Annotated in this window: 100 protein-coding genes, 1 tRNA gene, 1 other RNA gene and 3 pseudogenes (1 of these 105 only partly in view); 66 read left to right on the top strand and 39 right to left on the bottom strand. The window is 62.2% G+C overall.

Annotated features, from left to right (window positions below; genetic code table 11):
* The 4 genes from V1278_RS31400 to V1278_RS31385 form a co-directional block, all read right to left on the bottom strand.
* Positions 1-384, bottom strand: the 5' end (the start) of a protein-coding gene (locus V1278_RS31400) for a L,D-transpeptidase (protein ID WP_334383418.1). It extends 402 nt beyond the left edge of the window; the window shows 384 of its 786 coding nt (coding positions 1-384); it begins with the start codon at positions 382-384; the stop codon falls past the left edge of the window.
* A gap of 310 nt (positions 385-694) precedes the next feature.
* A complete protein-coding gene (locus tag V1278_RS31395) occupies positions 695-1,456 on the bottom strand; it encodes an ABC transporter permease (RefSeq protein WP_334367446.1) in 762 nt (253 codons plus the stop codon).
* Positions 1,453-2,385, bottom strand: a complete 933-nt coding sequence (locus V1278_RS31390) for an ABC transporter ATP-binding protein (RefSeq protein WP_334383417.1) — start codon at positions 2,383-2,385, stop codon at positions 1,453-1,455. The genes V1278_RS31395 and V1278_RS31390 overlap by 4 nt, the downstream gene beginning before the upstream one ends.
* Before the next feature lie 131 nt (positions 2,386-2,516).
* The gene (locus V1278_RS31385) at positions 2,517-5,138 is read right to left on the bottom strand and encodes an ATP-dependent helicase (protein WP_334383416.1); all 2,622 of its coding nucleotides are present in this window, start codon (positions 5,136-5,138) and stop codon (positions 2,517-2,519) included.
* A 291-nt stretch (positions 5,139-5,429) separates the two neighbouring features.
* On the opposite strand from V1278_RS31385, the gene V1278_RS31380 reads away from it, so the two are divergent.
* Entirely contained in the window at positions 5,430-5,603 is a 174-nt protein-coding gene (locus V1278_RS31380; protein WP_028350352.1) for a DUF1328 domain-containing protein, read from the top strand.
* A gap of 76 nt (positions 5,604-5,679) precedes the next feature.
* Here the strand turns inward: V1278_RS31380 and V1278_RS31375 are convergent, their stop codons facing one another.
* Complete coding sequence (locus tag V1278_RS31375; RefSeq protein ID WP_334383415.1) at positions 5,680-6,522, bottom strand: class I SAM-dependent methyltransferase; 843 nt, start codon at positions 6,520-6,522, stop codon at positions 5,680-5,682.
* Between the two features lie 161 nt (positions 6,523-6,683).
* Between V1278_RS31375 and V1278_RS31370 the strand changes: the two genes are divergently transcribed.
* A complete protein-coding gene (locus tag V1278_RS31370; RefSeq protein WP_334383414.1) occupies positions 6,684-8,219 on the top strand; it encodes a helix-turn-helix domain-containing protein in 1,536 nt (511 codons plus the stop codon).
* An 8-nt stretch (positions 8,220-8,227) separates the two neighbouring features.
* On the opposite strand, the gene V1278_RS31365 is transcribed toward V1278_RS31370, so the two are convergent.
* Entirely contained in the window at positions 8,228-8,752 is a 525-nt protein-coding gene (locus tag V1278_RS31365) for a thioesterase family protein (protein WP_334383413.1), read from the bottom strand.
* 105 nt (positions 8,753-8,857) lie between these two features.
* Here V1278_RS31365 and V1278_RS31360 point away from each other — a divergent pair, with 105 nt between their 5' ends.
* Positions 8,858-10,252: an FAD-binding oxidoreductase gene (locus tag V1278_RS31360; RefSeq protein WP_442893807.1), complete on the top strand. Its 1,395-nt coding sequence runs from the start codon at positions 8,858-8,860 to the stop codon at positions 10,250-10,252.
* A 49-nt stretch (positions 10,253-10,301) separates the two neighbouring features.
* Here the strand turns inward: V1278_RS31360 and V1278_RS31355 are convergent, their stop codons facing one another.
* A complete protein-coding gene (locus tag V1278_RS31355) occupies positions 10,302-11,495 on the bottom strand; it encodes a lanthionine synthetase C family protein (protein ID WP_334383411.1) in 1,194 nt (397 codons plus the stop codon).
* Positions 11,496-11,940: 445 nt separating this feature from the next.
* Here V1278_RS31355 and V1278_RS31350 point away from each other — a divergent pair, with 445 nt between their 5' ends.
* Positions 11,941-12,639: an outer membrane protein gene (locus V1278_RS31350; RefSeq protein ID WP_334383410.1), complete on the top strand. Its 699-nt coding sequence runs from the start codon at positions 11,941-11,943 to the stop codon at positions 12,637-12,639.
* Between the two features lie 66 nt (positions 12,640-12,705).
* On the opposite strand, the gene V1278_RS31345 is transcribed toward V1278_RS31350, so the two are convergent.
* From V1278_RS31345 to V1278_RS31305, 9 genes are all read right to left on the bottom strand, one after another.
* Positions 12,706-13,692, bottom strand: a complete 987-nt coding sequence (locus V1278_RS31345) for a hypothetical protein (protein ID WP_334383409.1) — start codon at positions 13,690-13,692, stop codon at positions 12,706-12,708.
* Complete coding sequence (locus tag V1278_RS31340) at positions 13,689-14,477, bottom strand: creatininase family protein (protein ID WP_334367457.1); 789 nt, start codon at positions 14,475-14,477, stop codon at positions 13,689-13,691. The genes V1278_RS31345 and V1278_RS31340 overlap by 4 nt, the downstream gene beginning before the upstream one ends.
* A gap of 17 nt (positions 14,478-14,494) precedes the next feature.
* A complete protein-coding gene (locus V1278_RS31335) occupies positions 14,495-15,280 on the bottom strand; it encodes a DNA-binding domain-containing protein (RefSeq protein ID WP_334383408.1) in 786 nt (261 codons plus the stop codon).
* Positions 15,277-16,182, bottom strand: a complete 906-nt coding sequence (gene bufB, locus V1278_RS31330) for an MNIO family bufferin maturase (RefSeq protein ID WP_334383407.1) — start codon at positions 16,180-16,182, stop codon at positions 15,277-15,279. The genes V1278_RS31335 and bufB overlap by 4 nt, the downstream gene beginning before the upstream one ends.
* Before the next feature lie 109 nt (positions 16,183-16,291).
* Positions 16,292-16,549, bottom strand: coding sequence for a BufA2 family periplasmic bufferin-type metallophore (bufA2, locus tag V1278_RS31325; protein ID WP_057846977.1), 258 nt, complete (start codon positions 16,547-16,549; stop codon positions 16,292-16,294).
* A gap of 195 nt (positions 16,550-16,744) precedes the next feature.
* Positions 16,745-17,008, bottom strand: coding sequence for a BufA2 family periplasmic bufferin-type metallophore (gene bufA2 / locus V1278_RS31320; protein ID WP_176722064.1), 264 nt, complete (start codon positions 17,006-17,008; stop codon positions 16,745-16,747).
* 387 nt (positions 17,009-17,395) lie between these two features.
* Entirely contained in the window at positions 17,396-19,180 is a 1,785-nt protein-coding gene (locus V1278_RS31315; RefSeq protein WP_334383406.1) for a thioredoxin domain-containing protein, read from the bottom strand.
* Positions 19,181-19,270: 90 nt separating this feature from the next.
* Positions 19,271-19,735 (bottom strand): DoxX family protein, encoded by a 465-nt coding sequence (locus V1278_RS31310; RefSeq protein ID WP_334367463.1) that lies wholly within the window; start codon positions 19,733-19,735, stop codon positions 19,271-19,273.
* A 123-nt stretch (positions 19,736-19,858) separates the two neighbouring features.
* Complete coding sequence (locus V1278_RS31305) at positions 19,859-20,590, bottom strand: cytochrome c biogenesis CcdA family protein (RefSeq protein ID WP_334367464.1); 732 nt, start codon at positions 20,588-20,590, stop codon at positions 19,859-19,861.
* Positions 20,591-20,788: 198 nt separating this feature from the next.
* On the opposite strand from V1278_RS31305, the gene V1278_RS31300 reads away from it, so the two are divergent.
* Together V1278_RS31300 and V1278_RS31295 are read left to right on the top strand one after the other, a co-directional pair.
* Positions 20,789-22,831 carry an adenylate/guanylate cyclase domain-containing protein gene (locus tag V1278_RS31300; RefSeq protein WP_334383405.1) on the top strand — a complete coding sequence of 681 codons (2,043 nt, stop codon included), beginning with the start codon at positions 20,789-20,791 and terminating at the stop codon, positions 22,829-22,831.
* A gap of 104 nt (positions 22,832-22,935) precedes the next feature.
* Positions 22,936-23,913, top strand: coding sequence for an NAD(P)-dependent oxidoreductase (locus V1278_RS31295; RefSeq protein ID WP_334383404.1), 978 nt, complete (start codon positions 22,936-22,938; stop codon positions 23,911-23,913).
* A gap of 71 nt (positions 23,914-23,984) precedes the next feature.
* On the opposite strand, the gene V1278_RS31290 is transcribed toward V1278_RS31295, so the two are convergent.
* Genes V1278_RS31290 through V1278_RS31280 form a run of 3 tightly spaced genes read right to left on the bottom strand, consistent with a single transcriptional unit; the run spans position 23,985 to position 25,811 of the window.
* Positions 23,985-24,521 (bottom strand): hypothetical protein, encoded by a 537-nt coding sequence (locus tag V1278_RS31290; protein ID WP_334367467.1) that lies wholly within the window; start codon positions 24,519-24,521, stop codon positions 23,985-23,987.
* 11 nt (positions 24,522-24,532) lie between these two features.
* A complete protein-coding gene (locus tag V1278_RS31285) occupies positions 24,533-24,718 on the bottom strand; it encodes a PqqD family protein (RefSeq protein WP_334367468.1) in 186 nt (61 codons plus the stop codon).
* A gap of 49 nt (positions 24,719-24,767) precedes the next feature.
* Entirely contained in the window at positions 24,768-25,811 is a 1,044-nt protein-coding gene (locus tag V1278_RS31280; RefSeq protein ID WP_334383403.1) for a radical SAM protein, read from the bottom strand.
* A 66-nt stretch (positions 25,812-25,877) separates the two neighbouring features.
* Between V1278_RS31280 and V1278_RS31275 the strand changes: the two genes are divergently transcribed.
* Positions 25,878-29,279, top strand: a complete 3,402-nt coding sequence (locus V1278_RS31275; RefSeq protein WP_334383402.1) for an adenylate/guanylate cyclase domain-containing protein — start codon at positions 25,878-25,880, stop codon at positions 29,277-29,279.
* A gap of 146 nt (positions 29,280-29,425) precedes the next feature.
* Complete coding sequence (locus V1278_RS31270; protein WP_334383401.1) at positions 29,426-30,727, top strand: MFS transporter; 1,302 nt, start codon at positions 29,426-29,428, stop codon at positions 30,725-30,727.
* Between the two features lie 19 nt (positions 30,728-30,746).
* Here the strand turns inward: V1278_RS31270 and V1278_RS31265 are convergent, their stop codons facing one another.
* Positions 30,747-31,772 (bottom strand): M23 family metallopeptidase, encoded by a 1,026-nt coding sequence (locus V1278_RS31265; protein WP_334383400.1) that lies wholly within the window; start codon positions 31,770-31,772, stop codon positions 30,747-30,749.
* A 101-nt stretch (positions 31,773-31,873) separates the two neighbouring features.
* Positions 31,874-32,485 carry a TetR/AcrR family transcriptional regulator gene (locus V1278_RS31260; protein ID WP_334367472.1) on the bottom strand — a complete coding sequence of 204 codons (612 nt, stop codon included), beginning with the start codon at positions 32,483-32,485 and terminating at the stop codon, positions 31,874-31,876.
* Positions 32,486-32,593: 108 nt separating this feature from the next.
* Between V1278_RS31260 and V1278_RS31255 the strand changes: the two genes are divergently transcribed.
* The gene (locus V1278_RS31255) at positions 32,594-33,826 is read left to right on the top strand and encodes a cytochrome P450 (protein WP_334383399.1); all 1,233 of its coding nucleotides are present in this window, start codon (positions 32,594-32,596) and stop codon (positions 33,824-33,826) included.
* A 170-nt stretch (positions 33,827-33,996) separates the two neighbouring features.
* Entirely contained in the window at positions 33,997-37,638 is a 3,642-nt protein-coding gene (locus V1278_RS31250) for an AsmA family protein (RefSeq protein ID WP_334383398.1), read from the top strand.
* On the opposite strand, the gene V1278_RS31245 is transcribed toward V1278_RS31250, so the two are convergent.
* Positions 37,635-39,212: an ABC-F family ATP-binding cassette domain-containing protein gene (locus V1278_RS31245; protein WP_334383396.1), complete on the bottom strand. Its 1,578-nt coding sequence runs from the start codon at positions 39,210-39,212 to the stop codon at positions 37,635-37,637. The two genes, V1278_RS31250 and V1278_RS31245, sit on opposite strands and share 4 nt — an antisense overlap.
* A gap of 391 nt (positions 39,213-39,603) precedes the next feature.
* Between V1278_RS31245 and V1278_RS31240 the strand changes: the two genes are divergently transcribed.
* Positions 39,604-40,182, top strand: coding sequence for a tetratricopeptide repeat protein (locus V1278_RS31240; RefSeq protein ID WP_334367476.1), 579 nt, complete (start codon positions 39,604-39,606; stop codon positions 40,180-40,182).
* A gap of 52 nt (positions 40,183-40,234) precedes the next feature.
* Here V1278_RS31240 and V1278_RS31235 read toward each other — a convergent pair whose 3' ends face one another.
* The 5 genes from V1278_RS31235 to ssrA all read right to left on the bottom strand — a co-directional run bounded on the left by V1278_RS31235 (position 40,235) and on the right by ssrA (position 43,451).
* Positions 40,235-40,492, bottom strand: coding sequence for a ribbon-helix-helix domain-containing protein (locus V1278_RS31235; protein ID WP_028350320.1), 258 nt, complete (start codon positions 40,490-40,492; stop codon positions 40,235-40,237).
* Complete coding sequence (locus V1278_RS31230; protein ID WP_334367477.1) at positions 40,489-40,677, bottom strand: DUF4169 family protein; 189 nt, start codon at positions 40,675-40,677, stop codon at positions 40,489-40,491. Before V1278_RS31230 ends, V1278_RS31235 begins: the two co-directional genes overlap by 4 nt.
* A gap of 269 nt (positions 40,678-40,946) precedes the next feature.
* Positions 40,947-42,362, bottom strand: a complete 1,416-nt coding sequence (gene fumC, locus V1278_RS31225; RefSeq protein ID WP_334383395.1) for a class II fumarate hydratase — start codon at positions 42,360-42,362, stop codon at positions 40,947-40,949.
* 71 nt (positions 42,363-42,433) lie between these two features.
* Positions 42,434-42,949, bottom strand: coding sequence for an SspB family protein (locus V1278_RS31220; protein ID WP_334367479.1), 516 nt, complete (start codon positions 42,947-42,949; stop codon positions 42,434-42,436).
* Between the two features lie 144 nt (positions 42,950-43,093).
* Positions 43,094-43,451, bottom strand: a transfer-messenger RNA (tmRNA) gene (gene ssrA / locus V1278_RS31215).
* 397 nt (positions 43,452-43,848) lie between these two features.
* On the opposite strand from ssrA, the gene V1278_RS31210 reads away from it, so the two are divergent.
* From V1278_RS31210 to V1278_RS31165, 10 genes are all read left to right on the top strand, one after another.
* Positions 43,849-44,349 (top strand): tripartite tricarboxylate transporter TctB family protein, encoded by a 501-nt coding sequence (locus tag V1278_RS31210; protein WP_334367480.1) that lies wholly within the window; start codon positions 43,849-43,851, stop codon positions 44,347-44,349.
* Between the two features lie 7 nt (positions 44,350-44,356).
* A complete protein-coding gene (locus tag V1278_RS31205) occupies positions 44,357-45,922 on the top strand; it encodes a tripartite tricarboxylate transporter permease (protein ID WP_334367481.1) in 1,566 nt (521 codons plus the stop codon).
* A gap of 112 nt (positions 45,923-46,034) precedes the next feature.
* Positions 46,035-47,015: a tripartite tricarboxylate transporter substrate binding protein BugD gene (locus V1278_RS31200; protein WP_334383394.1), complete on the top strand. Its 981-nt coding sequence runs from the start codon at positions 46,035-46,037 to the stop codon at positions 47,013-47,015.
* A 175-nt stretch (positions 47,016-47,190) separates the two neighbouring features.
* Complete coding sequence (locus tag V1278_RS31195) at positions 47,191-47,985, top strand: thymidylate synthase (RefSeq protein ID WP_334383393.1); 795 nt, start codon at positions 47,191-47,193, stop codon at positions 47,983-47,985.
* Positions 47,986-48,004: 19 nt separating this feature from the next.
* A complete protein-coding gene (locus tag V1278_RS31190) occupies positions 48,005-48,490 on the top strand; it encodes a GNAT family N-acetyltransferase (protein ID WP_334367484.1) in 486 nt (161 codons plus the stop codon).
* Entirely contained in the window at positions 48,490-49,002 is a 513-nt protein-coding gene (locus tag V1278_RS31185) for a dihydrofolate reductase (RefSeq protein ID WP_334383392.1), read from the top strand. The genes V1278_RS31190 and V1278_RS31185 overlap by 1 nt, the downstream gene beginning before the upstream one ends.
* A gap of 171 nt (positions 49,003-49,173) precedes the next feature.
* On the top strand, positions 49,174-50,313 hold the full coding sequence (gene hflK / locus V1278_RS31180; protein WP_334367486.1) for an FtsH protease activity modulator HflK: 1,140 nt from the start codon (positions 49,174-49,176) through the stop codon (positions 50,311-50,313).
* Entirely contained in the window at positions 50,310-51,218 is a 909-nt protein-coding gene (gene hflC / locus V1278_RS31175; RefSeq protein WP_334383391.1) for a protease modulator HflC, read from the top strand. The genes hflK and hflC overlap by 4 nt, the downstream gene beginning before the upstream one ends.
* A gap of 97 nt (positions 51,219-51,315) precedes the next feature.
* Complete coding sequence (locus V1278_RS31170; protein ID WP_213287716.1) at positions 51,316-51,516, top strand: DUF2065 domain-containing protein; 201 nt, start codon at positions 51,316-51,318, stop codon at positions 51,514-51,516.
* Between the two features lie 278 nt (positions 51,517-51,794).
* On the top strand, positions 51,795-53,300 hold the full coding sequence (locus V1278_RS31165) for a Do family serine endopeptidase (RefSeq protein ID WP_334367488.1): 1,506 nt from the start codon (positions 51,795-51,797) through the stop codon (positions 53,298-53,300).
* A 160-nt stretch (positions 53,301-53,460) separates the two neighbouring features.
* Here V1278_RS31165 and serB read toward each other — a convergent pair whose 3' ends face one another.
* The gene (serB, locus tag V1278_RS31160) at positions 53,461-54,366 is read right to left on the bottom strand and encodes a phosphoserine phosphatase SerB (RefSeq protein ID WP_334367489.1); all 906 of its coding nucleotides are present in this window, start codon (positions 54,364-54,366) and stop codon (positions 53,461-53,463) included.
* Here serB and miaA point away from each other — a divergent pair.
* The 8 genes from miaA (at position 54,365) to ilvC (ending at position 62,530) form a co-directional block, all read left to right on the top strand.
* Positions 54,365-55,294 carry a tRNA (adenosine(37)-N6)-dimethylallyltransferase MiaA gene (gene miaA, locus V1278_RS31155; RefSeq protein WP_334367490.1) on the top strand — a complete coding sequence of 310 codons (930 nt, stop codon included), beginning with the start codon at positions 54,365-54,367 and terminating at the stop codon, positions 55,292-55,294. The two genes, serB and miaA, sit on opposite strands and share 2 nt — an antisense overlap.
* Positions 55,295-55,631: 337 nt before the next feature.
* Positions 55,632-57,407, top strand: a complete 1,776-nt coding sequence (locus V1278_RS31150; RefSeq protein ID WP_334367491.1) for an acetolactate synthase 3 large subunit — start codon at positions 55,632-55,634, stop codon at positions 57,405-57,407.
* Between the two features lie 197 nt (positions 57,408-57,604).
* Positions 57,605-58,591, top strand: a complete 987-nt coding sequence (locus tag V1278_RS31145) for a threonine dehydratase (RefSeq protein ID WP_334367492.1) — start codon at positions 57,605-57,607, stop codon at positions 58,589-58,591.
* Positions 58,592-58,617: 26 nt separating this feature from the next.
* Positions 58,618-59,160: an acetolactate synthase small subunit gene (gene ilvN / locus V1278_RS31140; RefSeq protein ID WP_334367494.1), complete on the top strand. Its 543-nt coding sequence runs from the start codon at positions 58,618-58,620 to the stop codon at positions 59,158-59,160.
* Positions 59,161-59,162: 2 nt separating this feature from the next.
* A complete protein-coding gene (locus V1278_RS31135) occupies positions 59,163-59,858 on the top strand; it encodes a class I SAM-dependent methyltransferase (RefSeq protein WP_334367495.1) in 696 nt (231 codons plus the stop codon).
* A gap of 5 nt (positions 59,859-59,863) precedes the next feature.
* Positions 59,864-60,754, top strand: a complete 891-nt coding sequence (locus tag V1278_RS31130) for an EamA family transporter (RefSeq protein WP_334383390.1) — start codon at positions 59,864-59,866, stop codon at positions 60,752-60,754.
* Between the two features lie 7 nt (positions 60,755-60,761).
* Complete coding sequence (locus V1278_RS31125) at positions 60,762-61,364, top strand: LysE family translocator (protein ID WP_065749545.1); 603 nt, start codon at positions 60,762-60,764, stop codon at positions 61,362-61,364.
* A 146-nt stretch (positions 61,365-61,510) separates the two neighbouring features.
* The gene (ilvC, locus tag V1278_RS31120; protein WP_213287708.1) at positions 61,511-62,530 is read left to right on the top strand and encodes a ketol-acid reductoisomerase; all 1,020 of its coding nucleotides are present in this window, start codon (positions 61,511-61,513) and stop codon (positions 62,528-62,530) included.
* Positions 62,531-63,017: 487 nt separating this feature from the next.
* Here the strand turns inward: ilvC and V1278_RS31115 are convergent, their stop codons facing one another.
* Positions 63,018-64,121, bottom strand: coding sequence for a DUF2336 domain-containing protein (locus V1278_RS31115; protein ID WP_334383389.1), 1,104 nt, complete (start codon positions 64,119-64,121; stop codon positions 63,018-63,020).
* A gap of 456 nt (positions 64,122-64,577) precedes the next feature.
* On the opposite strand from V1278_RS31115, the gene V1278_RS31110 reads away from it, so the two are divergent.
* Together V1278_RS31110 and V1278_RS31105 are read left to right on the top strand one after the other, a co-directional pair.
* Positions 64,578-65,429 carry an SDR family oxidoreductase gene (locus V1278_RS31110; RefSeq protein ID WP_334383388.1) on the top strand — a complete coding sequence of 284 codons (852 nt, stop codon included), beginning with the start codon at positions 64,578-64,580 and terminating at the stop codon, positions 65,427-65,429.
* A gap of 19 nt (positions 65,430-65,448) precedes the next feature.
* Positions 65,449-65,688 (top strand): hypothetical protein, encoded by a 240-nt coding sequence (locus V1278_RS31105; protein WP_334367501.1) that lies wholly within the window; start codon positions 65,449-65,451, stop codon positions 65,686-65,688.
* On the opposite strand, the gene V1278_RS31100 is transcribed toward V1278_RS31105, so the two are convergent.
* The gene (locus tag V1278_RS31100) at positions 65,685-66,302 is read right to left on the bottom strand and encodes a hypothetical protein (RefSeq protein WP_334383387.1); all 618 of its coding nucleotides are present in this window, start codon (positions 66,300-66,302) and stop codon (positions 65,685-65,687) included. The two genes, V1278_RS31105 and V1278_RS31100, sit on opposite strands and share 4 nt — an antisense overlap.
* A 152-nt stretch (positions 66,303-66,454) precedes the next feature.
* On the opposite strand from V1278_RS31100, the gene V1278_RS31095 reads away from it, so the two are divergent.
* From V1278_RS31095 to V1278_RS31085, 3 genes are all read left to right on the top strand, one after another.
* Positions 66,455-67,153: a TetR/AcrR family transcriptional regulator gene (locus V1278_RS31095; protein WP_334383386.1), complete on the top strand. Its 699-nt coding sequence runs from the start codon at positions 66,455-66,457 to the stop codon at positions 67,151-67,153.
* A gap of 180 nt (positions 67,154-67,333) precedes the next feature.
* Complete coding sequence (locus V1278_RS31090; protein WP_334369202.1) at positions 67,334-69,043, top strand: sulfatase-like hydrolase/transferase; 1,710 nt, start codon at positions 67,334-67,336, stop codon at positions 69,041-69,043.
* Positions 69,044-69,078: 35 nt separating this feature from the next.
* Positions 69,079-70,806, top strand: coding sequence for a sulfatase-like hydrolase/transferase (locus V1278_RS31085; protein ID WP_334383385.1), 1,728 nt, complete (start codon positions 69,079-69,081; stop codon positions 70,804-70,806).
* A 35-nt stretch (positions 70,807-70,841) separates the two neighbouring features.
* On the opposite strand, the gene V1278_RS31080 is transcribed toward V1278_RS31085, so the two are convergent.
* The 3 genes from V1278_RS31080 to V1278_RS31070 all read right to left on the bottom strand — a co-directional run bounded on the left by V1278_RS31080 (position 70,842) and on the right by V1278_RS31070 (position 73,640).
* The gene (locus V1278_RS31080) at positions 70,842-72,401 is read right to left on the bottom strand and encodes an ABC transporter permease/substrate-binding protein (RefSeq protein WP_334383384.1); all 1,560 of its coding nucleotides are present in this window, start codon (positions 72,399-72,401) and stop codon (positions 70,842-70,844) included.
* Positions 72,398-73,186 (bottom strand): ABC transporter ATP-binding protein, encoded by a 789-nt coding sequence (locus tag V1278_RS31075; protein WP_334383383.1) that lies wholly within the window; start codon positions 73,184-73,186, stop codon positions 72,398-72,400. The genes V1278_RS31080 and V1278_RS31075 overlap by 4 nt, the downstream gene beginning before the upstream one ends.
* Positions 73,187-73,370: 184 nt before the next feature.
* The gene (locus tag V1278_RS31070; protein WP_334383382.1) at positions 73,371-73,640 is read right to left on the bottom strand and encodes a hypothetical protein; all 270 of its coding nucleotides are present in this window, start codon (positions 73,638-73,640) and stop codon (positions 73,371-73,373) included.
* A 191-nt stretch (positions 73,641-73,831) separates the two neighbouring features.
* Between V1278_RS31070 and V1278_RS31065 the strand changes: the two genes are divergently transcribed.
* The 10 genes and pseudogenes from V1278_RS31065 to V1278_RS31020 all read left to right on the top strand — a co-directional run bounded on the left by V1278_RS31065 (position 73,832) and on the right by V1278_RS31020 (position 83,142).
* Positions 73,832-74,659: an ABC transporter ATP-binding protein gene (locus V1278_RS31065; protein ID WP_334367509.1), complete on the top strand. Its 828-nt coding sequence runs from the start codon at positions 73,832-73,834 to the stop codon at positions 74,657-74,659.
* Positions 74,659-75,447, top strand: a complete 789-nt coding sequence (locus V1278_RS31060) for an ABC transporter permease (protein WP_334367510.1) — start codon at positions 74,659-74,661, stop codon at positions 75,445-75,447. Before V1278_RS31065 ends, V1278_RS31060 begins: the two co-directional genes overlap by 1 nt.
* Before the next feature lie 209 nt (positions 75,448-75,656).
* Positions 75,657-76,686, top strand: a pseudogene (locus V1278_RS31055) (ABC transporter substrate-binding protein).
* Positions 76,687-76,724: 38 nt separating this feature from the next.
* Positions 76,725-77,441, top strand: a complete 717-nt coding sequence (locus V1278_RS31050) for an NUDIX hydrolase (protein WP_334383381.1) — start codon at positions 76,725-76,727, stop codon at positions 77,439-77,441.
* Positions 77,442-77,541: 100 nt separating this feature from the next.
* Complete coding sequence (locus V1278_RS31045; protein ID WP_334367513.1) at positions 77,542-78,852, top strand: ABC transporter substrate-binding protein; 1,311 nt, start codon at positions 77,542-77,544, stop codon at positions 78,850-78,852.
* A gap of 33 nt (positions 78,853-78,885) precedes the next feature.
* Positions 78,886-79,653, top strand: coding sequence for an ABC transporter ATP-binding protein (locus V1278_RS31040; protein ID WP_334369808.1), 768 nt, complete (start codon positions 78,886-78,888; stop codon positions 79,651-79,653).
* A gap of 2 nt (positions 79,654-79,655) precedes the next feature.
* Positions 79,656-80,360: an ABC transporter ATP-binding protein gene (locus V1278_RS31035; RefSeq protein WP_334383380.1), complete on the top strand. Its 705-nt coding sequence runs from the start codon at positions 79,656-79,658 to the stop codon at positions 80,358-80,360.
* A gap of 12 nt (positions 80,361-80,372) precedes the next feature.
* On the top strand, positions 80,373-81,254 hold the full coding sequence (locus tag V1278_RS31030; protein ID WP_334383379.1) for a branched-chain amino acid ABC transporter permease: 882 nt from the start codon (positions 80,373-80,375) through the stop codon (positions 81,252-81,254).
* Positions 81,251-82,262 (top strand): annotated as a pseudogene (locus V1278_RS31025) (branched-chain amino acid ABC transporter permease). The gene V1278_RS31030 and the pseudogene V1278_RS31025 overlap by 4 nt, the downstream one beginning before the upstream one ends.
* The gene (locus tag V1278_RS31020) at positions 82,228-83,142 is read left to right on the top strand and encodes a polyphosphate kinase 2 family protein (protein ID WP_334383378.1); all 915 of its coding nucleotides are present in this window, start codon (positions 82,228-82,230) and stop codon (positions 83,140-83,142) included. Before V1278_RS31025 ends, V1278_RS31020 begins: the two are co-directional and overlap by 35 nt.
* Before the next feature lie 387 nt (positions 83,143-83,529).
* Here V1278_RS31020 and V1278_RS31015 read toward each other — a convergent pair whose 3' ends face one another.
* Positions 83,530-85,014 (bottom strand): CYTH and CHAD domain-containing protein, encoded by a 1,485-nt coding sequence (locus V1278_RS31015; RefSeq protein WP_334384300.1) that lies wholly within the window; start codon positions 85,012-85,014, stop codon positions 83,530-83,532.
* 480 nt (positions 85,015-85,494) lie between these two features.
* On the opposite strand from V1278_RS31015, the gene V1278_RS31010 reads away from it, so the two are divergent.
* The 10 genes from V1278_RS31010 to V1278_RS30965 all read left to right on the top strand — a co-directional run bounded on the left by V1278_RS31010 (position 85,495) and on the right by V1278_RS30965 (position 95,373).
* Entirely contained in the window at positions 85,495-87,057 is a 1,563-nt protein-coding gene (locus tag V1278_RS31010) for a 2-isopropylmalate synthase (RefSeq protein WP_334383377.1), read from the top strand.
* 348 nt (positions 87,058-87,405) lie between these two features.
* Positions 87,406-87,798 carry a thioredoxin family protein gene (locus tag V1278_RS31005; protein ID WP_334383376.1) on the top strand — a complete coding sequence of 131 codons (393 nt, stop codon included), beginning with the start codon at positions 87,406-87,408 and terminating at the stop codon, positions 87,796-87,798.
* A gap of 51 nt (positions 87,799-87,849) precedes the next feature.
* Positions 87,850-88,572, top strand: a complete 723-nt coding sequence (locus V1278_RS31000; RefSeq protein ID WP_334367520.1) for a cytochrome c biogenesis CcdA family protein — start codon at positions 87,850-87,852, stop codon at positions 88,570-88,572.
* 72 nt (positions 88,573-88,644) lie between these two features.
* On the top strand, positions 88,645-89,106 hold the full coding sequence (locus tag V1278_RS30995) for a DUF302 domain-containing protein (protein ID WP_334383375.1): 462 nt from the start codon (positions 88,645-88,647) through the stop codon (positions 89,104-89,106).
* Between the two features lie 848 nt (positions 89,107-89,954).
* Positions 89,955-91,199 (top strand): IS4 family transposase, encoded by a 1,245-nt coding sequence (locus V1278_RS30990; protein ID WP_334368994.1) that lies wholly within the window; start codon positions 89,955-89,957, stop codon positions 91,197-91,199.
* A 272-nt stretch (positions 91,200-91,471) separates the two neighbouring features.
* The gene (locus tag V1278_RS30985; RefSeq protein WP_334383374.1) at positions 91,472-92,473 is read left to right on the top strand and encodes a TRAP transporter substrate-binding protein; all 1,002 of its coding nucleotides are present in this window, start codon (positions 91,472-91,474) and stop codon (positions 92,471-92,473) included.
* Positions 92,474-92,524: 51 nt separating this feature from the next.
* The gene (locus V1278_RS30980) at positions 92,525-93,100 is read left to right on the top strand and encodes a TRAP transporter small permease (protein WP_334384299.1); all 576 of its coding nucleotides are present in this window, start codon (positions 92,525-92,527) and stop codon (positions 93,098-93,100) included.
* Positions 93,097-94,422 (top strand): TRAP transporter large permease, encoded by a 1,326-nt coding sequence (locus V1278_RS30975; protein WP_334367523.1) that lies wholly within the window; start codon positions 93,097-93,099, stop codon positions 94,420-94,422. The genes V1278_RS30980 and V1278_RS30975 overlap by 4 nt, the downstream gene beginning before the upstream one ends.
* Before the next feature lie 130 nt (positions 94,423-94,552).
* Positions 94,553-95,119, top strand: coding sequence for a Spy/CpxP family protein refolding chaperone (locus tag V1278_RS30970; protein WP_334367524.1), 567 nt, complete (start codon positions 94,553-94,555; stop codon positions 95,117-95,119).
* 178 nt (positions 95,120-95,297) lie between these two features.
* A tRNA-Lys gene (locus tag V1278_RS30965) sits at positions 95,298-95,373 on the top strand.
* Between the two features lie 396 nt (positions 95,374-95,769).
* Here the strand turns inward: V1278_RS30965 and V1278_RS30960 are convergent.
* The gene (locus V1278_RS30960) at positions 95,770-96,432 is read right to left on the bottom strand and encodes a LysR substrate-binding domain-containing protein (RefSeq protein WP_334383373.1); all 663 of its coding nucleotides are present in this window, start codon (positions 96,430-96,432) and stop codon (positions 95,770-95,772) included.
* A gap of 12 nt (positions 96,433-96,444) precedes the next feature.
* Positions 96,445-96,669, bottom strand: a complete 225-nt coding sequence (locus V1278_RS30955) for a LysR family transcriptional regulator (RefSeq protein ID WP_334383372.1) — start codon at positions 96,667-96,669, stop codon at positions 96,445-96,447.
* Between the two features lie 158 nt (positions 96,670-96,827).
* On the opposite strand from V1278_RS30955, the gene V1278_RS30950 reads away from it, so the two are divergent.
* From V1278_RS30950 to V1278_RS30930, 5 genes are all read left to right on the top strand, one after another.
* The gene (locus tag V1278_RS30950; RefSeq protein ID WP_334383371.1) at positions 96,828-97,940 is read left to right on the top strand and encodes an NmrA/HSCARG family protein; all 1,113 of its coding nucleotides are present in this window, start codon (positions 96,828-96,830) and stop codon (positions 97,938-97,940) included.
* A gap of 431 nt (positions 97,941-98,371) precedes the next feature.
* Complete coding sequence (locus tag V1278_RS30945) at positions 98,372-98,668, top strand: putative quinol monooxygenase (protein ID WP_334367528.1); 297 nt, start codon at positions 98,372-98,374, stop codon at positions 98,666-98,668.
* A gap of 87 nt (positions 98,669-98,755) precedes the next feature.
* Entirely contained in the window at positions 98,756-99,250 is a 495-nt protein-coding gene (locus V1278_RS30940; RefSeq protein ID WP_334367529.1) for a hypothetical protein, read from the top strand.
* Positions 99,251-99,378: 128 nt separating this feature from the next.
* A complete protein-coding gene (locus V1278_RS30935; protein WP_334383370.1) occupies positions 99,379-100,371 on the top strand; it encodes a substrate-binding domain-containing protein in 993 nt (330 codons plus the stop codon).
* A 96-nt stretch (positions 100,372-100,467) separates the two neighbouring features.
* On the top strand, positions 100,468-102,063 hold the full coding sequence (locus tag V1278_RS30930) for a sugar ABC transporter ATP-binding protein (RefSeq protein WP_334383369.1): 1,596 nt from the start codon (positions 100,468-100,470) through the stop codon (positions 102,061-102,063).
* A gap of 688 nt (positions 102,064-102,751) precedes the next feature.
* Here V1278_RS30930 and V1278_RS30925 read toward each other — a convergent pair.
* Positions 102,752-103,630: a LysR substrate-binding domain-containing protein gene (locus V1278_RS30925; RefSeq protein WP_334367532.1), complete on the bottom strand. Its 879-nt coding sequence runs from the start codon at positions 103,628-103,630 to the stop codon at positions 102,752-102,754.
* Between the two features lie 136 nt (positions 103,631-103,766).
* Between V1278_RS30925 and psrA the strand changes: the two genes are divergently transcribed.
* From psrA to phnY, 6 genes and pseudogenes are all read left to right on the top strand, one after another.
* Positions 103,767-104,858: an iron-containing alcohol dehydrogenase PsrA gene (gene psrA, locus V1278_RS30920; protein ID WP_334367533.1), complete on the top strand. Its 1,092-nt coding sequence runs from the start codon at positions 103,767-103,769 to the stop codon at positions 104,856-104,858.
* Positions 104,859-104,940: 82 nt separating this feature from the next.
* A complete protein-coding gene (gene phnD / locus V1278_RS30915; RefSeq protein WP_334367534.1) occupies positions 104,941-105,816 on the top strand; it encodes a phosphonate ABC transporter substrate-binding protein in 876 nt (291 codons plus the stop codon).
* Positions 105,817-105,866: 50 nt separating this feature from the next.
* Positions 105,867-106,688, top strand: a complete 822-nt coding sequence (phnC, locus tag V1278_RS30910; RefSeq protein ID WP_334367535.1) for a phosphonate ABC transporter ATP-binding protein — start codon at positions 105,867-105,869, stop codon at positions 106,686-106,688.
* 13 nt (positions 106,689-106,701) lie between these two features.
* A complete protein-coding gene (phnE, locus tag V1278_RS30905) occupies positions 106,702-107,499 on the top strand; it encodes a phosphonate ABC transporter, permease protein PhnE (RefSeq protein ID WP_334367536.1) in 798 nt (265 codons plus the stop codon).
* Positions 107,500-107,614: 115 nt separating this feature from the next.
* Positions 107,615-108,859 (top strand): phosphonoacetate hydrolase, encoded by a 1,245-nt coding sequence (gene phnA, locus V1278_RS30900; RefSeq protein WP_334383368.1) that lies wholly within the window; start codon positions 107,615-107,617, stop codon positions 108,857-108,859.
* Between the two features lie 11 nt (positions 108,860-108,870).
* Positions 108,871-110,323: pseudogene (gene phnY, locus V1278_RS30895) on the top strand (phosphonoacetaldehyde dehydrogenase).
* A 190-nt stretch (positions 110,324-110,513) separates the two neighbouring features.
* Here phnY and V1278_RS30890 read toward each other — a convergent pair.
* The gene (locus tag V1278_RS30890) at positions 110,514-110,786 is read right to left on the bottom strand and encodes a hypothetical protein (protein WP_334367539.1); all 273 of its coding nucleotides are present in this window, start codon (positions 110,784-110,786) and stop codon (positions 110,514-110,516) included.
* Positions 110,787-110,874: 88 nt separating this feature from the next.
* Between V1278_RS30890 and V1278_RS30885 the strand changes: the two genes are divergently transcribed.
* Entirely contained in the window at positions 110,875-111,936 is a 1,062-nt protein-coding gene (locus V1278_RS30885) for an IS630 family transposase (protein ID WP_334384298.1), read from the top strand.
* A gap of 375 nt (positions 111,937-112,311) precedes the next feature.
* Here V1278_RS30885 and V1278_RS30880 read toward each other — a convergent pair whose 3' ends face one another.
* Positions 112,312-113,130 (bottom strand): Crp/Fnr family transcriptional regulator, encoded by an 819-nt coding sequence (locus V1278_RS30880; protein ID WP_334384297.1) that lies wholly within the window; start codon positions 113,128-113,130, stop codon positions 112,312-112,314.
* Positions 113,131-113,477: the final 347 nt, after the last annotated feature.

The following is a 113,477-nucleotide window of genomic DNA, read 5'->3' as shown; positions in this document are numbered from 1 at the left end:
CTGCTTCACCAGATCCCACAGCTTCGCGGCATTCTCGCGAGACAGCCGTACGCAGCCATGCGAGGCCGGGCTGCCGAGACGGTTCACGGAATCGGTGCCGTGAATGGCGTGGCCGATCTTGGTGAAGAAGATCGAGTGCGGCATCGGTGCCTCGTCGAATTCCTTGGAGTAATGATCCTCTTCCATCCGGAAAGCACGGAAACTGCCGTTCGGTGTTTCATAGGAGGGAAGACCCGAAGACACCGGCCAGCGGTACCGCTCGACGCCGTCGACGGCGACGGTCATCTGCTGGTTGTCCTTATCGACTGTTATGGCGACTTTGGCTTGGGCGGTGCCCGAGGCGAACAGTGTCAGGGCGGTGACGGCAATGAGGAAGGAACGCATTTTACCTTTGGCCTCCAGGCCCCCGATGAAGCGCCGGCTCTCCGTCCCAGGCATCCAATATGCCCGGAAACCGGCACTGGTTCCAGTGGCCTGCGTCCGCAATCGTTAACGCGTCCCGCGGCGCAAACAAGGCGTCACGGCGGCGCAATCGGCGGCAAAGTGCTGACATTTTCGCGAGCGGCCGCGCGCTGCGCGTCTTGTCATCGACAGAGTTGGAGGCCGTCATTCCGGGATGGTCCGTTAGGACCAGACCCGGAATCTCGAGATTCCGGGTTCGGCTCTGCGAGCCGCCCCGGAATGACGTTGCGTGTCAATTCTTGAGCCGGTACCCGGTCCTGAAGATCCACCACACCAGCACCATGCAGATGGCGAGGAAGGCGAGCGTCATGCCGAGGCTCAAGGCCACACTGACGTCGGCGATCTCGTAAAAGCTCCAGCGGAAGCCCGAGATCAGGTAGACGACCGGATTGAGCAGCGTGATGGTGCGCCAGCCCGACGGCAGCATGTCGACCGAGTAGAAGCTGCCGCCGAGAAAGGTCAGCGGCGTCACCACCAGCATCGGGATCATCTGCAGCTTCTCGAACCCGTCGGCCCAGATGCCGATGATGAAGCCGAACAGGCTAAACGTCACCGCCGTCAGCACCAGGAAGGCGAGCATCCACAGGGGATGTTGGATGTGCAGCGGCACGAACAGCGCGGCGGTCGCCATGATGATCAAGCCGAGGATGATGGATTTGGTCGCGGCCGCGCCGACATAGCCGATCACGATTTCGATATAGGAAACTGGCGCCGACAATATCTCGTAGATGGTGCCGACGAACTTCGGAAAATAAATTCCGAACGAGGCGTTGGCGATGCTCTGGGTCAGCACCGACAGCATGACGAGGCCCGGCACGATGAAAGTGCCGTAGCTGACGCCCTCGACCTCGGTGATGCGCGAGCCGATCGCGGCGCCGAACACCACGAAATAAAGCGAGGTAGAAACCACGGGCGAGACGATGCTCTGCAGCAGCGTGCGCCAGGTGCGCGCCATTTCGAACAGATAGATGGCGCGGATCGCACGGTAATTCATGGCGCCCTCACCAGGCTGACAAAGATGTCTTCCAGCGAAGACTGAGTGGTATCGAGGTCGGAGATGTGGATGCCGGCATTGCGGAGGTCGCTCAGCAGGCTGGTAATCCCGGTGCGCTCGCCCTTGGTATCGTAATCATAGGTCAAGAGCCGGCCGTCGTCGGAAAGATGGAGCTTGTAAGGCGCGAGCGCGGGCGGAATGGCGTCGATTTTCTGCTGCAGGTGCAACGTCAATTGCTTCTTGCCGAGCTTCTGCATCAGCCCGGCCTTGTCCTCGACCAGGATGATCTCGCCCTTGTTGATGACGCCGATGCGGTCGGCCATCTCCTCGGCTTCCTGGATGTAATGCGTGGTCAGGATGATGGTGACGCCGGAGGCCTGCAAGCCGCGCACGACGTCCCACATGCCCTTGCGCAATTCGACGTCGACGCCCGCGGTCGGCTCGTCCAGGAACAGGATCTGCGGCTCGTGCGACAGCGCTTTTGCGATCATCACGCGGCGCTTCATGCCGCCGGAGAGCGTGATGATCTTGGAATCCTTCTTGTCCCACAGCGACAGGTCCTTCAGCACCTTTTCGATATGCGCCGGGTTCTTCGGTTTGCCGAACAGGCCGCGGCTAAAGCTGACAGTCGCCCAAACGGTTTCAAACGAATCCGTGTGCAGTTCCTGCGGCACCAGGCCGATCAGCGACCGCGCCGCACGATAGTCGCTATTGATGTCATGCCCGTCGACGGTGACGCGACCCTCGCTTAGGTTGGCAATGCCGCAGATGATGCTGATCAGCGTGGTCTTGCCCGCGCCGTTCGGCCCAAGCAGCGCGAAGATCTCGCCGCGCTTGATGTCCAGATTGATCTTGTTCAGCGCCTTGAAACCGGAGCCGTAGGTCTTTGAGAGATTGGAAACGGATATGATGGGAGGTGGCGCTAGCATGACAGTCTGAGACGCGATGTAGCCAACGACAAAGCGGCGCATCGGCCGGGTCGAGGCGGGAGAGGGGTGGGAACCGGGAGATAGGAACGCTTTGCCACTTATGCAATCGCGCGGGGAAAAAATTATCGCCCCTACACCCGCTCCACAAAACTATCGACCACCTTCTTCTCGCCGGCCTTTTCGAATGCGATCGTCAGTTTGTTGCCGTCGATCTTCACCACGTGGCCATAGCCGAACTTCTGGTGGAAGACGCGATCGTCGAGCGAGAATTCTGAAACCGTGCCGGTGGATTTCGCGACCAGCTCGCCCTCGATCACGATCGGGCCGCGCTTGTTGCGGGAGAAGCCGCCTGAAAATGACGATTGGCTTTCCTCAAACCCGCCGCGGGCCTGACCGCTGCGGCCGCCCTGACTGCGGTTGCGATTGGCCTGCGCGCGCTGCCAGCCTGGCGTCGTGTAGCTGGAGCCGAAGGATTCGACATTGTCGAAGCGCGAGGGGCCGTAGCCGCCGGCGCCGCCCCAGCCGGAGCCGCCTTTCGACTCGGTGATCTCCACATTGGCCGACGGCAGTTCGTCGAGGAAGCGCGACGGGATCGTGGTCGACCAGGTGCCGTGGATGCGGCGGTTGGTGGCGAAATAGAGTTTGGCGCGGCGGCGCGCGCGCGTCAGCCCGACATGGGCGAGGCGGCGCTCTTCCTCCAGGCCGGCACGGCCTTGTTCGTCGAGCGTGCGCTGGCTCGGAAACAGGCCTTCCTCCCAGCCGGGCAGGAACACGTTGTCGAATTCGAGCCCCTTGGCCGAATGCAGCGTCATCAACGACACCGCCTCGTCGCTGGCATCGCCGTCGCGGTCCATCACCAGCGAGATATGCTCGAGGAATCCTTGCAGGTTCTCGAACTCCTCCATCGAGCGCACCAGTTCTTTCAAGTTGTCGAGCCGGCCGGCGGCATCGGCCGAGCGGTCCTTCTGCCACATTTCGGTATAGCCGCTCTCGTCGAGCACGATTTCGGCGAGCTCGGTATGCGCGGTGACCTCGCGCTGGGCGCGCCAGCGGTCGAATTGCAAAATGAGGTCACGCAGGGCGCCGCGCGCCTTCGGCTTCAATTCGTCGGTTTCGACCACCGCTCGTGCCGCCTCGAACAGCGGCAGGCGCCGCTTGCGGGCGTGATCATGCAGCAACTGCACGGTGGCGTCGCCAAGCCCGCGCTTTGGGACATTGACGATGCGCTCGAAGGCGAGATCGTCGGCGGGCGAATTGATCACGCGCAGATAGGCCAGCGCGTCGCGGATTTCGGCGCGCTCGTAGAACCGCGGACCGCCGATCACGCGATAGGGCAGGCCGAGGGTAACAAAACGATCTTCGAACTCGCGCATCTGGAACGAGGCCCTCACCAGTATCGCGACCTCGTTGAGGTTTTCGCCGGCGCGCTGCAACTCCTCGATCTCCTCGCCGATGGCGCGGGCTTCCTCTTCCGAATCCCAGGAGCCTGTGACGGTGACCTTCTCGCCGTCGACATCCTCGGTGCGCAGCGTCTTGCCGAGCCGGCCTTCGTTGTGCGCGATCAGATGCGAAGCGGCGGCAAGGATGTGGCCGGTGGAGCGGTAATTGCGTTCAAGGCGGATGACTTTTGCGCCGGGAAAATCGTGCTCGAAGCGCAGGATGTTGTCGACCTCCGCGCCGCGCCAGCCATAGATCGACTGGTCGTCGTCGCCGACGCAGCAGATGTTTTTGGGGGGTGAGGAGGCAGTGGGAGTCGCAGTCTCCGTCATTCCGGGATGCGCTGAAAGCGCAGACCCGGAATCTCGAAGTGAGTCCTCATCATCTCCAGATTCTTCGATGTGCGATTGCACATCGGAGTTCGCATCTTCGATGCGCCCCGGAATGACGTGGGGGGCGATGTTCCCCGGGATGATCGCCGACAGCGGTGCGCCCGGGCGCGACGGTGCCTGCGACAAGAGCCGCAGCCACAGATACTGCGCGACGTTGGTGTCCTGATATTCGTCGACCAGAATGAACTTGAAGCGGTTCTGGTATTGCCTGAGCACATCAGGGTTTTCGCGAAACAGCCGGATGTTCTCGAGAAGCAGATCGCCGAAATCGGCGGCGTTGAGGATTTTCAGCCGCTCCTGATAGCTGGCGTAGAGCTTGCCGCCCTTGCCGTTGCCGAACATCGCGGCTTCCCCCGACGGCACCTGGCTGGGCGCCAGCCCGCGGTTCTTCCAGCCGTCGATCAGCCCCGCCAGCATGCGCGCCGGCCAGCGCTTGTCGTCGATGTTCTCGGCCTGCAGGAGCTGCTTGAGCAGGCGGACCTGATCGTCGACGTCGAGCACGGTGAAATTGGATTTGAGCTGCACCAGCTCGGCGTGGATGCGCAGGATGCGCCCGCCGATCGAGTGGAAGGTGCCAAGCCACGGCATGCCTTCGACGGCCTGGCCGAGCATCTGGCCGAGGCGGAGCTTCATCTCGCGCGCGGCCTTGTTGGTGAAAGTTACCGAGAGGATTTCATGCGGCCGCGCGCGGCCCTGGCTCAGGATATGGGCGATGCGCGTGGTCAGCACGCGGGTCTTGCCGGTGCCGGCGCCCGCCAGCACCAGAACCGGCCCATCCAGCGTCTCGACAGCCTCGCGCTGCTCCGGATTGAGCCCGTTGAGATATTGCGGGCCGGTGGCGGCCCGCGCACGCGCGGCGATGCCGCCAGCCGCCGGCTGGTGCTCGGGGACGCCGTGATGGGGCAGTTTGCTCGGCTCGGTCATTTCTCGAATCGTCTTGGCCCCACGATGGCACCGTGAGGCAGCAAAGGGGAGCCTTCATAGCAGGGATCAAGGGCGATATAGGGCCTGTCCGGCCGTTTTGACAGGTTTTATCCGGTCGCGGTTGCCGGCCTGATTTCGCGGCTTTGCGGCGATTTTGTTCCGCCCGAAACGTCAAATTTCGCGCTTTTGCCGCCCGGAACCATCGTTCCCAGCCCGGATTGGTCCCACAGGCGATGTGCGACGCCTCAATCCGCCGCCATCGAAGGAGCAATGGGCAATAGAGGTCGTGACATGCTGAGTTGGGTCGTTACGTTCCTGATCATCGCGCTGATCGCGGGTGTTCTTGGCTTCGGCGGTATCGCCGGCGCTTCGGTCGAAATCGCCAAGGCGATCTTCTTTATCGCCGTAATTCTGTTCCTGATCTCGGCCGTGGTCGGACTGGTGCGCGGACGAAGCAACGTCTAGCCAGCCGGCACGGCTGCGCAAAAATTGACGGCGACGGCCAAGGCGGGCCGTCGCCGCAGGGGCTCTCCCGATTCCGTCAGCGTTTGACGATGACGATTTCCAGGTACTCGCTCGGCAGCACCATCGTGCCGTCCTCGGCGCGGTTCATCGACGCGATCAGCGTCAGGATGTCGTCGGCGAGGCGGCGCTGGTTGGTTTCATCAAGTGCGGCAAAGGCTTTCAGCGTCGGGCCGTAGTAATTCCTGAACACGTCGAGAAAATGCAGCGGCGAGCGATAGCGGAACATGAAGTGACGCTTCTCGGCCTTGATAGAAGCGGCCGATGTTCCGAACATCTCGGTGATGCGCGCCTGGGTGCCCCACAGCGCGGGCGATTTCGCGCCCGCCGGCGGCGGCAGGTATTTGCCGAGCGTCTTGAACAATTGCCCGATGAAGCCCTCCGGCGTCCAGTTGGCGAGACCGATCTTGCCGCCGCTCTTGCATACCCGCAAAAGTTCAGATGCCGCGCGGTCCTGGTCCGGCGTGAACATCACGCCGAAGGTAGACAGCACCGCGTCGAAGGTCGCGTCGACGAAGTCCAGCGCTTCTGCGTCCGCTTCCTTGAATTCGACTGATAGGCCTTCGGCTGCGGCACGCGACCGGCCGCGGTCGAGCAGGCTCGGCACATAATCGGTCGAAACGACGTCGCACCAGCGGCGCGCCGCGGCAAGCGTCGCGTTGCCGTTACCGGCGGCGACGTCGAGCACCTTCTGGCCGGCCCGGAGGTCGAGCGCCTCGCACAGCTCTTCGCCGACGATCTGCAGCGTGGTGCCGACGACGGCGTAGTCGCCGGACGACCAAGCGCCGTGTTGCTTGGTTTTCAGGGCGGAAAGATCGATCTGGCCGGGTTGCAGGGTTTGAGCGGCGGCGGATGCAGCCATGTTCTACTCCTTTGGGCGGGGGTGAATTTGCCGATTTCAGCGTGCTGCCGGCTTAGACTTCGGGCCCGCCGGATGCCTATCCAGTTCGCGACATGGCTATCCGGAACGTGAACCTTTCCGCTGTTCCCAGGACTCAACCACCAGGGCCTTCGGAGTTGCGGATGATTGCTGGCCAGACCGCCTTACCGGCGACATCGGTGCTGCCGCGCGGCGTCAGGCGCGCGCTGGACGCCATGCGTGGCAATGTCGGCCGCAGTTGGCGGCTGACGGAGCTTGCCGCGATCGGCGGCGTATCCGGCAGAACCCTGCAGCGGCAGTTCCTTAGCTTTGTCGGCAAGACCCCGCGTGCCGCGCTTCGCGAGATCGGGCTCGAACGCGCCCGTCGCGAGCTGTTGCAGGGTACGCCTGATCTCAAGATCATGGACGTGGCGCTGCGCTGCGGCTTTCCGCATTTCGGGCGGTTTTCAATCGAGTATCGCCGCCGCTATGGCGAAACGCCGTCGCAGACGCTGAAGCGGCAGGAGGTGCTCACCGACGCGCTCGGTGCGACTCCCTCGCTGTTCTTGCCGGCGCGGGACCGACCGGCGGTTGCGTTGGGCCCGATCGAGGCGGCAACGGAAAATCTGGCCGTCGCGGCTGACATCGCCAATGATCTCGTCACCGCATTGACCCGGGCCGGGATCGCGGTCGCGGCGCGCTCGATGGCCGCGCCCTATCATTTGGGCGGTGCCATCAGGGGATCGGGTACGCGGACACACCTGACGATCAGGCTGATCGACACCGAAACCGGCGGCCAGCTCTGGGCGCATCGCGCCGATGGCATCCTGCGCGGCGAGACCACAACGACGGAATATCTCGCAGCCAGGATCGCGGCGGCGCTGCAGCCATGCTTGCGGCTGGCCGAAATCGATCGCGCGCTGCGCAAGCCGACGAATTGCCTCGGTGCCCAGGATCTGGCGCTACGGGCGATGCCGGGCGTTCTCTCGCTCGACGCCAATGGCAATGCCCGCGCGCTGGAATTGCTCGATCGCGCGATGGATCAGGACCCAAACCATCCGCTTGCCATCGCGCTGGCGGCCTGGGCGCATGTCCAGCGCGTGGTTTATCACTTCACCCATGCGCCGCTGCAAGAGCGCGCCCGAAGTCTCGAACTGGCGCATAAGGCAAGGGCGTTGCGCGGCGATGCGACTGTGCTGGCGATACTCGGCAACGCGCTGTCGCTGCTCAATGAGTTCGATGTCGCCGATCTCGTTACGCGCAAGGCGCTTGCGATGGACGGCGGATCCGCCTGGGCTTGGAGCCGCAGCGGGTGGATCGATGTCTACAAGGGCGATCCGCAATCGGCGGTCGAGCGCTTCAAGATCGCGCTTGATCTCGCGCCCCACGATCCCCTGGCCTTCAACAGCATGGTCGGGATCGGCTGTGCGCTTTTCACCGCCGGTCAATACGCCGAAGGTGCGGTTTGGCAGGAGCGCGCATTGGTCGAACATCCCTCGGCGAGCTGGGTGCATCGAACGCTGTGCCCGGCCTATGTGCTCGCCGGACAGGCGCCGCAGGCCCGCCGCAGCCTTGGCGCGCTGCGCCAGCACTACCCCGATCTCACGGTAACGGAAGTCCAGCGCGGCATGCCGCCGCTGCCGCCAAGCCAGTGCGATCTGGTCCTCGGCGCGCTGCAGGAGGCCGGACTGCCGGTCTGAATGGGCCGCTATCTGTCAGGCATCGCGACCTTGCGGCCGATCCCGTCGGGCCGCGGCACGGCGGCATGCGAATCCGTCACCGCCCGGATGCGCGCGCGAATGTCGGGCGGGAAGGGCGCAACCTTCCGCTGCTGCATGTCCATATGCAGCGTCATGTTTTCCGAAGTCGCGGAAAGCCAGCCTTCGGTCGCGTGGCGCAATTCCTCGAACGTGTGCAACCGCTTCTCGTCGGCACCCAACAGATAAACTGAAATCTGAACGGGATCGCCGAGGTGAATTTCTCTGACGTAGCGCACGTGAGCTTCGGCGGAGAAGGTCGAGCAGTGACGCTCCTTCATGTAGGCCGGCCCGATCCCGAGCTGCAGCCACATTTCGTCGATGGCCCGATCCATCATCACGTTGTAATAGGCCATGTTGAGATGGCCGTTATAGTCGATCCATTGCGGCTCGATCTGCATCACCGAGGACAGAAACGGGGCCGGCGGCAGCGGTATATCTTTCAGTTTTTCCCCGGCGGCGGCAGCGGTCGTCATCATCCATCCCTTTGTCGTTTCGCTATCTTGACCCCATTTATATCCTTTGCCACGGTCCGCTCAAATTCGGGAGGAATTGGCGTGGCGACGACGATATCGGGTAGTATGAAGCGGCCGGAACCGCAGGCTTTGGCAAGCGCCGTGGAGGCGCTGGCGGCGCGGTTCGGCAACCGGCTGATCACCTCGCAGGCGGTGCGCGAACAGCATGCCCATACCACCACCTGGCTGCCGACCCAGCCGCCCGACGCGGTGGTGATGGCGCAGGAAACCGCCGACATTCAGGACGTGGTGCGGATCTGCGCTAAACACGGCGTGCCCGTGATCGCTTTCGGAACCGGCACCTCGCTGGAAGGCCAGGTCAATGCGCCGGCCGGCGGCATCTGCATCGATCTGCGCGACATGAACCGGATTCTTGAAGTTCATGCGGAGGATCTGGACTGCGTGATCCAGCCTGGCGTCACCCGCAAGGCGCTGAACGAGCACCTGCGCGACCAGGGATTGTTCTTTCCGATCGATCCGGGCGCCGATGCTTCGCTCGGCGGCATGACCGCGACGCGGGCGTCCGGCACCAATGCGGTGCGCTACGGCACCATGCGCGAGAACGTGCTGGCGCTGAAAGTGGTGCGCGGCGACGGCGAGATCATCACGACGGGCACGCGGGCGAAGAAATCCGCAGCTGGCTACGACCTGACGCATCTGTTCGTCGGCGCCGAGGGTACGCTTGGCATCATCTCCGAGCTCACCATCAAGCTGCGCGGCATCCCCGAGACGATCGCGGCCGCTGCCTGCTCGTTCGAGACGGTGCGCGGCGCCTGCCAGGCCACGATCCTGGCCATCCAGACCGGCATTCCGCTGGCGCGGATCGAGCTGCTCAACGCCGAGCAGGTGCGCGCCTGCAACGCCTATTCCAAGCTGACCCTGCCGGAGACGCCGCTGCTGCTATTGGAATTCCACGGCAGCGAGGTCGAGGTCGCCGAACAGTCCAGGAATTTCGGCGAAATCGCCAAGGAATGCGGCGGCGGGGATTTCACCTGGACGACCAAGCCCGAGGACCGCACAAAACTTTGGCAGGCGCGGCATGACGCCTATTGGTCGGTCAAGGCGCTGCGGCCCGGCGCGGGCGTGGTGGCGACCGACGTCTGCGTGCCGATTTCACGGCTTGCGGATTGCGTTACCGAGACCGAGGAGGACCTGGAACGGCTGAACCTGCTGTCGCCGATCGTCGGCCATGTCGGCGACGGCAACTTCCACTGTTCGCTGGTTTGCGACGTCGACAACAAGGAAGAAATGGCGCGCGGCGAGGAGTTCATGCATCGCCTGGTCGAACGCGCGCAGTCGATGGGCGGCACCTGCACCGGCGAGCACGGCATCGGGCAGGGCAAGCAGAAATACCTCAAGGCCGAGCTCGGCCCCGAGGCGATCGACGCCATGCGCGCGCTGAAGCAGGCGCTCGATCCGCAGAACATTTTCAATCCCGGTAAGATCGTGCCGGTGGGGTAGGACGCGGAGTCGTTACCACCTGACCCAAAGCGGTCTCAGGTCGCTAGAGTCAGAACACATCGATAGTCGGGAACCGAGCATCCCCTGTGATGCAATCCCAAAGGTAGATTGCAAGACCGATGTCGCCGGTCCAAAGCGAATACCGACCGCGGCCAGCAACCATCTGAGCGCCGCGATACTGGACGATGGCAGTCATGGCGAACTGGCGCGCGCGGTCGAGCCAAATGGGGTCATTTGTACGTCGGTACAGCTTGAGGAATGCGTAGCCATTTCCACCCGTACCGTGGCAAAGGTTCGAGCCCTTTGTTAGCGGTCCGGCGGCCCAGGCAAAGCGCCCGCCATCCAGCAGGAGCGCGTCAAATTGTGGCGTAGTGAAAGGCGCGTCAGCAAAAGTCGTCACCATTCCCGGCGCACCGTGACAGTGCTGACATATGAAAAGCCGCTTCTCGCGCTTACTTCTCGGGCCCCATGTTGTTCCAACTTCGTACTGCCACGCATTCGCTTCAAGCGACTTCGGCACAAATTCGGCTACGTGCGCTTGCTGCGCCGCCGTCAACCAATCCCATCCGAGCAATAACGGGATAACGTTGCCGGCGAAGCCGTGAACGGGCCCGAGAAAGCGATCTTTGGCACCGTAAAGATCCTGCGTCCAAAGTGGACCTTGCGGCGTGTCCTCCAGTTCGGCCAACAGCCGCGCTGCCTGCACTTCGAAGAGGCCGCGCCATCGCGATTCCTCCGTCATCTCGCCCATGTGGATTGCGGCTACCATCGATCCGGGCATACCCCACATGAGTTCTCGGATTGGCAGTCCATTATTTGCTTCGGCGCGCCTATAAACCAGGTCGGCGAGGCTCGATGTTGGCTCAAGGCGCATTGCGAGAAGTGCCGCACCCATGTCGCCGCGAAGCAGCGAGCCATGCTTCTCATAATCGGTCGGCGAACTGGCTTCGTGGTCAATGATTGTCCGTTCAATCAGCTTTGGCAGCACAGAGCGAAAGTCTCCCGCGACGCGGGTAGCCCCTATGCGATGTAAGTAATCTAGTGCCCAAATGACCCCTGCCGCGCCCTTGTAGAAGCTGGGGTCGCCATCTCCCACCCCGTCGTCACTCGGGTGAGCCGGCCAGAAGGTGTCGGGATTGAAATGGGCGATCGCATCGGCCGCAATTTCTTCAATCGTGACCCGAACAGCCGATTCATTCCAGTCGTCCTGGGCAAGCGGACGATGACGTCCGGGGGTAATCATGGCGTAGGGGCTCCTGGGCGGTGTCCATCTGTACTTCAGATGATGCAAGTAAGGATCGCACGATTGAACGAAAGCTATCTAAAAGCGTGCCGCGCGGCAAACCAACTGCCCGCCCGAAATAGTTCGACGCGGCGCAGCAATGATGCGTCAATGTCCGCCTCTGGTAAGCGGACATCAGGCGGACGCTGATCCAAGCGCCCGATCTATGAGTTCACGAACTAAGCGCTCCGAGGCCTGCATTGAAACCGCCGGTGGCGGACGAAGGCTTGCAACGACGTTATTCAATCAAAGATTGTACATTGTGGCGGCCGTCGCAGTTTGGTTCCAAACATAGCCTCGTTTCAACACGGCGCCGCCAGACTTAAACATTGTCGCGCCCGAACTGACCTCTTCAGCTTGTTCCCGCAACATGTGTTGCGTGTGTCGTGCGTGATGAGGTGCGTTAATGCGTTTTATTTCCTGGGGGATCGTTGCCGCGTGTGGCTTTTTACTGGCAGGTTCGGCGGCGAAGGCTGCCGAAATCCGTATTCCGGACCTGCCGTCGCCTCACTACAACTGGACCGGATTCTATGCGGGCGTTTACGGCGGCGGTGCGTATGCGGCGTGGGCCGCCGATTACTGCCGAAACGGTGCGTGCCGCCATGCGGAGGGACAGGCGAGCGGCTTCGCCGTCGGCGTTTACGGCGGCTACAATTATCAATTCGCCAGCCGCTTTGTCATCGGCGCCGAATTCGATTGGGGCAAGTCCACTTCGTCACAGGACGAAATCGTCTTTGGCGACAGTGCGTTGCTATCGAGATTCGGCGCGTTCGGCTCCGCTCGCCTGCGCGCCGGCTACGCGTTCGACCGCCTGCTGGCCTTTGGTGCGGTCGGTGTCGGCGTGGCCAGCATCAGCAACGGATATCGCTATACGGTTCAGAGAGGGTGTGACACGCTGGAGCAGGCGATCTGGGACGAGCAGGTCAAGGCAGGGCTGATAGCAGGCGTGGGCATCGAGTATGCTTTCACCAAGCATCTGGTCGCGCGCGGTGAATATCTCTATGCCGATTACGGCAGCGCCACGCTGTCGAGCCGGGACCGCACCCGGGCTGAATTCCGCAACGAGATGCACTTCGTGCGCGTGGGCGCCAGTTATCGGTTCTGATGCTTCGCTCAGGATGGTCCGGCGGCGTTGGCTGCCGGATCATCATGTCGCGATTCTCCATGCGTCTTATCGTGCGCGCGGCGCGGTGATCGCCTTGCGGATTGCTGCGAGTGGCGCGGTGTCGTCGAACTCGAGACCTTCGCCAACCCGCCTCAATCCGAGGTTGCGCCACAGCGCCGCGAGATCGGGCGTCACCGGCTTCGGCCCCATCTCGTTGTGAAGCCGGGTCAGCACGTCGACGCCGACGGCGTTGTCGGCGGTTGCAAGGATGCGCTCGATCGGCCAGTCCTGTTCGTGATTGCCGCCGGCGGCGAGCACGCCGCGCATCGCGTCCTGCAGGCCGAGGCGATTATTGGTGGCCTTGCGGATTTCGATATCGGCGAGCAGGCAGAACATCGCGCCGCCCCAATATTTCCGCCCCCAGGTGCCGGTGTTGTCGAGGCCCTGGTCGCCGGCCTGCGGCAGGCCCTTCGGCATGTCGCGCATCATCGCCTGCCAGATTTCTCGCGCGCCGAGGTCTCCGGCCTGCACCCGCGCGACCGGCTCGACATAGACCGCCAATCCTTCCGAGAGCCACGCGTGGCGGTCGGGCATGTCGGGCAGGGCGGTATGCACCATCTCGTGCACCATCACCCAGTCGCGGCGCAGCACATCCTCGCTTGAATCGCGGCCGAGCGGAATGCGAATGGCGGCGCCGCGATAGCCCCACGTCGTGCCGCCGCGAATGCGGCCTCCATCGACGGGCACCAAGAGCAGCCGGAGCGAGTTGACGGGAAATCGCCCGTAATAGGTCGTCACGGCCCGAGCCGACATCCTGATCCAGTCGAGCAGTTTTTCCCTGGGCAGCATGAAGTCGCCCGGGGCGAACGCGGCATGGATGATGCCGCCGGGCACTTCGATATCGGTTTTGGGCAGCCGGTCGAAAGCGTCGTAGGGCATCCGGTCGCGCATATATTCCGATTGCGCATCGGCGCGGAACGAAATGGCGCTTGCCAGCATCGCGGTGATGACGGCGGCGGCAACGATCCAGCGAAAGGCGCTGGCGACCTTCATCTCAGCACGGTCTGGACCGCAACCGACCGGTCGTGGCCCGGGCGTTGTGCAATGAACGAGGCGGCCTGTTCGTGGAGATCGCCGAGCATGGCGGCGAGCAAGGCTTCGCCCTTGGCCGGCGTCGCCCGTGTCGGATCGCCATAGCTGCCGGAGCGGCTGTAGTTTGGCGAATACGGATCCGACGGCGTCAGTGCGCCCGGCGTCTCCTGGTTCAGGGCGGGGCTGGCTTCGGCGCGCGTCATATCGACCAGATGCGGTGCCAGCGCCAGCATCAGCGACGTTTCCAGTTCATCCGCATGGCTGCCATGGCTCTGTTCGGCCAATTGCCTCGCCACGCGCGGATAGCGCGGACCCTCATGGATCCACAGATGCCTGATCCGCTCGCTGTCGAGGCGCGCCAGTGCGCGATCGACCGGGGCTAACGTGCTGATCCCGGTATTGAGCACCAGCAGCTTTGGAATTCCGCCGGCGAGAATTTGCCCCGCAATCTCGCGCACCAGCGCCTCGAAGGTTGAAATCGACAGGCTGCTGCTGCCGGCATATTCGACGAAGGCGGGATAATGGCCGTACGTCAGCGTCGGCCAGATCAGCGCGTCGATCTTTTCCGCCATCTTGGCCGCGAGCCATTCGGCCTGGATGCGGTCGGTGTTGAGCGGGAGGTGGAAGCCGTGCTGCTTGGCGGCGGCGCCGATTGGCAATATGGCCACCGCGCCACTACCGATGCGCCGCGCGACCTCGTCCCAGTGCATGCGCTCGATGAAGTGGCGATCGGTGTCTATTCCCATTCGCCGAGCGCTCCCCTTCATGAGCCGACGGAAACATCCGTCAAAAGTCCCGCCGTGATCCAGCCGTGCAGATAGCCGGCGCCGCGGCCTGCCGCGCTGTCGGGGTCGTCATAGGTCGCGAGCATTTCGCAGAGCACGCCGAACGGAATGCCGTTCGCGGCCTCATCCCACATCATCGCCACTTCCGCCGAAAGCTCGCGGAACATCGGCGTAACGTCCTGACGCCAGATCAGAAGATGCGCCGGCTGCTCCAGTGCGGTCGCGTCCGGCGGCGTTTCGTCGTTCTTGAGCGCGAGCCAGATCGCAGCCGCATTGGTTGCAAGATCGAGCCTGAAGACACTGGGATGCGGCTGAAACCTCAGGCCCGACCATGCTTCGGGCGCAAAGCGTGCCATGTCGGTCAGTTCGACCACCTTGCTTTCCGCGGCGTCGAAGGCGTCGTTGAGCGCCTTTTCCAGCGCGGCCAGATCCGACAGTACGGGATGGCCCGAGTAGGGCTTCGCCGATTTCAAAAACTCCGGCAGGCCTTGCGAGAACCAACGCAGGTTCGGATGCGCGGACGGGCGCGCCTTGACATAAGCGTACCCCATCTCGTCGAACATCTCATCGCCGAGATAGAGGTGCAGCAGTTCGTGGTCGTTGCGCATTGCCTCGACCAGCCGCGAGCCGTAGGCATAGCGATAGACGCCGAACAGCGCTTCGCGCTTCTCGCGCGGGCTGTCGAGGATTTCAGCCAGCACCGTATCGTCGCCATCGAGGATGCCGCGCTGAAACTCGGCTTGCTGTCGCGCAAAATCGCTCATTCCGCCTGCGTGCACCTCGGCAAGATTTTTTCGGCCATCTCACGGGTCCTGACAACCTCAAGCAACAATTCATCGAGCGGCGGGATGTTATCGTCGCGCTCGATCATGGTCGAGACCCGGCCAAAACGCCTCAACGCCGTGGCATAGAGATCCCAGACATCCTCGCACACCGGATGGTCGTGGGTGTCGATGATATGGGTGCCCATGTGGCTGTGACCGGCCATGTGAAACTGCACCACGCGATCCGCCGGAATGCCATTGAGGAAAGTCATGGGATCGTAGCCGTGGTTGAAGGCGCTGACATAGACATTGTTGACGTCGAACAGGAGCCAGCATCCGGAGCGGCGCGACAATTCGGAGAGGAATTCCCATTCCGTCATCTCGGAATTGCTGAACTGCACGTAGGTCGAGACGTTCTCGAGCACGATGGCGCGGCCGAGAAAATCCTGTACCAGTTGGACACGGCTGACGACGTGATCGAGCGCTTCCCTGGTGTAGGGGATCGGCAGCAGGTCATGCAGGTTCTTGCCGTGCACGCCGGTCCAGCACAGATGGTCCGATACCCATTTCGGCTCGACGCGCCGGGCAAGATCCTTCAGAGCCTGCAGATATTCGAAGTTCGGCGGGGCCGTTGAGGCGATCGACATCGACACGCCATGCATGACCACGGGGTAGCGTTCGCATATCCGGTCCAGCGTGCGCAGCGGCTGGCCGCCGGGCAGCATATAGTTTTCGCTGATCACCTCGAACCAGTCGATCGGCGGATTGCCGCTCAGGATTTCGTCGTAATGCTGGTGGCGCAAGCCGAGGCCGAAGCCGAGGAAGGGCGGCTTGGCCGATGTCACTGAGCGGTCTGCAAGCGCAGCCGCCGAAGTATCTGGCAATCTGCTTGCGACGTTCATCTCGTCTCCGCTCGAACGGCGCCGCAAACGGCGGCGTGTCCCAAACTGCACCGTCAACCTAGCATGGATGCGAGGCCCGGCCTACACCGGGCCTCGATCGGACCGCGACTTAAGACGGCATATACTTGCCCTTGGCGGCGTCGCACTTTTCCTTGGTCATGGCCGAGAAGCCCTGCCCCTTGCAAGCGTTCTGGCCCTTGCAGGCATTGCTGGCACCCTTGCAAGCGCTCTGGCCCTTGCAGGCATTGGCGCCGACGCACTTACCTTCGCCGGCGGCATAGGCCACGGTCGACACGGTGGCGCCGGCCAGGAACAGGGTGGCTGCAGCGGCAGCGAGGGTGGCGCCGGATTTCGAGGTCATCTTCATTTGTATCCTCCAAAGGAAGTGTGAGGGTGCATCGCCCGCAAGCCGCGACAGTTCCGGCCGACAAACTGCACCCGGAGATAGCTACGTGGCGGGTCTGGATTTAGTTACACGCGAGGCCGATTTTAATTCAGCCGCAGGGTCGAAACAACGAGGGCCCGGCACGCGCTGGGCCCTCGTTGCACCTGATCAGAACGATCAACCCTTGACGAACTTGGCTCCCATGGCGGCGCAAGCCTTCTCGGAGGTCGCCGAGAAGCCTTGGCCCTTGCAGGCGTTCTGGCCCTTGCAGGCGTTGGCCGCGCCCTTGCAGGCGCTCTGGCCCTTGCAGGCATTGCCGGCCATGCACTTGCCCGCGGCGGCGTTCGCAGGCGTCGATACCGTCGACACCACCGAGCCGGCGAGGAACAGGGTGGCGGCGGCAGCGGCGAGCGTCGCGCCGGACTTCGAATTCAACTTCATGACGATCTCCTCGATGATTGTTTGAAGACAAAAAGTGACGCCATGAGACCTGTTGATCGTTCGATCACAGGCCCCGCTGACGCAGGGGAGGGACGGATGGCAATCAGATCGCGGTGGCTTGCCGGAGGACGTCAGGTCTCCGTGATTTGAGTGCTCATCCGAAACCAGCTACGGGGGATGGGGCGATTTGGTTACAGAGTTTCAAAAGAAAATTTTCTTTTTTGCGGTTGGACATTCCGTCCATGTCTAACCCCGGCGGCTTGAGAGTATTTCATTTGCGTGCAGCGGTGATCTCCGCAAGCGCGCGCCGCGCAGAAAGCGCGGCGCTTCAAGGGATTAGCGCAAGCATCGGCGGTCGTTTGCGTTGCACAACGAAATTCGATCCAGCTACCCCCGCACAGGCTTCAGCTTCGCCATCTGCGTGACCGTGGCCCGCAACTCCTCGGCATTGAAGGACGGAAACGAACAGATGCGGTTGCTGCAGGCGAACGCCGCGGGGTTGCCGAGATCGGGATATTCGACGTCGGGGTTGGGCAGCTTGCCCTCGCGCAGATCCAGCCATTCCAGACGCTTGTAGCGGGCCGGCAATGCACGGGCTAAGGCGTGCAGGTCTTTCGCGCGGGCGTCGTCCTTGTGTCCGACGATTGTCACGTGGGTGGGCTCGACCGCGAGTTCTTCGTCGGCGAGCAGAACGCCGGGCAGGGGACGCATCATCCCGGCCGAAGCGCTGGCGAGATAGCTCATCGCATGCGTGGCCTCTTCGCGATAGGCCTCGTTGCCGAAGTAGCGGTTGAGCAGGTTCATGAAGCGGGCGACCGCGACCTGATCGTCGATCAGCTTGGCGGGCTTGGCGAGCACACCGGTTTTGCCTTCCGCCGTCTTCGAAGTCACGAAGCCGCCGGCCTCATCGTGGAAGGTCGCGACGAATTCGCCGGCCTTGGCGGCTCTGGTGAGCCAGTCGCGATTTCCCGTGACGGCATAGAGATCGAGAAAGGCATGGCCCATCGCCAGCGTGTCGCCGATGAATGGCCCGCCGCGATCCTTCTCGCCATGACGGAAGCCGCCATCGGGGAGCGCGCGGTTGTCGATCACCCATTTCGCCGCGCGTTCTGCGGTCGCCAGCACCCTCGGATCGTTGGTGACGTTGTAGTAGGCCGAAAGCCCCGAGATCGCCCAGCCGTTTTCGCGCGCATACAGATTCTTGTCGATGCGCGGCATGCCGAGCTTGCGTCGCTCGCCGTCCGATAGCGCGTAGTATGTGTGCCCATCGGTGTCGTGATCGAGATCGGCATCCTGGCTGACATAGAACGCGCCGTTCGGGCTCTTGAGAAACTCGGCGAGATAGCGTTCGATGTTGCGTGCGGCGGCAAGATATTTCGGATCCTTCCACAGCGCATAGGCCTGGCTGTATTGCCGGAGATATTGCGCCTGGAACGACATGATCTTTTCGAAATGCGCCTGCGTCCAGGAGCCCGCTTCGGAATATTGGTACACGCCGCCCCAGACCGGATCGATCAGCGCGATGGCGGCATCGAGCGTCTGCCGGGCGCGCTTGGCCGCCATGGCGTCGCCGGACTCGGCGCGGGTGATCGCAAGGTCCATGCTGTCGGCGTCGATGTATTTCTGGTTCTCGCCCCAGCCGCCGAGTTTTTCCTCATAGGATTCATCGACATTCTTCGTCAGCGCAGCTCGCTGTTCCTTGTCGAGGAAGGCGGCGGTCGATGGCTTCACCTCAAAGGCTTCGCCGACTGACGGTCCGGGCGAGGGATCGTCGATGATCGCCTTGAGCAGCGCCCGCATCCGCTCGGGCTCGATATATCCCCTGATCTTGGCGATCTCGGTGCCGTCGGGGCCGAACATGATGGTCGCCGGCCAGCCCCAGTCGCCATAGCGGCTCGACAGATCGGGGTTGGCGTCCTGATCGACCCGCACCGGCAGATATTTCGCGGCGAGCAATTCCCTGACCTCGGGATTGGCGTAGGTCGTCTTCTCCATGACGTGGCACCAGTGGCACCACACCGCCTCGAGATCGAGAATGACGAAACGCTGTTCGGCCTGCGCGCGCGCGAACAGATCGTCGCTCCAGTCGCTCCATTTGGGCCCGTCCGAAGCAAACGACGGCGATGCCGCTAGCGCGGCAAGTGCGAAGGCGGCAATGCGGACGAATTTCATGGTAGCTCCCGGAAGCGTGGCGTTTTCTCCAGCTACGCAGCCAGCGAGATCAGGGCTCAAGCATTGGCCGATGTCACGGGATTGTGAGTGTCAGGTTGAAGCTTTGGGCTGACCGCTGGCATTCAGCAGCAGCCGATCCAGTGAAGCCGCGCCCGGGCCGGCAATCGCAAGCCACATGAAGCCGGCGAAGTAGGCAGCTTCCTCAAAACCGAGCAGCGTCTCCAGCGAGTCGACATCGCCCCATTTCGCCGACTGGATGGCGACGACCATGACCACCGCCAGCATCGCGGCCGGGATTCGCGCGAACAGGCCGAGGATCAGCATCGCACCGCCGAAGAATTCGACACCCGCCACAAAGGGGGTGAGGATGTTGGGAAACGGAATGCCCCAGCCGATAAAGTTTTCGGTGACCTGCGCCAGATGATTGAGCTTGCCCCAGCCGGCCAGCATGAAGGTGTAACCGACGATGAGCCGCATGATCAGGGGGCCGGCCCACGAAAAATGCGAGGCGATCTGCGCGGGCAGCAGGATGAGCAGATTGACGACGGAATACATGCGAACCCCCTTCAAGTATTTTGGCGACGCGAAGCCGCGACCTGCGGCTACGTCGCGGCCGCGGTGGCCGCAGTCTGGTCCTGACAGGAATTTCGTTGGCGCCGGCCCGCTTGTTACGGGGCCTTAGCCGAAATTTTGCAAGGCGGGGAAAGTCTCCAGCAGCCAAATGCTGACGTTGGTGACGGCGCCGGTCAGGAAGCCGATGCCGGTGATCACCATCAGGATCCCCATGGCATGCTCGACCTTGGCGAGGTGTCGCTTCATCCGCGCAAACAGCGAGGAGAACTGCTCGATCATGAAGGCTGCCAGCAGGAACGGGATTCCGAGCCCGGCGGAATAGACCGCGAGCAGGCCCGCGCCCTTGGTCACGGTGGCCTCGGCGGCCGCAATCGACAGGATCGCCGCCAGAATGGGGCCGATGCAGGGGGTCCAGCCGAAGGCGAAGGCGAGCCCCATGGCATAGGCGCCCCAGAGGCCGACCGGTTTCGGCATCGGCATCCGCCCCTCGCGCATCAACAGTCCGATCCGGGTCAGGCCGAGGAAGTGCAGGCCCATGATGATGATCACGATGCCGGCCACGATCGAGAGCTCCGCCGACCAGGCGCGGATCAGGCCGCCGATCAGCGAGGCGCTGGCGCCAAGCGCCACGAAGACGGTGGAAAAGCCGAGCACGAACATCAGCGCCGAAGCCATCACCGCGCGCTTTGATGCCTGCGTCGTCTCGGCATTGGCGACCTGCTCGATGGTCGCGCCGGTGAGATAGATCAGATAGGGCGGCACCAGGGGCAGCACGCAGGGGGACAGAAAGCTGACGAGACCGGCAATCAGGGCCGCCGGGATGGAAACATCGTGCATTGCATGACCTTCGAGAATTGCCGCAAGGCATAGCGCCGTCTTCGCTTGTACGGAACAGGCAATCGATAAGTTTCGTCGTCATTACGGCTCAACTGCGGTCACAGAGCCGTGTCCGGGGCGCCGAAATTGCCTCGCTGGCGAAACAGACGCTGGTATGGTCCCGTATTGCGGTAATCAGACCATCATCGGGACCCCTGTATGCGCCTCGGCATCCGCACCGCCATTTCCGCCCTCGTGCTGACGTCGATCGTCGTCAGTGCCGTCGGCGTGCATCTTTTGTGGTGGCGCACCGCCCATCAGGTCAGCCAGACGCTCGCCAACACCATCAACGACCAGATCGTATCCGCGGTCGGCGACGAACTGCAGTCGGTCACGACCGAGGCGCGCTCCTCCATGATGGCGGTGCGAACGCTGCTGGCCGAAAAAGTGTTCGACCCGCGCGACGCCCGAAAACGCGAGATCGTTTTCCGCTCGCAGTTGCTGTCGCAACCGACGATCTCCTGGGTGGCATTTGGATGGCCGGACGGCTCGTTCTTTGCCGGGCACAAGCTCGGCGACAACGTCATCGAAATGCTCGAAATCACGCCCGACCGAAATTTGCGCATCAATCGCTACGAATTCGTCGGTAACGATCTTCGGCTCAAGGCGAGCTGGTTCGAAGACACCGACTATTCCGTGCCCGAGCAGGAATGGTTTCGGGTCGCCAAGGAGACCAACGACGAACACTGGTCGACGCTGACGACGCATCCGCGCGGGGAGCGGCTGGCGGCGGCCTTTTCTGCCCCGATCGAAATCGATCAGAAACCGGCCGGCGTCGTTGCGATCATCATTGAGCTGACCCGCGTCTCGAATTTTCTGTCGCAGCTCACGGTCGGCAAGTCCGCGGGCGCCTTCATTCTCGAGCGGGACGGCAAGGTGGTGGCCTCGCCCGATCCTGATGCCAGCGAACTGGTGGCGCTGAAGACCGATCATCCGCTGTTTCCGGTCGCCGTCGAAGCGATCCGGAATGCGGGCAGCGCCTACGAACCCGGCGAGGGCCAGCCGTTCAACACGACGGTGACGCGGGACGGCAAGGCCTATCAGGCCGTGATTACGCCGATATCGTTTCCGGGCTGGTCGCTGGTGACGGTGGTGCCGGAATCGGAATTTCTCGGACCGGTTCAGATGACGATCCGAAACCTGCTGATCGGGCTTGCGGTGCTGATCGTTTTTGCCGGGCTATTGTCGGCATGGCTCGCCCAGCGCCTGATCGCAGCTCCCCTGATCAAGGTGGTGAACGAGATCCGGCATGTGGAGCGTTTCGACCTCGACAAGGTGCAGCGGCATCCGTCGCGGCTGGCCGAGATCGGAAACCTGTCGGGCGCGATCGGCGACATGGCGCAAGGGCTTGCCGCTTTCGGAAAATACATTCCGGCCGACCTGGTCAAACGGCTGATCAGCGACGGCAGCGGCGCGCGGCTTGGCGGCGCGGTGCGGCCGATGAGCGTGATGTTCATCGATCTGGCCGGCTTCACCGGCTTATCGGAGCGGCTCGGCGACCGCATCATCCCGCTGCTGTCGCGCTATTTCGATTGCGTCTCGGCGCAGATTCAAAACCAGAACGGCACCATCGACAAATTCATCGGCGACGCCGTGATGGCGTTCTGGGGTGCGCCGTCGCCCAACCCCGATCATGCCGTTGATTGCTGCCGGGCGGCCTTGGCGTGCCGGCGCGCGGTGGAGGAGGCAGGTCTCGTCGACGACTGCGGTCGGCCGGTCAGGATACGCATCGGCATCAATTCCGGCGACATGCTGGTCGGCAATATCGGATCGGAGGTGCGGCTGAACTACACCGTGATCGGCGATGCCGTGAATATTGCGAGCCGGCTGGAGAGCACCAACAAGGCGTACGGCTCCACGATCATCATCGGCCCCGAAACGCGAAGGCTCGCCGGGAAGAGCATCGTGGTTCGCGAACTCGACCGGCTGGCGGTCTATGGCCGTGCGGGCGGTTTGCAGATCTATGAATTGCTTGATATGGCCGGCGATATCGGTGCACCCGCCTGGGTGGCTTCGTACGAGGCCGGCCTTGCCGCCTGGCGGGCGCGGGATTTCCCGGCTGCAATCGGCGCGTTCGAGAAGGTGCTGGAAATCCGCGAGCACGATGCAGCGTCGGCGACGATGATTGAGCGCTGCAGGCAGCAGCTCGAAAATCCGGCCGGCGAAGATTGGGACGACACGACGGTGGCGCGGACCAAGTAGCCCGACGCGGCTTTGCCGCCTTGCCTGCGAGGGCGGTTTGGCCATAGAGAAGTGCCGGCCTTGACGCTGCATTCGCCAGCGATCGATAGGGAAGCCGTTCCGCGTTGAAAGTGCTGTTGACCCATACGCCGCAGTCGCGCGCCCAGTACTACGGCGACTGTAGTCTTGCCGGGCTGCAGGCCGTCGCGCAGGTGAAGTTGCATGAAGCAAGCGACGCGCTCGACGCGGCTGGCCTGATCGAGGCCGCCCGCGATGTCGATATCATCGTGGCCGACCGGCTCACCGCGGGTCCGGGCGAGATATTTTTGAAGCTGCCAATGCTGCGCGCCTTCGTTCGTTGCGCGGTCGACATCCGCAACGTCGACGTCGAAGCCGCTTCGGCCGCCGGCGTTCTGGTCACACGGGCGGGACCCGGTTTCATTCAATCGGTCGCCGAACTCGCGCTCGGCTTCATGGTCGATCTGTCGCGCGGGGTTTCACGTGCGACCGCCGACTACCATGCCGGGCGCAAGCCGGAGGTCATCATGGGCCGGCAACTGGCCGGTAGCCGCCTCGGCATCATCGGTTATGGCAGCATCGGCCGTTACCTGGCTGATATCGCCAAGGTGTTGGGCATGGAGATCATGGTCGCCGATCCCTTTGCGACCGTCAGCGATGCCGCGATCCGGCATGTGCCGCTCGACGAACTGCTGGCGCGCTCTGACTATGTCGTCTGCCTCGCGGTCGCCAATGAGCAAACCGAAAACCTGATCGGGCAGGCGGCGCTGGCGCGCATGCAGCCGCACGCCTTCTTCATCAACCTGTCGCGCGGCAATCTCGTCGACGAGGCGGCGTTGTCAGCGGCGCTCCGCGAGAAGCGCATCGCCGGCGCCGCGATGGATGTCGGCCGCGCGCTGGACCAGATGCCGTCGCCGGAGATCGCAAGCCTGCCGAACGTCATCGCAACCCCACATGTCGGCGGCCTGACGCCGCCGGCGATCGAGAGCCAGTCGCTGGAAACGGTGCGGCAGGTGGAAGCCATCATTGCCGGCGAGGTGCCTGCCGGCGCGGTCAATACGGATTGTTGGAGGCGACGCCCCTGATGCCGCGATGATCGCAATGCTCGGCCGTGCGGGCGGCCGATTTTAGCCGGCCGGCCGCAGATCCACCGATTTCAACCGAAACGATGAGCGCAACGCACCGGCTGGTAGATTTCCTGACTGTTATCTGCGCCGCGCTCGCGGTCGCGATAGGAGCACAGTTTGTTAACAAGTTGAGCAAAGTCCGATCCGGTATGCATGGCGTCGCTGAATGTCTCCAGCGCATGAAGTGTCTTGAACGACCAGATTGTGCGATACAACCCGCTGTGCTTTTCGCTAGTTGCTGAAACTGCATAGGTGCCGCGGTAGCTGACGTCATCTGGCTCATATTGTACAATTTTCGTCTCATTGACGATCAGCCAGTTTTTAAACTCTTCGTGCTTGTCGAATGGAACGTCGTAACCCCATTCAATCACAAGCGCGCCCAGCAGGGTGCTGTCCGCGAGGAGCTGTGTAATCTCTGCCTGGTTCGCATCATGCTTGAGGAGATCGCAGAAAGGGAAATAGCCTCCCGATCGCACCTCCGGCTCGATTGGCTTAACGGTTGGAGTGGTTAGCCGGTTGCCTGCGATAAGGTCGGCAACGAGCCGTGTCGGATCGACGTTGCTCATTTCAGTCCTCCTCAATCTGTTACGTTCAACTCAATCAAGCCCTGGTCATGCAAATTCTTGATACCAATTGTGAGATGGCGATCGGCCTCGCGCTCGGACATCTGATCCGCTACGCTTTTTCGATACCTTTGCGCAACGTGGTCGGGACTGCTGCCATCGCAAAGCTCAAATATGAGCCAAGCATTGAGGTTCAGCATGAAGAGTTTCGGCGGATTAGGCCGAAACACCACGCAACTCTTCATCTCTTCAACGGGGCGGACCCGGAGGTTTGGGGTGTGGCTGTAGCAGCCATTCGGGGAGGACACGCAAGTCGACTCCATGGTTGAGCGTTCGGTCAAATGGATCCGGCGCGTCCCACGCGCCATGAAATGCGTAAGCAGTAGAACGGCATCCACCGTGAGACCCTTGGCTCGATGAGCAGCTAGGGCACGTCTCCTTAACCCGGCCTGCTCTCAACTCGCGGTACAGCGGATGTTCCCACGTCTCCATAAAGGAGACATTCTTGATATTTCCGTAGTCAACGTACTCCCGGAGATAAGCGCATCCTATCGAGTCCCCGAAGGCATTGACCGCGGCCATTTGCCAGCACGAGTTGCCGTCATTTGGATGCCATGACTGCATCAGTTTCATGCCGGCAGGCAATCGCAGTGCGTCGAGCGCCGCATGCATTTCGTCGAGCGACAGGGAAAATTCGTTCCAGCGGTATTTAAAGCGACCAAGCGGATAAGGCCGCAAAACGCCGGCCGTCTTCACGCCGAGCCGGTGAGCAAGGTCAATGTAGCCTTGCAGGTCATCGACATTCTTGCGGTTAAGGATGGTGAGCAGTTGCGTTTCAATCCCTGCTTCCACCAAGTATGTGACTGCTTCACAGGCGCGCGCATGGCTGCCCTGCGTGCCGGTGAAGTAGTCGTGCACCTTGGCATGTGGGCTAAGAATATCGACGAGCACGATCGCAACGCCGATCTCCTTGAGTCTGGCGGCGACATCGCGCGTTATGAGTGTGCCGTTGGTCCGAATCTCAGTGAAGAAGCGGTTCGATGCGGAAGCGAGGAAGGGCAGGAAGTCCGGCCGATGAAATGGTTCGCCTCCTTCAATGTAGAGATAAACCACGCCCAACTCGGCAATTTCATCAAGGAAGCGACTCCACTCCTCACTGTTCAACTCGGACGACGCCTTCTCCGATGAACAATCGGCATAGCAATGTTGGCAGGAGAGATTGCAGGTCTCGGTGTAGCAAATTGTAAGCTTGAGCGGCTTCTGAAGCGCAAAGGGATTTTGTATGGGGCCCATGACGGCTGACCCTGCTTCTGCGCCGCGATCCGATCGCGTCGTGGGCCTATCTCGCGCAAGATTGTAATGCTAAGCTGGCATAAGATATTCAAATTGGCAAGCCTTAAGCCTGCAGTCATTCATATGCAATGCCCTGGTTGCGGTCGTTCGAATCCGGAAACAGCGCGCTTCTGCTCCCAATGTGGCGCGAGGCTGCATCTGGTCTGCGAGGCCTGTAGCTTCGAAAGCCCAGCTGGGTCTCGATTTTGTGGCCAGTGTGGTGCGCCACTTTCAGATCCCTTGGATGCTCAGCGCCTGGATCATCCCACATCAACGGGGCCGTCTGGCGCGACGAGCCATGATCAGCGCCCCGAGCGACGGCAGGTCACCGCGCTTTTCATTGACATGATCGGGTCGACCGATCTGTCGGTTCAACTCGATGAGGAGGAGTTCAGAGATATCATCTTCAGCTATCGGGACACCTGCGCAAACGCGGTACGACGCTTTGATGGCACCATCATTCGCTATGTCGGAGATGGGCTTCTTGTATGTTTCGGTTTTCCTGTAGCGCACGAGGATGATCCAGTCAGAGCCGTGCGCGCAGCCCTGTCGCTTCTGAACGACATGCGTCAACTTAATAGCCGGGAATCGTCGTCCAAGCCGCTGATCCACCTGCGCATGGGTATGCATACAGGCATTGTTATTGCCGGTGATTTGCGATCATCGGGAACGTTCGAGACAATGGGTATCCTCGGCGATACCCCCAACATCGCGTCCCGACTGCAACAAATCGCACCTCCGGATACCTTGGTAATTTCCGAAACGACCGCTCGGCTCGTCGGCAACCTGTTCGAACTTCAAGGCCTGGGACAGCACCTAATCCGCGGTACACAGGAAGCAACTAACCTTTACCAGGTTGTCGCTGAAAAGTTGGATTTCGGTCGTGATACGCTGCGCGCTGTCCACCCGATGGTTGGGCGCAGTCACGAGCTTGCCCTTCTGCAGGACCGTTTTGCTCAGACCATCGATGGAGAGGGACAACTAGTCCTCATTGCGGCTGAAGCTGGTGCGGGCAAGACACGCTTGGTACGCGAGTTCAAGGAAGCGCTTGCAGGCACGAAAGTATCGTCCGTCACCTGCTATTGCTCAGCGTACAATCAGTCGAGCGCGCTGTATCCAATTATTGAGTTGATCCGCCGCGCGCTGAGCTTGGATAGTCTCGGAACCATCGAGGACAAGCTTGCGAGTATTGAAAAGGCCTTTGCCGGATTGGACTCCGTTACCCCCGCGGCCGCTGAGCTGATAGCTGAACTTCTCGAACTGCCAGTGTCGTCACCGATGCACGAATTGGCCCCTTCACAGCGTCGCGAGCTCTTGCTTGAGGTCCTCACACACTGGTTGCTTAGACAATCTGAACAGCTACCAGTCCTATTTATTGTTGAAGATCTTCATTGGGCTGATGCTTCGACAAGCAGCCTGCTCGCCCGGCTAATTCAGCGAATTTCGGCTCGGCAGGTAATGGCAATTTTCACGTTCCGACCGGAATTTAAGGCTGAGTGGATGCTGGAAGCGCAGGGGACGCGCCTCGGCCTCCGCCACCTCTCTCCGATCGAGGCTCGAACATTGGTCAAGCAAATCGTCGGGGCCGCGACCATCCCGACCGATGTGATCGAGCTGATCGTTACAAAGACGGGTGGCATACCGCTCTTCATCGAGGAGCTGACCAAGACGGTGGTTGAGGGCAATGTGTCCGCGAGCAGCGAGGATGATCTGCGACTTGCATCTGCCGTGGACAGCATTCCCTCGACGCTGAGGGGGTCACTGGCTGCCCGGCTGGATCGTCTTAAGGTCGCGAAACCGCTGGCGCAAATTGCTGCAACATTTGGCCGTGTTTTTGATGGGGAAGTTCTAAGTGCGATCACCGGCGAGAGCGAGGCGGAACTTCGCCATCGACTGGCTGAGCTCCTGCGCGAGGATTTCCTGCAGCAGCACGGAATACTCGGCCAAGCCAAGTATTCGTTCCGGCATGCGCTCATTCAAGACGCCGCATACGACTCGCTACTGAAAAGCGAGCGTCAGGCACTACATCGCAAGATTGCGGAGGTTCTGTCGAGCCGGTTTCCAGCCGTGGTCGCGGCGACGCCTGAAGTCGTTGCTCAGCATTACGCAGCCGCGAACCTCATTGAACCCGCCATATTGCATTGGGAAGCAGCGGGAAAAAAGGCTGCGGAGCGCTCGGCGAACGTGGAAGCCGCCAGTCACTTTGCGAGCGCACTGGCTGCACTGCGGCGCCTTCCTGATACAGTCGAGCGCGCGCGTCGCGAGCTCTCGCTGGAGATTGATCGGGGATCGCAGCTTCTCGCCACGAAGGGTAATGCTGCACCCGAGGTCGAAACGGTTTTCTCTCGCGCTTGCGAACTGAGCGAGCGGCTCGGGGAGCATCGCATGCTCTTTCGAGCCCTCTACGGACTCATGATGTTCTGCATCGTTCGAGGTCAGCTTGAGAAGGCGAAGACGCTGGGCGTGCGTCTGGTTGAACAAGCAGAACTGGCAAATGACCGCGATCTTCTGCTGCAGGCAAAGCGGCCGCTTGGGCTCACTCTTTTCTATCTTGGTCAATTCGCAGTTGCAAAAGCAACTCTTGAGGAGGCGCTCCGGCTCTATGATCCGGACCGGCACCATCATCACCGGTTTGAGTATGGTTCGGATCCTGCTGTTTTAGCCCAATGCAATCTCGCGTGGACTGAGTGGTTTTTGGGCTTGGCAGACAGTGCCGTGGTGGACAGTGCTCAGGCGATCGATAGAGCCGTTCAACTCGATCATCCCCACAGTCTTGGGTTTGCGTTGAGCTTCGAAGCTTCGATTCGACAGGCGCGAGGCGAGCCAGTCGAGGCCCTCGAAGCCGCCGAGCGAGCCATCAATGTCGGGCGTAAATATCGCTTTCCATATTGGAGTGCATGGGGCCAAATGCTGCGGGGCTGGGCCGTCGGCAAACTCGGCGACTTGCGAGAAGGCGCTGCAGAGATCGAGCAGGGTCTTGCGGACTATCGTGCAACGGGCGCAGAGCTCATGCGGCCATATGGCCTGATGCTGCTCGCCGAGACTGTTGCGGCAGACGGCGATGCGCAGCATGCACTTCATCTGCTCGATGAAGTCGTCGTGACCATATCGACGAACAAGACATTATTCTGCGAACCAGAATTACACAGACTCCGAGGCGAGCTGATTCTTGCTGGAAACCGCGGAAGTTCGAAGGCTCTCGATCTTATCCGAAGAGCCGCAGACCTCGCGCACGAAATGGGTGCCCAGGCGCTGGAATTGCGGGCGATACTCAGCTTGGCGTCGGCTACACAGGGCGATGAACGCGCCGCTATCTTGGAGAGGTTAAGCCGGCTCTACGGGCAAATGGCCGAAGGATTTGGCACGGCAGATATGATTTCGGCGGCTCGCCTGCTAAGTCTGACAACGGGACAGAATACGAACGCCTGATCCTGGGCCTCGAAGAACAGTACTCCGCACAGTCATTGATCGCCTCTGGCTCAGGCGACGAAAGATGAAATAGCCATTGGGCATCTTTCGGACATAGCCTTCGATAACAAGATCAACCACTTCCATTGCTCCAACAGAAATTCCCAATGCGTCTCCCCTTCTTCTACGGCTGGCTGATCGTTGTGGTGACGTTCGTGACCATGGCGATTGGCGTCAATGCGCGCACCGCGTTCTCGCTGTTCTTTCCGCCGATCATCGGCGAGTTCGGATGGGAGCGCGGCGTCACCGCGGGCGCGTTTTCGTTCGGCTTCGTGGTTTCCGGCGGCGTCAGCCCGCTGATCGGCCGCATGATGGATCGCCTCGGGCCGCGTGCGGTGATGGAGCTCGGCGTTGCGCTGATGGGCAGCGGGCTCTTGCTGGCGCCGCTGACGACGCAGCCCTGGCATCTCTATCTCACCATCGGCGTGCTGGTCGGCGCGGGCAGCGTGTGCCTCGGCTATTCCGGCCAATCGCTGTTTCTGCCGAACTGGTTCATTCGCCGCCGCGGGCTCGCCATGGGGCTCGCCTTTGCCGGCGTCGGCATCGGCTCGGTAACGCTGCTACCGTGGGTGCAGCACATGATCGAGCAGACCGGCTGGCGCACTGCCTGCACCGCTATGGGTATTCTGGTGCTCGCCGTGCTTGCGCCGATCAACCTTCTGCTGCGAAAACGGCCCGAGGATATCGGGCTGTTGCCGGATGGCGACGCGGCGCCGTCGGCGACATCGGCTGCACCTCGCTCGAACATTGTCGATCCCGTCTGGGCAGCCACCGACTGGACGCTGCGCCGCGCGCTGCGTACCGCGCGATTCTGGTGGATTTCGCTCGGCTATTTCGGTGGCCTGTATGTCTGGTACGCGGTGCAGGTACACCAGACCAAATACCTGCTCGACATCGGCTTCAGCGCCAACGTGGCGGTATGGGCGCTCGGCGTCGTCAGCCTGCTCGGCATACCGGGCCAGATCTGGCTCGGGCATCTTTCCGACCGGATCGGGCGCGAATGGATCTGGGCCATTAGCTGTGCCGGCTTTGCGATCTGCTTCGCGGCGCTGATCGCCTTGAAGTTCGCGCCGGTACTGCCTTTGGTCTATCTCATGATCTTCACGCAAGGCGCGCTCGGCTATGGCCTGACCTCGATCATGGGCGCGGTGGTGCTGGAGATCTTTCAGGGCAAGCAATACGGCAGCATCTTCGGCACCATCATGCTGGCGGCGCTGGCCGGAGGCGCGGCGGGCCCATGGGTGACCGGGCTGCTGTACGACCTTTCAGGCAGCTATACGCTCGCCTTCGCGTTCGGCATCGCCGTCAGTATCCTGTCGGTAGTGGCGATCTGGCAGGCATCGCCGGGCAAGGTGAGGGCGGTCGCGGGACAAATGCACAAGATGCCACTCAAGGACGACACGGGTTAGCCGCAACTGGAGGCACCGCTCATTGCAGGCGCGGTTCAACGTCGAACGTCTTGCGCAGCACTTCCGCACCGTCCCTGGTCACGCGATACGTCGCGGTGTAGCGGCCGGCCGGCCACGCTGCCTCCGTGCGCTTCTTTCCCGTGATGATGAGGAATTGCGCCATGTCCCGGTCGAGCGCGGGAGGGCTGTTGGCCGCGACGGAAGCGCCGCCCGGTCCGTGCACCGTGAGGGATTGCAGGTCGCCGGCCTGCAAGCCGATGGCTCTCACATAAGCGACGAGCGCATCCGAACCCGACGTGACGGGCTGCCTGCCGATTTCGCCGGACTCGACCAGCTCCATGGTCGGGGCGATGCCGGCAAAGCCGTAATCGATAATTTCGCGGGGCCGGTATTGCATCTGTTCGCCAAGCGAAGCGGCCCAGATCGACCGGCCGCCGCCGCAGGAATTCTCGGGCGCACCATAGGCAAAGGGATCCACGATCTTTCCGCGATGCCTTACCGTGAAATGAAGGTGAAAAAATTCGGTGTCGCCGGATAGTCCGACCAGGCCGATCGGCTGCCCCGTCGTCACTTGATCGCCGACCTTGATCCGAACGCTGCCTTTGGCCATGTGGCAATATTGCGTGCGCCAGCCGCCCTCGTGTTCGATGACCGCGCCGTTGCCGCATTCCTTTCCGGCGATGGCGGCCTTGCCCGCGGTCCTGATCGAGACGTCGTCCATATCGTTTCGCGTCCCGATGACGCGTCCCGGCGCCGCGGCGAGCACCTCTATCCCCTGTCTTTGTATTTCCAGGTTCGCAATCCTGATGTCGGTGCCGTCGTGACCGTCATAGCTGCGCCCGCCGCAGCGATAGTCACGGGCCTTGTCCGACGCGTCGTGATCGACATAGTTTTGAAAGAAGCAGGTCAGGCCCGGCTGACATTTGACAGGCAGCACGAGCGAGATGACTTCCTCGGCCTTGGCGCCGAGCGTGGTGGCAAAACACAGCGAAATCAGGATCAGGTATTTCAGGTGCGGCCATCCGGATGCTGCGAAGCGGCGCACAGCTTGGCGCGCGGAATGTGTCGAATATCTGGTTTCGGCGTTCGCGAGCATTCGCGAAAGGCAGCGATTGCGACGCGTCGCGCGAGAAAGATATTTTCGTCTCATGCCGATGAAATTCCCATCGCCCGTTGCAGGTCGCCGATGGCGCGAAAAAAGCTGTCGGGCGGCGTGGTCTCGGGATCGATCAGGCGGTGCAGGCGAAAACCATCCTCCAGCGCCAGCACCAGGGCGCCCGCCCAGGTCGGATTGAGAATGGTCGTCCTGCCGCTGTTCCTGGCCGTGGTCTCGATGATGTCGGTGACCAGCTTTCGCCGGGCGCGCAGCCGTTTGGCAAGTTCGGGCCGGCGCTTTTCGGCACGCGCCACGAACAGGATCATTTCCATGTGCAACAGGGGCGAGCGGCCGAGCGGATCCTGCTGGCTTCTATTCATGGTCCTCAGCGCATCGATGAAGTCGGCAAGGTTCCTGTGCCGCTCGAGCAGATCGCGGATACGCCCGATCGATTGCTCGACGTGATCCTCGAGCATGGCGATGATCAGTTCGTCCTTGCTCTTGAAGTTCGAATAGAATGCCCCGCGCGTGAAGCCGGCCGCCGCCGCAATCGCCTCGATGCTGGCGCCGCCAATCCCCTGTTCCTCGAACACGCGCGCCGCCGCCTCGAACAGCTTTTCGCGGGTGTCGTCCCTTGTGGGTCTGGTTCGCACTCTTGACATCTGTCCAGTTTAGGCGAGAATGCAACTCAATACAATAATGTATCGAATTTCGACCAATCGGCCCGGGGCAAGACGCGCTGAATGGCGCACAGCCAGCAGGAGGTCACCATGAACGAGCATGTTCAGGCTGCCAGTAGCGCGCCGTTGTTCAATCCGCTGGCTCCGGAATTCATTCGCAACCCCTATCCGCATTACGAGCGGATGCGCACCACCGATCCCGTGCATCTGACGCCGCTAGGGATGTATGTCGCAAGCCGTCATGCCGAGGTCAGCCTCGTCATGCGCGACAAGCGGTTCGGCAAGGATTATGTCGAGCGCACCGTCCGCCGCTACGGCCCCAAGATCATGGACGAGCCGGTGTTCCGCAGCATGAGCCACTGGATGCTGCAGCAGGATCCGCCGGACCACACCCGTCTGCGCGGCCTGGTGGTGAAGGCCTTTACCGCGCGCCGGGTCGAGGACATGCGCCCGCGCATCCAGCAGGTCGTCGACGAGACGCTGGATCGCATCATCCCGCAGGAGCAGATGGACCTGATCGAGGATTTCGCGTTCCGCCTGCCGGTCACCATCATCTGCGACATGCTGGGGATCCCTGAGGACCATCGCGAGGCGTTTTATACCGGTTCACGCGACGGCGGACGCCTGCTCGATCCGGTGCCGTTGTCGCCGGAGGAGATCAAGCAGGGCAACGCCAGCAACGCGCTGGCCGCGATGTATTTCCAGCAACTGTTCGATCTCAGGCGCAAAAGCCCGGGCGACGACCTGATCACCCAACTGGTGCAGGCCGAGGAAGACGGCAGCAAGCTTACCAATGAGGAACTGACCGCCAATATCATCCTGCTGTTCGGAGCCGGCCACGAGACCACCGTCAACCTGATCGGCAACGGCTTGCTGGCACTGCACCGCAATCCAGACCAGCTCGCGCTGCTCAAGGCGAGGCCCGAGCTCATCACCAACGCCATCGAGGAATTCCTGCGCTACGATTCCTCGGTGCAGTTGACCGGGCGGGTGGCGCTGGAGGATATCGACGATCTCGGCGGAAAACGCATTCCGAAGGGCGAGAGCGTGCTGTGCCTGCTCGGCTCGGCCAACCACGACCCGGCGGTCTATCCGGACCACCCGGAGCGGCTGGATATCACCCGGCCCAACGTGAAGCCGCTATCGTTCGGCGGCGGCATCCACTTCTGCCTCGGGGCCCAGTTGGCGCGGATCGAGGCCGAGATCGCGATCTCGACCCTGTTGCGTCGGCTACCGGACCTGCGGCTCGATGACGCTGTCAATGCGGAATGGCGGCCGACCTTCGTGCTGCGCGGCCTGAAGCGCCTGCCGGCGAGCTGGTAAGGCTCTGACAACTCCCATGGCCGCCGGTTTTGAGTGGGCACAGCCTGGCGAGGCTGCTGTCAGTATGCCGCTGTGACTTCGCCATACTTCTCTCTATATTCCGGGCAGCTCCGGGGCAGGGTTCCGGCATGGCGCGCGGCCTGCGCCGGGGCGGTTCAAGGGGAAGCACCGTGCAGACGACACTGCTCGGCCTGGCAATCGCCTTCATCATTGCGCTGATTGCCGCGCTGGTCGGGCCGTATTTTATCGACTGGAACCAGTTCCGGCCGCAGTTCGAGGCTGAGGCGAGCCGGATCATTGGCGCGCCGGTGCGCGTCGGCGGCAAGCTCGACGCGCGCCTATTGCCGGCGCCGTCGCTGCAATTGCACTCGGTCGTGGTCGGCGGCGTCAACGATCTCGGCAAGGTTCGCGCCGACAAGCTCGACGTGGAATTCAGCCTGGGCTCGCTGATGCGCGGCGAGGTGCGCGCCACCGAGTTGACGATCAACCGCATGTCGCTCGATCTCGGCCTCGATACCAGAGGACGGATCGACTGGCCGGCATCGACCGGAACGTTCAATCTGGGTTCACTGGCGATCGATCGGGTCAATCTGACCGGCCGCATCGCCCTGCATGATGCGGTCAGCCGCTCTACGCTCGAACTGAACGACATCGCTTTCAGCGGCGACGTGCGTTCGCTGGCCGGTTCGATCCGCGGCGACGGCAATTTCATGCTGTCGGGCACGCGCTATCCGTTTCGGGTCTCCTCGGGGCAGGGTCCCGAGGGCAACGGCACCCGCGTTCATCTCAATATCGACCCGGGCCAGCGTTCGCTCGCCATCGATCTCGACGGCCTGCTGAACTTCGATTCCCGCGCGCCGCGGTTTGAAGGCGCGATAACGCTCGTCGCTCCTCCCGGCCAGAAGGGCAAGGGCAACGATCCACCGTGGCGTATCGCGGCGAAGGTCAAGTCCGATTATTCGGCGGCACGGCTGGAACAGGTTGAAGTGACTTATGGCGCCGAGGAGCGCGCCCTGAAGCTTGCGGGCGGCGGCGACATCCGTTTCGGCGCGACGCCGCTGTTGCGCGCGGCGCTGTCGGCACGTCAGCTCGATGCCGATAGGTTCGTTGCCAAGGAAAATGGCAACTCGACTGAGCCGGCTCGCGCGCTGCCGGCGCTGCAGGCGCTCAGCTCCGTCATTCCGCATCTGCCGATCCCAGCGCAAATCGAGCTCGCCTCCGAGCAGGTCATGCTTGGCGGGCGCCCCTTGCAGGACATCGCTGCCGAGCTCGAAGGCGATGCCAAGTCCTGGCGAGTCCACAGGCTGGAGTTCCGCGCGCCTGGCGCGACCAGGGTTTCGCTCGCCGAGGCCGGCGCGAAGACCGCTGTGCCGGACCGCTTCAAGGCCGCGCTCAGCGTCGAATCCTCCGATCCCGACGCGCTCTTGACCTGGCTGCAGGGCCGCGGCGACACCGCTTATCGCAGCCAGAAGCCGCTTCGCCTGCGCGGCGACATCACCGTGGCGCCCGAAGGCTTTGCCATCGAGACCATGAAGGCCGACATCGATGGCGGCACGGTGGAGGGACGGGTGGTGGTGTCGCACCGGCAAGCCGCTCACGGCTCCAGGATCGATGCCGACCTGAAAGCGGCGCGTCTTGATCTGGATGCCGCCACGGCCTTTGCGCGGTCGCTTGTAGGGCCGCAAGGCGAGTGGCCGGACGAGGGGAAGCTCTCGCTCGATATCGGCCGCGCCACCTCCGCCGGCCAGGAGCTATCCCCGCTGCTCGCCAGGCTGGCTTACTCGCCGGCAAAGATATCGCTCGAGCAGTTGAAGATCGGCGAGCTTGAAAACGTGACGCTGGACGGCGCCGGCAATTTCGACCGCGTCAACGCGACCGGATGGTTCGCGCTCAATTCGAGCGCTGCCTCGCTCGGCCGGCTGACCAGCCTGATCGTTCCCTTTTCACCGCCGCTGGCCGCGCGGCTCAGTGCGATGGGGACGAGCCCGGGTCCGGCGCGCCTGAAACTGGCGCTTGACCTCACCAAAAATGCCGGGCCGTCCGATCGCGTCCAGGCGCGCGCCACGGCCGAACTCGACTCGCCACTGCTCAAGGGCACTAGTACGATCACCGCCAGACCCGCCGTCGCGGCGATCCAGGGCATCGATCTGGCCGCGCTCCAGCGCAGCGAGGTCTGGATCGATTCGAAATTGTCGTCGGAGCAAGGACGCACCTTGCTGGCATTGCTCGGCTTCGATCGCGCCATCACGGCGGGCGATGGTCCCGCGCAATTCGAGAGCACCGCGACGGGTGCGTGGGGTGCGCCGTTGCGGCTCAAGGCAAAGATCTCGGGAACAGGACTCGACGCCGAAGCGGAAGGCTCCGCCGAACCATGGGCGTCGGAGGCAAAGGCAGTTCTCGGCCTGAAAGTTCGCAGCGCCGATTTCACCCCGCTGCTCGATCTCAAACCGGCGGATACGCTGGCGCAGAACATCGGCCTGTCCTCGCGCGTGCAGCTTGCCGGCAATCGGCTGACCTTCGACGATCTCGACAGCAGCGTCGGCGGTTCGCGCCTGCGCGGCCGCGTGGCGGTGACGCTCGGCGAGGAAAAGGAGTTCGAGGGTGAGATCGGCGCCGACCAGCTCGCGCTGACGCCGGCCCTTGCCCTGGCGTTCGGTGCCGCCGGACACGATGCCACCGAGCCGCTCGGCCCCGGGCTTGCGAAGGGTTGGCGCGGCAGCATCGCGTTTCAGGCGTTGCGCGGCCTGCTTCCGGGCGGAAGCGAATTGCAGCCGGTGAGCGGGGTGATCAAGAGCGACGGCAAGTCGCTGACCTTCGATGCCATCAAAGGCAAGATCGGCGGCGGCGATGTCACGGCCACGATCGATGCAAGGCCGGGCGCGCACGGAATTGCCTTGAACGCGAGCGTCCAGCTTTCCGGTGTCGACGGCGCGGCGCTGCGCTATCGCAATCTCGCGATGCCTGCCGGCCGCGCGTCGGTGCAGGTGACACTGACGACCCAGGGCCGCAGCGCCTCGGCGCTGGCGGGCGCGCTGTCCGGCAGCGGAACGCTGACGCTGGACGCGGCCAGGATATCAGGCCTCGATCCGCGCGCTTTCGAGGTGGCGGTGCGCGCCAATGACAACGGGCAGGCCAAGGACGACGTTCGATTGAAGCAGATCGTCGAATCCGCTCTTCCGGCCGGCGCGCTTGCGGTGCCTTCGGCGCAAATCCCGTTCACCATCAGGGACGGCCGGCTTCGCGTCGGGGCGACGACGCTGGACGGCAATGGCGTGCGGGCCATCGTCTCCGGCGGATACGATATCGCCGCCGATCAGGCCGATATCCGCGCCGCCCTTTCGCTGACGATGACGACCGGGCGTCCGGAGATTCAACTGCTTGCCGTGGGGACGCCCGATGCGCTGACCCGCAGCGTCGACGTTGCCCCGTTGTCTTCGTGGCTGGCGGTGCGTGCGATCGATCACGAAACGCGAAGGCTCGATGCCATCGAGCGCGGCGAGCCGCCGCCGCCGTCGCCGCCACCAATCGTGCTGCCTACGGAGGGGCAGTTGCCGATTCCGGAGGCGGTGCCGAGCGCGCCGGTCGTCGCGCCAAAGGGGCGCGATCCACGGCGACCTCCGGCGAAGAAGACGACCGCGCCGCGTCCGCCCGTCGTGAACGCGCCGCCGGCGCCTGTCGCAGGCCAGCCGCAGGTTGCGCCGCTGCCGCCGCCGATCGACGTCAGGCCCGCGCCCGGCGCCGCCAAGCCGAAGCCGCGTCCGCCACTTGCGCTGACGCCGCAGTTCGCCAATCCGCCGCCGCGCTCCAATTAGCCGAGCGCGATCTCCCGGCCGATCCCGATCGCCCGCAAAAATGCCTCGTCGTGGCTGACGGCGATCAGCGCGCCGTCGAATCCTTTTAGTGCACTCTCCAGCTCCTCGATCGAGGCGAGATCGAGATGGTTGGTCGGCTCGTCCAGCAGCAGGAGCAAAGGCGGCTGCGGTCGCGCGAATACGCAGGCCAAACCCGCGCGCAGCCGCTCGCCGCCGCTCAGCGTCGCCGCGATCTGCAGCGCTGCCTTGTTACGGAACGCAAACCGCGCCAGGGCGGCGTGCGCCGCGTTGGCCGAGAGTTCCGGATTGAGGCGCCGCAGATTGTCGAGAATGCTTAAGCCGGGATCGAGCAGGCCGACATGCTGATCGAGCACGGCAATACGGTCGGTGAGGCGGCTGATATCGCCGCCCGCCGGTTTCAACTCACCGGTGAGCAGGCGGAACAAGGTGGTCTTGCCAGAACCGTTGGCGCCGCGGATGGCGATCCGCTCGGGTCCGCGAACCCCGAACGACAGCGGTCCGAACAGATGACGCTCGCCAAAGGCCATCACAACGTCCTTCAAGGCGACGAGTTCGCGGCCGCCGGGCAGATGGGTGCGCGGTAGATCGATCGAAAGCGGCGTCAGGATCTCGACGTGCGCCTTGGCGATTTCCAGCGCCTCGGTGCGCTCGCCGAGCAGGCGGCTGGCGAGCCCGCTTTCGCGCGCAGCGCTGTTCTCGGCGCGCTCCTTCTCGCGGTCCATGAACATCTTGTCCTCGATGCCCTTGGCGCGGCAGGCGCGGCCGGCCTTGTCGCGGCGCGCCTTCTTTTCCCGCGCCTTCTGCACTGCGCGCTCGGTATTGCGTAAGGCATCCGAGGCGCGGTCGAGGTCATCGGCGGCGCGGGCCCGCGCCGCCTCACGCGCCTTGGCAAATTCCGGCCACGCGCCGCCGAACAGGGTGACGCCCACCGGCGTCAGTTCGACGATGCGGTCGACGCGTTCAAGCAGCGTGCGATCGTGGCTGGCGACGAGGACGCCGCCCTGCCAGCGTTCGAGCATCTGCGCCACGGCCTGCCTTCCGTCAGTATCGAGATTGTTGGTCGGCTCGTCCAATAGCAGCAGATCGGGTGCCTCGATCAAAAGCCGCGCCAGCGCCACCCGCGTTCGCTCGCCGCCGCTCAAGGAGACGATCGGGCGATCGAGCGGCAGCGACGGCAGTCCGGCCTCGACCAGCGCCGCCTGTATTTGCGCTTCCAGCGTCCAATCCGCTTCCGTCGCGTCATCAAGCGATCCTTCGCCGCGTTCGAGCCGGCGCAGGCGGGCGAGGCCGCCGGCGACGCCGAGCGCCTCGTCGGTCGTTAGCCGTTCGTCAGTCAGTTGTGCGAGCATGCCGATCGAGCCGATGCGTTGCAGCGATCCGCCGGCAGGTTCGATCTCGCCCGCAACCAGGCGCAGCAATGAGGATTTGCCGCAGCCGTTGCGGCCGACAAGGCCAGTGCGCTCGCGCCCTATGGCGAGCGTCAATCCGTCGAACAGCGGGCGTCCGTCAGGCGTGGCGAGGCAAATGGAATCCAGAACGAGAAAGGCAGGCATGGAGAGCTTCCGAAAATGGACTGAGGTCGCGAGGCGCGGTCAGCTTTGCGATGTCCATTTCTCTCTCCAGGGGGTCTCTACGCTTCTTCAGCCGGTTTTCGCCGGGTTCCGTCCGTCGCTTTTGCGCGGACTGCAACGACCGTCGATTAGATACGCATTGCCGTCATTCGTCCAGCTAGAGCGTTTTCAAGCGAAGTGGACACCGGTTGCGTCAAGAAAACGCGTCAAAACAAGAATCTAGAGCCCGGTTCTGATTCAATCAGAACCGAAAAGGCTCCAGGCAGGGTGCAAACGGTTTGCGCGCGGCCTGGCGGGAATACTTCATTCGCGGCGGGGTCTCTACTTCCGGCTGGAACATAGATGCGCTCACGCAGGAAACCCGGAGGTTTGCATGATGAAGTCGGCAATCAAGTTCGCTACGCTGGCGTTGTTTTCAATGGCTATGATCGCATCGCCGCCATCCGTTCCGGCCTTTGCCGCAGGAGGCGGCGGTGATCCGCCTTCGGCCAGCCCGCCGCCGCCGGACACCAGATCCGCTCCCAAATCAACCTCGAAGTCGAAGAAGAAGGCCCCCAAACAGTCGAGCGCCGACGATGATGCGTTTCGGCAGGGGTATCGTGCCGCGCATGCGACGATCTATGAGCGCAACGACTTCGCTGGGGCCATCGAGCAGCTAAAGGCGCTCGGCCGTGACGATAACGCTGATGTTGCCAATCTGATCGGTTATTCCTATCGCAAGCTCGGCGACTACAGGCTGTCGCAGGCTTGGTACGAGCGCGCGTTGAAGGCGGATCCGAACCACGTGCTGACCTGGCAGTATTACGGCCTGTGGCAGGTCGAGCAGGGCAATCGCGATCAGGCGTCGTATCATCTGACGCGGATCGCGGCGATTTGCGGCACGGCTTGTGAGGAGTATCGATCGCTGGCCGCGGCGCTCGAAAAGCCGCCCGGCACCGGACTCGTTTATTGAGCTTATGACCTAACAGGGCGGGTGCGTTGCGACGCGCTCGCCTGATCGAGGCTTACGCCTGCGGCCGCGGTGCGTCCGGCGCGGCGGCCGGCATGGCGCGGGTACGGAAATAGTCGAGCACGAAAAGCCGGATCGCCGAGGACAGGTTGCCCTGCTGGCGATTGCTGTCGATCTCGCCGACCAGTTCGGACAGCGTCATGTTCCGCAGACCCGAGATTTCCTTCATCCCGTTCCAGAAAGCTTCTTCGAGGCTGACGCTGGTCTTGTGACCGGCAACGACGATCGAGCGTTTGACGACGGGCGACTTCATGATGCCTCTCCGTCCTCGAGCTTGTGCTGGTCCAGAAGATCGCCGGCGCGATCCTTGCGACGTTCATCGAGCGTGCGTTCGGCCTTGGTTCGGCCAAAGCGTGCGCGGTTGGTATCGGCTTGCTTTGCCGATTGTTCCCGTTCGATGCGCTTCTTGAATCGCTTCAGATTGATCACGTCTCCCATGCTCGCCTCCATCATCCGGCGACTCGAAGACATGATGATTCATGGGGCGGAAAAACGTCGCGTCGTGCGCAAGCAAATTTGATGGTCATTCGGAATCCCCGTCTACCGGCTCTGATAGCATCAAAAAATACATTTCGCTCTGCGAAAAATCGAATAATTCCTGCTCCTACCATGCGTCAACACAACGGCGATAGATGATCCACCTCATTCTTCAGTATCGTCCATAGTTTATATCTCTCATCCGTAGTTTCCCGGGGCCCAAGCGGCGATCAGCCCGGGTGTGTCATTTTGTCCGGCTGCATCAGGCGTTCGAATTCGGCGGCGTCCACAAACCCGAGGCGCAGAGCTTCTTCTTTCAATGTCGTTCCGCGCGCGTGCGCCGATTTGGCGACCTTCGCCGCGTTGTCGTATCCGATCCTGGGGGCCAGTGCGGTGACCAGCATCAGCGAGCGCTCCATCAATTCGCGGATTCGCTTTTCGTCGGCGCGGATGCCCACCACGCAATGTTCGGTGAACGAGCGTGCCGCGTCCGACAGCAGTTGAATGGAATGCATCATACAATATGCCAATACGGGTTTGTAAACATTCAATTCGAAATGCCCCTGGCTGCCGGCGACGGTGACGGCGGTCTGGTTGCCGAACACCTGACAGCAGACCATGGTCATCGCTTCGCACTGAGTCGGGTTGACCTTGCCGGGCATGATCGACGAGCCCGGTTCGTTTTCCGGCAGGATCAATTCTCCGAGACCGGAACGCGGGCCCGAACCCAACAGGCGAATGTCATTGGCGATCTTGAACAGGCCGGTCGCCGCCGAATTGATCGTGCCATGCACCAGCACATAGGCGTCGTTGCAAGCCAGCGCTTCGAACTTGTTGGGTGCGCTGGTGAACGGCAGCCTTGTGATTTTCGCGACATGCTTGGCGAACAGCTTTGCAAATTTTGGCTTCGAGTTGAGACCGGTTCCAACCGCGGTGCCGCCTTGCGCCAACGGGAACAGTTCCTTCACCGCGGCTCGCAGCCGCGCGATCCCGCTCTCGACCTGCGCGGCATAGCCCGAAAATTCCTGCCCCAGCGTCAATGGCGTTGCGTCCTGGGTGTGGGTTCTCCCGATCTTGACGATTTTGGCGAACGCCTTTTCCTTCTTGCGCAATTCGCGATGCAACTCGTCGAGCGCCGGAATCAGGTCGGCGACGATGCGTCCGGCGGCAGCGATATGCATCGCCGTCGGGAATGAATCGTTCGACGACTGACTCATGTTGACGTGGTCGTTGGGATGAACCGGTTTCTTGGCGCCGAGTTCGCCGCCCAGCATCTGGTTGGCGCGGTTGGCGATCACCTCGTTGAGATTCATGTTGGTCTGGGTGCCCGAGCCGGTCTGCCAGACGACCAGCGGGAAGTGATCGTCGAGCTTGCCTTCGATCACCTCGCGTGCGGCGCGGATGATGGCGCTGGCTCTGCGCGCATCGAGCAGTCCGAGCTCCCGGTTGGTTTGGGCGGCGGCGAGCTTGACGATACCGAGCGCATGGACGATCGCGATCGGCATACGGTCCTGGCCGATCTTGAAATTCTGTCGCGAGCGCTCGGTTTGCGCGCCCCAATAGCGGTCAGCGGGAACGTCGATCGGACCGAAGCTGTCGGTCTCGCTACGGGTAGATTTGTTTCCGGATGTTTTTGCTCGAGCCATGCGTATGTCCGTTGCGCCGTGAAACGGCGGAACGCGTACACTACAGCGTAGCGGATTTTCTCGCGCTTAGATTATTTCTTGCGGAAACGATCCAGTCGCACCACTTCAGCGCCTTCGCTCGTCTTTGCCGGCTCGTCCTCGATTTCCGCTGCGGGCTCCGGCGCGGCGACGGGCAGGGCGGACGGCGCGGAAACCGCCGGCACCTTCGCCGCGGGCGCCTCTGGCACCGTTTCCGACGGCTCGAATTGCAGGCCGAACTGTACCGACGGATCGAGGAAGCTCTTGATCGCCGCGAACGGCACCACCAGCCGCTCGGGGATGCCGCCGAACGACAGGCCGACCTCGAAACGATCCTCCGTCACCACCAGATCCCAGAACTGATGCTGCAGGATGATCGTCATCTCTTCCGGATATTGCGCCAACAGCCGCGGCGACAGCTTCACGCCGTCGGCGGTGGACAGGAAGGTGATGAAGAAATGATGCTCGCCGGGCAGGCCGTGTTCGGCCGCGTCAGCCAGCACGCGGCGCAGCACTCCGCGCAGCGCGTCGCGTGCCAGCACGTCATAACGGATGTGATCGGTCGCCATGGTCGTCCTGTCAGGTTTTATGGCCGCCGGTCCCCCGACTCGCCCCTTTGCCCCCATGCTACCCCGGCGGGAGCCGCAGGTCAGCAGGCGCGACGGATCGAATTTGCAGCAACGGCTCCCGTCGGCCGGAAATGAAAAGAATTAAGTGGAGGCTTCTGTTGCCAGGTGCCTCCGAACCCCGCCTAGCGGAGCTTAACCCGCTAGGACTTTAGATCGGTCTTTCAAACTGCGTTACGCAGCCTGAGCAACCGGAGCATAGTTGTCGTTTGCAACTATTGCATAGCCCGATAACGGCGGAACAATACCGGGAAAAAACTCGTCCTTTACGCCCTCGTCGATCCTGGTTCGCCCCCGCCGAAACCCACCACGGGAGGGGTGGGCTTGGGTGGAGGCGCCGGGTACTGCCCCCGGGTCCGAATGGTTTATTGCGACGGTCATTTATTTCCATAGCCGGCGAACCGGCACCTCCAATATAGGGTGCAGGTACGGAGAAAAACAGGGCCAAAGGCGCTGAACAGGAAGGGAACATGGACCCCAACTTTCGGTTTGCTGTCGCTCAGTTGCGGTTTCGCCACGGATTCGACGATTCCAAAAGGTGCGTCCACGTCCATTGCACGAATTATGCGCAGTTCACCGCCATCCCCAGCGCTCGACCCGCGGTCGTAACGCGATCGGCAATTCACTCGCGTGTGTTGCAGTGCTCCGACCGCAAAAGTTGCGAACTGCGCGCCCTTCATGGGGTTTGATGGCGGCTTTGGCCGCTCCGTTTACCGTCGGCTCTGGAGTGTTTGGGTTTTGCTGGCGTTGTCTGAGGAAAGTCGCTAGGCAGTTTCCGGGACAAGTATCCAGGTTATCCAAGCAAACGGGCGAGAAGCCTGTCTTGGGGAGGAGAGATATCCATGAATGCTACGCCGGGCCATGCGCCGGTCAAATCCATCATGCCGAAATGGGTTCGCAACCCGCAGGAGTTTGTCGGCGGAATTGCCCTGATGGCGATTGCCGTGTTCGCCCTCTGGGCGTCCAGCGACCTGCAGGGCATGCGCGGATTTTCGTTCGGCGCCGGCACCGCGCCGCGGATGTTCGGATTTTTGCTGCTGGGACTGGGCGCGCTCATTACCGTCGTCGGCGTTGTCACCGAAGGTCCCCATCTCGCGAAATACCATTGGCGGGGACCGTTTTTCGTGACGATCGCAATTTTGACGTTTGCCTTCACGATCAGACCCATGGGAATGATCTTTGCCGCCATGGCCGCCTTCTTGATCGCGGCATGCGGATCACCGGAAACCCGGTGGAAGGAGACGCTGATCGTTGCCGTCTGCCTGACGGCGTTTTGCAGCCTGCTGTTTCCATATGCGCTCGGACTGCCGTTGCAGCTCCTGCCCACTTTCATGATTCGGTGAGGGTGCGATGGGAGATATCTTCTCAAATCTTGGACTCGGCTTCGGCGTCGTTTTCCAGTTCGTGCAGTGGACACCCGCATTCCTTGGCGGAATTTCCATTCCGATCCCGGTCAATATTCTGCTGTGCCTGATCGGCGCACTGGTCGGTACGCTGGTTGGCGTGCTGCCCGGCATTGGCACCATCGCTACGGTGGCCATGCTGCTGCCGATCACCTTTGGCCTGCCCCCGGTAGGCGCACTGATCATGCTGGCCGGCATCTATTACGGTGCGCAATATGGCGGCTCGACCACGTCGATCCTGGTCAATATTCCAGGTGAGGCCGGCTCGGTGGTCACTGCGCTTGACGGCTTCCAGATGGCGAAGAGAGGCCGTGCCGGCCCGGCGCTCGCGATCGCCGCGATCGGATCGTTCTTCGCCGGCTGTGTCGCGACCGTGCTGATTGCCCTGCTGGGCGCGCCGCTCACCAAGATTGCGCTGGCGTTCGGTCCTGCAGAATACTTCTCGCTGATGGTGCTCGGCCTGATCTTCGCGGTTGTGCTCGCGAAAGGCTCGGTGCTGAAGGCGATCGCGATGATCGTGATGGGCCTGCTGCTTTCGATGGTCGGGTCCGACATCGAGACCGGCGCGTCTCGCATGGCCTTCAACATTCCCGAACTGGCTGACGGTCTTGGTTTTGCCACGCTGGCGATGGGATTGTTCGGCTTTGCAGAAATCATTCGCAATCTCGATGCCGGCGGCGAAACCGATCGCAAGCTGGTCCAGGAGAAGGTGTCGGGACTGATGCCGACGCGGAGGGATCTCAAGGAGACGACCCCTGCGATCCTGCGCGGCACTGTGCTCGGATCGATTCTCGGCATTCTGCCGGGCGGCGGCGCCGTGATCGCATCCTTCGCGGCATACACGCTCGAGAAGAAGGTCGCGAAAGATCCTTCGAAGTTTGGTCATGGTGAAATCCGGGGCGTCGCAGCCCCCGAGAGTGCCAACAATGCCGCCGCCCAGACCTCCTTCATCCCGTTGCTCACGCTCGGCATCCCGCCCAATGCCGTCATGGCGCTGATGGTCGGCGCAATGACGATTCACGGCATCGTGCCCGGTCCCCAGGTGATGCAGAAGCAGCCGGACCTGGTGTGGGGCATGATTGCCTCGATGTGGGTCGGCAACCTGATGCTGCTGATCATCAACCTGCCTTTGGTGGGCATTTGGGTCCGGCTGTTGCGCGTGCCGTACCGGTTGATGTTCCCGTCGATCGTGGTTTTCTGCTGTATCGGCATCTACTCCGTGAACAACGCGCCAACCGACGTCATGATCGCTGGTGCGTTCGGATTGGTCGGCTACTGGCTGATCAAGCACGATTTCGAGCCGGCCCCGTTGCTGCTCGGGATGGTGCTCGGGCCGCTGATGGAAGAAAACCTGCGCCGCGCACTCCTGATTTCGCGCGGCGACTGGTCCGTCTTCCTGACGCGACCATTGTCGGCGGTATTGATGGCGATTGCAGCCGCGTTGCTCATCCTTGCGGTGCTGCCGTCGCTGCGCAAGAAGCGCGATGAGGTGTTCGTGGAATCGGAGAACTGACCTGCGTCGGTGCGCCGCAGCCCGAAGGCTGGTCGATTTCGGGCATAATTTTCTATGCCATGGAAAATGCCGGCCGGCGGGCTCGGCATTGCAACGGATCCGGGAGATCAAAATGAATTGGTACGGTCGCTCGCTTGCGAGCGGTTTTCTGGCAGTGCTTGCGGGACTGGGCTTGTCTTTGCAGGTCCAGGCTCAGACTTATCCGACGCGCAACATCACCATGATCGTGCCGTTTGCGGCGGGTGGTCCGACGGACGTCATCGCGCGCATCGTCACCGGCCATATGGCGCAGACGCTCGGTCAAACCATCATCATCGAAAACGTGGTCGGCGCCGGCGGCACCACCGCCACCACCCGCGCCGCGCGCGCCGCCAATGACGGCTATACGCTGATCACGGGGCATATGGGCACGCATGCGGCTTCTGTGCCGCTTTATCCCAAGCTCGCCTATCACCCGGAAAAGGACTTCGAGCCGGTCGGACTGCTCGCCGGCACGCCGATCCTGATCCTGGCGCGCAAGGATTTTGCGCCAAAGGACCTCAAGGAATTCATCGCCTACGTCAAGGCGAACGAGTCCAAGGTCAACGCGGCGCATGCCGGCGTTGGCTCGGTCTCGAACGTATCGTGCGAACTGCTGAACTCGGTTCTGGGCGTCAAGCCGATCGGCGTTCCCTTCAACGGTACCGGTCCGGCGATGAACGCGCTGGTGGCCGGTCAGGTCGACTACATGTGCGACCAGATCGTCAATGCCGTGCCGCAGATCAACGGCGGCACCATCAAGGCCTACGCCGTGGCGACACCCGAGCGTAACCCGTCCTTGCCGAATGTTCCCACCACCACCGAGGCCGGCCTGCCGGCCTTCCAGGCCCAGGCATGGAACGCGATCTTCGCGCCCAAGGGAACGCCCCCGGATGTGGTCGCCAAGTTGAACGCCGCGATCGTTAAGGCGCTCGACGACGAGAATGTACGCAAGCGCCTGCTCGAACTCGGCAGCGTCATACCGCCTGCCGCCGATCGTACGCCGGCGGCGCTGGGAACGCTGGTAAAGAGCGAAATCGCGAAGTGGACACCGGTGGTCAAGCCGGTGAATTAATCCCCTGTAATCAGACGGATAGGCGAGGGGCGGAACGCGGGTTCCGCCCCTTGTCGTTTGTTCGGAGAGGGATCATTTTTCCGGGTATAATCGGGGTGCAAAGCCGAATCGGCGTGTCGATCGGATGTTCCGGCCGCTAAATTCGCCGTTCCGACAAAGGCCTGAAGCACAACCCATGAACCAGTACCACGACCTGCTCGAACGTATCCTCAGCGACGGCGCGGAGAAGCACGACCGCACCGGCACCGGCACGCTGTCGATCTTCGGTCATCAGATGCGGTTCAATCTCTCGGCCGGTTTTCCGATGCTGACCACCAAGCGGCTGCCGCTGAAGGCGATCGTGCATGAATTGCTCTGGTTCCTGGCCGGCGACACCAACATCAAATATCTCAGGGATCACGGCGTTTCGATCTGGGATGAATGGGCCGACGCCAACGGCGATCTCGGCCCGGTCTACGGATCGCAATGGCGCTCGTGGCCGGCGCCGGACGGGCGCAGCATCGACCAGATTTCCAACGTCATCGACATGATCAGGCGTAACCCGGATTCACGGCGGCTGATCGTGACCGCCTGGAATCCGGCCGATGTCGACAAGATGGCGCTGCCGCCCTGTCACTGCCTGTTTCAGTTCTATGTCGCGAACGGCAAGCTCTCCTGCCAGCTCTATCAGCGCTCAGCCGACGTGTTCCTCGGCGTGCCCTTCAACATCGCATCCTATTCGTTGCTGACGATGATGGTGGCGCAGGTGACCGGACTGAAGCCCGGTGACTTCGTGCACTCCCTGGGTGATGCGCATCTCTACTCCAACCACCTCGAGCAGGCACGTCTGCAACTGACGCGGCCGACGCGGCCGTTGCCGGTCATGAAGATCAATCCTGACGTGAAGGATATCTTCGCGTTCCGCTACGAGGATTTCGCGCTCGAAGGCTACGATCCGCACCCGCACATCAAGGCCGAAGTGGCTGTATGACCAGCGGTGTGAGCATCTGATGTCGCTGACGATCCGCCGCGCGCGCCCGGGCGAAGCAGGACTTGTCCTGTCCTTCGTTCGCGAACTCGCCGAATACGAAAAGCTGCTGCACGAAGTGGAAGCGACCGAGGCCGGTATCAATGCGGCGCTGTTCGGCGCCAATCCGCGCCTGTTCTGCGAGATCGCCGAGTGGGACGGAGAGCCGACCGGCTTCGCGGTCTGGTTCGTGAATTTTTCAACCTTCAGCGGTCGCTCCGGCATCTATCTGGAAGATCTGTTCGTCCGCCCGGCGCTGCGCGGTAAGGGAATCGGCAAGGCGCTGCTGGTGCATCTCGCGAGGGAATGCGTGGCGAACGGCTGGTCGCGCTTGCAGTGGGCGGTGCTCGACTGGAACACGCCGTCGATTGAATTCTATAAGTCGCTCGGCGCGGTCTTGATGGACGACTGGACGGTGTGCCGGGTCGGCGGTCCGGCGCTGCGCGCGTTAGCGCAAGGGGAGCGGTGATGGAAATCGTTCTTATCGTCGCTGTCGCCGAGAACGGCGTGATCGGAGCCAGGGGGGCCATTCCATGGCGGCTAAAATCCGACATGGCGCGCTTCAAGGCGCTGACCTCGGGTAAACCTGTCGTCATGGGCCGGAAGACCTTCGTCTCGATCGGCCGGCCGCTCCCCGGACGGACCAATATTGTCGTCACCCGCGACGCTGGTTTTCGCGCCGATGGCGTGGTGGTTACCCATTCGTTCAGCGACGCGAAGGCGATCGCCACCGGCGATGCACTGCGACGTTTCGCCACTGAGATCGCCGTGATCGGCGGCGCGGAAATCTACGCGCAATGGATGGACAGCGCCGATCGCCTGGAGATTACCGAGGTGCACACCCGGCCCGACGGCGATACGCGTTTCCCGGCAGTCGATGCAACCGCATGGGAAGAGGCGGCGCGCGTACGGAATCCGGCCGGTCCGGACGATAGCGCCGATTTCTCCTATGTGACATTTCGTCGGCGCCGACAGGGTTAACCTCGCTAACCAATGTTTACATTGACAATTGTGGCGTCAGGCATAGCTGCTTCGTGCAGGAAGCTTGCGTTGTAAGGGACCTAGCGGTCCCCTATAAAGCCGGGCTGATAGGCGAGGCTGGGCATCCTGCCCAAAACAGGCGGACCCGGGCCCTCGCGGAGGAGAGTTTGCATGCCGTGGAAGAATCAGGGTGGGGGTCCATGGGGCCCGGGTCCGAAGGGACCGTGGGGTTCGGGTCCGCAGTCGGGCGGGCCGAGGCCACCTGATCTTGAGGATCTGCTGCGGCGCGGCCAGGACAAGCTGCAACAGCTTCTGCCGGGCGGCCATTTCAGCGGCATGGGCATCGCGCTGGTGCTGGCCGGTGCGCTGGTGATCTGGGGATTGTCCGGATTCTTCCGCGTGCAGTCGGAAGAACTCGGTGTCGTCTTGCGCTTCGGCAAGCATGTGCGCACCGTGGAACCCGGGCTGAACTATCATCTGCCTTATCCGATCGAAACCGTGCTGCTGCCGAAGGCGCTGCGCGTCTCCACCATTTCGATCGGCATGAGCCTGATCGACGACCCGGCGCGGCGCGGCCGCACCATGCGGGACGTGCCGGAAGAAAGCCTGATGCTGACGGGCGACGAGAACATCGTCGACGTCGACTTCACGGTGCTGTGGCGGATCAAGCCCAACGGCGTGGGCAATTTCCTCTTCAACATCCAGAATCCCGAAGGCACCGTCAAGGCGGTGGCCGAAAGCGCGATGCGCGAGGTGATCGGGCGTTCGCAGATCCAGCCGATCCTCACCGGCGCCCGCAATCTGACCGAGCAGGCCGTCCACGAGCTGATGCAGAAGACGCTGGATACGTACGGATCCGGCGTTCAGATCACGCAGGTGCAGATGCAGAAGGTCGACCCGCCCGCGCAAGTGATCGACTCGTTCCGCGACGTGCAGGCCGCGCGCGCCGACTTCGAGCGGCTGCAGAACGAGGCGCAGACCTATGCCAACCGCGTCATCCCCGACGCCCGCGGCCGCGCTGCGCAGATCCTGCAGGTCGCCGAAGGTTACAGGGAACAGGCGATCGCCGAGGCCAAGGGCCAGAGCGCGCGCTTCATGAAGGTGTACGAGGAATACAACAAGGCCAAGGACGTGACGCGGCAGCGAATTTACCTGGAGACGATGGAGCGGATTCTCGGCGGCTCCGAGAAGCTGGTCTATGACGGCGGCAATTCCGCACAGAGCATCGTGCCTTATCTGCCGCTCAGTGAGTTGACGCCGCGCCGTCCGGCGCCGACGGCCGGTCAGCAGCAGCAGGGGGGCACGCGATGAGGTCCCCGGTTACAGGTATTGTCACCCTGATCCTGCTGTTCGCCCTGGTGATCGTGGGCTACAGCTCGATCTTCACGGTGTCGCAGACCGAGCAGGCGCTCGTGGTCCGGCTCGGCCGGCCGGTCGACGTCGTGTCCGAGCCGGGTCTGAACTTCAAGGCGCCGTTCATCGACACCGTCATCAGCATCGACAAGCGCATCCTCGATCTGGAAAATCCATCGCAGGAAGTCATTGCTTCCGACCAGAAACGGCTCGTCGTCGACGCCTTCGCCCGCTACCGGATCAAGAACCCGCTGCGCTTCTATCAGAGCATCGGCTCGATCCAGGCCGCCAACATCCAGCTCACCACGCTGCTGAACGCGGCGCTGCGCCGCGTGCTGGGCGAGGTCAACTTCATTACCGTGGTGCGCGACGAACGGGAAACGCTGATGACGCGGATTCGGGATCAACTCGACAGAGAGGCTGACCAATACGGCATCCAACTGGTCGATGTGCGTATCCGTCGCGCTGATCTGCCCGAGGCCAACAGCCAGGCGGTCTATCAGCGCATGCAGACCGAGCGGCAGCGCGAGGCGGCGGAGTTCCGCGCCCAGGGCGGCCAGAAGTCGCAGGAGATCCGCTCTAGGGCCGATCGCGAGGCCACCGTCATCGTCGCGGAGGCCAATTCGACCGCCGAGCAGACGCGCGGCGTGGGCGACGCCGAACGCAACCGGCTGTTCGCCGAGGCCTATGGCAGGGATGCGGAGTTCTTCGCCTTCTATCGTTCGATGTCGGCCTATGAGACCGGGCTGCGCTCCAACGATACCCGTTTCCTGCTGCGGCCCGATTCCGAGTTCTTCCGCTTCTTCGCCAATCCGTCGGGCCACCCGCCGGCGGCCGCCGCGGCCGCGGCGCCGAAGCCTTAAAGGGCCGGCCCACGGAATACGCACGTTACGGCGAAGCGGGGGGCCGCTTCGCCGGCACAAAAGCAAAGGCGCTTGAATAGTGGGGGGATGCCATCCGATGAGGTCCATTGCGTTCGCCGACTTCCTCATCGGTGTGGGCATCCTCTTTGTGCTTGAAGGCCTGATGTTCGCAGCCAGCCCGGCCTGGATGCGCCGGGCGATGAAAAGCGCATTGGCGACGCCGGACAATATCCTGCGGATCGTCGGCATCGTCTCGGCGATCATCGGCCTGCTTCTAATCTGGTTCGTACGGCGGTAAGGTTCTTCCGGCATTCCGGGATGGTCCGAAGGACCAGTCCTCAGATGCGCAATTGCGCATCGGGAATCTCGAGATTCTCGGATGTGGAAATGCACATCTTAGTTCGCTTCGCGCCCCGGAATGACGGTAATCAACGGCCGCAACTAGCTCTGGCGCCAACGAAATCGTGAGCCGAGAGCCGCCCGTTTTTCGCTGGAATGTCAGGCGCAGATGCTTGCGTCCAAGACCCGTTCGGGCGCACTGTGGGCCCAAATTTGAGCCTTTGGAGACGAGCCGACATGACCGGTGCCAGACCCGCCTTGAAAAGCCGCCTGCGCCTGATGGGGATTGCGATCTCGCTCGGTGCCGCCAGCATACTGGCTTCAGTGCCCGCCAGCGCGCGCGGGCCGGACGGTATCGCCGACATTGCCGAGAAGGTGATCGATTCCGTCGTCAATATTTCGACCTCGCAGAGCGTGGAAGCCAAGGGCGGCAGGGATACGATGCCGCAATTGCCGCCGGGCTCACCGTTCGAGGAGTTTTTTGACGACTTCTTCAAGAACCGGCGAGGCGGCCTGCCCAAGGGTGGCGACAAGAGCGGCGAAATGCAGCCGCCGCGCAAGACCAATTCGCTCGGCTCCGGTTTCATCGTCGATGCTGCCGGGGTCGTCGTCACCAACAATCACGTCATCGCGGATGCCGACGAGATCAACTTGATCATGAACGATGGCACCAAGATCAAGGCCGAACTGGTCGGCGTCGACAAGAAGACCGACATTGCGGTCTTGAAGTTCAAGCCGGTGAAGCCGGTGACCGCGGTGAAGTTCGGCGATTCCGACAAGCTGCGGCTCGGCGAATGGGTGATTGCGATCGGCAATCCGTTCAGCCTCGGCGGCTCGGTCACGGCCGGCATCGTGTCGGCGCGCAACCGCGACATCAGCCAGGGGCCGTACGACAGCTACATCCAGACCGATGCCTCCATCAACCGCGGCAATTCCGGCGGGCCGCTGTTCAACCTCGAAGGCGAAGTGGTCGGCGTCAACACGCTGATCATCTCGCCGACCGGCGGTTCGATCGGCCTCGGCTTCGCGGTGCCGTCGAAGACGGTGGCCGCCGTAGTTGATCAGCTCCGGCAGTTCGGCGAACTGCGCCGCGGCTGGCTCGGCGTGCGGATCCAGCAGGTCACCGAGGAGATCGCCGAAAGCCTCAACATCAAGCCCGCCCGCGGCGCGCTGGTCGCCGGCATTGACGACAAGGGGCCGGCCAAGCCTGCCGGCATTGAGCCCGGCGATGTCGTCGTCAAGTTCGACGGCAAGGAGGTCAAGGACCCGAAGGACCTCTCCCGCGTCGTCGCCGATACCGCCGTCGGCAAGGAAGTCGACGTGGTCATCATCCGCAAGGGCAACGAGGAAACCCGCAAGGTTACGCTCGGCCGCCTCGAGGATACCGAAAAGGTGCAGCAGGCCGCTGCCAAGACCAAGGAAGACCCTGTCGAGAAGCCGGTGACGCAAAAGGCGCTCGGCCTCGATCTTGCCGCGCTGAGCAAGGACCTGCGCACGAAGTACAAGATCAAGGAGAGCGTGAAAGGCGTCATCATAACCGGTGTCGACGGCTCCTCAGACGCCGCCGACAAGCGGCTCTCCGCCGGCGACGTCATCGTCGAGGTGGCGCAGGAAGCGGTCGCCAGCGCCGCCGACATCAAAAAGCGCGTCGATCAGCTCAAGAAGGACGGCAAGAAATCGGTGCTGCTGCTGGTGTCGAACGGCGAGGGCGAATTGCGGTTCGTGGCGCTCGGCGTGCAGTAATAGATCACGTAGCGGTTGACCCGAAAAACACTGTCGTCCCTGCGCACGCAGGGACCCATAACCACCAGCGCGGATTGTATCAAAGGCAACTGGCCCCATCGCATCATGGACGGGCCGCGGCGTATGGGTCCCTGCGTGCGCAGGGACGACGCAAGAGTTCTTATCCCCCCACAAACTCCTCGCGCCGATATCCCTGTGCATAGAGCAGCGCAGTGAGGTCGCCGTAGTCGATCCGCGCGGCGGCAGCGGCGGCCACCGCCGGCTTGGCGTGATAGGCGACCCCTAACCCCGCCGCCTGGATCATGCCGAGGTCATTGGCGCCGTCGCCGATCACCAGCGTGTCGATCTCGTCGAGATCGAAGGATTCGCGAAGCTCGATGAGCGTAGCCAATTTGGCGGCGCGGCCGAGGATTGGCTCGGCAACCTCGCCGCTGAATTTGCCGTCCCGCACCTTCAACTCGTTGGCGCGGTTTTCCTGGAAACCGATCTTGGCCGCGACCGCATGGGTGAACAGCGTGAAGCCGCCGGAGATCAGGCAGGTCCAGGCGCCGTTGGCGCGCATGGTGGAAACCAACTCACGGCCTCCCGGTGTCGGCGTGATGCGCTTTGCCAGGACTTCGTCGACCACGCCGACGGGCAGGTCCTTCAGGAGCGCGACACGCTCGCGCAGCGCCGGCTCGAATTCGATCTCGCCGCGCATCGCGCGCTCGGTGATGCCTGCGACATGCGCCTTCAGCCCGGCGAAGTCAGCCAGCTCGTCGATGCATTCCTGGCCGATCATGGTGGAGTCCATGTCGGCGAGAAAAAGCTTCTTGCGCCTGAACGCGGCAGGCTGCACGACGATGTCGATCGGCAGGTCACCGCGCGCCTGTTGCAGGCGGGTCTCGATCGCTTTGATCTCGTCCGGGCTCTTGACCTGGCTGTCGAAGGGAATGTCGACTGCCACTTCGTCGAACAGCCATTGCGCCGTTCCCGGCGACGGGAGAACGGCCAGCGCGCCGTCGACGACGGTGGTGTCGAGCGCGGGGTTGGCCGGATTGCAGATCAGGGTGGCGACCAGGGACATGCAGACGTATCAGCTAGATTTGAGCAAGGCCGTGCTTATCGCAGGGCCGACCGCCAGCGGCAAGTCGGCCCTGGCGCTCGAATTGGCCCAAAAGACCGGCGGCGTCGTCATCAACACCGATTCGATGCAGGTCTACCGCGATCTCTGCATCATCACGGCACGGCCGACGCCGGAGGAGGAGGCGCGCGTGCCGCACCGGCTCTACGGCCATGTCGACGCATCGGTCAATTTCTCGGCCGGAGCGTGGGTGACGGATGCGGGAAAGGTGCTCGCAGAGGCGCGCGCGGAAAAGCGGCTGCCAATCTTCGTCGGCGGGTCCGGCCTTTATTTCAAGGCATTGACGCGCGGTCTCTCCGCGGTGCCGCCGATCCCCGCCGAGGTTCGCGATGCCGTTCGGGCGCGGCTGGAACGCGACGGCGTTGAAGCGCTGCACACTGAGCTGACGCGGCGCGATCCCGTCTCCGCCGAGCGCCTGAAGCCGCGCGACCGCACCCGGATTGCCCGCGCCCTGGAAGTCGTGGAAGCCACCGGCCGCGCACTGCCGGACTGGCATCGCGAGGGCCTGCCGCCGCTGCTGCCTCGGAGCGAGTTCTCGGCGCTGTTCCTTGCGCCTGAGCGCGAAAAGCTTTACGCGCGGATCGATGCGCGATTCGGCGCGATGCTGGCCGCGGGCGCGCTGGACGAGGTCGCAGCGCTTGCCGGGCGAAAGCTCGATCCCCTGCTGCCGGCGATGAAGGCCCATGGCGTGCCGGCGCTGATCCGGCACCTCAGGGGAGAAATCACGCGCGAGGAGGCCGCCGAAATCGGCCGCGCCGACACCCGCCATTATGCAAAACGGCAGTTCACGTGGTTCAGGCATCAACTGCCGGAGTTCGAATGGGTGACGCCGGAGGCGGCGGGTCTGGTCCTTCGGACCATCCCGGAATGACGTCGGCTTAACGGCCTCGCATGGCTGCACGCATAAAATTCCCCCTCGCCGAATGCCCGGAACACCGCTACAATGCCTAAATCGCGCCGAGAGCGTCCGTCCCTTGACTTCCGGGGGCCGAACGGTATAACCCGCGCAACCTTTGGGAAGTCCGGGCCGCAAAATGCGTAACATTATTACCAAACTGCTTATCGTCGTCGTACCCAGGCACACCGCCGGGGATGGCTAGCGGCCATCCAAATTCAGGCGGTGTGCATGGGGCCTCTCGGGCCCTTTTTTATTTCCCAAAACAGACAACCGAAAGAAGCCGCGCCGACAAGCGCATCCGGAGCAGACCATGACCGACAAGAGCAACGACCCCAATCAGATGACCGGCGCCGCGATGATCGTGCGCGCGCTCATCGATCACGGTGTCCAGCACATCTTCGGCTATCCCGGCGGCGCGGTGCTTCCGATCTATGACGAGATTTTCCAGCAGAGCGACGTTGAGCACATCCTGGTGCGGCACGAGCAGGGCGCCGGCCATGCGGCGGAGGGCTACGCGCGCTCGACTGGCAAGCCGGGCGTGGTGCTGGTGACGTCAGGCCCAGGCGCCACCAACATGGTGACGCCGCTGACGGATGCGCTGATGGATTCGATCCCGCTGGTGTGCATCACCGGCCAGGTGCCGACGCACCTGATCGGCAACGACGCGTTCCAGGAATGCGACACCGTCGGCATCACCCGTCCCTGCACCAAGCACAACTGGCTGGTGCGCGACGTCAACGATCTGGCCAAGGTGCTGCACGAGGCGTTCTACGTTGCGACCACGGGCCGTCCCGGACCCGTCGTGGTCGACGTGCCCAAGGACGTGCAGTTTGCGGTCGGCACCTATCATCCGCCGCGCAAATCCGACGTGCATGTGTCCTATACCCCGCGGGTGAAAGGCGATGCGGCACAGATCCGAAAAGCGGTGGCGCTGTTGGCTGCCGCAAAGCGCCCGGTGATCTATTCCGGCGGCGGCGTCATCAATTCCGGACCCGAGGCGTCGAAGCTGTTGCGCGAGTTGGTCGAGGTCACTGGCTTTCCGATCACCTCGACACTGATGGGCCTCGGCGCCTATCCGGCAACCGGCAAGAACTGGCTCGGCATGCTCGGCATGCACGGCACCTACGAGGCCAACATGGCGATGCATGGTTGTGACGTCATGCTGTGCGTCGGCGCGCGCTTCGACGACCGCATCACCGGCCGGACCGACGCATTCTCGCCAGGCTCGAAGAAGATCCACGTTGATATAGATCCGTCCTCGATCAACAAGAACATCCGCGTCGACGTGCCGATCATCGGCGACGCCGGCAATGTGCTCGGCGACCTGCTGCAGGTGTTCAGGGCGGAGGCGAAGAAGCCTGACATCAAGAGCTGGTGGCAGGAGATCGCCACCTGGCGCGCGCGCAATTCGCTCGCTTACAAGAAGAGCAACGACGTCATCCTGCCGCAATACGCCATTCAGAAGCTGTTCGAGGCGACGCGCGGCCATGACACCTACATCACCACCGAAGTCGGCCAGCATCAGATGTGGGCGGCGCAGTTCTTCGGTTTTGAGGAGCCGCATCGCTGGATGACGTCGGGCGGTCTCGGCACCATGGGCTACGGCCTGCCGGCAGCGCTCGGCGTGCAGGTTGCGCACCCTGACAGCCTCGTGATCGACATTGCCGGCGACGCCTCGGTGCAGATGACGATGCAGGAGATGTCGACGGCGGTTCAGTTTGAACTGCCGATCAAGATCTTCATCCTGAACAACCAGTACATGGGCATGGTGCGGCAGTGGCAGCAGCTCCTGCATGGCAACCGGCTGTCGCATTCTTACTCCGAGGCGCTGCCGGATTTCGTCAAGCTCGCCGATGCGTTCGGCTGCGTCGGCATCCAGGCGATCAAGCCCGGCGATCTCGACGGTGCGCTCAAGGAGATGATCAAGGTCAAGCGTCCGGTGCTGTTCGATTGCCGCGTCGCCGCGCTGGAAAACTGCTTCCCGATGATTCCGTCCGGCAAGGCGCACAACGAAATGCTGCTGCCGGCGGAAGCAACCGATGAAGCCACCGCCGCGGCGTTCGCCGGCGGCAAGGCGCTGGTGTGAGAATGCGAGACAAGGGTTCGCTGTGAGGACGCGAGACAAAAATTCCGCTGTCATCGCCCGGCGAAAGCGCGAAGCGCGTCTTCACGCAGAAGTCCGGGCGATCCAGTACGCCGGAACGTCTCCGCTAATCTCGGGCGCCTCTGGAATACTGGATCCCCGCCTTCGCGGGGATGACGAGCCTATGAGAGGATCGAGAAGTGTTTGACCTCAGAGAGCTCGAACGCGCGCACGAGATTGTGGGGCAGGCGGTGCCGCCGACGCCGGCTCATGCCTGGCCGCTGCTCGGCGACCGGCTCGGCACCACGATTGTTGTCAAGCACGAGAACCATACCCCGACTAGCGCTTTCAAGGTGCGCGGCGGGCTGATCTACCTTGAACGCCTGAAGCGTGAACGGCCCAACACGCCCGGGATCATTTCGGCGACGCGCGGCAATCATGGACAGAGTCTCGCGTTTGCGGCGAGCCGTCACGGCGTGCCGGTGACGATCTATGTCCCGCACGGCAATTCGGTCGAGCAAAATCGCGCGATACGCGGATTTGGCGCCGAGCTTGTCGAGCACGGCGAGGATTTTCAGGCGGCGCGCGAGGAAGCCTATCGTCGCGCGGAGATCAATGGGCTGGAAATCGTGCCGGCCTTCCATCCCGATCTCGTCCTGGGTGTTGCGACCTATGCGCTCGAACTATTGCGAAAGGCGCCGGATCTCGACGTTCTCTATGTTCCGATCGGGCAGGGCTCCGGCATTTGCGGCTGCATCCTGGCGCGCGATCTGCTGGGTTTGAAGACGGAAATCGTTGGCGTGCAATCGACCGAAGCGCCCTCTTATGCGCTCTCGTTCGTGGCCGGCGGCGTCGTAACGACCGAAACCAGCAACACGCGCGCCGATGGCGTAGCGACACGCATTCCCGATGCCGACGCGGTCGCGATCATCTGCAAGGGCGCTTCCCGCGTCGTGCAGGTCACGGACGATGAAATCGCCTCGGCGATGCGGGCTTACTGGACCGATACGCACAATCTTGCGGAAGGCGCCGGCGCGGCTGCACTCGCGGCAGCCCTGCAGGAGAAGAAGAAACTTCAAGGTAAGCGCGTTGGCCTTGTTTTGAGCGGTGGCAACATCGATTTTGACCGATTTCACCACTGGGTCGGGCCGGATGCCGCTGCCGCAGATCAGCGGGCGATGACGTGACAAAGAAGGAATCCGAGGGGACGACAATGAATCAGCCCGCATCCGCCTACTTTCTGGAAGAGCGCCACGATCCCAACGAGACGCATACGCTCTCGGTGCTGGTGCAGAACGAGCCCGGCGTGCTCGCGCGCGTGATCGGCCTGTTTTCGGGGCGCGGTTACAACATCGACAGTCTCACCGTCTCCGAAACCGAGAGCCACAAGCATCTCTCGCGCATCACCATCGTCACGACGGGTACACCGACGGTGATCGAGCAGATCAAGCACCAGCTCGACCGCATGATCCCGGTCTACCGCGTCGTCGACATGACGATTACCGGCCGCTCGATCGAGCGGGAACTCGCCATGGTGAAGGTGCGTGGCCGCGGCGACAGCCGGGTCGAGGCGTTGCGGCTGGCGGACGCGTTCCGTGCCCGCGTGATCGACGCCACGACCGAGAGTTTTGTGTTCGAGATCACAGGCAATTCATCCAAGATCAGTGAATTTATCGACCTGATGCGCCCGCTCGGCCTTGTCGAGGTGTCGCGCACTGGCGTTGCCGCGATCGGGCGTGGGCCTGAGGGGATGTGAACATGCTGGCGCGGGACTGGTATTACACTCAAAGGCGGCGGCTCGGGCTCGATTCGGCGGTCGCCTCGATCTACGACCGGCATGACAACAGCGACGATCGCGCGCGGGCCGCGCTCACCATGCTCGGCGTGCAGCGCGGCTGGCGCGTGGCCGATATCGGTTGCGGCAACGGTGTACTGGCCTGCGAAGCGGCGTTGATGGGGGCCGAGGTCGACGCAATAGATATTTCGCCGGCGATGCTGGCGCTCGCCAATATCCAGGCCCGCGACCGCAAGGTTGCGATCCGCACCCAGCCGGCAGGCTTGCTGAGCTTTGCCTACCAGCCCAATTCCTACGACCTGATCGTCAGCGAATTCACGCTGCACCATCTGCCTGACTTCTGGAAGGCGGTGGCGCTGGCAAGGATCTATGCCGCGCTGAAGCCCGGCGCGAATTTCTACCTGCGCGACATCGTATTCGTCAGCATGCCCGACGGCACCGAGCGCGATGTCGAGCAGTGGGCCGATTTCACCATCAAGAACCACGATTTCCAGCGCGACGGCGTGGTCACCCATATGCGCGACGAGTACTCGACCTTCGGCTGGGTGATCGAGCGCATGCTGACCGATATCGGCTTCACGCTGGAATCGGTCGACTACCACGCGCCGCTGCACGGCACCTATATCCTGCGCAAACCAAAGCCGGATCAACAGAGCTAGAAAAAATGAAACCGGCCGATGTTTGCATCGCCGTATTGGTGGCGGTGATCTGGGGGCTTGCTTTTGTGGCCAGCCGGATCGCGCTCGACGAGTTTTCGCCGGAATTGATGACGACGCTGCGCTTTTCCATCGCGGCCTTGCCCTGCCTGTTCGTGGCGCGGCCCAAGGTTTCCTGGACGGTGCTGGTCGCGATCAGCTTCACCTTGTTCCTCGGCCAGTTTCTTGCCCAGGCCTTTGCCATTGCGCTCGGCGTTCCGGTCGGTCTCTCCAGCGTGATCGTGCAGAGCCAGGCGCTATTCACCATCGGCTTTGCCGCGCTGTTGTTTCGCGAGCGGCCGAGCGCGGGGCAGACAGTCGGCATTGCTATCGCCACCGCAGGCCTGCTGATGATCTGCGGCACCGTCGGCTACGATTTCAGCGTCAGCGCCTTCGCGATCTTGATGATCTCGCCGCTCAGCTTCGCGGCCGGCAACCTGCTGCTGCGGCATGCGCAGGGCGTGCCGATGTTCGACCTGTTCGCGTGGCTGTGTCTGGTCGCGGCAGTTCCGCTGTTTGCGTTGACGCTGGTCAGCAACGGCCCGCAGCCGACCTGGCATGCGCTGACCCACATGTCCCTCACCGGTTTGTTGTGCATGATTGGCCTCGGCGCCGTCTCCACCAGCATCGCCTACTGGCTGTGGGGCCGGCTGCTGCGGGATTACCCGGCGGCGCAAGTGGTGCCGTTCGCGCTGTTGGTCCCGTTCGTCGGTTCCGCTGCATCGAGCGTCGTGTTCGGCGAAACCTTTGGGCCGCTACGGCTTGGCGGCATGGTCACCGTCGTCGGCGGCATCGCCGTCATGTTGCTCTCCAAAAGTACCAAGGCTTCAGAAAAACAAGTTCTGCCAAAGATCGCATGAGGCCCCCATGTCGCAATCGCTGCTGATCGCCTTCATCATGTTCGCCACCGTGATGTTCTTCACGCCGGGGCCGAACAACATCATGCTGCTGTCGTCGGGGCTCACCTACGGCTTCCGTCCGACCATCCCGCACATCATGGGAATCACGGTCGGTTTTGCCTTCATGGTCGGCGCCGTCGGCCTCGGGCTCGGGACCATCTTCATCGCCTATCCGGTGCTGCAGACCATCCTGAAATATGCCGGCGTGGCCTACCTGATCTATCTGGCCTGGGCGATCGCGATGTCCGAGCCGCCGTCGGCGGATCAGGACAGCCGGGGTCGTCCGATGACGTTCTGGGGCGCGGCGATGTTCCAGTGGGTCAACGCCAAGGGCTGGGTCATGGTGATCGGCACCATCACCGCCTATGCGGCGATCGCCGCCTATCCCTGGAATATCGCGATCCAGGTCGGCTTAAGCCTGCTCCTGGGCATCCTGTCTTGCACGGCATGGGCCCTGTTCGGCACCGCCCTGCGGCCGATCCTGACCTCCCGCCGGGCGGTGCGCGCCTTCAATATCGTGATGGCGGTGCTGCTCCTGGCCTCGCTCTATCCGGTCTTCATGGACGCATGATGCCGCACCGGGCCATGCATAAACGGGTTTCCCCTTCGAGGGAAAATGCTCTAGACAACGCCGGAAATTCGCGGGCGACCGGCGGTCCCACCTGTCCAAATGACTGATTAACCGGCCCTTTTTGGCCATCGATTGAGGAAACGACCATGCGTGTTTATTACGATCGCGACGCCGACCTGAACCTGATCAAGGGCAAAAAGGTCGTCATCGTCGGCTATGGCAGTCAGGGCCACGCCCATGCGCTGAACCTGAAGGACTCCGGCGTCAAGGAAGTGGCGATTGCGCTGCGCAAGGGCTCGGCCTCTGCCAAGAAGGCGGAAGCCGCCGGCTTCAAGGTGATGGAAGTCGCCGAGGCCGCGAAATGGGCCGACCTCGTCATGATGCTGACCCCGGACGAACTGCAGGGCGACATCTACCGCGAGCACCTGCACGACAACATGAAGAAGGGTGCGGCGCTGGTATTCGCGCACGGCCTCAACGTCCATTTCAACCTGCTCGATCCCCGCGCCGACCTCGACGTGCTGATGATCGCCCCGAAGGGCCCCGGCCATACCGTGCGCTCGGAATATCAGCGCGGCGGCGGCGTGCCCTGCCTGATCGCGATCGCCAAGGACGTCTCCGGCAATGCCCATGACCTGGGCTTGAGCTATGCCTCGGCGATCGGCGGCGGCCGCGCCGGCATCATCGAGACCACCTTCAAGGAAGAGTGCGAGACCGATCTGTTCGGTGAGCAGGTGGTGCTCTGCGGCGGCCTGGTCGAACTGATCAAGGGCGGCTACGAGACGCTGGTCGAAGCCGGCTACGCGCCCGAGATGGCTTATTTCGAGTGCCTGCACGAGGTGAAGCTGATCGTCGACCTGATCTATGAAGGCGGCATCGCCAACATGAACTACTCGATCTCCAACACCGCCGAGTACGGCGAATACGTCACCGGCCCGCGTATCGTCACCGACGAGACCAAGAAGGAGATGAAGCGGGTGCTCAACGACATCCAGTCCGGCAAGTTCGCCCGCGACTGGATGCTGGAGAACAAGGTCAACCAGACCTCGTTCAAAGCGACCCGCGCCAAGCTCGCCCAGCACCCGATCGAGGAAGTCGGCGCCAAGCTCCGCGACATGATGCCGTGGATCAAGAAGGGCGCGCTGGTCGACAAGACGAAGAACTGACGGTGTCGTTCCCCGGATGCAGCGCAGCACGCTAGTGATGCGCTGCTGGTCCGGGGTCCATCGAAGCGGTCCCGGCTCTGCGGCGCATCGCACCGGATGATGCTTCGCATCGCGGGGAGCGCGCGGCACCGCGTCCGGGGCACGAGAGCATTCAGTGGCCGGTTCGATGCATTACCGGCATACCAATTTTTAAGCCTTGCTCGGTATATCCGGCGAGATCGCACAAGCGGTCTCGCCGTTTCCTCGAAGGGTTGCTGCTTCAAGCACATTCTTCAACCCGCCGCTCGAAGCGCGCCAGCCGAGCCGAAACGAAGAACTGACGCCTAATGCACATTCTTGGGCAGGAAGCAGTTCAACAATTACATTAGCGACGGAAAGATCAGCGTTTACCGAGTCAAAGCTCGGTTGCCTAATGTGCATTCTCGTTCGTCAAACGAGAATCGAAGTTCGCCCTGATCCAGGCTCGGTGCCGTGACGACGGCGCCGCTCAATTCGTCCGGATGATTGGTTCTTTCTCGATCTTGTTGTGCAACTGCCAGAAGCGGACGGTGCGCTGGGCCGTCTCCATCGACAGTTTCCGGTAGTCGCGCTGCGCGATCTCCAGCGTCTGCTCGCTGATCGGATGCGCCGGGCGGTTGCGCAGGATCGACTCGACCGTCGGCCAGTTCAGCCGTGCTGAGCGGCAGGGAATCAGGATCAGGTCGGCGCGCGGCCCTTCCATCAGCTTCGCTGTCATCTCGACCGGCATGTCGTTGAGGACGGCAAGTGCGACCGTCACTTCGTCGAACTTGTTCGACTCCGCGAATTTGTACACCGCCGCGTCGTCGAGCTCGTTCAGCCCCTTCATCAGCTTCACGAGTTCCTCGGCGACTCCGAAACTCCGGCTCGGTGGCGGGGCCTCGCGGGCGACCTCGTTCAGGACCCGCTTGATCTCTTCCTGGAGCGCGGGCGGCGCGATGGCCAGAAGCCGGGTGCGAACGGTCTCCTTGGCGCGGCGCAGCAGGTCCGCAATGAACTTTGCCGGGAAATCGGCGCGAAGGCCGAGGATTTCGACCAGTTCGTCGTCGGCGCCGGCGCGGGCGACGATGGTGGAATAGCCCTGGTCGGAAAACTTGGCGCCGGCATTGTTGGCGAGCTTGCGGATCACCTGGCCTTCGCCGCGGTCGACGATGACGTCGGTCACGGCCGCGGGCAGTTCGGCGCGGCCGGAAATGGCGAGCAGGTGATCCTGTCCCTTGCTGCTGGCGATCTCGACCAGCACGTCGGTGCCGAGCCGGCTGGAATGGGCCAGCACGTTGCCGGCGACCTCGATCTCGTCATCCCAGGCGAGATGCTGGATGACTTCGAACGGAGCGTAGTCGAGCGGCGCCAGCCGCTTGGAAAGCTCGGCCTTCGCCCGCGTCTCGACGCGCGCGATCAGGAGGCAGAGCACGTCGTCGAAGACCTTGACCTGGTCGTCGCTGAGGCGTTCTCCGTCATGGAGGAAGAGATCGGTGACCTGCCGCAGGGTCTCCACCCGCTTGGCGGATGAGCCGCCTCTGACAGCATCCTCAAGTTCGGCAATGATCGAGTGCGCCGGCTGTTGCACCATTGTGGGCAGCCTGTCTGTTGTTGAAGGGTTCGCGCCCACAATGGCCGGCCGAGCCTTACACCCGCGTTAAGGGCGGGGACCCGGTAGAACACAGATCGACTGCATTGGAATCGGGCAATGCATCGGCCGCGGTTGTTGTGGACAGGCGCATGTCGAAGCAGGCCGCGCATTGCAAATTTTGCGTTCTGAATTGCTTTACCAATCCGATCGGGACGTATGCCGCGATTTCGCGCGATAAATCGCCGATGTCGAACCGGATCGGCCATCTGCCGCGGCTTCCGGTACCCCGGTCCGGCTGCTATCCTCACCAAACCGTTCCCGGAAAAACTCGAATAGCAATCTGCCGAACAAGACGCCGTCAAGGCTGGCTGCACCCCGCGGAGGAAGCCCACGGAGCCGGCGCTTAAGCATTCCTTCACGACGAACTTCATTAGACCTCTTACAAGGGCTTAGGTCATGAGATCTGTTGTCATCACCGGCGCGTCCACCGGCATCGGCTGGGCCAGTGCGAAGCTCTTGCTCGACCGCGGCTTCCGCGTGTTCGGCAGCGTGCGCAAGCAGGCTGATGCCGACCGTCTCAAGGGTGAGTTCGGGGCGAACTTCACGCCGCTGATCTTCGATGTCGCCGATGAAGCCGCGGTGCTGGCGGCTGCGCGCGAGGTCCGCACCGCGCTCGATGGCGAAACGCTCGCCGGCCTCGTCAACAATGCCGGCATTGCGGTCGCAGGTCCCGTGCTCGAACTCGCCGCCGACGAATTCCGTCGCCAGATGGAGGTCAATTTCATCGGCCCGATCATTGCGACCCAGGCATTCGGGCCGCTGCTCGGCTCCGATCCGGCCCTGAATGGGCCGAAGGGGCGGATCGTGATGATCTCCTCGGTCGCCGGCAAGAACGGCAATCCGCTGACCTCGGCCTATTCCGCCTCCAAGCACGCCATCGAGGGGCTGTCGGAGAGCCTGCGCCGCGAACTGATGTTGTTCGGGATCGACGTCATCATCATTGCGCCGGGGGCGGTCAAAACGCCGATCTGGAGCAAGGCCGAGGAGGTCGATATCTCCGCCTACAAAAACTCGCCGTATTTCCCGGCGCTGGAGAAAGTCCGCGCCTTCATGCTGCAACTCGGCGCGAACGGATTGCCGGCCGAGCAGATCGCCGAGAAGGTGTTCGAGGCATTGACGCGGCCCAATCCCAAGGTGCGCTACGTCATCGCGCCGGATCCGATGCGCCAGTTCATGGCGGCGGTGTTGCCCAAGCGCACCCTCGACCGGATCATCGCCAAGCGCCTCGGGCTGACGCCGCAAAGATGAGCAAAGGCACCGGCCACCAGTGACGACAGGAAAGAGCAGAGCCGAGCTGACGCAAATCGCCGACGCGGCGCTTCGCAGCCAACCGGGATGCGAAACGGCGTCCGTCCCCGCCGTGCGTGCGCTTCCCAACATCCGCGAAGGGCGGAACTGGGAAATCCCCAACGTCGTTCTCGGCGACAGCCTGATCAGCGACGTCGACCGGGCCGTCCTGTCAGTGCACCGCCGTCTCGGACGGAAGTTTTACCTGAAGGACGACTAGCCCGCCCGTGCCGGCGCCTGGGCACGCGGCGCCATCGCGATCATCCGCAGCGCGAACACGGCCACGAGCGGAATCAGGAACAGCGCATAGAGCGGCATGTCGGGAATCCGCTTGCCGAACGACACCATGAACTGGAACAGCAGATAGTAGCCGCCCACGAGATGCAGCCGGCGCCAGGCGCGTGCGCCGATCGCAGCGGCCGTGCGGTCGAACGAGGTCGCGGCCATCGCGACAATGAAGGCATAGCCAATGCCACCGAAGATATAGGACGCGATCGAGGTCGCCGCCGCATAGCCTATCGGGTCCATCACGGCGAAGCAGGCAATTGCGGCCGCATGGATGGCGTGCGAGGCCGCAAAGGTGACGCCGAGATAGCGGCGATTGCGGCGCAGCCACCGCGTCGAGGCGTTCGGCCATAACAGCGCCAGCGCGGCGGCTGCGAAAGCAAGGCAGAACAGCACCAGCGAGCTGCGTGCGGTGAAGCGGATCACCATGCGCACGCCGTCGACATCGAACCCGCGCATGCCGGCGATCCCGATGCTCATGGCCAGCAGCGTCAACGCGAGCAGGGCGAACAGCCGCCAGCCTTCGAACCATTTTTGATGTGTCGGCATGTTCGTCCCCTTTTGTCTAAGCCGTCATTGCGACCCGTTGGCTCGCAATGGCGTGGATGGCAATGTAATCACCAGTTACATGCACTCTGCAGATCGGGTCAATCCGTGTAATCGGTGCTTACATTCACGACCGGGTGATGGTAGGAGAGGGCATGCGTCCGTCAGCCAAGCCTTCCGTCGCAAAATCCCCCACCACCAAGTCGCGCCGCCGCGTTGCGCGAGCGGCCCCGCCAAAACCCTACCATCACGGCGATCTCCGGCGCGTCCTGATCGACGCCGCGCTGCAACTGGTCGGCGAGGGCGGGGCGGAGGCGGTCAGCGTCCGGGAGGCCGCCCGCCGGGCCGGCGTATCGCCGGGCGCGCCGTTCCGGCATTTTCCGAGCCGCGATGCCCTGATCCAGGCGGTGGCGGAGGAGGCGCAGCGGCGGTTCCGGGCCGAGATCGAGGCAGCGCTTGCCGCGGCACCGGCCGGCAATCCGCTCGGCCGCTTTCGCTGCCTCGGGCTCGCGTATCTGCGCTGGGCGATGCGCAACCCGACCCATTTCGAAATCATTTCGAGCCGCCGCCTGTTCGATCACGACCAGTCGGCCGCCATCGCCAGCGATAACGCCGAACTGATCGCGCTGACCGAGCAAACGCTGGCCGAAGCCTTTGCGGCGGGTCAGCTCCGCAGCGCCGACCTCAAGCAGGTGCAGATCGCCGGCCGGGCGCTGGTCTATGGTTTTGCCCGGATGAATATCGACGGCCATTTCACGCGCTGGGGCGTGGCCGGCCCCGAGGCCGAGCGGACCGCCGAGGCAATACTGGATCTTTTCATCGAGGGGATAGCCAGCCGGCCACGGCCGGCCTGATCATGGCGCTCAACGGCCGTACGACTACCGGCAAACGTCCGACCGAGGGCAAATTCATTGCCTGTTCATGACGATTCCACTACGTTTTTGTGACACGGCTCAGGTTCCGGATGGGTCGTGCGTCTCCTGGTCGTCGCCAGCCAAGGCTATGTATTGCGCCGGGTCATGTTGCGTTCCCCCATGGCGCCCGCGCCAAATCCAGGGCCCTCCGCCACCACCCTTGCTGCCGGGCTTGCCGCGATCGGTTTCTGGCGGCTTTCGGCCGTTGCTGCACCGCACATATCGGCGCTGGCGCTCCTGCTGCACACCGAAAGCGATTTCGGCGGCCGCATGGGTTTTGCCCTGGCCTGGGGCATCCTGAACTTCCTTTTTGTCGCGCTGCTACGGCGTCCGGCGCTATCGGGCGCGCTGTCGCTCACGCTGGTCGTGCTGCTGGTGCTGCTGTCGCGGCTCAAGCACGACGTCGTGCAGATGACCGCGAACTTCGTCGACCTGATGGTGATCGACCGCGACACCGCGGCGTATCTGTTCACGATCTTTCCGAACTTGCGCTGGAGCGTGGTCGGCGCATCCCTTGTCATCCTGCCGCTGATGTACGCGCTGTGGTGGCTCGACCCGTTCCGCATCCGCCGCCTGCCGGCCACTGCTGGCCTGCTGGCCTGTCTCGCAAGCCTGGCCGGTTATTCCGTCGTCTGGCCCGATGAAGCCTGGCGCGGCTATTACGACGATGGCTATCTCTCCAAATTCGCCCGCTCGGGCGTGACCGCGGTTTCCGACTTCGTCAATTACGGCTTCATGGAATCGGAAGCCGTGACCGCCGAGCGGCTGAAGGTGCCGCTGGTCGATTCCTGTCATGTGGCCGGTCGCCGTCCGCACATCATCATGATCCATGACGAGTCGAGCTTCGACATCCGCCAGGCCGCCGGCGTCAAGGTGCCGCCGGGCTATGGCAGCCATTTCAAGTCCTTTGACGGCCGCGAGCGCAAGTTCATGGCCGAGAGCAGCGGCGGCGCAAGCTGGATGGCCGAGTACAACGTGCTCGCCGGCCTGTCGTCGCGGTCGTTCGGCCGCTTCTCCTATTTCGTCACCCGCATCGCCTCGGGCCGGGTCGAGCGCGGCTTGCCGCTGGCGCTGCGCCGCTGCGGCTACAACACCATCTCGCTCTATCCGGCCTACGGCGCCTTCATGGGCGCGCGTGGCTTCCAGACCTCCACCGGCATCCAGCACTTCTATGACGCGCGCGCGCTCGGCGCCAAGGGCATCGAACCCGACAGCTTCTTCTACGACAAGGCCGTGAACCTGATCGCCGAGCAGCCGGCCAACACGCCGCTGTTCACCTTCGTCTATCTCGCTGCCAACCATTTCCCCTGGGAAACCAAATTCCGCCCCGACCTGCTGCCGTCCTGGCGCGCCCCCGGCAACGAGCCTGTGGTCGACGAATATCTGCGCCGCCAGACATTGAGCGCCGGGGATTATGCGGCGTTTGTCGCCAGCCTGAAAAAGAAATTCCCGGCGCAGCCATTCCTGATCGTCCGCTACGGCGACCATCAGCCGGAGTTTTCCTCTAACCTGCTCGATCCCGGCCTGGATGAAGCCAGGGTCGCCCGCAAGTTCGATACCCACGACCCGCGCTACTTCACCACCTATTACGCGATCGACGCCGTCAACTTCGAGCCGGTGAAGAGTTCCGCGATCATGGACACGATCGACGCGCCCTATCTGCCGCTGGTGATCCAGGAGGCCGCCGGCATTCCGCTCGACCCCTCGTTCGAGGAGCAAAAGAACATCATGCTCCGCTGCAAGGGGGTATTCTATGCCTGCAAGGATGGCGCCGAGGCGCGCAGGTTTAACCGGTTATTGATCGACGCAGGTTTCATCAAGGGGCTCTGAGGAGCGATATGTCTGCTGCCGTCGCCGAGTCCGGAATGAGCGAAACCGCCGTCGCGAAAGCGCGCGGCGTCCGGTTCTTTGCCGCGGCTGGCCTGATCGTTGCCGTCCATCTGGCGGGGCTGGCGGTCCTGCTCACCACCGAATACGGACCGTTCGCGATCACGCTCGCGGTGCTGGCGTGGGTGTTCGTGAACTGCTTCCTGCTGGTCGTGCTGCAGCGGCCCGGCGTCTGTGCGGCGCTGGCGCTGGCCATCATCGTGATCCTGATCGCGCTGTCGCACTTCAAGTTCGGAATTCTGCAGCTAACGCTGACGTTCCTCGACTTCCTGATCATCGACCGCGATACGTTTTCGTTCCTTCTCTCGGTGTTCCCACGCTTGCAGTTACAGTTGGCCTTGGCAGGCCTCGTTGCGGTTCCGCTGTTGTGGCTGGTTTGGCATTTCGATCCCTTCCGCGTGCGCCGCCGCTTTGCCCTGACGGGGCTGGCTGCGACGACAGCATTGATCTCGGCGATGTCGGTAGTCTGGCCCGAGCAGGCTTGGGAGCCGTTCCAGGGGGTCAATCATGTTTCCAGTTTGGCGCGCTCGGGCGTGGTGGCGGTGTCGCGGCTGGCTTCGACGGGATGGATCGAGGTCGATCCGCCGACGAATGGCCCGCTTCGCCTTGCGGGAGCGCACGCTGCCGGCCTGCCCATGCTGCCGCCCGCCGACACCTGCGACGCCACGGCAAAGCGACCGCACATCATCATGCTGCTCGACGAGTCGAGCTTCGACATCTCGGCCGCGCCTGGCATCAAAGTGCCGCAAGGGTACTCCGATTACTTCAAGTCCATCGACGGCAAGCAACGGACCATGATCGCGGAGGCAACCGGCGGCCCGACGTGGTACACTGAATTCAACGTCCTGACCGGCATGTCGGCGCGGTCGTTCGGCGATCTGAAGTTTTATGTCACAAGGATCACCGCGAACCGTGTTGCGCGCGGGTTACCGCAAGCGCTTAAGCGTTGCGGATACAAGACCTTCTCGCTCTATCCGACCTATGGCAACTTCCTCGGCGCGCGCGCATTCCAGAAGGGTGCTGGCGTCGGCCACTTCATCGACATGGCGGATATGGGCGTCGCCCAGGATATGCAGCCCGACAAGTTCTACTTCGATCAGGCCTTGAAGGTGTTTGCGCGGGAGCAGCCGCAGCACGCGCCGGTCTTCATGTTCGTCTACCTCACGGCCAACCATTTTCCCTGGACCGACGTCTATCGGCCCGATCTGACACCGCCGGACTGGACGCCACCGGGAAACACGGCGGAGACCGACGAATATATTCGTCGCCAGGTCATGACGCAGAACGACTACCGCGAATTCATCGCTGCCCTTAAGCGCGACTATCCGGATCAGTCGTTTCTGGTGTTGCGTTTCGGCGATCACCAGCCGGCTATCTCGCAAAAGCTGCTTGAGCCCGGCATCGATCAGAAATTGCTGGCGAAACGCTTGATGGCAGCCGATCCGCGCTACTTCTCAACCTATTACGCGATTGACGGCATCAACTATCGGCCGGGCGACCTCTCGTCGGCGCTTGATACGCTCGATGCGGCCTACATTCCGCTCGTGATCCAGGAAGCCGCCGGCGTCCCGCTCGATCCGTCGTTCGAGGAGCAGAAGAAGATCATGCTTCGCTGCAACGGCGTGTTCTATGCTTGCCGAAAGGGCGCGGAAGCGAGACGATTTAATCGACTCCTGATCGACGCCGGGATGATCAAGGGACTGTAACTCTCCGCTCGCCATGGCCGCGCATGACGACGGGGTTACTTCCTCCCCACCTTCTCCCACAGCCACTGCGCTACCGCATCCGGCGAGCTCGCCGCGTCGTTGCCGGATGCGCGCAGATTCGCTTCGCGCATGGTGGCGATGTCGATCTTGCCGAGCAGCTCGGTCAGCGACTTGCGCAAGGCCTCGTCATTGGTGCGCTTTGGCGCGAGCAGCACGATCGCATCATAGGGCGGGATTGCGTGCCTGGGATCGCCGAGCGTCACCAGATCGTATTTCGCGATCAGCCCGTCGCTGGTGTAGCCGGCGATGACGTCGACTTCGCCGGAGGCGACCGCGGCATACATGAAGTCCGGCTGCATCTGACGTTGGCCGCGGAACGACAGGCCGTAGGCCCTGCGTAGCGCGGCCCATTCGGGGCGCGAGAAGAATTCATAGTCGCCGGCGATCGACATGTTCGCCGCGCGCGAGGCGAGATCGGCGACGGTGCGGATACCCAACTGCTCGGCGCGTTTGCGCGGCATCACCAGCGCATAGGCGTTCTCGAAACCGAGTTCGCCGAGCAGTGTGATGTTCTGCTTCGCTAGTATCGTCTTCAGCTCGGCTACGAGCTCCTGACGCGGCTTGATGTCGGTGCGGTGAAACTGGTTGGCCCACAGCGTGCCGGAATAGTCGATGTAGAAGTCTATATCATCAGCCGCCAGCGCTTCGAAGATCACGTTGGAGCCGAGACCTTCGCGCTTCGTTGCCAAGAGGCCGGCTGCCTTCAGCCGCTGCGCCATCAAGGCAGACAGGACATACTGCTCGGCAAAAGTCTTGGCACCGATGATGTAGTTCGTCTGCGGCCGCACCAGGTTAGGCGCCAGCGTAGCAACGACGAGCGCCGCAATGCCGACGCTGCCCAGTGTCGCGCGAAAACGGCTGCGGTTGCGCAAGCCGTTTTCGATCAGCGCCAGCAGTTGATCGACCAGCAGCGCCAGCACGGCGGCGGCAACACAGCCGAACAGCACGAACACCCAGTTCTGGGTCTGCAGCCCTGCAAAGATGTAATTGCCGAGGCTGGTCTGGCCGATCGGCGTTGACAGCGTCGCGGTGCCGATCACCCAGACGGCCGAAGTTCGGATGCCCGCCATCATCACCGGCAGCGCCAGCGGCAGTTCCACCGTGAACAGCGATTGCCGCGGCGTCATGCCGACGCCCTGTGCCGCTTCCAGGATCGCGGCATCGACACCTTGCAGGCCAGTGATGGTGTTGCGCAGCACCGGCAGCATCGAATAAAGCGCCAGCGCCAGCACCGCGGGCAAAAATCCGAACGCGGAAAAACCGACGCCGAACCATGACAGCGACAACGCCGCGAGCGCCAGGAGCAGCGGATAGAACAGCGCCAGCAATGCCAGCCCCGGCACGGTCTGCACGATGCTGGCAAGCCCGAGCAGCGCGCCGCGCATCACCGGCCGATGGCGTGCGATGATCGCGAGCGGCAGGCTGACGAGTAACCCCAGCGCCAGCGCGGCGACGCTGACGCGGACGTGATTGCCGAGATAGTCGGGCAGGTGGCCCAATGCCTCGCCCCAGCGTGGATCGGCGAAGATGCTCATGCCGCACCCTCGCGAGGCAGCAGGGCGCCGAGCCGCTCGGCCTGCCGCCGCGGCGTGCGCAGGAGTTCGCCGACGTAAGCGTCGTCGGATTTGGAAAGCTCGGCCGGCGTGCCTTGCGCCAACAGCCGCCCGTCGCACATGATCGCGATGCGGTCGGCGAGCAGGATCGCTTCTGTCATGTCATGGGTGATCATGACGGTGGTCAGGTCGAGTTTCTTGTGCAACTCGCGAAAATCGTCGCCGAGCGCGTCGCGGGTCAAGGGGTCGAGCGCCCCGAATGGCTCGTCCATCAGCATGATGCGCGGACGTGCGGCGAGCGCCCGCGCCACGCCGACGCGCTGGCGCTGGCCGCCGGAGAGTTCATGCGGCAGCCGGTCGCGATATGGCGTGCGGTCGAGCCTGACAAGGTCGAGCAATTCATCCACCCGCACGGAAATCTCGGCGGGCCGCGTGCCAAGCAGCCTTGGCGTGATGCCGATATTGCCGGCGACGGTCAGATGCGGAAACAGCCCGCCGCTCTGAAAGACATAGCCGATCCGCCGCCGCAACAGGATCGGATCGACGTTGCGGACGTCCTCGCCTTCGACCGTGATGGTGCCGGAGTCAGCCTCGATCAGGCGGTTGGCGAGCCGCAATAGCGTGGTCTTGCCCGAGCCGGAGCCGCCGACTATGGCAAGGAATTCACCCTCGGCGACGTCAAGCGAGACGTCATCGACGGCCACCACGCGGCCGGCGTCGAACGTCTTGCCGACATGCGCATAGGCGATCAGTGGCGTGGCGGGCATTCGGCGCGGTCCCAACCTTGGCGGTTCCTGAAGGGTATAGTGATAGCCGATAAATGGCCCGGTCGCGAATGTGGGACTTCAAGTCCCCCGTTGTTGTGAAGCAATTGGTTCGAGATGGTCCACGGCTTGCCCAGTGATCACCCCGAGCTTCGGACTGACAGGATTTTCAGCAATACGGATTCAGTCAGCGGGAGAATACATTCTTCAACTGCACCAGGAATGTCACCACCCACGCGCCCGCATACATGCCGGCAAGACCAAGTGCCGTTCTGCGATCAATCAAAGACAGGTTGGTCCACCACCATATCCGGTAGAGCCATAGTCCTGCCGTGCCTATACCAAGCAAGCAGACCAGCATCTTGAGAAAGGACGAGTTCGCGACACCTAAAGCGCCAAACAAAAGCGTTGCCGGAACGAGAAACATGGTGCAGGCGGATATCAAAGTCTCGTTCATGGCTCCCCAAGACATCTACGAATCGCGGGCTACATCTGCAGTTTGCAGCAACCTTTACCCTTCTGGAAGGCATGCTGGGCGACTGATATCTGGCTTGCGCTGCTCACGTTCGACGGCCGCGTTGCAGCGCCGCGTTGAACTTATCCTTTGTAACGGCTAAGGCATCCGTCCAAATCTTTGGGGAAGAAAACATGGCGGATACCGCACAGCCAACGGCGGTCGCGCTTGGCGATGCGACAGTGGCGTTCCGCGTCGCCGGCGACCGTGTCTATACAGCCGTGGAGAAGGCCAATCTGTCCGTCGCGGATGGCGAGTTCGTCGCCATCGTCGGCCCGACGGGCTGCGGAAAATCGACGCTGCTCAATGTCGCGGCAGGGCTCCTGAAGCCGGCGGCGGGATCGGTAAAAATCTTCGACCAGCCGCTCACGGGGTTGAATCGCGATGCCGGCTATCTCTTCCAGGCCGATGCGCTGTTTCCCTGGAAGACCGCACTCGACAACGTCGCCATCGGGCTTGAGATCAAGGGCGCGCCGCGCGAGCAGGCGTTGCAGCGCGCGCAAGGCTGGCTCACATCGGTCGGCCTCGGCGCCTTCGGTAACCGCTATCCGCACATGCTGTCCGGCGGCCAGCGCAAGCGCGTCGGCCTCGCGCAGGTTTTGATCCGCGATCCCAAGATACTCTTGATGGATGAGCCGTTCGGTCCGCTCGACGCCCAGACAAGGCAGATCATGGGTAATCTGCTGCTCGAATTATGGAACGCCGACCGCAAGGCGGTGCTGTTTGTGACCCATGATCTCGAAGAGGCGATCGCGCTGGCCGATCGCGTCGTGATCATGTCGGCAGGGCCAAGCGCGCGCATCATCGGCGACTGGCGGGTAAAACTGCCGCGGCCGCGCGATATTTCGGAAGTCCGCATGGAGAAGGACTTTCACGAACTGCACCGGGAGATATGGAGCGTGTTGAAGGACGAAGTGATGAAGGGCTACGTACAATCCACGCGAAGTGCGGAGGCAGGGTGATGTCCCGCTCGACGCTGCTCCTGTTGCAATTGCTGGTCGCCGTCGTAGCCCTGGCGGTGTGGCAGTTCCTGACTACCGTGCCGGTGTTCGGAAAAATCCTGCTGCCGCCGTTTTTCTTTTCCAACCCGATTGATGTCGGCAGCCAGATCATCAAATGGTTTTCGTCAGGCGTGATCTGGAAGCACCTGATCATCACGCTGTGGGAATCGATTCTCGCCTTCGTGATCGGCTCAATCAGTGGCGTGCTGGTCGGCTTCTGGTTCGCGCGACAGCCGCGCGTCGCTGCGGTGTTCGATCCCTATGTGAAGATGATCAACGCGCTGCCGCGCGTGGTGCTGGCGCCGATCTTCACGCTGTGGCTGGGGCTCGGCATCTGGTCCAAGGTGGCGCTCGGCGTTACGCTGGTGTTCTTTATCGTGTTCTTCAACGTTTATCAGGGCGTCAAGGAAGTCTCGAACACCGTGCTCGACAATGGCCGCATGCTCGGCATGAACGAGCGGCAGTTGATGCGGCACGTCTACTGGCCCTCGGCGCTGTCGTGGATGTTCTCCTCGCTGCACACGTCGGTGGGTTTTGCGGTGGTCGGCGCCGTGGTCGGCGAATATCTGGGCTCGGCCGCCGGTCTCGGCTACCTGATCCAGCAAGCCGAAGGCGTGTTCGACGTCGCCGGCGTCTTCGCCGGCATGTTCGTGCTGTCGGCTTTCGTCATATTGATCGACATGGGCGTGACGCTGGTCGAACGGCGGCTTCTGGTATGGCGGCCAGCGGCGGCGGAGGGCAGGGGGTAAGCATTCCGGCCTCTCCACCGTCATTGCGAAGAGCATAGCGACGAAGCAATCCATGGCTCCGCGTGTGGCGGCATGGATTGCTTCGCGGAGCCTGTCATCGGGCGCGCATTCGCGCGACCCGTTGGCTCGCAATGACGGAGATGGTTCGAAGTGCGTCTTCTCAAGCCCCAGCCGCTGCTCTATCTTGCCGCCAACGAATGGAGGAACTCATGAAGAAACTGTTCGGCCGGCTGGCCGCTACGCTGCTAGCACTGACGCTGACCTCGGGATTTGCCGCAGCGCAAAGCAAGGTCACCATCGCCATCGGCGGCGGCGCCTGCCTGTGTTATCTGCCGACCGTGCTCGCCAAACAGCTCGGCGAATATGAAAAGGCGGGCGTGGCGGTCGAGTTGGTCGACCTCAAGGGCGGCTCGGACGCGCTGAAAGCCGTGCTCGGCGGCAGCGCCGACGTGGTCTCGGGCTATTTCGACCATTGCGTCAACCTGGCTGCCAAGAAGCAGGAGCTGCAGTCCTTCGTGATCTACGACCGCTATCCCGGCCTGGTGCTGGTCGTGTCGCCCGCGCACACCAGCGAGATCAAATCGATCAAGGATCTGGCCGGCAAGAAGGTCGGCGTCAGCGCGCCGGGCTCCTCGACCGACTTCTTCTTAAAATATCTGTTGAAGAAGAACGGCCTCGACCCGACCAGCGCCGCGGTGATCGGCGTCGGCTTAGGGGCCACCGCGGTGGCGGCGATGCAGCAGGGCCAGATCGACGCCGCCGTGATGCTCGACCCCTCCGTCACCGTTTTGCAGGGCAGCCATCCGGATTTGAAGATACTGGCCGACACCCGCACGCAAAAGGACACGCTGGCCGTGTTCGGCGGCGAGTATCCGGGCGGTGCGCTCTACACCACGGCGGCCTGGATCAACTCGCACGAGAAGGAAGTGCAGGCGCTGACGAACGCGATCGTCAACACGCTCAACTGGATCCATTCGCATTCGCCGGAAGAGATCATGGCGAAGATGCCGGAGGGAATGGTTGGCAAGGACAAGGCGCTCTATCTCGCCGCGCTGAAGAAACACGATCCCGATGTACTCGCAAACCGGTTTGATGGACCCGAAGGGCGCCGACGCAGTGCTCGCCGTCTTCAGCGAAGGCTCGCCCGAGGTGGCGAAAGCCAATATCGACGTGACCAAGACGTATACCAACAAATATGTCGAGCAGGCCAAGAAGACCACGGGCGCCAATCCGAAGTGAGGGGATAGGATCGACGTGAAATCGGGCGATGTGAAGCTATGAGTGGCACGAGGCCTCCGGCCATTCATCGCGTCAGCACGCTCGATCTTGTGGTCGAAACGTGGGCGTGGCCGTTTGCGGAAGCGCGGCGCGCGGACATCGATGCGCATTTTTCCGAGAAGCAGCGCGAAAGGCCTACACTGTGGAACGGCCGCGTCCTGCTCGGGCGCAACCCGGTGTTTTCCGGCGACCGTTTGAGCGCCAGCTATTTCGAAACCGACTTCGCCAGTTTTCTGGCCTGGCGCGACTGGGGCTTTCCCGACGCGAGCGTGTTCAACGGTTTCGGCATGGGCGCGCTACTCTGCGCCGACGGCGCCCTTGTGCTCGGCGAGATGGGTCCGCACACGGCGAATGCCGGGCGCATCTATTTTCCGTCAGGCACGCCGGACCTCGACGATATCAGGGACGGGACGGTCGATATCTCCGGCAGCGTCACGCGCGAGCTCGAGGAAGAGACCGGCCTTGCCCCCGGCGAATACGACAGCGAGCCGCATTGGCATTGCTTCCACACCGGGCCTGCGCTCGCGATGATCCGCGTTCTGCGCGTCGATATGCCGGGCGACGCGCTGCGCGAGCGGATCGAGCGCAATCTTGCCTCGCAGCGTCAGCCGGAACTGTCGGCCATTCACGTCGTGCGCAGCGCGCGCGATCTGAATTCGGCAATGCCGCGTTTTGTCACGGCGTTCATCGAGGTGCAGCTCGCTTCCCGGCCGTGACGCGCGCAATGCGCTTGACATCTGGTCGCGCTACCAATGTGATAGGCGCCAACCAAGAACAAGAAAATGCAGTGCACAAAAATAATCCAGGGAGGATTCCATGCCGGGGCGCAAAACTGCACGCCTTCTCGTCGGGCTGTCTGCCGCAATCGCGGTGCTGGGGATGGCGGTTTCCGCCGAGGCTCAGGAAAAGAAAATCAAGATCGGCGTCATCTACGATCTGACCGGCCCGCTCGCCGGCGGCGGTTCGGAGCTGCAATATATCGGCGCCAAGATCATGCTCGACCAGTACGTCAAGACCGGCGTCGAGGGTTACAAGGTCGAAGCGGTTTATGCCGACGCCCAGAGCAAGCCCGACGTCGCCATCAACGAGGCAGTGCGGCTGATCGAGCAGGAAAAGGTCGACATGCTGCTCGGCTTCTATTCGTCGGCACAATGCGTGCCGGTGGCCGGGCGCGTCGAGCAGCTCAAGAAGTTCATGTGGATCACCACCTGCATTTCTTCCGCCGTGCTCGACAACAAGAACTTCAAATACGTATTCCGGCCGCAAGCCTCCGGCGACCAGTTCGGCCTGATGACGATGGATTTCATCGCGCAGAATTCCAAGGCCAAGCTCGGCAAGGAGCCGAAGGATCTGCGCGTTGCCATCATCCACGAGGACGGCGCCTACGGCGTCGACGTCTCCAAGGGCAACGAGGCCGGCGCCAAGAAGGCCGGCTTCAACATCGTGTTGAAGGAAGGCTATTCCGCCACCGCGCCGGATCTTTCTTCGTTGGTGACGAAACTGAAGCGCGCCCGGCCCGACGTGGTCTTCCACACCGGCTACAACCCCGACATCACCTTGTTCGGCCGCCAGGCGCGCGAGCAGGGCCTGAAATTCGCTGCTCTGGTCGGCCACGGCGCAGGCTATGGCGTCTACGAAAAGCTGAAGGAAGGTCTGGGCTCCGACGTCAACTACGTCTTCAACACCGACCCGATCTCGATCTGGCTCGCCAACCAGAAATCGATGGATCCGAAGCTGCCGCCGGTCATCAAGATGGTCGGCGAGGAGTTCGACAAGGCCAAGCCGGGTGTCGCGATTCGCTCCGCGCATGTCGGCATGGCGGCGTCCAACACCTATCTGTTCCTGACCGAGGTGTTGCCGCGCGCCATCAAGAAATATGGCGGGGTCGATCCCGATGCGTTGCGCAAGGCCGCGCTCGAGACCGATATTCCCGAAGGCGGCACCATGCTGGGCTTCGGCGTCAAGTTCCACGGCGAGGGCGCCCAGATGGCCGGCCAGAACGAACGCTCGTTCCCCGTTGTTATCCAGTATGTTGACGATAAGTCGTATGTGGTGTGGCCGAAGAGCCAGGCGCAGCGCGAGGCCGTGCTGCCGCTACCGAAGGGAACCACGTTCAGCAACCAGTAAGAGCCGGGCAAACGGCTAAGCGGAGGTTCTGGAGTGCTGACGGTAGACGGATTGGTGAAACGCTTCGGCGGCTTCACCGCTGTTAACAACGTGTCGTTCCGGGTCGAGCAGGGCGAGATTCTCGGCCTGATCGGCCCGAACGGCTCCGGCAAGAGCACGATCTTCAACATGCTGTCGGGCACGCTGATCCCGACGGCAGGATCGATTGTGTTCAACGGAACGGAGATCGCGGGCAAGGCGCCGCACCGCATCATCAACGGCGGCATTGGCCGCACCTTCCAGATCCCACGGCCGTTTCACCGGCTCACGATATTCGAGAATGTGGCGCTCGCAGGCTATTACGGTCAGGGCAGCCACAGCCGCGCCCGCGCGGACGAGGCCGCCGAACGCGCGCTGGCCATGGTCGGCCTGCCGACCAACCGCCACGCCGGCGTCGATGGCTTGGGTGCCGCCGGCCTGAAAAAACTCGAACTCGCCAAGGCGCTCGCCACCGGGCCGAAACTTCTGCTCGCCGACGAAAGCCTCGGCGGGCTCGACGAGCACGAGATGGATCAGGCCGCCGACATGCTGCGCAAGATCCGCGACGAGCTCGGCATCACCATCATCTGGGTCGAGCATATCATGGGCGTGTTGATGCGGGTGGTCGACCGCGTGATGGTGCTCGATCACGGCGAGAAGATTTCGGAAGGCCTGCCGAGCGCGGTGGCGAGCGATCCAAGGGTGATCGAGGTCTATCTCGGGACGGATGCGGATTCGAGCCAGGCTGCGGCGGCGGAAGCGCGCCGGCGGGCAGGGGTGTAAGTATGCTCGAACTCAGATCGCTCGACGCGGGTTACGGCAGCTTCCAGGCATTGTTCGGCATCAATCTCGAGGTCAGGGCGGGCGAGGCGGTCGGCGTGATCGGCCCGAACGGCGCCGGCAAGACCACGCTGATGCGCGTGATCTCGGGCTTGATCCGCCCCACCGAAGGTTCGATCACGATGGAAGGCCGCGACGTCGTCGCGACGCCGGCGCATCGAATCGTCGATCTCGGCATTGCCCACGTGCCGGAGAACCGCCGGCTGTTTCCGCGGCTCACCGTCGACGACAATCTGAAGATGGGCGCCTACATGCCCGGCGCGCGCGCCAAATATGCCGAGCGGCTGGAATTCGTGTTCGACCTGTTCCCGCGCATGAAGGAGCGGCGCAGCCAGATGGCTGGTACCCTGTCGGGCGGCGAGCAGCAGATGTGTGCGATCGGCCGTGCGCTGATGTCGGATCCGAAATTGCTTCTGCTCGACGAGCCTTCGGCGGGGCTCGCCCCGGTCGTGGTGCAGCAGGTGTTTGAGCTGGTGAAGCGAATTCGCTCTGGCGGGCTGACGGTTCTGATCGTCGAGCAGAACGTGCAGCAGGTGCTGAAGGTGGTCGATCGCGCGTACCTGCTGGAGGCCGGCACCATCCGAGCGTCCGGCACGTCGGAAGAGATGATGAAGACCGATACGATCAAGCAGGCATATTTGGGCGTTTAGGGCAAAGTGAGCATGCAGGCATTCCTCGACACCTTCGACATCTACCTGCTGGAAGCCGTGGTCAACGGCATCCTGCTCGGCGGCGTGCTGGCGCTCTTGGCGCTCGGGCTCAATCTGATCTTCGGCGTCATCGACGTCACCTGGATCTGCTACGCCGAGCTGGTCATGATCGGGATGTACGGCATGTACTACATGGTCCAGGTGTTCGGCCTGCCGTATTGGGTCGCAGCGCCGATCGCGATCCTGCTGGTCGCAGCCCTTGGCGCGCTCCTGCATTACATCGTCATCGCGCCGCTGCTCACCGCGCCGCCGATCAACCAGTTGCTCGCGACCGGCGGCGTGCTGTTCATCCTGCAGAGCTTCGCCACGGTCGCGTTCGGCATCGACTTCCGCAACCTCGGCATTCGCCTGCCGGTGCTGGCGATCGGCGACATGCATTTCAGCTATTCGCGGCTGCTCGCCTTCGTCGCCGCCTTGCTCGGCATGCTGGCGATCTACTTCTTCATGAAGCGCACCTATACCGGCACGGCGATCCGCGCCGTTGCGCAGGACCGCCAGATCATGTCGCTGATGGGGGTCGATACCAAGCGTATCTATCTCATCACCTCGGCGATCGGCGGCGCGCTCGCCGGCCTCGCCGCCTGCCTGCTGGTGCTGCAGTATGACGTGCATCCGTTCGTCGGGCTGTCGTTTGGGCCGATCACGTTCTTGATCTGCGTGCTCGGCGGGCTCGGCAATTTCGTCGGCGGTTTCATTGCGGCGTTCGTGTTCGCCCAGATCATTTCGCTGGGCGGCCTGTACTCCGACCTCGAATGGGGTTACGTGCTGGCCTTTGCCTTCTTCATCGTCATGATGTTCATCCGGCCCGCGGGCCTTTTGGCGAGGCGCTCGTGAATTCCCGCTACACCGCCTGGGCCGTTGGACTAGCTGCGCTGATCGCGCTGCCCTTCGTCTATCGTGAGCCTTATCACCTGCACATCCTGGTGCTGATCCTGATCTGGTCGTTCGCCTACACTTCGTGGTCGATCATGGGCCGCTTCGGGTTGGTTTCGCTCGGCCATGGCGGCTTCATGGGCGTCGGCGCCTATGTCACGGCGCTGTTGTGGAACCACCTCGACATCACGCCCTGGATCGGCATTCCGCTCAGCATGGTGGCGGCGGGCTTGCTGGCGCTGGTGGTCGCCTATCCCTGCTTCCGCTTCCGCATCACCGGGCACTATTTCGTGCTGGTGACGCTGGCGCTGTCCGGCATCGTGCTGCAGGTCATCACCGCGACGCGTGATTACACCGGCGGTTCGCTCGGCTACACGCCGAACCGCGCGCCCAGCGGCCGGGGGCTGCTGGCGCTGCAGTTCGACGACAAGACGACGTGGTATCTGATCGCGCTCGGCGTCTGGGTGGTGGGCCTTCTGATCTGGCGCTGGGTCGACCGCAGCATGAGCCGCTACGCCATGGAGGCGATCTCGGAGGACGAGGACGCGGCGGCTGCGGCCGGTGTCAACGTGACAGCCGAAAAGCTCAAGATCACGCTGATCTCTGCCTTGATGACCGCGCTCGCCGGCGCGCTGTACTGCCAGTACCAGATGTTCATCTCGCCGGACACGGTCAGCGGCATTGCGGTGTCGCTGCAGATGGTGTTCGCCGTCATCGTCGGCGGGCTCTATGTCTCGCTCGGGCCGACGATCGGCGCCATCATCACCATCCTGCTCGCGGAAGGGCTGCGGATCGGCTTCGGTACCAAGGCGGTCGGCTGGGACAACCTGGTCTACGGCGTTTTGCTGGTGGTCTTCATCATCTTCCTGCCCAAGGGCATTCTGGGTAGCGTCCTCGACAAACTGAAGGCGCAACCGAAAAAGCCAAACACCACATGAGCAAGAAGCCGCAGCCATCGCTGGCAGATGAACTAAAACCCTATGTCGCCCCGTTCCGCTACGACAGCTCGGGCGAATTTCACCTCAAGTCGCACAAGACCAATGAGAAGGGCGGTCTCGACAAGGAGGGGGCGACCAGGATCATCGAGGCCAATCGTAAGCGACTGAACGATTTCCAGGAAAAACTCTACGCCCAGGACCGCTGGTCGCTGCTGCTGATCTTCCAGGGCATGGATGCCGCCGGCAAGGACAGTGCGATCAAGAGCGTGTTCGAGGGCGTCAACCCGCAGGGCTGCGAGGTCACTTCGTTCAAGCAGCCGTCGACCAAGGAACTCGACCACGATTTCCTCTGGCGCAGCATGATCGCGCTGCCGGAGCGCGGCCGGATCGGTATCTTCAATCGCTCTTATTATGAAGAATGCCTGGTGGTGCGGCTGCACCAGGAAATTCTCGGCAGGCAGAAGTTGCCGCCGCAACTCGTCACCAAAAACATCTGGAAGGAGCGCTTCGAAGACATCTCCGCGATGGAGCGCTACCTGGCGCGCAACGGCACCGTGATCCTGAAGTTTTTCCTGAATGTATCGAAGGAAGAACAGCGCGAACGCTTCCTCGAACGGCTGGAAGAGCCCGCCAAGAACTGGAAGTTCTCGACGGCCGATATCGGCGAGCGCGCGCTATGGGCGAAATACCAGGCCGCCTACCAGGATATGATCCGCCACACCGCCTCGCAGGCGGCGCCCTGGATCGTCGTCCCCGCCGACCACAAATGGTTCGCCCGCGTGGTGATCGGCTCGACGATCGTTAGCGCGCTCGACAGACTCGATCTGCATTTTCCAAAGGTGGACAAGGCCGACCGCAGCGAATTCGCCAAAGTGCGCGAGGCGCTGCTGAATGAGGGGAACGCGAAGTAGGGTGGGCAAAGGCGCACTTGCGCCGTGCCCACCAATGGTGCCGAGTGAGGTGAGCACGCTGGTCAGGCTCCCTCCCCCCTTGCGGGGGAGGGTTGGGGAGAGGGGTAAGCCCCGGGCGAGATGGTCGATGAGCACATCGGCTTTTCAATTTCGGTCGCTCGTTGTGGCATTCACACTGGGAGAGCACGTCGTGTGGCACCCCTCTCCCTAACCCTCCCCCGCAAGGGGGGAGGGAACCCTGCCGCCGGTGCGTCCCTCACTCACGAGATGCGATGGTTTCGCTAGGCTCTGTGTCCTTCCCGCCACCGGGTCTCGCCTTGCGACCCCGATGGCAGGCTCCGGCGAATCCAGCGCGCTGCGGCCGGCTCGAATGCGGGTGAGGTAGTATCAGCCAAGTGCGGACAGATTGCGAAGCGCCCGCAGTTCCTTTGCAGCCGCTTGCATGAGCGGCCTTGCCTGCTCATCCTCGCGGCCAACGATGATGCCGGAAACATAGGCGCGGGCGCGCCGGTCTTGCGGTGGCGCCTTGAGCGCGGCTTCTGCCGCCATCTTTCGGTCCGCAATGAAGTCGTTGAGCGAGCCCAGAGCATCCTGGATCTTCTTCGTGTGTTTCGATAGACGCGCGAGCGCCTTTCGCTCGCGTTTGCTGCGGAAAAGGCTTTCGAAGAACTCGGCCGCATATCTCAGCTTCTTCATCCTGATCCGGAATTTGTGCCGCTCGGGTGCCGTCATCTTCTGCAATTTTCCTGCGTCCTTGTGTGCCCTTCTCAGCCGCCGATTCAGCAGCTCTGCGGCGAACTGGCCAAGTTTGCTGTTGGCGACGTCCGTCTGGCCGGGCTGCGCCTCGATCCACTCGAGCACATCGACGAGCAGCGCGCGGCATCGCGGCAAATCGACAGCCCTTCTGGCCTGCGCGAGCGCCTCAGCGCGTTTCTCGGCAAAGTGCTTCGCGATGGCTTTGCCGCCCCGTTGCGGCGTGATTTCGCGGGCGACGGGACCAATCTTCTCCTCCAGGAAGACATCGAGTTCGCGCGCGCGAGCAAGTTCGTTTGTCAGCCACCTGAGCTCTGTCTTGATCTCCTCGGTTTTCGTCTGCGGCAATGCGTTCGAAAACAGCGAGATGGCCGCACGCAGGCGGCGCAAGCCCACGCGCATCTGATGCACGCCTTCCGGATCAAGCTGGCGGACGGCGTCGACATTTCCGGAAAAATGGCGAAGCGCGGAGCGGGCGATGACCTTAAAGCCCTCGATGACGGTCATTCGCTTCCCAAGTTCGATTGGCTCGGCAAAAACAGCTTGAGCGCGCTTGCCGTCGACGAGATCGTATCCCTCGTCAGCCTTCGCCCTCAAACAAAGCTCAGCCGCAAGCTTTCGCTCCAGCGCCTTCGCGACGCGAAACAGATCGCTTGGTGGACCGCTTTTCAGTTCAAGTTCAACCTCCTCGATGCGGCTTGTGTGGCCGGCCGCGACAAGCCTGCCGCGATCGATGGCAAGTTCCAGTTCGCTCCGTTTGGTGTGGACCGGCATGGTGATGCGATGCACCGAGGTCTCGAAGATCGGCTTCAACTTGCGGCGCAGCTTCTTCGAGGCAAACCGTTGAAGCGGCGTGCCGTTCACCTCGGCGAGATCGGGGGTACGGCCTGCTATTTCGGCTTCCCACTCGCCACGGCCGAACTGCGCGCCGGACGTCCGCTTGATTGTTTGTATGTGCTTGCCGTCCGCTTGCCTGACTCGGAGCAGAAGTCCGCGCCGCTTCAGCTTGTGTTTTCGCGTGTCGAAATAGGTCGACAGCAGATCGTTCTCCGAGCGCTTGCCGATTTTGCAGCCGGGCACCCTCAATCTGGGATTGGATCCGAGATTGCGCTTAGGCATACGGAACTTGATTTCGGTCTCAACGCCCATCGGCTGATCACGCTGAGCTATGGGCTGGTAACGCCGAAGGGTGTTTTCTGCTCCCGGGTCGTTCTGCCGACTTTCCTCGGCCGTTAGGTCACCCTTTCTGACCCTCTTTTGGCATTGCGGCGGGCGGCAATTCTCGTCTAGAACAGCCCCGGAACGCCGTCCCGGCAACGAACCGTCAATGGTTTTGGCCGAGACTTGAGCGTCCTTAAGGGTCTGGCAATGCTGATTCGCAGCGAAAGGTACGGAGTTCGGGGTGGAGCGGCCAAGGCTGCCCCTGCGATTCCAGCTGCGTCCGCGCCCACCCTGCTTCTTGGCGGGCTTCTGCTTCTTATCGGCCCCTGAGGGCCGTCTGGGCGTTTGCGCCTGGGCACTCAGGGGTTTTGAGCGAGATCACCAGACCCTTCAGCGTCCATGAGAGATGGCGCTACGACCCCAAAAGGAATTCAGCATATGACATCAGCGAATAAGTCCGAGAAGGACCGCGTCGTTATTTTCGACACCACCTTGCGCGATGGCGAGCAGTGCCCGGGCGCGACCATGACGTTCGAGGAAAAGCTCGAGGTCGCCGAAATGCTCGACGACATGGGTGTCGACGTCATCGAGGCGGGTTTCCCGATCACGTCGGAAGGTGATTTTCAGGCGGTCAGCGAGATTGCCCGCCGCTCCAAGAACGCCGTGATCGCAGGCCTGTCGCGCGCGCATCCCAAGGACATCGACCGCTGCGCCGAAGCGGTGAAGTTCGCAAAGCGCGGCCGCGTCCACACCGTGATCGCGACCTCGCCGCTGCATATGCGCGTCAAGCTGAACATGACACCGGAGCAGGTGATCGAAACCTCGATCGCCAACGTCACCCGCGCCCGCAACCATATCGACGACGTCGAATGGTCGGCCGAGGACGGCACTCGCAGCGAGATGGATTTCCTCTGCCGCATCGTGGAGGCCGTCATCAAGGCCGGCGCCACCACGGTGAACATTCCCGATACCGTCGGCTACACCGTGCCGGAGGAATACACCCACTTCATGAAGACGCTGATCGAGCGGGTGCCGAACTCCGACAAGGCGATTTTCTCCGTCCACTGCCATAACGATCTCGGCATGGCGGTGGCGAACTCGCTGGCCGGCATCGCCGGCGGCGCGCGCCAGGTCGAATGCACCGTCAACGGCATCGGCGAACGGGCGGGCAACGCTGCGCTCGAAGAGATCGTGATGGCGATCAACGTGCGCAACGACAAGTTTCCGTGGTGGAATAAGATCGACACCACGCAGTTGACGCGCGCCTCGAAGCTGGTATCGGCGGCGACCTCGTTCCCGGTGCAGTACAACAAGGCGATCGTCGGCCGTAACGCGTTCGCGCACGAAAGCGGCATCCACCAGGACGGCGTGCTGAAGGACGCCTCTACCTACGAGATCATGCGGCCCGAGATGGTCGGCCTGAAGCAGTCGTCGCTGGTGCTGGGCAAGCATTCCGGGCGTCATGCGTTCATCCACAAGCTGGAAGAGATGGGCTACAAGCTCGGCCCGAACCAGCTCGAAGATGCCTTTGCGCGGATGAAGGCGCTGGCCGACCGCAAGAAGGACATCTACGACGAGGACATCGAGGCGCTGGTCGACGAGGAAATGGCGGCCTCGCACGATCGCATCAAGCTCACCTCGCTGACGGTGATCGCCGGCACCCACGGCCCGCAGCGCGCCACCATGAAGCTCGACGTCGAAGGCCAGACCAGGATCGAGGAAGCCGAAGGCAACGGCCCGGTCGATGCCGTCTTCAATTGCATCAAGCGGCTGGTGCCGCATGAAGCGAAACTGGAGCTGTATCAGGTTCACGCCGTGACCGAAGGCACCGACGCGCAGGCCGAAGTGACGGTGCGTCTCTCCCATGAGGGGCGCTCGATGAGCGCCCGTGCAGCGGATCCGGATACGCTGGTCGCCTCGGCAAAGGCCTATCTCGGCGCGCTCAACAAGATCGTCATGAAGCGCCAGCGCGACATGCCGGCAGCGGCGGTGGCAGGCTGAGGCCACGCCGGTGGTGGGGTGGGCAAAGGCGCTCTTCGCGCCGTGCCCACCATCCATCATCAAGCGCGCTTCCTGATGGTGGGCACGCTTTCGCTTTGCCCACCCTACGAAACTTCCAAGCAAAACGCGGCTCGTTGGTGTCGCGTTTTTTTGGCGTCTACAAGGCGCACAAGCGCCGACCATTGCCCGCGGGAACCCCGCCCGGTGAATGACGGGCATACGAACCGGCCGCGGCTGCCTGGAACCTCCCAGCCTTGGGCCCTGCGAAATATATGCCGCTACGGGTGCAGGCGCGTAACATTTGCGGCCTCCAAACCGTAACTCATCCCGATCAACCAGGAGAATACCATGCTGACCCGCCGATCCGTTCTTGGAGCCGTGCTCGCCGCCGGAACACTCGCCGCTTCGCCGGCGTTCGCCGATAACGCGCATGCCTTCGATGCCAAGGCGTTCGCCGCCGCCCAGAAGGCCGGCAAGCCAATTCTGATTGCGGTTCATGCGCCGTGGTGCCCGACTTGCAAAGCGCAGGCCCCGATCCTGAGTGATCTGAGGAACGATCCAAGGTTTAAGGATCTCGTCTATTTCGTGATCGATTTCGATAGCCAGAAGGACCTGCTCAATCGGTTCGGCGTCCGTGCGCAATCGACGCTGATTGCCTTCAAGGGCGACAAGGAAGCGGCCCGCTCGGTCGGCGATACCAAGCGGGACTCGATCTTCGCCATGGTCGGAAAAGCCGTCTGACTTCGTCGTCGAGCGTGCCGGCAAAGGTGACCTGGAAATGGGGAAGCTGCGATGACGATCGGCAGTGCGGTTCTGGCGTTTCTCGCAGGAATCCTTTCGATCCTTTCACCTTGCGTGCTCCCGATACTTCCAATCGTGCTGGCTTCCGCGGCATCGAGCCATCGTCAGGGACCTTTGGCGCTTGCTGCCGGGTTGTGCCTCTCGTTTGCCGGCATCGGATTATTTCTGGCGACGGCCGGTCACTCGATCGGATTGGATGCCGACCGGCTACGCTACGTCGCGGCGATGCTGATCATGCTTGTCGGCATCGTGCTTGTTGCTCCGCGGCTACAGGCGCAGATCGCGGTTGCAGCGGGCCCGATCGGAAATTGGGCCGACAGCAGGCTGGCAACGAGCCGCGCAAGCGGTGTAGCCGGACAGTTTTGGATCGGGGTCCTGCTGGGCGCCGTATGGAGCCCTTGCGTAGGGCCGACGCTTGGCGCAGCGTCGTTGCTGGCTGCCCAGGGCAAGGATCTTGGTCAGGTGGCACTGACAATGCTCGCGTTTGGCATCGGCGCGGCGTTGCCATTGCTGGGGTTGGGATGGCTTTCCCGGGAAACGATGGCGCGCTGGCGCGGCCGATTGCTGGCCGCGGGTAGCGGAATGAAATCTGCGCTCGGTCTTTTGCTGCTCGTCGCAGGCATGCTCGTCATCTCGGGAGCGGACAAGGCGCTCGAAGCATTCCTGGTCGATGTTTCGCCGGAATGGCTGACTAATTTGACCACGCGGTTCTAGACCTGTCGGCGAGTTGCATACAAAGGGTGGTGCCGGTTACCTGAAATTGGAAACTCAGTTAGGAGAAGTCCGATGAGACTCATTGTCGCTTTCTTGACACTCCTGTTTGTAACACCCGCTTTCGCGAACGACGGTATCATTACGAAGTCGAGCAACTACTCGGTGAACGATACGATTTCCCGATTTGCGGCGGCCGTCAAATCAAGGGAAGGCGCGGGGTTCATTGTGTTCACCGAAATCGACCACGCCGCTGCGGGAAAGAAGTTCGGGATCGATATGCGCCCGCGCACGGTGCTCATCTTCGGCAATCCGAAACTCGGCACGCCGGTCATGGCGAAGACGCCATTGCTGGCGATCGACAATCCTCCGAAGGCGCTTGTTTGGGAGGATGACCAGGGCAAGGTATGGCTGTCTTATAATTCAGCCGACTATCTGTATAAGACAATCTATCCGCGGCATGGACTGGAGACCCCGCCCAACTACGCGGCGTTTGCGAAGGTTTTGAACGACATCACGGACGAGGCGACGAAATAGAAGGCTCCTGCGATCTGCAAAACGCTTTGCGTCCTACGCAAGCGGAATGTCAATTACACGTCTGCGACCAATTGGCACGACGGCAAATCACTTCTGATTTTCAGAAATCGTGTCAAGCCCGGGAATCAAAAATATTTCGCTTAACGCGAGAGGCAAATCAGTCGCATAACTCCGCCCGTCTCACCCGATGGAGGGGCGGCTCGCGATCGTCACGAACGTGCTGAGGTGCGATGGACGCGGAAAGCGCGCTGGACGTGCGCGCAGGAAGCGGCGAAGTCTGTGGTTCGGGCGCCGCGGTGCTGGCGTTAAGTCTGCGGGAATTATCCCGTCGGCGACGGAGGCAAAAGAGCCGTTCTCCGGGAGCACGAAGTAAGCCGTAAAGCCATTGCGCAGGGAAGGCCGGGATGCTCCCGCTGTACCTGTATGCTCGTGTGCGCTTTTGCTATGCGCAATTGCACACGAGACCGCGGGTGCGGCCAGCACCCGGTCTTCCCTGCGCCCTCTGTTTGGAGAGGGCGGGAAGTGAAGAGCAAACCTCGGGCGCATCGTGCCGCGCGAACGGGGAGTCATATTTGTATCGCGGACTATCCCCATCTCCGTCGTCCCTGCGGACGCACTAGGGCATCTACACGTCTTGGGGACGCGACAGATTGACTCGGGGCGGCATGATGTGCGTTCGCCGCAGCGTTTTGTATGATTCTCTCTCTGGCGCTTTGATTCGAAGGAGCGCCAGAGATGCAGCAGGAACCGGATTTGTCCCTGGGTAAGTTTGGAGACGTTCGCCTCGATAAAAGGGGGCGGCGCTTCTCCGGGCTATGCTTTGCACGCGCAGTGTCTGTTTGCGCCAGATGGCGCAGGGCAACTGGGCCGCGAACATGGCGTTCTGGCGGTTTGTGAACAATCCGCAAGTCACGATCGACAAGCTGATTGAAGGCTGGAGCCTGCAGACGTCGATGGCGGTCAGCGGGCGTCATGTGCTGTCGATCCAGGACACCAGCGAGATCAACTTCCACACTCGTCCGGGACATCGGCGCGACTTGGGCAAGGTCGGCAAAGGCAATGCTCGCGGCGTGCTGCTGCATGCCATGATGGCGGTCGATGCCGATAGCGGGGTCTGTCTCGGGCTCACCGGCGGTGAGGTGTGGACGCGCAAGCGCAAGGCCAGGATCGCTCACGAGAAGCGCGCCTTGGCCGACAAGGAATCGGCGCGCTGGGTGACGACGGCTAAGCAAGGCTGCGAGGTTCTGGTCGCTGCTCGTATGATCACCGTCGTCAACGACCGCGAGGGGGATTTCTTTGCTCACTGGTCGCTGACACCCGCTGACAATGTCCACCTCCTGTCGCGCGCCATGCACGACCATGCGCTGGTCGATGGCGGCACGCTTTATCAGGCGGTCGCGCGGGCCCGCTTCTGCGACAAGGCGGTGATCGATCTACCAAAGCGAATGGATCGCCACGGTCGCCAGGCCCACCTCTCCATGCGCCTCGGAACCGTTGTGCTCAAACGACCGCAGCGCCCCGGCGTGAAAGACCTGCCACAGGGCGTCAAAGTCAGCTTCGTGGAGGTCGTCGAGTTGCACCCCCCGAAGAGCGCCAAGCCCATTCATTGGTTGCTCCTGACCACTCATCCGGTCGTCACCGCCGCCGATGCCTGGCGGATCGTCTCCTGGTACAAGCAGCGCTGGATCATCGAACAGCTCTTTCGCTCGCTGAAGAGCCAGGGTCTGCGCATCGAGGATAGTCAGCTCGACAGTGCTGAAGGCCTGATCAAACTCGTGGCGATCGCCACCAGAGTAGCATGTATCGTCATCCAGCTCGTTCAAGCCCGCAATGGCGGCGAACAATTGCAGGTCGAATTTGTGTTCACGCCGGACGAGATCGAAGCGCTCAAGGCCATCAACAAAACCCTGAAAGGCCGCACCGAGCTCCAGAAGAACCACCATCGCCCCAACACTGTCGCCTGGGCGGCATGGATCATCGCAAAGCTCGGCGGATGGACCGGTTACGCCTCTCATCGCCCACCTGGACCAATCACCTTCCACATGGGAATGGCTCGCTTCCAACTCCTCGTATATGGCCCGGCAAGCGTGTAGATGCCCTAGTGCGGACGCAGGGACCCATACGCCGCGGCGGATGTTGTGTTGCGCGGATGGTCGACGACTTTCCCTCAACGATCAGCAGCTGTGCCTGTGGGTCCCTGCGTTCGCAGGGACGACGAGTGGCCGATTTTGCAGCGCAGCAAATCCCGGTAGGGGCCCCTGCTAACGGGCAATGGCAATTCGGCAGGCTTGTCTGTATTGATGCAACTGGCATGCAAGCAGCGGAACGTCTCATTCGCGTTCGGCAAAAAAGTCTGGGAGGACATATGCGCAAACTGATTTTGGCTGCGGCATCGATCGCGGCATTGACTCTGGTCGGACCGGCCGCGGCGCAGTCGCCGATCGTGATCAAATTCAGCCACGTGGTGGCGACCAACACGCCGAAGGGGCTCGCGGCGGAGAAATTCAAGGAACTGGCCGAGAAATACACCAACGGCAAGGTCAAGGTCGAAGTCTATCCGAATTCGCAGCTCTACAAGGACAAGGAAGAGCTGGAGGCGCTGCAGCTCGGCGCGGTGCAGATGCTGGCGCCCTCGAACGCCAAATTCGGCCCCATCGGCGTCAAGGAATTCGAGGTGTTCGATCTTCCCTACATCCTGCCCGACCTCGCCACGGTGCGTAAGGTCACCGACGGACCGCTGGGCACCAGGCTGCTCAAGCTGCTCGAGCCGAAGGGCATGATCGGTCTCGCCTACTGGGACAACGGCTTCAAGCAGATGAGCGCCAACAAGAAGCTCATTTCGCCGGCCGACTATCGCGGCCTGAAATTCCGCATCCAGTCCTCGAAGGTCCTGGAAGCCCAGTTCCGTGGCCTCGGCGTGGTCCCGCAGGTGATGGCGTTCTCGGAAGTCTATCAGGCGCTGCAGACGGGCGTCGTCGACGGACAGGAGAACACCTGGTCGAACATCTATACCCAGAAGATGCACGAGGTGCAGAAATACATCACCAACACCAATCACGGCTATATCGGCTACATCGTGGTTGTGAACAAGAAGTTCTGGGATGGCCTGCCGGCCGACGTCCGTGCCCAGTGCGAGAAGGCGATGAAGGAAGCCACTGCCTACGGCAACGGTCAGTCGCAAAAGGAAAACGACGACGCGCTCGCCGAGATCGTCAAGACCGGCAAGAGCGAGATCATCAAGCTGACGCCGGAACAGGACTCGGCCATGCGCAAGGCGATGGAGTCAGTCTACAAAGACGTCGCCGGTCGTGTCGGCCAGGGGCTGATCGACGAGTTCATGAAGGAAGCGAAGGGCGCAACCAACTGAGACGACGTTGTCGGGCTTCCGTGCCAAGCCTGACCTGAAGGGGGGACATTGATACTGCTTCGCATCCTCGACCGGCTTGAGGAGATATTGATCGCGACGCTGATGGCGCTCGCGACCTTGATCATCTTCCTCGCCGTCTGCCACCGCTATCTGCTCGGCGTCCCCTTCCTGTTTCCGATCCTGTTCCCGATCAACCTGTCCTGGGCGCAGGAACTCTGCATCTACATGTTCGTGTGGGTCGCCAAGTTCGGCGCCGCCTATGGCGTCCGCACCGGCATCCATGTCGGCGTCGACGTCGTGGTCAACCAGATCAAATCGCCCTGGAAGAACGCGATCGTGCTGTTCGGACTGCTTTGCGGGGCCTTCTTCACCGCCGTCATCGGCACCATGGGCGCGCATTTCGTCTACGGGCTTTACTACACCGATCAGGTGTCGCCCGACCTCGAGATCCCAAGCTGGTTCGTCTATCTCTGCATTCCGCTCGGCTCCTATCTGATGTGCTTCCGCTTTCTGCAGGTCGCGTATCGCTACTTCTTCACGGGCGAACTTCCGCACCATGACCATGCTCATGTCGAGGGCGTCGACGTCGATGCGCCCGGTGCCGGCGTCGCGGAGGTGACGCGATGACCTCCTTCATCATCTTCGGACTGCTGATCCTGCTGATGCTGACCGGCATGCCGATCTCGATCGCGCTCGGTCTCACCGTGCTCACGTTCATTTATACGATGACGAATGTGCCGACCGAATCGGTGGCGCTAAAGCTGTTCACCGGCATCGACAATTTCGAGATCATGGCGATCCCGTTCTTCATTCTCGCCGGCAACTTCCTGACCCATGGCGGCGTCGCCAGACGCATGATCAATTTCGCGACCACCATGGTCGGGCACTGGTATGGCGGCCTGGGGCTTGCCGGCGTGATGGCTTGCGCGCTGTTCGCCGCGGTGTCCGGCTCGTCGCCCGCGACTGTGATCGCGATCGGCGCGATCATGTTGCCGGCGATGGTGAAGCAGGGATTCCCCAAGCGCTTCGGTGCCGGCGTCATCACCACCTCCGGCGCGCTCGGCATCCTGATCCCGCCGTCGATCGTGATGGTGATTTATTGCGTGGCCACCGGCGGCAGCATCGCGCTCGATCCCGCCGGCCAGCGGGTATCGTCGGCTTCCGTGGGCCAGATGTTCATGGCTGGCGTCGTCCCCGGCGTGATGCTGGCGACGCTGCTTGGATTGACCACCTTCTACCGCGCCTGGAGGAACGATTATCCGCGGCTGCAGCGCGCGAGCTGGAGCGAACGCTTCGCGGCGTTCCGCAAATGCATGTGGGGATTGCTGCTGATCGTGATCGTGCTCGGCGGCATCTACGCCGGCATTTTCACGCCGACGGAGGCGGCCGCGATCAGCGCGGTCTACGCCTTCGTCATTGCGGTGTTCGTTTATCGCGACATGTCGCTGAAGGATGTGCCGAAGGTGCTGCTCGGCTCTGCCAATATGAGCGCGATGATCCTCTACATCATCACCAATGCGGTGCTGTTCTCGTTCCTGATGGCGAATGAAAACATTCCGCAGCACATCGCAAACTGGATCACCTCGGTCGGCGTCAACTGGATTATCTTCCTGTTGATCGTCAACGTGCTGCTGCTGCTCGCCGGCAACTTCATGGAGCCGTCCTCGATCGTGCTGATCATGGCGCCGATCCTGTTTCCGGTGGCGGTCAAGCTCGGTATCCATCCGGTGCATTTGGGCATCCTGATGGTCGTCAATATGGAGGTCGGCATGTGCCATCCGCCGGTCGGGCTCAACCTCTACGTCGCCTCCGGCATCGCCAAGATGGGCATCACCGAGCTGACGATCGCGGTGTGGCCATGGCTTTTGACCATGCTGATCTTCCTCGGCGTCGTCACTTACGTGCCGGAGCTCTCGTTGTGGCTGCCGCGTGCGTTGGGGATGCTCTAGCAATATCGCATTGCGGTGGATCAAACGGTGTCACATTACATCTTGGTAAGGGAAGCCTCCCTTGCCAATCCTTAAGTTGAACGCCGACTGGCGCAGGATCATCTTCATGCAACCTTTCAAGGAGGTTCGCATGAGGAAATTCACCATCGCCGCCGTCGCGGTTCTTGCCATCGCCGGCTCGACCGCCGTCTATGCCCAGCACCGCCATTGGGGCTACGGCCATATGCGAATGAGCCCGGAGGATCGGGCGGCGTATGCCGATGCGCGGATCGCGGCCGTCCATGCCGGTCTCAAATTGACGGCCGACCAGGAAAAGCTGTGGCCGCCGATCGAGGCCGCGGTCCGGGAGCTCGCCAAGCTCAGGATCGATCGCGCCAATGCGCGGATGCGGGACGATTCCAGCCAGCAGGGGCCGGATGATCCGGTGACGCGGCTGCGCGAGCGCGCCGAGACCATGTCGGCAACGGCTACCGCGATGAAGAAGATCGCGGACGCGGCCGACCCGCTCTACAAGACGCTGGATGACAGCCAGAAACGCCGGCTTGCCGTCCTGACCCGTATGGACCGGGGCAGGGAAGGCTGGCGGCACCGCGAGCACTGGCGCATGGACCGCGACTTCGATCGCCATCGCGACTATGACCGGAACAGGTATGAGCGGGACGGCGGCCCGGACCGGGGTGGCCCCGAACGGCTCTGAGGCGCCCCTGATCGGCGCCCGATCCGAACACGGGCAAAAGCCGCTGAAATCCAGCGGCTTTTCGCCGTTCCGGCTCTCAGCCAAAGCCCGGGAAAACTCCGCCCAGTTTGCTGGACATCCCGGGATCGCTTTGCTAAACGACGCCCTCTCGCGAAGGCTTGCCGGACTTAAAACATCCGGGCGCATAGCTCAGTTGGTAGAGCAGCTGACTCTTAATCAGCGGGTCCCAGGTTCGAGCCCTGGTGCGCCCACCAAGCCTCGCAAGGACTTAGCCAGAGAAACCGTTTGAGAAGGCCGAATTAAAACAGTTTTTCAAACGGTGTTTTTTCGACCGGTCGAGCAGTCCGCTCTCTACAATGTGATCGGGATAGGAGCACACGGGCCGCCGCGAGGTCGATCATTCCAGGCCCGGGGGCGACAAGGTGAAAGTGTCTTTCATCGCCGAACTCGCTTTGCGATGACCACCAAACGGTTCAGACTTGGCCCTATCAAGGCTGAAACAGGGGTTCGATTCCCCTAAGGGGCGCCAAGCTGCGATATCCTGCGATGATCCGCGATATTGTACGATGCAGGCCGGATCGGGCCCCTAGTTCGTCGTCAATGGCGAGCGAGTAGAAATACAGCGCGAAATATTCGGCTGCTGGCCTGACCTAAGCATTGATCAGTGAGGCGATAGTCTCCCGGACCCAGTGCTGGCCGCTGTGCCCGTGACTGCGCTCGTGCCATACCATCCCGACCGCGAACCCTTCCACGGGGAACGGACAGTCCATCACCTTGAGCTTGTCGGCACGGTCACGTACTAGCCGTTCCGGAACCAGGGCCACGAAATCCGAGCCGGACACGATTTCAGGAACGAACAAGAATGAAGCCGCGGACAGCACTGCATTGCGCCTGTGTCCGAGAGCAGCCAACGCGCTATCGACTGGTGTCACGAAACTGCCGTCGCCAAGCGAAACGACCACATGCTCCAGTTTGGCAAATTCTTCGACCGTGATTCCATCTCGTAGTCGTGGATGCTTCCGGCGGCCGATCAGCACGTAGCGCTCGTCGAACAAGTGCCTCGTACGAAGACCAGGCGGCGCCACTTGTGGCGTCATGAGCACCAGGTCGACATCACCGCGTGCCATCTGCGCCTCCAACTGCGGCATGTCCAGATTGCGCAGGGCTACGCGAACTCCGGGCGCCCGCGTCCTGAGTTCCACGACGAGCGGTTTCACCACCGCTGCCTGCAAATAGTCTGTGCAGGCGATGGTGACGGTTAGCTTGGCTTTGACAGGGTCGAAGTTTCTGTGCGTGGCAAGGGTTGCGCGCACCTGGTCGAGGGCTTAGCGCAATGGGTCGAGCAGTTCGATTGCCTTGGCGGTCGGGGTCATCCCTCGCTGTGCAGGGATTAACAGCAGGTCATCGAACTCATGCCTGAGACGGTTTAGCTGAGCGCTGACCGCTGGTTGACTCAGATGCAGGCGGACGGCCGCCTTCGTCACGTTCTGCTCTACCAGCAACGTCTCCAGAGTGACCAACAGATTCAGGTCAAGGCGCTTGCTATCCATTGGATGGATAGTAGCCGAACACTTCCACGATTTCAAATATAGCTCTGAGCGGCCGATACTTCGTGGCTTAGGGCAGATGGTCGCCACGCTCATGCTTTGCCAGCTTGGTGGAAGGAGATCGCGCGGAAACCGCCTAGCTCTCAAACCAGGAGAAGCAGATGATCCAAGCCGATACCTCCAAACCCCTGATCACTGTTGTCGGCGCCTCGAGCAAGCAAGGCCGAAGTGTCGCCGAGGCCTTGCTCGACCGCGGGCGCTACCGGGTGCGCGCCCTGACCCGGCGACGCGATAGCCGGCCCGCGCAAATCCTGGCGCAGAAGGGTGCCGAAGTCGTGGTCGCGCCGCTTCAACCCGGCATGCAGGCCGAGCTGACCGCGGCCATGCGCGGTTCGGCGGGGGCGTTCTTGATGACTCCGGCCATCGTCAAGGTACCGCCCGCCGAACCTGAGTTTACCCTCGGCAAGGAATTGGCCGATGCGGCGCTCGCCGCTGGCGTCGAGCACGTGGTTTTCAGCGGGCTTGAAAATGTCGAAGCGCGCACCGGCGGCACCAAGTGGGCGCCGCACTTTACTGATAAGGCGAAGGTGGCAGACTATATTCGCAGCCTGCCCATTCGCAGCTCGTTCGTGTACCTGGCGTTCTTCTACACCAACTTCCTTGAATATTATGTGCCGCAGCGCGGGGACGACGGCATAACGTTTGCCATATACTTGCCGCCGCACATCCCCATGCCGTTCTGTGATCCGCTCACCGCGGCCGGGCCGGCGGTGCGCGAGATTTTCGACCACCCGACGCAATATGCCGGCAAGACCTTGCCGGTCATCGGCGAGTTTCTCTCGGCCCAGGACATGGTAGACACGTTTGTGCGCGTCACCGGGCAGCGGGCACGTTATGCCTCCGCTTACTCGCGCGAAGATCTGCTGCGCCACTTTCCGAGTTTTGCGACCGACGAGCATCTCGTGCGCGAGTTGGTGGGGATGGTGGAGTATGCCGTCGAGTATGGCTATTACGCCCCGGAGCGCGACCTGACATGGAGCCGGAAAATCGATCCGCATGCATTGACCTGGGAGCAATTCCTGAAGCGCAGTAGTTGGCAAGGCGACTGGCTGTCGTATGGCGCGGCGCCTGAGCCCGACCGCGCCGAGCTTGCACCACGTGACAGCGGCGACACTGCGTCGTCGACGCGGGAGGGCGCCACGGCACCGCGGCGCCATCAGCCGCGACTCTGTCATCGAACTCATCGTCCCTTAGACGACCCAACTTGGCACTGACGACCGCTGGCTGGCCAGGCAGGCCAGCGGCGCCTTTGTCATGATCTGCTCCACCAAGAACGCCGCCGGTGCGACCAGAAGATTGAGGATGAGGCGCTTGCTATCCATCAGATGGATGGTAGCCAAAAATTTTTGCGATTTGAAATATGGCTCGGAGCAACGGAAATTTCACCGGCCCGCAACGCCAAAAAAAAGCGCGAGTGAAGCACATGGCGCTCCTGCAGGAGGAGACAACGCGATGCCCCCGATTCCAGATCGGCCGCGATCATCAAGTGATGCTCGCAACAAGACAACCCCGGACCGTTGAACCCACATCGGTCGCTGCCATCGTCTTGCGAGACTAACGCAACCCGGCGGGGCCGTCTCGCGGCTGCCTGCACAAAACGCAAGTGTGGCCTCTCTTCCAAACGAACCATCAGGAGCATTCATCCATGTCCACCCTCGTCATTATCGGCAGCGCACAGGCCAAGCCCGGCAAGGCCGACGAGGTGCGCCCGATCCTCAAGTCGTTGCTGCTCCCCACGCTCGCCGAAGAAGGCTGCCTTCGCTACGAGATGAACGAAGCCGAGGACGGGCAGAGTTGGGTCTTCACCGAGTTATGGGAAAGCCGCGCCCTTTGGGAACGGCACATGGAGTCGGCGCAGGTGGCGCGCTTCAGGGCGGTGGCGGGCGAGATGACGGAGTACTGGCAAATCTTCAAGGGCCATCTGGTGCGCCCGGGTAGTTGAGCCTGCGCCGCCAGCCAACACGATCGAGCCACACGAAGCGACCCTGCGCCCTCCTATCGACCGTCACCACATACGCCGGAGCCAGTCATGCCAGCCACCAGCCTCTTTCACATCGCCATCAAGACCGGCAAACCCGAAGCGACCAAGCGCTTTTACGAACAGGTTTTCGGCATGGCCGAGTCGCCACGGCCGCCTTTCGAGTTTCCGGGCTACTGGATGCAGCTCAACACGCCATACGGCGGCTCGATCTTCCACATCTACACCGGCTCGGCGGCTCTCGGCAACGACGGGCGCATACCGACGGGCAGCGGAGCCATCGATCACATCGCGCTGTCGGCCTACGGATTTGGCGAGACGCGCGAGCGCTGTCGGATCCTGGGCATTCCCTACCGCGAGCGGTCCGTGCCCGGTTTCCCGCTTTGGCAACTCTTCTCCTACGACCCGAACGGCATCCAGTTCGAGTTGAACTTTCACTCCGCCTTCGAAGAGCGTCAGGGGGTGGCCGTGGATCCAAACAATTTCCTCAAGGCGGGGCTCGAGTGGTTCGATCCCGAGGCCTACCGGCAGTTCGAGACGGCGTGACTAGTCGCTCAATACACGGACCGTGACGAAGCCAACCACGAATAGACGCACCACTGGCTGCGTTGGGTTCGATCTAAACAAGAAGCACTTGCCGGTGACGGCAGAGTTCAAGAAGGGAGGGGACGCGGATGAATGCGAGATCAAGGTCATTGCGCGCGATCGCAAGCGGGATGTTGCGGGGCTTGTCGGGTGTCGTCGCGCTTGGTGCCGCAACGGCTGCGTTGGCGCAAGCGGACAAGCCGCTGACGATCGGTGTGATCGAGTTGTTTCCCAATCCTCACTTCGCCCATGCGCGCAAGGGGATCGAGGATTTCGCGAGAAAGCACAACGCCAATGTGATCATCCAGAACGCGAACCTGGACGCGACCAAGGAAGCGCAGTTCATCCAGACCTTCATCACCCGCAAGGTCGACGCGATCCTTGTGTCGGCGGTCTCGCCGACCGGCTCGTTGGCGGCATTGCGTTTCGCCAAATCCGCCGGCATTCCGGTCATCTGCTACACTACCTGCGTCAACGCCCCGGAGGACAAGGAGCTGGCGCAAGCCTTCGTCAAGAGCGACAATACGATCCTCGGCGTCACGACGGGCAAGCAAGCCGCGGCCTACATCAGGGACGAACTGGGCGGCAAGGCGAAGATCCTGATGCTGACTTGCGAGTGCTATGACGTCTGCAAGGAGCGGCGCAAAGGACTGAACGAGCAACTCGCCGGCCTGGACGTCAAGATCCTGGCGGAGCAGGAGGGCTTCGTGGTCGACAAGGCCCGCCCGATCGCGGATTCGATGCTGGCCGCAAATCCGGACTCCAATGTCTTCATTGCCGAGAACGAGGACGGGATCATCGCAGCGGCGCAAGCAATCAAGGCCAAAGGTCTGGCTGGCAAGGTTGCCGTGTTTGGCATCGATATCAATACCCAAATTGCGAAACTGATCGCGTCGTCCGACGGCATCGTCCACTGGACCACCGGGCAGGACCCGCGCTGCTTGGGCGCGCGTGGTCTGGAGGCCGCCATTAATGCCGCTCGCAAGCGACCGGTAGGTGACTTCTACCAGTTGTGTCCTTCCCCGACATTCAGCAAGGGCGGTGCGGCCGCGGCACTGAAGTATATCGCCGACAACCGGTGAGCCCCCGCGGACGCCGGTCGCAGGATGTGTCCGGCCGCGAGACGACGATCGATCCGCGCGTCTTCCCCGCAGCACAGGCAAAAATGGGAGGAGGAGATGTCGAGCGTGGTCAAGACCAGCGCGGTCACGTCGATCTCGACGCGCACGCCACTTGCATTCCGAGCGGAAACGTCGTTGGCCGTCGGCGCGATCGAATCGGCGGGGCTGAGGAAGTCCTACCCCGGCGTGCAAGCCCTGAAGGGCGTGAACTTCGCCGTGGCGGCGGGCGAGGTGCGGGCGCTGCTCGGCAAGAACGGCGCCGGCAAGTCCACGCTGGTCAAGATCCTCTCCGGAGCCGAAGCGCCCGACGCGGGCACGCTCAAGATCGGCGGACGCCGGATCGACATCTTCGCGCCCGGGCACGCCAATGCCCGGGGAATTGCCACGGTACATCAAGAACTGAGTCTGGTGCCGGAATTGAGCGTCGCCGAAAACATCCTGCTCGGTCGCTGGCGCAGCCACCGGCGCGGGTGGTTCATCGACCAACCGGCCGTGCATCGCGAGGCCGCTGCCGTGCTGGCCGAATTCGGTGCGCAAATCGACCCCGCGGCCAAGGTGCGCAAGCTGTCGATCGCCCAGCAGCAACTTGTGGAAATCGCGCGCGGCCTGTCGTTCAAGCCCAGGGTTTTGATCCTGGACGAACCGACCAGTTCGTTACCGGCCTCGGAAGTCGAAATCCTGCTGCGGACCATCGGCGTGTTGTCGGATCGAGGCGTGGCGGTGGTGTATGTCTCGCATCGCATGGACGAGATTCAGCGGATCGCGCACAGCGTCACCGTACTGCGCGACGGACGCCACATCGATACCCTGCCGATTGCAGCTGCTCCCACAGCCGAGATCGTGAGGCTCATGACGGGTGAAGCGAGCGGCGCGACGCCTCGCAAGCGTGCGCAGCGGCCGCCAGGCGATATTGCCCTCAAGGTGCGCGGACTCACCACCGTCACCAAGCTTGGGGGACTGAGCTTCGAGGTCCGCCAGGGCGAGATTGTCGGTCTGGCGGGACTGCTTGGCTCCGGCCGAACCGAGTTGTTGCGCGCCGTCTATGGCCTCGACCCGGTCGCCACAGGCCGGATCGAGATCTTCGGCAAGGGAGCGGCGGACCGATCTCCGCGCGCCATGATCCGGCGGGGAGTCGGTCTGGCGCCGGAGGATCGCAAGAAGGAAGGTCTCGTGCTCGACATGAGCATCTCCGAGAACCTTGTTCTGTCGTCGATGCAGAAAATCGTGCACGGGGTGGCGCTGCTGTCGTACCGCAGGCAGTCGCAGCTGTCGCAGCGAGCCGCCTCGCGCATGTCGGTCAAGCTGGCGAGTCTCCTGGACCCGGTTCGCACCTTGTCCGGCGGCAATCAGCAGAAGGTCGTCCTCGGCAAGTGCTTGAACGCCGACGTGAAGGTGCTCCTGTTGGACGAGCCGACCCGCGGCGTCGATATCGAAGCCAAACACCAGATTTACGAGCTTCTCGAACAGTTGGCGGCACAGGGGACAGCGGTGCTCGTCGCTTCCTCCGAAATGGAAGAGCTGATGTTGCTCTGCGACCGTTTGCTGCTCATGAAGGACGGCAAGATCGTTGGCGAGCGCAGCGTCGCGCAAACCGATCTGATGGCTGTCGTGATGGGCACGACCCGCACTGATTCCCGACGAGTTGGCAGATGAACATGACCACCGAAACCACGACCACAAGCGACCGTGCTGGTGAGCTCGCGGTCTGCGGGCTGGGGAATGCGCAAGACAACGCTAAGAAGCGAGTGACTATTTCAGCAGGTCTGGTCTCGCCCTCGTTCGCGACGCGGGTAGATGCTATCAGTCATGGCCCTTAGGAATGTCAACGAGACGATTGACAGCTCGGTATTCGATCGTCGGCGCGAAGTGCCCCAGTATCGCCCGCCTAACTTAGATGACTGGGCAAAGCGTAAGTCAGTCAACCTTGCGAACGTCAGGCAGTCCGTGCGCACTGATGATCCAAATATAGGCGCGCCTGATTGAAATCGCGATTGCTGGCGCGGGCGGAGCTCGAACCTGCAACCAGACCGTTATGAGCGGGAGGACAATGGTCGGCTTCGTTGATTCTTCTACATTTTCATTCGAGTTCGGTTGCGTTCGCTGCGGTTTGTTCAAATCGTTTTTGGTGCGAAACTGGTGCGGTCCGCAGTCCCGCCTCGGATGTGTGAATCTTGGGGTGGGCGAACAATGCGTGGTGTAGGAAGCCTTCGCTATCGCGCGAGAGACGCAAGTCGCCTGCGCAAGCTAAGCCTCTTCTGTTTCTGAGCCAAAGCGGTCATTGCTCGGCCAATAGTGCTCTCCAGGCAATTACTCCCGCTCAACCCAATTACCTCGAACGACGCTACTTTGTATTGGAAACCTTTGTCTTACGCACGACTTCGAGAAACGCGCGGATGATCCGGCTGGTTTCGCGTTTCCGCAAGATCACAACATGCGCATAGGTGAAGATTCCCGCATTACTGATTGGGATGAGGCGCAGAGAAGAGTCTGGAACGAACTCGGCTTCGGAGACGTAGCTTATGCCCAACCCGCGAATGACGGCTTCGCGGATCGCCTCGCGGCTTCCGATCTCCATGACGATGCGCGGCTTGATCTTTGCCTTAGCGAGCGCTTGCTCGAACGCGCGTCGCGTCGTAGAGCCGGTCTCACGGATAATTAGTGGTTCGCCTTCGAGTTCGGAGATCTTGACGCTCTTCTGCTTCGCCAGCGGATGATCGGTGCGCACAAAGACGCCGACTGGATGGCGTCTATATGGAAGAGTGAGAAGACGATCGTCCTCATCAATGTGCGCTAGCACCGCGATGTCGCTCTTGTAGTCAAGAAGATCATCGAGGACCTCGTGCGAGTTGCCGAGCTTCACGGCGAGTTCGATCCCCGGATAGGCGCGATTGAAGGCCGCAAGCATCTCGGTGACGTGATAGGGGCCGACCGCGCCAATCGAAAGCCGACCGGTCTTGAGCTCGCGCGACTGCTCCAGGAATGCGACCGCTTCTTCTTCCTCGGCAAACAGGCGCGACGTAATCGCCAGTAGTTGCCGTCCCGTGTCGGTCAACTCGCGGCGGCGGCCCTTCTTGATGAAGAGCTCGACGCCGTACTCCTCCTCCAGCGCGCCGACCTGGGCTGTCAGCGTCGGCTGCGTGATGTGAACTGCATCCGACGCGGCATTGAAGCCGCCTGCAGTCGCCACAGCATGGAAGGAGCGAATCTGGGTATATCGCATAGAATAAATCTATCTATTTCTCTGAAAAAATCAATTTGTCGATGTAACAGCGTTCAGCAATGGTCCGGACCACAACGAGCGCTCACGAGAAGCGCGGAAGTAGCAGCGCTTCAGGCGCGATCAAGGGTGGAACGTTATGCGGTGGGCCTACTGGAATCCCGTAAAAGTTCGCTTCGGCGCAGGGACATTCGATGAAGTCGGAGGTCTGATCGGCAAGCGCCGCTATGCCCTCGTGACCTATAATCAACCGATTTTCAACGACCTGGCGGCGCGCCTTACAAAGGTCGCGGGCGAGCCGGTTGCCGTCATCGACAATATCGAGACCAACCCGGACTGCGCCGATCTGGTGAATTCCTGCCGTGTCTTCGGCGCTGCAATGCAAGCGCCTGAAGTCATCGTTGCCCTCGGTGGCGGCTCGATGATGGATGCGGCCAAGGTGCTGGCTGCAAGCAAGGGCGACTTCGAGAATGTCCGCCGCCATCTTACCGAGAAGGTCCCGCTGGACACGTCGGCGATCGTGCCGATCATTGCGGTGCCGACTACTTCCGGAACAGGCAGCGAAGTCACCCATTGGGCAACCGTGTGGGACTCGGCCAACGGCAGCAAGTATTCGCTGGCGCATCCGTTGCTCTATCCCGAAGCCGCCGTGCTCGATCCGCAGCTTATCCTTGGGGCGCCGCGAGGGCTGACCCTGGCGACCGGTCTCGACTCCCTGTCACATGCGCTCGAGAGCATCTGGAACGTCAACGCCAACTCGGTCTCGGCCGGCTTCGCGGTCGAGGCCGCGCGCGAGATCATCGAAACGCTGCCGGGCCTGCTCGACAATCTCGGCGATATCGATCTGCGCACCCGTCAGGCGCGCGGCAGCCTGCTCGCCGGCTTCGCTTTCTCGCAGACCAAGACGGCTTTGGCCCACAACATCTCCTACGACATTACGCTGAAGATCGGACTGATCCACGGCATCGCCTGTTCGTTCTCGCTGCCGATCGTGATGGGGTGGGCAATAGGCAACAGCCCCGACTGCGACGCCGCACTGCGCCGCATCTTTGGCCCGGACCTCAGCGAAGGTGTCCGCAAGCTGCGGTCTTTCCTCGAGGGGATCGGCGTCAAGACTGATCCTGCCGCCTACGGCGTTTCGCCGGCGGAATGGACACGCCTGGTCGAGAAGGCGCTGGAAGGCGAGCGCGGCAGGAATTTCATTGGAAGGCAGACGGTCAAGGCAGCGTAGTGAAACAGACTTAGAGGCGAACGCGCCCATCACAAACCACCGGCAATGGTCAAAAAGACCAACGGAATCACAGGAGGAAAACATGAACATCACGCGTCGGAAAATGCTCGTCGGGTCCGTTGCTGTGGCCGGCGCCTTGGTCGCCATGCCGAATGTGTTGCGTGCAGAGGGTGTGATCCGCGTCGGTCTCATTCCATCAGAAGATTCTCGCGCGATGCTGGCGTCGAGCCAGCAGCTGCTCGATGCGCTCGAAAAGAATCTCGGCATGAAGGTGCAGGGGTTCGTTGCCGCCGACTACAACGGCGTCATCGAGGCGATGCGCGCCGGTCACATCGAGGTGGCCTATCTCGGCCCGTTCTCCTATGTGCTCGGCGCCTCCGTGGCCAACATCGAGGCGTTTGCTACCGCCGAGACACAAAAGTCCGGACGTACTTTCTATCACAGCCAGATCATCACACGGAAAGACAGTGGCATCAAGGACATCAACGATCTGAAGGGCAGGACCTTCGCGTTCGTCGATCCGTCTTCGACTTCCGGCCATCTCTTCCCCAAGGCCGGCCTGCTCAAGCTCGGAATCGACCCGGAGAAGTTCTTTGGCCGCGTTCTTTTCACCGGCTCGCACGATGCCAACGCACTGGCGGTCGCCAACAAGCGTGTCGACGCGGCCACCATCGCTGACCGCATCTTCGACGCCGCAGTGCAGAAGAATCTCGTCAAGCGCGAGGACATCCACGTCGTGTGGAGTTCTGACCCGATCCCGGAATCGCCGACGGTGTGGCGCAAGAATCTGACACCGGAACTGAAGGCAAAGATCAAGACCGCGTTCTTTAACATCAAGGACATCACCTGGGCCGACCAGGGCAAGCTCAACCGCTTCGTCGAAACCAACGATGCGGCCTACGATGTGATTCGGGATACCGCAAAGGCGCTCAATCTCGATCTGAAAAAGATGAAATGAGCCCGCTGCGCTGACCCGCCGTAACCACCCTCCGGCATAGGACTGCTCAGATGATCAAGATCGCAGGTTTGAAGAAATCTTACGGCGGGAAGCCGGTGCTCCAGGGCATCGACCTCGAAGTCAAGTCAGGCGAATTCCTCGTCGTGCTGGGGCCGAGCGGCGCCGGAAAATCCACCATGCTCCGTTGCATCAACGGCCTCACGCCGCCGGACGCCGGCCAGATCGTCATCGACGGCACGATCTTCGACTCCAAACGCGCGGCCGGCGGACGCTTGCGCCCGGTCGCGATGATCTTCCAGCACCACAACCTGGTAAAGCGACTCACCGTACTCAAGAACATCCTGGTCGGTCGCATGGCCGGGATGTCGTCGATCCTCTCGGCGCTTCAAATCTTCCCGACGAAGGACGTCGAGATCGCAATGGAATGTCTTCAGCGCGTCGAGCTGACACACAAGGCAATGGCGCGCGCCGACCAGCTCTCCGGCGGCGAGCAGCAGCGCATCGGCATTGCCCGTGCGCTGGCCCAACGCCCGGCGGTCATCCTGTGCGACGAGCCGGTGGCCAGCCTCGACCCGAAAACCTCGCGTGTCGTGCTCGGCTATCTCAAGGCGATCTGCAAGGAAGAAGGCATCGCCGTCATCTGCAATCTGCATCAGGTCGACTACGCAGTCGAATTTGGCGAGCGCATCGTTGGTCTCTCGGGAGGCAAAGTGGTGTTCGACGATACGCCGGACCACCTCACTGTCGACGTCGTGCACCAGATCTATCCGGGATTGGAAGATCCGGGCGTCGCCCGCGTGTTGCGGCCGAATGCCGGCCCACGCCTGGTGTCGAATTCGCTCGATCCCATCGCCCTTGCGGCATCCGCCTGAGCAGGAGACGACCATGTCCAGCTACCAACTCGTTCTTCGTCCGCCTCAGGGCCGCTTCGGCTGGTGGGGCACCGGCGTCCTCGGTCTGGTGATCGTGGGCTTCCTGTATTGGGCTGCAGTCGGATCGCAGATCAACGCGGCCAATCTCTGGAACGGCATCCCTTATATGTGGGACTTTCTGGTCCGCATGATGCCGCCGAATCTGGAGTTCATTGAGAAGCTCTGGCGGCCCGCGCTGGAAAGCCTGCAGGTCGCGATCTGGGGAACGTTGCTCGGCGTGGCGATCTCGCTGCCGATCAGCTTTTTTGCGGCTCGCAACCTTTCACCGCATCCGGCGATTTATCACTTCACCCGCCAAGTGCTGAACTGCATGCGCGGCATCAACGAGATTATCCTGGCGCTGATCTTCGTCGCTGCCATCGGCCTCGGCCCGTTCGCCGGCGTGCTCGCTCTCGCCATCCACGGCGCGGGTATGCTCGGCAAGTTCTTTGCCGAAGCCATGGAAGACATCGACGAAGGTCCGCTCGAAGCGTTCCGCTCGGCCGCCGCCGGCCCGTTCAAGACCTTCTTCTTCGGCGTGCTGCCGCAAGTGCTGCCGGCCTGGCTCGGTACCATCTTCTACCGTCTCGAGACCAACGTGCGCCAATCCACCGTGCTCGGCATGGTCGGCGCGGGCGGCATCGGTTTCGAACTCGTGTCCTCGATGAAGCTGTTCCAATATCAGGACACGGCGACCTGCATCCTGGTCATCCTTGCGATGGTGTTGGTCACCGACCTCCTTTCCTCCCGCGTCCGCTCGATGATCCGCTGACGCAACTCGGCCGGCACCGAACATTGCCGGCCACTTTATCCGCCTCTCGGTATTGCCGGGAAAAAGACACCCCTTAGAGCGTCACCGCGTGGCGCAACACTGGAAAGGATGAGCCATGCTCACACGTACTCCCGCTTCCGTGACGACGAATGGCCGCAGCTATCGCGTCCCCAATACCCCGACCGTCGTCATTTGTATCGACGGTTCCGAGCCCGGCTATATCGAGCGCGCTATCGAGAAGGGACTCTGCCCCAACCTCGAACGGATACTGAAGACCGGCACGAACACGCTCGCGCTGTCGGTGATCCCGAGCTTCACAAACCCGAACAACCTGTCGATCATCACCGGCCGACCGCCGGCCGTGCACGGCATCGCCGGCAACTTCTTCTATGACCGCGAGGTAAAGCAGGAAGTAATGATGAACGACGCCCGCTTCCTGCGCGCACCCACGATCCTCGCCGAGTTCCAGAAGGCCGGCAGCAAGGTCGCCATGGTGACCGCGAAGGACAAGTTGCGCACGCTGCTGGGGAAGGGCCTCGACTTCCAAAAGGGGACCGCCATCGCGTTCTCGTCGGAGAAGGCCGACAAGGCCAACATGGTCGAAAACGGCATCGAAAACGTGCTCGAATTCGTCGGTATGAAATTGCCGGAAGTCTATTCGGCCGATCTGTCGGAGTTCGTCTTCGCGGCCGGCGTCAAGCTGCTCAAGACCTTCCGGCCGGACGTGATGTATCTTTCGACCACGGACTACGTGCAGCACAAGGCGGCGCCGGGTTCTGCGATCGCCGACAGCTTCTACAAGATGTTCGACCGCTACGTCGGAGAGCTCGATGCGCTGGGCTGCGTGCTGGTGATGACCGCCGATCACGGCATGAACGACAAACATCTGCCAAACGGCGAGCCGGACGTCATCTACCTGCAGGAGATCCTTGACGGGAAATTCGGTGCCGGGATGACGCGCGTGATTCTGCCGATCACAGACCCGTACGTCGCGCATCATGGTGCGCTCGGCTCATTCGCGACTGTCTACGTCGATAACGACAAGCGGCAAGCCGTGCTCGATCACATCAAGACTATCGCGGGGGTCGAGGTTGCGATCCCGGCGGAAGAGGCGTGCAAGCGGTTCGAGCTTCCGGCCGACCGTATTGGCGACGTCGTCGTGCTGTCGTCGAAACACAAGGTGCTCGGCACCTCCGCCGCCAAGCACGATCTGTCGGGACTAACTGAGCCGCTGCGTTCGCACGGCGGTCTCACGGAGCAGACCGTGCCGATGATCGCGAATCGAAAGATCGTGGTTCCTGCCGGCCGTATGCTGCGCAATTTCGACGTCTTCGACGTCGCGTTGAATCTCGTAGCCTGAGGATCGATGCCATGAACGTGCCTTTCAGTTACGCGGCAAAGCGAGAGGCGTTGCGCATTGCCGGCAAACACGTCACGACCGACGATGTGATCGAGGTCCGCAATCCCTACGACGGGTCGCTCGTCGGCACCGTGCCGGCAGCGCGCCCCCGAACACGTGCGCGAAGCGTTTGGCAAGGCGAAAGCGTTCAAGCCAAAACTGTCGCGCTTCGAGCGTCAGCAAATTCTGCAGAAGGCTGCTGAACTGCTGCGCGGTCGGCGCGCATCCTTCGCGCGTATCATATCCGCGGAGTCCGGCCTCTGCTGGAAGGACGCGATCTACGAGTCGACGCGCGCCTACGACGTCTGGTCGTTCGCCGCACAACTCGCGGTCAAGGACGACGGCGAGTCCTATGCCTGCGACATCTCGCCGAACGGCAAGGCGCGCCGTATCCACACGCTGCGGACCCCGTTGCTGGGCGTCATCTCGGCGATCACGCCATTCAATCATCCGCTCAACATGGTGAGCCACAAGCTCGCGCCTGCGATCGCAACGAACAACCGGGTCGTTCTCAAACCGACTGAGCTGACTCCGCTGACCGCACTTGCACTCGCGGACGTGCTCTACGAAGCGGGACTGCCGCCTGAGATGCTCTCCGTGGTCACGGGTAATCCGTCCACGATGGGCGATGCGATGATCACGGATCCGGACGCAGACCTGGTTACTTTCACGGGCTCCGTTCGGGTCGGCAAGCACATCGCCCGCACCGCAGGCTACAAGCGTATCGTGCTCGAACTCGGCGGCAACGATCCGCTGATCGTCATGGAGGACGCCGACCTCGACAAGGCGGCCGAGCTGGCCGTGCAGGGCGCGACGAAGAATTCGGGCCAGCGCTGCACAGCCGTGAAGCGCATTCTCGTCGTCGAGAAGATCGCCGATGAATTCTCGAAATGCGTGCTCGAAAAGGCCAGGAAGCTGAAATGCGGTGACCCGGCCGATCCGGAAACCGATATTGGCACGGTCATCAATGAACGATCCGCTGTTCTGTTCGAGAACCGTGTCAATGACGCGGTGACGAAGGGCGCCGAGCTGCTTCACGGCAACGATCGCCAGGGCGCCCTCTATGCCCCAACCGTCGTCGACCGCGTGCCGTACAATTGCGAACTCGTGCATGAGGAGACGTTTGGACCAGTGATCCCGATGATTCGCTGTCCGAACGACATCGCAGAGGTGATCCGCATTTCCAATTCGACAGCCTACGGGCTGTCTTCCGGAGTTTGCACAAATCGCCTCGATTACATTACGCGCTTCATCAACGAACTTGAGGTCGGCACCGTGAACGTGTGGGAGGTGCCGGGCTATCGCACCGAGATGTCGCCGTTCGGCGGCATCAAGGACTCCGGGCAGGGCTACAAGGAGGGAGTTGTGGAGGCCATGAAAGGGTTCACCAACGTCCGGACGTACTCGCTGCCCTGGCAGGGTTAAGTTGTTGCGGAGCCGCTCATGCTTTTTTTGAGAGACTTGGCTCAACCCCCGATTGAAGGAGGTCGGGGCAATTCAGTTGTAGGTAAGGATTTTGCCTGCAATCGCGCCGAAGAGCCCGTTGTCGGGCAGGCCCATGGGCGTTTTTCAAATTGCGCGATCATTGAATAGTGCCCCTGATTTGCCCGACGTGTCAAAATGTTCTCGCGGGATTGCAAGCATCCATGCCCGCGACCACCATGCTACTTTGCATGGGGTTGTTTTCGATATTTTGGTTGGGACCGCGAACCACGTCGGCCTTGCGGCTGTCTTTCCCGTTGATGATCGCAGGATGGCTTGCCGAGCCGTAGAAGGCTGGTGGGCCCGGCAGGACTCGAACCTGCAACCAGACCGTTATGAGCGGCGGGATAACGATCGGCTTCGTTGTTTTTGCTGCGGTTTCGGTTGCGTTTGATCGCGTCTGCATTTCGTTCAGGCTGTTTCTGGTGCGAAACTAGTGTCCTCAATCAGAAGTATAGCGGACTCCAAATCGACTCGATGATAGCGGACCTTCACTGGGGCTCGACGATGTGGAACGCGCCGAGTTGACGTCGCTGGCATCGCGCCGGAGCACGGCGCAGGGCTTGGCGCTGCGGGCTCAGATCATCCTGGCATGTGCTGAGGGCGAGCAGAGCAAGGTCGTAGCGGCCCGCCTGGGTATTGACCCCGACACGGTCAGCAAGTGGCGTCAGCGCTTCGCCGAACGTCGGCTTGAAGGTCTTCGGGACGAGCCGCGATCGGGGACACCGCGCACGATCGAGGATGCCCGCATCGAGGCGATGATCGTTCGCACCCTTGAGACGAAGCCCCCCGATGCCACCCACTGGAGTTCGCGCGGCATGGCGCGGGCTAGCGGGCTGTCAGTCTCGACCGTACAGCGGATATGGCGCGCGTTCGGCCTGCAACCGCACCGGTTGGAGACCTTCAAGCTCTCGACCGACCCCGATTTCGTGGCCAAGGTTCGTGACGTCGTCGGCCTCTACGTGGCCCCGCCCGAGCGCGCCATCGTGCTGTGTGTCGATGAGAAGTCGCAGATTCAGGCGCTGGACCGCAGCCAGCCCATGCTGCCCATGCGACCTGGCCAGCCGGCGCGCCGTAGTCACGACTACAAACGTCACGGCACCACATCGCTGTTTGCTGCCCTCGACATCGCAACCGGTCGGGTCATCGGCAAGTGTTACGGGCGCCATCGCGCCAAAGAGTTCCGCAAATTTCTCGACGAGATCGAAGCCGCCGTACCCGACGGTCTGGACGTTCATCTCGTCATGGACAATTACGCAACCCACAAGACGCCGCTGATCCGCAACTGGCTGGCCAAGAGGCCGCGCTGGCACGTCCATTTGACGCCAACCAGTTCATCCTGGCTCAATCAGGTCGAACGTTTCTTTGCACTCATCACCGAGCGCAAGATCCGGCGCGGCATCTATCGCAGTGTGGCTGCACTACGCGCCGAGATCATGTCCTTTATCGAACACCATAACAACAACCCAAGCCGTTCCGATGGACAAAAATCAGCCGACGATATTCTCAGATCAGTCGAACGCTTCTGCGCTTACAATCTGCCAACCAGCGCTTAAAATGCCACGGACTTTTGGTTCAGGACACTAGTGCGGTCCAGAAATGCGGCCTTGGCGAGCAGGCAACGGGCTTGGTCAGGGACCTGCCGAGCCGGTGTGTCCCGCTTACCGTAACAACCGATTCTTCAATTCGGGCAGGGTTGTGCCCAGCAGCTCCTCAACGCACAGTTTTGCTCACGGTGAGTTCTTCGCATCCTGGCCCCTTTGAGACATGCCGACGGGCTCAGAAAACGTCTGCTTATCGGGGTAGACCGGAAGTGATTGACGCACGGTCGGAACGACGGGATTGCCCGAACCGGAAATTGTTGCCTCGCGAAACCCGCACTGCGTCGGGATGTCCTGTTACCAAAAGTGCGGGACATCAAGAGCCAAAGGTTAAGCTATGTCATCCGTGGCTAGAGTCTGCCGCGCGGCTTTCTCTTGTGCGATAATTCCTTCGAGCCGCGAGATGTTTTCCAGCAGGCGCTGGCTGGTCAGGACGAGAAAGTAATAGCCGAATTGCGGATTTTGAAAGTAGATTTCGAGCAGCCTTTCATAAGTTATGGTCAGGACTTGTCCGTCTTCTATGCATTCGACGGTCGCGGTTCGCCGTTTATTGGGAGTAAGGAAGCCAAGTTCGCCCATGAGACGTCCCGGCGGAATTTCGACGCTGATCTCCGTGACCAGGAACTTTCCAGTGACCGTCAGGAACATCTCGGTGGCCGCATCATCTTTCTTGAACAATTTATCGCCGCTGCGATATTTGCGCTCGGTCATGAACGGTTTGAGCCATTCCAATGAGGTATCGCCCTCCGTCGCGATGCGTGCCCTCTTGATCAGATTGAGCATCTGGCGGAGGCGAATTGCATTGATCGGCAGCAACAGCAGATACAGGATAAAAGTTCCGACGTTTCCGGAGAGCGCGCCAAAGGCGACGAAGAATGTACAGCCGGCCATGTTCGCGACGCGCAGCGGCACCATTGTATGCATCAGCAAGGTAGCGACAAGAAAGATGGCGCCAACCAGGGCGAACATATTGGCAAGCGTGATGTTGGCCAGCACAATTTCCAGCAGCCGGTTGAATAGTACGTCGTAGGTGATGTTGTTGGGATCGAGACCCATCTGAACCAGAATCTTTGCGATCCTGAGATTGTCCGCCGCCGCATCAAGAATGCGGTCTAGTATCGTCGAAGAATCTGCACTGCTGGACTCCATCGGATCATCCTCCGCGCAAAGCCGTCGGTATTCGTCGGATATCCCGGATACTGATAATTGAAGTCGGATAACGACCGTTTGAGTAAGATTACCAGCGGTCTCGGTGCAATCGATCGATTTTACCTCGGGCGGTGAATTCGGCAATTGCCCGCTCTCTAGTTCGCTTTGCCGTTGCATCTGCCCTGAGCTGAAGAGAGGTAACGCCGGCTCCCAGGCGGCTTTCGCAAGTGCAGGGCAATAGTGTCGCAAAAATCGGGAACTTCCGAGTCTGGCCCTCAGCCGAGCAACACTTAGGCCGTTGTCACGTCGGTTGTCTGCGGTAGATCGGACATCGATCCGCGCTGGCC

The sequence above is a fragment of the Bradyrhizobium sp. AZCC 1577 genome (assembly GCF_036924575.1).
In the GTDB taxonomy this organism is placed as follows: domain Bacteria; phylum Pseudomonadota; class Alphaproteobacteria; order Rhizobiales; family Xanthobacteraceae; genus Bradyrhizobium.
This window is presented reverse-complemented; position numbering and strand designations above follow the sequence as displayed.

Excerpts from the sequence above, each read along its gene's own strand:
- V1278_RS30955 (WP_334383372.1), bottom strand. The coding sequence starts at position 96,669 with ATGGATAGCAAGCGCCTTGACCTGAATCTGTTGGTCACTCTGGAGACG.
- V1278_RS31170 (WP_213287716.1), top strand. The coding sequence starts at position 51,316 with ATGAGGTCCATTGCGTTCGCCGACTTCCTCATCGGTGTGGGCATCCTC.
- psrA (WP_334367533.1), top strand. The coding sequence starts at position 103,767 with ATGCGGTGGGCCTACTGGAATCCCGTAAAAGTTCGCTTCGGCGCAGGG.
- V1278_RS31200 (WP_334383394.1), top strand. The coding sequence starts at position 46,035 with ATGAATTGGTACGGTCGCTCGCTTGCGAGCGGTTTTCTGGCAGTGCTT.
- V1278_RS30975 (WP_334367523.1), top strand. The coding sequence starts at position 93,097 with ATGACCTCCTTCATCATCTTCGGACTGCTGATCCTGCTGATGCTGACC.
- V1278_RS31125 (WP_065749545.1), top strand. The coding sequence starts at position 60,762 with ATGTCGCAATCGCTGCTGATCGCCTTCATCATGTTCGCCACCGTGATG.
- V1278_RS31260 (WP_334367472.1), bottom strand. The coding sequence starts at position 32,485 with ATGTCAAGAGTGCGAACCAGACCCACAAGGGACGACACCCGCGAAAAG.
- V1278_RS31230 (WP_334367477.1), bottom strand. The coding sequence starts at position 40,677 with ATGGGAGACGTGATCAATCTGAAGCGATTCAAGAAGCGCATCGAACGG.
- V1278_RS30935 (WP_334383370.1), top strand. The coding sequence starts at position 99,379 with ATGAATGCGAGATCAAGGTCATTGCGCGCGATCGCAAGCGGGATGTTG.
- V1278_RS30930 (WP_334383369.1), top strand. The coding sequence starts at position 100,468 with ATGTCGAGCGTGGTCAAGACCAGCGCGGTCACGTCGATCTCGACGCGC.
- V1278_RS31205 (WP_334367481.1), top strand. The coding sequence starts at position 44,357 with ATGGGAGATATCTTCTCAAATCTTGGACTCGGCTTCGGCGTCGTTTTC.
- V1278_RS31050 (WP_334383381.1), top strand. The coding sequence starts at position 76,725 with ATGAGTGGCACGAGGCCTCCGGCCATTCATCGCGTCAGCACGCTCGAT.
- fumC (WP_334383395.1), bottom strand. The coding sequence starts at position 42,362 with ATGGCTCGAGCAAAAACATCCGGAAACAAATCTACCCGTAGCGAGACC.
- V1278_RS31285 (WP_334367468.1), bottom strand. The coding sequence starts at position 24,718 with ATGCTGAACCTCAATGCTTGGCTCATATTTGAGCTTTGCGATGGCAGC.
- V1278_RS31235 (WP_028350320.1), bottom strand. The coding sequence starts at position 40,492 with ATGAAGTCGCCCGTCGTCAAACGCTCGATCGTCGTTGCCGGTCACAAG.
- V1278_RS31015 (WP_334384300.1), bottom strand. The coding sequence starts at position 85,014 with ATGCCTAAGCGCAATCTCGGATCCAATCCCAGATTGAGGGTGCCCGGC.
- V1278_RS31305 (WP_334367464.1), bottom strand. The coding sequence starts at position 20,590 with ATGCACGATGTTTCCATCCCGGCGGCCCTGATTGCCGGTCTCGTCAGC.
- V1278_RS31350 (WP_334383410.1), top strand. The coding sequence starts at position 11,941 with ATGCGTTTTATTTCCTGGGGGATCGTTGCCGCGTGTGGCTTTTTACTG.
- V1278_RS31355 (WP_334383411.1), bottom strand. The coding sequence starts at position 11,495 with ATGATTACCCCCGGACGTCATCGTCCGCTTGCCCAGGACGACTGGAAT.
- V1278_RS31385 (WP_334383416.1), bottom strand. The coding sequence starts at position 5,138 with ATGACCGAGCCGAGCAAACTGCCCCATCACGGCGTCCCCGAGCACCAG.
- V1278_RS30940 (WP_334367529.1), top strand. The coding sequence starts at position 98,756 with ATGCCAGCCACCAGCCTCTTTCACATCGCCATCAAGACCGGCAAACCC.
- V1278_RS31335 (WP_334383408.1), bottom strand. The coding sequence starts at position 15,280 with ATGAGCGATTTTGCGCGACAGCAAGCCGAGTTTCAGCGCGGCATCCTC.
- V1278_RS31365 (WP_334383413.1), bottom strand. The coding sequence starts at position 8,752 with ATGACGACCGCTGCCGCCGCCGGGGAAAAACTGAAAGATATACCGCTG.
- V1278_RS31190 (WP_334367484.1), top strand. The coding sequence starts at position 48,005 with ATGTCGCTGACGATCCGCCGCGCGCGCCCGGGCGAAGCAGGACTTGTC.
- V1278_RS31375 (WP_334383415.1), bottom strand. The coding sequence starts at position 6,522 with ATGGCTGCATCCGCCGCCGCTCAAACCCTGCAACCCGGCCAGATCGAT.
- phnE (WP_334367536.1), top strand. The coding sequence starts at position 106,702 with ATGTCCAGCTACCAACTCGTTCTTCGTCCGCCTCAGGGCCGCTTCGGC.
- V1278_RS30970 (WP_334367524.1), top strand. The coding sequence starts at position 94,553 with ATGAGGAAATTCACCATCGCCGCCGTCGCGGTTCTTGCCATCGCCGGC.
- V1278_RS30950 (WP_334383371.1), top strand. The coding sequence starts at position 96,828 with ATGATCCAAGCCGATACCTCCAAACCCCTGATCACTGTTGTCGGCGCC.
- V1278_RS31315 (WP_334383406.1), bottom strand. The coding sequence starts at position 19,180 with ATGAAATTCGTCCGCATTGCCGCCTTCGCACTTGCCGCGCTAGCGGCA.
- V1278_RS31195 (WP_334383393.1), top strand. The coding sequence starts at position 47,191 with ATGAACCAGTACCACGACCTGCTCGAACGTATCCTCAGCGACGGCGCG.
- V1278_RS31080 (WP_334383384.1), bottom strand. The coding sequence starts at position 72,401 with ATGAGCATCTTCGCCGATCCACGCTGGGGCGAGGCATTGGGCCACCTG.
- miaA (WP_334367490.1), top strand. The coding sequence starts at position 54,365 with ATGCAGACGTATCAGCTAGATTTGAGCAAGGCCGTGCTTATCGCAGGG.
- V1278_RS31165 (WP_334367488.1), top strand. The coding sequence starts at position 51,795 with ATGACCGGTGCCAGACCCGCCTTGAAAAGCCGCCTGCGCCTGATGGGG.
- V1278_RS31095 (WP_334383386.1), top strand. The coding sequence starts at position 66,455 with ATGCGTCCGTCAGCCAAGCCTTCCGTCGCAAAATCCCCCACCACCAAG.
- V1278_RS31360 (WP_442893807.1), top strand. The coding sequence starts at position 8,858 with ATGAAGCGGCCGGAACCGCAGGCTTTGGCAAGCGCCGTGGAGGCGCTG.
- V1278_RS31255 (WP_334383399.1), top strand. The coding sequence starts at position 32,594 with ATGAACGAGCATGTTCAGGCTGCCAGTAGCGCGCCGTTGTTCAATCCG.
- V1278_RS31060 (WP_334367510.1), top strand. The coding sequence starts at position 74,659 with ATGTCCCGCTCGACGCTGCTCCTGTTGCAATTGCTGGTCGCCGTCGTA.
- V1278_RS31115 (WP_334383389.1), bottom strand. The coding sequence starts at position 64,121 with ATGGTGCAACAGCCGGCGCACTCGATCATTGCCGAACTTGAGGATGCT.
- V1278_RS31310 (WP_334367463.1), bottom strand. The coding sequence starts at position 19,735 with ATGTATTCCGTCGTCAATCTGCTCATCCTGCTGCCCGCGCAGATCGCC.
- V1278_RS30945 (WP_334367528.1), top strand. The coding sequence starts at position 98,372 with ATGTCCACCCTCGTCATTATCGGCAGCGCACAGGCCAAGCCCGGCAAG.
- V1278_RS30985 (WP_334383374.1), top strand. The coding sequence starts at position 91,472 with ATGCGCAAACTGATTTTGGCTGCGGCATCGATCGCGGCATTGACTCTG.
- V1278_RS31300 (WP_334383405.1), top strand. The coding sequence starts at position 20,789 with ATGCGCCTCGGCATCCGCACCGCCATTTCCGCCCTCGTGCTGACGTCG.
- V1278_RS31290 (WP_334367467.1), bottom strand. The coding sequence starts at position 24,521 with ATGAGCAACGTCGATCCGACACGGCTCGTTGCCGACCTTATCGCAGGC.
- hflC (WP_334383391.1), top strand. The coding sequence starts at position 50,310 with ATGAGGTCCCCGGTTACAGGTATTGTCACCCTGATCCTGCTGTTCGCC.
- V1278_RS31085 (WP_334383385.1), top strand. The coding sequence starts at position 69,079 with ATGAGCGAAACCGCCGTCGCGAAAGCGCGCGGCGTCCGGTTCTTTGCC.
- V1278_RS31370 (WP_334383414.1), top strand. The coding sequence starts at position 6,684 with ATGATTGCTGGCCAGACCGCCTTACCGGCGACATCGGTGCTGCCGCGC.
- V1278_RS31390 (WP_334383417.1), bottom strand. The coding sequence starts at position 2,385 with ATGCTAGCGCCACCTCCCATCATATCCGTTTCCAATCTCTCAAAGACC.
- V1278_RS30995 (WP_334383375.1), top strand. The coding sequence starts at position 88,645 with ATGAGACTCATTGTCGCTTTCTTGACACTCCTGTTTGTAACACCCGCT.
- phnC (WP_334367535.1), top strand. The coding sequence starts at position 105,867 with ATGATCAAGATCGCAGGTTTGAAGAAATCTTACGGCGGGAAGCCGGTG.
- ilvC (WP_213287708.1), top strand. The coding sequence starts at position 61,511 with ATGCGTGTTTATTACGATCGCGACGCCGACCTGAACCTGATCAAGGGC.
- V1278_RS31275 (WP_334383402.1), top strand. The coding sequence starts at position 25,878 with ATGCTAAGCTGGCATAAGATATTCAAATTGGCAAGCCTTAAGCCTGCA.
- hflK (WP_334367486.1), top strand. The coding sequence starts at position 49,174 with ATGCCGTGGAAGAATCAGGGTGGGGGTCCATGGGGCCCGGGTCCGAAG.
- serB (WP_334367489.1), bottom strand. The coding sequence starts at position 54,366 with ATGTCCCTGGTCGCCACCCTGATCTGCAATCCGGCCAACCCCGCGCTC.
- bufA2 (WP_176722064.1), bottom strand. The coding sequence starts at position 17,008 with ATGAAGTTGAATTCGAAGTCCGGCGCGACGCTCGCCGCTGCCGCCGCC.
- V1278_RS31130 (WP_334383390.1), top strand. The coding sequence starts at position 59,864 with ATGAAACCGGCCGATGTTTGCATCGCCGTATTGGTGGCGGTGATCTGG.
- V1278_RS31110 (WP_334383388.1), top strand. The coding sequence starts at position 64,578 with ATGAGATCTGTTGTCATCACCGGCGCGTCCACCGGCATCGGCTGGGCC.
- V1278_RS31395 (WP_334367446.1), bottom strand. The coding sequence starts at position 1,456 with ATGAATTACCGTGCGATCCGCGCCATCTATCTGTTCGAAATGGCGCGC.
- V1278_RS31000 (WP_334367520.1), top strand. The coding sequence starts at position 87,850 with ATGACGATCGGCAGTGCGGTTCTGGCGTTTCTCGCAGGAATCCTTTCG.
- V1278_RS31210 (WP_334367480.1), top strand. The coding sequence starts at position 43,849 with ATGAATGCTACGCCGGGCCATGCGCCGGTCAAATCCATCATGCCGAAA.
- V1278_RS31270 (WP_334383401.1), top strand. The coding sequence starts at position 29,426 with ATGCGTCTCCCCTTCTTCTACGGCTGGCTGATCGTTGTGGTGACGTTC.
- V1278_RS31220 (WP_334367479.1), bottom strand. The coding sequence starts at position 42,949 with ATGGCGACCGATCACATCCGTTATGACGTGCTGGCACGCGACGCGCTG.
- V1278_RS31345 (WP_334383409.1), bottom strand. The coding sequence starts at position 13,692 with ATGAAGGTCGCCAGCGCCTTTCGCTGGATCGTTGCCGCCGCCGTCATC.
- V1278_RS31005 (WP_334383376.1), top strand. The coding sequence starts at position 87,406 with ATGCTGACCCGCCGATCCGTTCTTGGAGCCGTGCTCGCCGCCGGAACA.
- V1278_RS30925 (WP_334367532.1), bottom strand. The coding sequence starts at position 103,630 with ATGCGATATACCCAGATTCGCTCCTTCCATGCTGTGGCGACTGCAGGC.
- V1278_RS30990 (WP_334368994.1), top strand. The coding sequence starts at position 89,955 with ATGGCGCAGGGCAACTGGGCCGCGAACATGGCGTTCTGGCGGTTTGTG.
- bufA2 (WP_057846977.1), bottom strand. The coding sequence starts at position 16,549 with ATGAAGATGACCTCGAAATCCGGCGCCACCCTCGCTGCCGCTGCAGCC.
- V1278_RS31070 (WP_334383382.1), bottom strand. The coding sequence starts at position 73,640 with ATGAACGAGACTTTGATATCCGCCTGCACCATGTTTCTCGTTCCGGCA.
- V1278_RS30890 (WP_334367539.1), bottom strand. The coding sequence starts at position 110,786 with ATGCAGACGCGATCAAACGCAACCGAAACCGCAGCAAAAACAACGAAG.
- V1278_RS31045 (WP_334367513.1), top strand. The coding sequence starts at position 77,542 with ATGCCGGGGCGCAAAACTGCACGCCTTCTCGTCGGGCTGTCTGCCGCA.
- V1278_RS31340 (WP_334367457.1), bottom strand. The coding sequence starts at position 14,477 with ATGGGAATAGACACCGATCGCCACTTCATCGAGCGCATGCACTGGGAC.
- ilvN (WP_334367494.1), top strand. The coding sequence starts at position 58,618 with ATGAATCAGCCCGCATCCGCCTACTTTCTGGAAGAGCGCCACGATCCC.
- V1278_RS31035 (WP_334383380.1), top strand. The coding sequence starts at position 79,656 with ATGCTCGAACTCAGATCGCTCGACGCGGGTTACGGCAGCTTCCAGGCA.
- V1278_RS31280 (WP_334383403.1), bottom strand. The coding sequence starts at position 25,811 with ATGGGCCCCATACAAAATCCCTTTGCGCTTCAGAAGCCGCTCAAGCTT.
- phnA (WP_334383368.1), top strand. The coding sequence starts at position 107,615 with ATGCTCACACGTACTCCCGCTTCCGTGACGACGAATGGCCGCAGCTAT.
- V1278_RS31135 (WP_334367495.1), top strand. The coding sequence starts at position 59,163 with ATGCTGGCGCGGGACTGGTATTACACTCAAAGGCGGCGGCTCGGGCTC.
- V1278_RS31245 (WP_334383396.1), bottom strand. The coding sequence starts at position 39,212 with ATGCCTGCCTTTCTCGTTCTGGATTCCATTTGCCTCGCCACGCCTGAC.
- V1278_RS31065 (WP_334367509.1), top strand. The coding sequence starts at position 73,832 with ATGGCGGATACCGCACAGCCAACGGCGGTCGCGCTTGGCGATGCGACA.
- V1278_RS31240 (WP_334367476.1), top strand. The coding sequence starts at position 39,604 with ATGATGAAGTCGGCAATCAAGTTCGCTACGCTGGCGTTGTTTTCAATG.
- V1278_RS31090 (WP_334369202.1), top strand. The coding sequence starts at position 67,334 with ATGGCGCCCGCGCCAAATCCAGGGCCCTCCGCCACCACCCTTGCTGCC.
- phnD (WP_334367534.1), top strand. The coding sequence starts at position 104,941 with ATGAACATCACGCGTCGGAAAATGCTCGTCGGGTCCGTTGCTGTGGCC.
- bufB (WP_334383407.1), bottom strand. The coding sequence starts at position 16,182 with ATGAACGTCGCAAGCAGATTGCCAGATACTTCGGCGGCTGCGCTTGCA.
- V1278_RS31010 (WP_334383377.1), top strand. The coding sequence starts at position 85,495 with ATGACATCAGCGAATAAGTCCGAGAAGGACCGCGTCGTTATTTTCGAC.
- V1278_RS31075 (WP_334383383.1), bottom strand. The coding sequence starts at position 73,186 with ATGCCCGCCACGCCACTGATCGCCTATGCGCATGTCGGCAAGACGTTC.
- V1278_RS31185 (WP_334383392.1), top strand. The coding sequence starts at position 48,490 with ATGGAAATCGTTCTTATCGTCGCTGTCGCCGAGAACGGCGTGATCGGA.
- V1278_RS30880 (WP_334384297.1), bottom strand. The coding sequence starts at position 113,130 with ATGGAGTCCAGCAGTGCAGATTCTTCGACGATACTAGACCGCATTCTT.
- V1278_RS31380 (WP_028350352.1), top strand. The coding sequence starts at position 5,430 with ATGCTGAGTTGGGTCGTTACGTTCCTGATCATCGCGCTGATCGCGGGT.
- V1278_RS31150 (WP_334367491.1), top strand. The coding sequence starts at position 55,632 with ATGACCGACAAGAGCAACGACCCCAATCAGATGACCGGCGCCGCGATG.
- V1278_RS31100 (WP_334383387.1), bottom strand. The coding sequence starts at position 66,302 with ATGCCGACACATCAAAAATGGTTCGAAGGCTGGCGGCTGTTCGCCCTG.
- V1278_RS31030 (WP_334383379.1), top strand. The coding sequence starts at position 80,373 with ATGCAGGCATTCCTCGACACCTTCGACATCTACCTGCTGGAAGCCGTG.
- V1278_RS31020 (WP_334383378.1), top strand. The coding sequence starts at position 82,228 with ATGAGCAAGAAGCCGCAGCCATCGCTGGCAGATGAACTAAAACCCTAT.